Genomic DNA, 113,288 nt, shown 5'->3' with positions numbered 1-113,288 from the left:
CTGGTCCTCGAGCCCGGTGGGGCCCCAGCCGACCCGGGAAGCCGCGTATTCCGGCGCCAGTTCGGTGGAGGTCATCATCAGCGTGACGCCCACCAGGGTGTCCGGGCCCATGGCCAGCAGGAACGAGGCGAAGCGCAGCGGATGCGAGAGCCTGGTGGGGCCGCACAGCTCGTCGCCCACCAGCGGCAGCATGAACAGCCAGCCGGCGAACAGGTACACCGTGTACTCGGCGTTGCGCAGCCAGGGGGTCTCCAGGGCCAGGTCCTGGAAGCCCGTGAGGTGGGTGCCGATCAGCACCGCGGCGTACAGCGGCAGCCCGACGATGGGGCTGGCGAACACCCGCATCACGGGGTTGCCGAGCACCGCGCGCACGCGCCGGTCGCCCTTCTCTCCGGTGGCGGTGGCGAGCAGCCGGATGGGCTGCGCCAGGACCAGGAACAGCGGCACCACGGTGATCAGGTTGAGATGCACCACCATGTGCGCCCAGAACAGGTGCTTGGCCAGGTCACCCATCACGGTGTTGACCGAGAAGACGATCAGCGCCATGGCGATGAACCACGACAGCACGCGGGTCCACGGCCACGGTGAACCGGCGCGACGCGCGCGGATCACGCCGTAGCAGTACAGAATCGTCGCGACGATCATGAGAGCCGACACGACGGGGGTGAAGACCCAGGTATGGAGGATGGACGGCGCTTGCGTCGCCACTGCTGAGGGAGGCATCGCTGCCCGTTGTACCACCCCCGCCGAACTAATCCAACCGACGTGTAACAAAGCTTGAGGCAGGATCGATGGAGAGTTGAAGGTCCTGTGTCAGCTTGCCCGGGGATTCCCGGGTCAGACCGATGGAGAAGAGATGCCGAAGGTTCCCGAGCCCACGCCGCAAGAGGTGCGCGACTTCCTCAGCCCGATCTCGCATTGGTCGCATTTGAAGGCCAACGCCGAGGAGCAGTACCGCAAGACGATCCTGGCGGCCTATGCGGCCCGTATCCCGATCGTGCACATCGCGCGCTACACCGGCACGTCGCCGCAGGCCGTGAAGAAGGTCATCGACCGGCAGAACGACAAGTCGGCCGTCGACGGGACGCCCTCGTTCCCGAACACCCCGCGCGCGGGGTACTACCGGGACCAGGCGATGCCGCAGCGCCCGATGCGCGCCATTTGATCCGGAGCGAAGGACCGACGGGCCGCTGTCAGGCCTTGCCGGAGCCCTCGGTCTGACCGCCGAGCGTGTCGACCACCAGGTGCGCCACGGTGCGCATGTTGGTGCGACGGTCCATCGCGGTGCGCTGGATCCAGCGGAAGGCATCCGGTTCGGAGAGGCCGTGCGCCTGCATCAGGATGGTCTTGGCGCGATCGACGAGTTTGCGGGTCTCGAGCTGCTCCGCGAGTGAGGTGACCTCGCGTTCGAGCGCGGCGAGTTCGGCGAACCGGCTGATCGCGATCTCGATCGCCGGCACCAGGTCGAGCTTGGTGAAGGGCTTGACGAGGTAGGCCATGGCCCCGGCCTCGCGGGCGCGTTCGACGAACTCGCGCTGACCGAATGCGGTGAGCATCACCACGGGCGCGATGCGCTCGCGGGCGATCTCCTCGGCGGCGTCCAGTCCGCTGCGCACCGGCATCTTGACGTCCATGATCACCAGGTCGGGACGCAGTTCGCGGGCCTTGTCGACGGCGATCTGGCCGTTCTCGGCCTCGCCGACCACGTCGTAGCCCTCCTCGCGCAGCATCTCCGCGAGGTCCAGCCGGATGATCGCCTCGTCCTCGGCGACGAGCACGCGGTGCGCCGCCGGTTCGCGGTCCTGCGTCATGCGGTTCCCCTTCGGTTCGTGGGCGTGCACAAAGGCTACCGGGCGGGGCGAAAGGTGCTCGGACGTGCGCGGTACCGTCTACCCATGAACGTATTGAGTCTGGCTCAGTTGCGCGCTCGCGCGGAGAACCTCTGGGCGCTCACGCTGGGCGACGGCATCCGTCCCGTGGTGCACACTCCGCACGTCACGCTGGTCGAGGAGCCCCACCGCACGCTGCGCCGCTATGCCTCCGAGGAGGCCCGGGAGGCCGCTGCGGCCGCCGGCGCCGCGCCCGTGCTGCTGATCCCGCCGATCGCGGCACCCGCCTCCTGCTACGACCTCTCGCCCGAGGTCTCCGTCGTCTCCCACCTCGCGTCCACCGGCCGGATCGCCTACGTGCTCGACTTCGGTGAGATGGGCTACGGGGACCGGAATCTGGGTTTCGAGGACTTCGCGCTCGACATCATCCCGCAGGCCATCGCCCGGGTGCTGGAGGACTTCGGGGGCGGCACGGCGCCCGACGGTGCCGGCGTGGACCTGTACGGCTGGAGCCTCGGCGGCACGCTCTCCTTCCTCACCGCGGGGGCATCGAAGCAGCCGATCCGGTCGATCGTCTCGATCGCGACGCCCCTGAACTACGACGCGCAGCCGCCGTACCCGTTGGTGCGCGCGCTCGCCCGGCCGGTCGACGGTGCGGGGCCCGGCGCGCTGTTCGGCCTGCTGGGCGGGATCCCCGCGCCGGTGGTGCAGGTGGCGTACCGTGCGACCTCGTGGGACCGGGAGCTGAAGAAGCCGAAGTTCGTGCTGGAGAACCTCGGTGACACCGAGAAGTTGGCGCGGATGGAGGCCATCGACCGGTTCCAGCGCAAGTTCCCCGGGTATCCCGGGAAGCTGGCGGCGCAGCTGTGGGAGCGGCTGATCTACCGCGGTGAGCTGGCGGCCGGGAAGGTGACGCTGGGGGAGCAGCCGGTGGACCTGTCGACCATCGACGTGCCGATCCAGCTGTTCGGTTCGCACCGCGATGCGCTGTGCGCATGGGACTGCGCCCGGCACGGGGTCGACCTGTTCAGCGGCTCGCCCCGGGTGGAGTTCGCGACCGTGGAATCGAGCCACCTCGGCCTGCTCGCCGGCCCCGATGCGGTGCGCGAGACCTGGCCCGTGATCGACGACTTCCTCGCCTCCGTGGATACCGAGGCGGGCGTGGTTCGCTGACCGGGTAAGCTTGCTCGGCTGGCCGTGCACGACGGTCGGCCGGACGCCCCCGTAGCCCAATTGGCAGAGGCAACGGATTCAAAACCCGTCCAGTGTGAGTTCGAGTCTCACCGGGGGCACAAGAACTGCTAGGCCAGAACCTATTTTCCACCACATACCTGGCGGGGGTACGCCTCCATCTGCTCGCAACTGCTCGCAACGTCTTCGGATCTGCTCGCAGACTGCTCGCTGGTGGCCTTACTGGACGTAGAAACCGCGCTCGCGGAGTCGTCGCTTCTGGAGGGCGCGCGCGGAGAGCTCTCGGCGCTTCGTGGCGCCGTCGCGGGGGTCTCCGTCCCGTCGGCTTTGGGCCGTCTTCAGCGCGTGGTGTTCGTCGCAGAGGAGCTGGAGGTTGCTCGGTCGGTTGTCTCCACCGTCCGCGATCTCGACGATGTGGTCGACTTGGTTCGCGGGCGCGCCGCACTCACGACACACGTGCCAGTCGCGCTCGCGGATGTGGTCCTTCTCGGCCGTGGTGAGCGGCTTGATGCGGCGGCGTCGGGCGCGCTGGTTGGCGTCGAAGTTCTCCGTCACGGGGTGCTGCTCGCACCGGTAGTTGCGGCCTCGGTGCTCGACGGCGGGACGGGAGCACCCCTGAGCCATGTTCTCGGGGTTGCGCCACGAGCACGTTTTCGGTGCCCGGCCGGTCATAGGTGTTCTCCGATCATTTGTGGAATCCGAATGTGGTTCGGTCGGGTGAACTATTGCGTGCGGTCGGTGGCGGGCTCACGTGGCGCATGATCGGCGGCGGGTTGCGCCGTGTCCGCGTCGTCCGGCCGCGCAAGTGGTCGCCGCGCACGATGACCAGCGGGCGGGGCGCGTCCTCGTCGTCATCGAGCCAGTCGGCGCGCTCGACGGGGAGGGTGTCAGATCCCAGCTCGTAGGCGGGGGAGTCCGGGCCGAAGTCCTCGCCACCGTCTGGCGCCTCCCCGGCGAGCCCGATGGTGACGGCGAGGACTTTGTACCCGAACAGGTCGATGGTGATGTTCACGCGACCCCACCTCGTGCCGCGCTCATCGCCGCGCGGATGGCGGCGGTGCTGGCCGCTGCGGTCCGCGCGCACTGCTCCCGGCGAAGGCGCGCGTCCCGTAGCTCCAGCTCGTTCTGATCGGCCTCGCGGGTCGCGCGGAGCTCCGGCGTGGGGTCGGGGTCGCAGAACCCCCAACCGCTGGCGAACTCGATGCGGGTCCACCATCCCGCGTCGGTGGGCCACGGCTCTGCACGGCGCGGGGCGTGTCCGGTGCCGCACGGCTGCCGCATGAAGTCGCCATCGTCGAGGATCTCCGGCGGCACGGGATCGCTGGCGCTCATCCGGTAGTGCGCGCGGAAGCAGTCTGCCCGGAGGCACCGGATGCACTCGACGCCACCGGGCACCGTCTCGCCGTCGACCGTGCGGGTCGTGACGTGGACCGTGCGCGCCGTGAGCTCGTGCCCGCGTCGGCACGCCGCCGGAACCCGCACAAGCGGGTCAGTGATCGGGAACGACCCCGCCGCAACGTGCGCGCGGTCGCGAGCTTGCGCCATGATCGCCTCCTGTGGTCGTGCCCGCGTGGGGCGGATGAGTGACCGGCGGGCCCAGGGGACCGATGCTCTTGGGAGGTCAATCGAAGACACCCCGGGCTCGCCGATGGCTCCAGTACAGCACGGGGTGTCAAATGTTTCGACGACGAATCAGGCTGTGATGCAAGGGTTTACGTTAACGCGGACATTTCAATCGGTGGCGATTCTGACGGTTGCACGTCTGGTGGAGTAGTCAGATCACAACCCGCTGGAGGTCTGCTGCGGCATCGAGCGAAGAGATGAAGTCGCGACAAACCTGAGCTGCTTGGTCGATGGAGTTCTCAGATAGCACAATTCGGCCATCGCTGATTTCGATCGATCGGCGATTCAGCTTGACTTCCAGGTCGCGAGTGTTTCTGCGACGCTGCCTCCACGTCAGATTACCGTGACCATGCGCGACGGCATTCCGTGCATGGGTGAGGTCTAGAATATCTGTCCAAAGAGACTTCGGTACCTCGAATAGATCATTGAATGTAGACCGCATTCTTTCCCAGCTGGATGTGGATTGCTCATAATGGTCCTCCCACACCTTCCTTCCGGAGGGGTGATCGACTGAACTCATCATCTGCTCCATTTTGTGGAGCAGGGCCTCTGAGGCAAAAGACTCGGAAACCGACAAGAAGCGGACAAGTGTTGCCTGGCGAAGGATTTGGAGTTCGTCGTTGTCGAATCGAGACCCTATTCGCTTAGTGTTGTTACGAGATTGTGTAATCGAAAGGAAGTTTCCCCGGTGGAGCGAGAGGGTCTGATTTATCAGGCGGATTGAACCTTCTGCACTTTCGGACAGCATGTGCGTCACTCAGAACGTTCTGTAATCAGAAGTCTTTCCAAGTTCGAGTCGGCCACATCTTCGGCCAGTGTCGGTTCGATTTGACCAACTGCCCAGACGACCGACCCCTTTAGTGCTGGAGTGACGAAATCTATGCCCTCAGCGATTTTCTGCGCAGGTACTGTGCCCAGCTGCCCCAGTGCCTCGGCTGCGTATGCGGTGAGCACCGAATCTCCACTTTCTAGGACCTGGGAAAGGCGGGCAGTCAACTTCTGGTCTTCCAATCCGATCGTTCCCGAGGAATGTAACAGCCACACGGTCTGCCATCGGCTACACGTCTCTGAATCCAACGCTTCAACTATTTTACCCGCGACCACCGGGCGACTATCCGGATGTGATCTCGCAATTTGGCAAAGGTACTCCGAGACTTTCGGTGTGAGTTCTGGGGTCGATCGGACTAGGTCTTCAATCGAATCAAGCGGAGAAATCTCGCCGAGTACGCCCAATTCGGGAAGCGACTGGCCGAGTAGCTGGCGCACCATCGGATTCTTTTGTAGATCGTCCCGGGTGCTCTCAGACCAGAGTTTCCACACAGCCCTAATCTCTTCAGGATCCGGGTGGCCTGAATTAGCACTGACGCTTTCTGTCGTTTCAGAATCGCTCTCAGGCTCTACGCTGTTTGACACGTCATCGTCGTAACGGCCGTGAAAGAGGAATTTTGCTACTGACAATAGCCCGTTGTCTTCGACCACTTTGCGTGATTCAACTTTGAATTTTTCAAGGCTGCTCTCGTAGTGTTCTCGGGCATATGTGAATGTTTTTGCCTCGTTTAGGACGAGGCCAAGTTCGCGCGCGGAAGCCGCGCACATTTCCAAAGACTTACGTGCCCCTCCGAGGGTCGTGGCGCATATCCTGAAGTCGTCCGAGTAGGTTTCGGTGGGGTATCCGGATCTGATCAACTTGCGCCGAATGGGATCGATATAGACGTCGCCTAAGAGGTCGCTGGAATCATGCACTTGCGGAAGGCCAACGCTCCCCGACATCACTTGACCTAAGAGTCGAAGCGTCGATGTTACCGTGTCGTAGTCGCCGGTTTGAGCGATCAATTCGTCCCCGAGAATCGCATGGTCTACGTAGACGTAGTACGATGAAATATCCGTCGCAGTTATGTACCGTGCGTCTGGGGTATCAAGTGGGGCGCGCTCGAATGCGCTGTGTTCCACTCGATCTCCGGACCCGGCGGGAAGCTGAGACCGCAAGTAGTTCGCAAGAGCTCTGTAAAGCACTCGATCTTGGAGTCGCCACAGGTTTAGTGGCCTGGCTCCCCGCTGCTTGGCCGCGAACAGGACGGTGGCCCTGGCGCCATCTGGAGCTTGACTTATCGATGCCCGTAGCAAATCCGCGACTTGGTCGGTATGGGCCGAGAGTGCTTGCTCCGCTCTTAGCCCAGGCAGTAGGCGCGTGCGGGCGCCCAGCTCAGCATCCGTTGCGGCCTTAAGATCTAGCCTCCGCAGCAAGGGCCTTATTGTCACCGCTGAACTGTACCGACTGTTCTGCCACTTAGTTGGTCAAACCGCTGCGGTGGCGCTGAGCGGAGGGCTACGGGAGCACTGGTCACCGCCGGGGCACCCACCCCGGGCTCGCCGATGGCTCCAGTACAGCACGGAGTGTCAAATCTTCTGACAGCGAATTACGATGTGATGCAGTGGTTTACGTCAATCCGAACGTTTCGATCGACGTCAATTCTGACGAGGCCGGCGGCGTAGCGGCCTGCCGGGCGATCTGATCGCTGCTACTCCGGCAACCGCGACCGAACCGCGCAGCATTCGGGGCAAACCGCGAGGTCATCGGGCGCTTGGCGCGGAACGAACACCTTGCCGCAAAGGGCCTTCGTCGCGGTTCCCTGTACGTACTGTTCGGTGAGACGAGCCTCGTGAGCGAAGTGCGCAACTACGCCGGGAGTGGATACTCCAGGAACCTTGTTCGATTCATGCAGTGCGCGACCGAGCATGGCGTTGATCTCTGCCGCACTTCCGTCGCTGGAGTAGATCCGCCGACCACCGGCGTGTCCAGCCTGCCAACTCTGTTCGTCGGGCTCGATGGCGCACATGGCTACGATTTCGGCCCGACCGATGAGGGGCTCGTCCTGCCATCGAATCGTCTGAAATTCGAGGACGACCTCGCCGTAACCTTCAGGGGCGTCCGCGTCGTTTTCGATAACGGCAATCGTGACTTCGATTTCACACAGGACATCGCTTGCCTCGCTCCCGAGAGCGTAGAGCGTGACGGATTCCTGTCCGTCGGTTCCGATCCGCGCCACGGCGCCGAGGACGGCGTCGTGCACACCCTGCTCCCACTTTCCGAGCTCGCCCTCTGCGTTCTCCCGGCGCAGCCGTGACTTGTCCTCTGCGGTCGGTAAGACGCTCGACGCGCCGGACGCGTTCACGCGGTTCATGAAGTCCGCGTAGAAGTCGTCGCGGTCGCCCGCGCGCCTCAGGCCGGCCGCGACCAGCCAGGGCTGGTTGTTCTCATCGATGAAGATCGCGCCCCGCCACCGGCCGGTCTTGAGCTTGTAGAACGTGGGATCTGACAACCCGCTGATGGTCTCCCGCTGGTGGTCGCCGTCGAGGTCCCTGAACACTTCAATCGCGTGTCGAATCACGGGGTGATTCAGCGCTGTCATCGACGGCGGCCCCGATGGGAAGCCATCCGACATCGCGCGTTGGTGCGTGCGGTCGTCCCATTCGTCGGTGAGGTCTTCGTTTACACACCGAAGGGTCGGCCGGGGCGTGGCGGGCATCTATTCATTATTGCCCAGCTAGCCCGGATCAATGGCTATCGGTCGGCGATGTCCTGGGCGAGTGTCGCGCGGTCGCGGTCCTTGTGCGCAAACCGCTCGGCGAGCTCGACATTGTCAGCGTCCATCTGGCCCCGGTACTTGCGCAGATCGCCGATCGTGATGCGCCGGTCCCGCTCGCCTACCGTGATGCACGGGATGACCTTCTGGTCGAGCAGTTTGTACAGGTGGGTGCGGCTCATGCCAAGAAGCTTGGCCGCCTGCGCCGGGGTGACACGAGCGTTGTCCTCGATGACTGTGACACTCGTGCCCTGGCGAACTGCCTCGATGACGTACGTCAGTGCGTCGGCGAGCTCGGAGTGGGCGGGCAGGTTATGGGCACGGAAGCGGTCCAGCTCGTCGAGCTGTGCGTGGTCCACACTGCCAGCGGTCAGAGTCTTCATCCCTTAGTGGCCCTTCCTGCTAACGCGGGGTAGCTGGGTAGCTAGCCCGAATCATGACACATGCGGCGTGAGTCACAGCGTAAGTGTCATATGTGTCATAGGTGTCACGACTGTACATATTGTTCTGGGCTTTTGCGAATCAGACCCCTGCGATGCGTACTGATCGGCTGGTGGTGGCCCCGTTTGCATGTCGCCGGTGAGCGTCCAGCGATACCCGCCGCGCAGCGGTAATGTAGTGGTTGGCGTCAACCCCGATTGCGCCTGTGCCGCTCTGGCTTCCGTCCCCGCGTGGACCGCCGGGCGGCCTGTGTGCCCTGCTGCCGCGTCGGGCGGTACTCGGTGGGGTGCTGGCGCGTAGGGCCCGCGCGGGGTGGCTCTCGGAGGGCGTGGGCGCGATCCCCGCGAGGAGTCCCGCTGGTGCGCCACGAGAGTGGAGCTGGAATCGATTGCGCGGGAACGAATCTCGTTCGCTATCTCGCGTCTGGGCGGTCGTGTGTGGCGTGCACCGTCGACCGCTCCGGGCTCGCCCGCGTCCGGCGGTGGCGGTAAAACCGCAGGTCAGGAGCAATTTCGACCCACCCGCCTGCTGTATCGAACGATTTAGTTGGGTGAACGAAGCATTCCTGACAGCACGATGGGGGCTCCCTCGTGGCCGTGGGGGAGGGGCCCTGCCCCCGGGTGTCCGCTCGTCCGTCGTCCTGCGCTCCCTCGTGTGCCCTGCCACGCCCTCATTGTCCCGCTGAGCGATCGGCGCACCTTCGGCGCCTCCGTCCCGTCCGGCGGTCCTCGACGGCGCTCACGGGCGATTGTGGCTTCGTGATCGCCCGAGTAGCGGGTCAGGTAGCGGCAAGGTAGCGGGTGACCGTGCCGAGTCGTGCCCTTTGACCTGCGCGGTAGCGGGAGTAGCGGGTAAATCAGATAGGGCACGAAGGGGCCGACTCGCATTCGGGCCCTTCATGTTTGGGTTGCCTCTAAGTCTTACGTACAAATTGCTTTCCTACATAGGCCTGGCCGCTACCTCGAATATGTATGTGAGTATTCATGTGCGCGCACTATCTGCGCGCGCAGATAGTGCCCCTCTCTCTGTCCTATTCCAAATACCCGCTACTGCCGCTACCTTGGTGGTCACAGGCCTGGGTTACCCGCTACCTACCCGCTACTTCCGACCCCTTCACCCGCTACCTGTGCGTTTGGACCCGTACCTGGGTGCGCTCTGGGGGTGTCCGGGAACAGTCAGTGCAGGTAGGCTGGACGGACACCGCAGCACCAGGAAGGGGGCCGCATGAGCACGCAAGATCGGCGCGCGGCGGCACTGAAGCGGTTGTCTGCGCGGTATGGAGATCTCGACAGCGAGACCGACCTCGCGGGGGCCGCACTGGCCGCCGTGGCCGCCAAGGTCCGCGAGCGCGGCGAGTTCCCCGAGGACGAGGCCTTCACCCTCGCCGCCGCCGAGACCCAGGCGATTCGGGACGAACGCCGTCACGGCGCCTACGCGCGGTAGTCGGAGGTCCCTCGTCCCGTGGCGATCACTCTCGTCCTAGACACGAATGCGCTCATCAACGCGGTCATGAGCCCCAGCGGGAACAGTGCGCAGCTCATCGAGCTCGCCCGGCAAGGCCGCGTCCGTCTCGTGGTGTCACCGCATCTGCTCGACGAGCTGGAGTCGGTACTGACGCGGGACAAATTCCGCCGGTGGCTTTCCGTCGACGACGTTCGCGACTTCGTTGACGCCCTCACGCTGCTCGCCGAGATGGTCGATGACCGGCCTGAGAACGAGACCCCGCACGTGTGCACCGACCCTGATGACAATTTCCTCGTGGCGCTGTTCCAGGACGCGCAGGCGGCGATCCTGGTGAGCGGCGACAAGGCCGTCCTGGCGATCGAGTACCCCGGCCTCGACGTGCGCACGCCGATCGACGCTCTAGCAGCACTCGACTTCCATCATGAGTGGGGCGAAGACTTCCTAGAAGGGACGCAGGAGAAGTCATTCGCCCAGATCGAAACCGAGGGCAACCGTGGAATCTTCGCGGCCTACTCGTCCTTCGTCACCGTGATCGAGCAACCGAACGCCCTAGAGTTACTGCCCTTCGTCGTCGTCCCCGAGACGCTGGAGGCTTTCTGTCGAGACCTCGCGTGGTTGCGGGAGAATGTCCTCACTCGCGGCGTCGCCACCCGACCGCACTATGCGTCGCCCGAGGTCGCCTACATCAAGCTGCCGCCTGATTCGGGGGTGGTTCTCCGCTCGACTGGCGAGATCGCATTACCGGAGGACACGATCTTCGCGACGATGCAATTGTGCCCGGATCTACCAGCGCTCCCCGGATTCGACGCCAACCACTGGCGCGTGTTCGGCATCGGCAACACCGTCTCGCCGGAGCAGATCGAACCACGTCCCGGCTACGCGCCGTAGGTTTCGCTCTACTTGCTGTCCTTCACAGGTATCGGATGAACGCGGGCTCCAGCCCGTCCCTCGGCGTATTCGTGATCTATCGGCCGCGAACAACATAGATCACGTTCTATTTCGTGACCTGGGGAAATGTGTTTCTACGGATTCAAAACCCGTCCAGTGTGAGTTCGAGTCTCACCGGGGGCACCACGGAGCAGTTGCTTGCCAGTTGCACGCGGAATGCTCAGCGACAGGTTTCGGTGCGCGATCCGGTAATTTTGAGCATCGTGACTGACGATCTGCGGGAGGCGCCGCGGCCGGGACGGCGGGTGCCGCGTGGCGTTGCCGTCGAACTGACGTCTGGCGGGGTGCCGGTTCCCGAGCGCGACTTCTTCGTCGACGAGTTCCGCGGAGTCACCATCGTGGTCGCGCTTCCCGTGCTGAGCGCGGTCGCGCTGGAAGCGGTCGCGCGCACGATCAGAGGATTCGACGGAGGCGACACCCGGTTCGTCTTCGTGGTTCCGACCGAGTGGTGCGCGGACACCAACGCCACGGTCGGCGGACGGACCATGAACGGCCCGACGATCTGGAATGAAGAGGCCGTCGCCGAACTGTGGCTCACTGTCGCGGAATCGGCGTGCGTCGTCGTCGGCGTCGAATCACCGTCCGTCGCGCGCACTGCCGGGGCGATCTGTGCGAGTGTTCGGGCGTCGAAGATGGTGCTGACCGATCCGGGTGGCGGCTGGGGCACCCCGCCCCGCAGCTTTGCGGATATCGATCTGCATCACGACCGGCTGGCGGCGCACTTGGCCGAACGCGGGCTCGATGAATTCACCCCCGCCGCGCGAGAAGCCCTGGCGGGCGGCGCATACAGCGTCAACCTCTGCCGTGCTGAAGACCTCGACTTCGAGCTGCTCACCTTCGATGGCCGCGGTACCGTCCTCACGCAAGGTCGTTACCTCCACATCGCCCCGCTCCGGGTGGACGACTTCCCGGCGATCGAGGCTTTGGTCGCTCGTGGATCACTGGACGGCACTCTCAAGCCGCGCAGCCGGATCGAGATCGCCAAGGTGGCCGCTGGTGGGATCGGTGCGCGGGTCTTTCGGACCGGCCACCTCGCGGGCATCGTCGGACTCGAGAAGGACCGGTACGCCGGTACGGGATTCGGTGAGGTCTCGGGTTTGATCACGGTCGCGGAGTTCTCCGGACTCGGTGCTGGTGGTTTGCTGATGGACGGGCTATTGGAGATCTGCCGCGAGAAGGGGCTCTCGGATCTGTTCGCGGTGACGGTCAGTGCCCAGGCCGCCGACTTCTTCCTCCGATGCGGGTTCAGCGAGGTTGGGCACGACAACGTACCCGCCGCGAAATGGGACGGCTACGAGCCCGATCGCCGCGAGATTGCTCGCTGCTTCGTGCGGTCTGTGTAGCGGCGCGTTGACACGGAGCCGGCACCGGCTCCGGGAGCCGGCTGCATCGGAGGCAGCGGATTTCGCCACGCCGCGCGCGAGCGGCACTTGAATCGGCGGGCGGGTGATTCCTACGCGCGACCGGTGGTGATCCCGCGCAGGTACGCGGCGAGCACGGGTTCGACAGCTGTGGAACCGTCGATCGCCGTCCGACGAAACACCAGCGAATCCGCCAGCGCGAGTAGTTCATCCACGCGATCGTCGGAATGGGGCAGGTGTGCTCTCGTGAGTGCTGCGGTGATGATTCGCTGGGCAGTGAGGTGCACCTCGGATCCTGAGGTCAGTTTCGCTCGAAGGTCTGGCGCATCGTGCAGTTCGAGGATCAACGCGTAGCGCGCCCGCATGTCGTCGCCGCGCTCGGCGAGTGACTCGATCAGAGACGATACGAGGGCGGCGAGCCCGTCGATATCGAGGTCGGATTCGGAGGGGGTCGCGAGCGCGTCGGTCATGGCCTCGGAGTCGGCCAGCGTGCGCGTCGCCAAAGCATCGACGACCAGCTCGATCAATGCGCTCCGGGTTCGGGCGAGGTGCGAGGTTGAACCTTGGGCGAGCCCGGCTTCCTGGTCGACGGCGCGATGCGTCAGGGCGCGCACGCCGTCACGCGCGATGATCCGGATCGCGCTGTCGGCGATCACGTCCCGTCGGGCTCCTCCGCGTAGCCGATCTGGTGCCATGCACCAATGCTACAGGTGTAGAGTGATTGCTACAGATGTAGCAATAGGAGGGTGCTGATGTTCGTCGACTTCGTCCCCGACCCGGAGTTGTATCCGTTCGAATCGCGCTGGTTCGCGTCATCCGCCGGGCGCATGCACTACATCGACGAGGGCTCAGGCCCCGTGCTGCTGTTCTGTCATGGCACTCCGACGTGGAGCTTCGTCTATCGCGCGATCGTGACGGCGCTCCGCGACCGCTACCGTTGCATCGTCGTCGACCATCTCGGATTCGGGCTGTCCGAGCGCCCGGACGGATTCGGCTACACGATCACTGAACTGTCGTCCTTGCTCGGCGAACTGATCGATCACCTCGGCCTCGACGACGTCGTCGTCATGGGACAGGACTGGGGCGGGCCCATCGGACTGGGGGCAGCCGTCCGCCGGGCCGAACGCATCCGCGGTGTCGTCCTGGGAAACACGGCGTTCTGGCCGAACGACGGGCTCGACAAGCGACTGTTCAGCGCCATCATGAGCAGCCGTCCGATGCAGCGCAGGATCATCGACGACAACGTCATGATCGACCGGGTGCTCGCATCGGAACTCCACGCAATCCTGCCGCCGGCGGAATTCGAGAACTACCGCGCCGTGCAGCCCACACCCGCCGCGCGTGCGGCTCTCGCCGTGATGCCCAGGGAGATCCGCGCCGCCCGCGGCTTCCTCGCGGAGCTCGAACGTGACGTTGCACAGCGACTCGGTGACAAGCCCGCACTTGCGACGTGGGGTATGCGTGACAAGGTCTTCCGGCCGAGAGCCTGTCTGCCACGCATCCGCCGCACTTTCACGGACCTCGACATCGTCGAACTCCCTGCCGCGGGACACATCATCCAGGAGGCCGCGCCCGGGAAGATCGCCGCAGCGATCGCCCGCCGGTTCCCGGTCTGACTAGTACTTCCCGAAGGCGAGGGCGACATCGTGGCCGCCGAAGCCGAAGGAGTTGTTCAGTGCGTAGTTGATCTCGCCCTTGCGTGCCGATCCGTGCACGACGTCCAGGTTGATCTCGGGATCCTGGTTGTCGAGGTTCAGCGTGGGCGGGATGATGCCGTCGCGGAGCGAGAGCACGGTCAACGCGGCTTCGAGGGCGCCCACGGCACCGATCGAATGTCCGAGCGCGCCCTTCGGGGCGTACACCGCGGCATCCGTGCCCACCGCCGAAATCGCCTTCGCCTCCGCGATGTCACCGATCGGAGTCGCCGTGGCGTGGGCGTTGATCAGGTCGATATCAGCGGGAGTCAGCCCCGCGACCTCGATGGCCCGCTTCATCGCGCGGGCCGCCCCGCGTCCTTCGACATCCGTCTGCACCATGTGGAAGGCGTCGGACGTGATGCCGGCGCCGAGCAGCCGGGCGATGGGCTTGGCGCCGCGCGCCAGGGCGTGCTCCTCGGTCTCGATGACCAGCAGCGCCTGGGCCTCGCCGAAGACGAAGCCGTCGCGGTCCTTGTCGAAGGGACGCGACGCCGCGGCCGGGTCGTCGTTGCGGGTGGAGAGGGCGCGCATCATCGAGAACGGTGCGATGACCGGGCTGTCGATGCGTCCTTCGATGCCGCCGCAGACCGCGATGTCGGCGTCGCCGAGCACGATCTGTCGCCAGGCGTGGGCGATGGCCTCGTTGCCGGTCGAGCACGCCGAGACCGGTGCGATCGCTCCGGCGCGGGCGCCGATCTCCAGGGCCGCGACGGCCGCGGGGCCGTTGGGCATGGACATCTGCACCGCGAAGGGCGAGACCTTGCGGACGCCGTGATCGCGCAGGGCGTCCACGGCTTCGACCATCGATTCGCCGCCGCCGAGGCCGGTGCCCACGACCGCTGCGAGGCGGAGCGGGTCGACATCGGGGCGTCCGGCCTTGTCCCACAGGCGCTTGGTCATCACGTGCGAGGCCTGCTCGACGTAGGACATGCGGCGCTTGGAGACGTGCTGCTTGCTCACGTCACCGGCGTACTGACGGTCGGGACGCTCGGGCACCTCGGAGGTCGGATCCTCGAGCAGCTGGCCACCGATCCGCACGGGGAGATCGGCGATGTCGACGCCGATGAAATCACCCTTCAACTCGCGAATGCCGCTCTGACCTGCGAGCAGGGCAGACCACGTCGACTCGGTATCAGTACCGAGGGAGGTGGTCAGCTCGATCGCGGTCACGACGACGCTGGGGAACTGCCCGCCGAGCGTGGTGAAACTCCGAATGTCAGCCATGCCTCCATCAGAACCGACCGTGCCCGTGCAGGTCCCTGTCGTCAGGTGAGAAGTTCTCCACGGGCAGTTGTGGACTCGTCACGAACCGATCGGTCCTTGAACCGGACGGTCCACGCCGCCGCGATACTGGCGCCACCGATCGCGAAGCAGAGCAGCACATACGGCAGGCTGCCGATCGGATCGCCGTTCACGGTCCACCCGCCGGTCGCACCGAAGTACGCGGGCAGCGCGGTGAGCCACAGCACGGCGAACACTGCGAGGTACGCCGTCGCGTACCACTGCACCAGCGGGTTGCGCGGTCCGAGGGCGGACGTGTCGCCGGCCCGCGCAGCGGACCAACTCCGCCACATCGCCACCGCACCCACCACGGACATCAGCAGCAGTTCCAGCATGTAGACCGTGCCGCGCACGGTGTCGCCGGCGAGGCCGATCACGGTGGCGGGCAGGGGGAGGACGAAGGTGCCCACGGAGGCCGCGAGCCCGATCACCACGGTGCGCCCGGTGAGCTGCGGGCCGGTGAACCGCGCACCGTCGTCCACGTGCCGGCCCACCATGTACTGCACGCACAGGGCGAGCGACATCGGCCAGAGCGCGGCGAACACCACCACCGACCCGATCGGCACCGAGGCGAACATCGGCTGGTTGATCGGATTGTCGAGCGACCACTCCCACCAGCGCAGCTGGGGGCCGAGGTGATCGAAGATCTCGTAGAAGGCGTGGTTCACGAAGCCGACGGCGCACGCGCCCACCAGGATGCCGTACCGGCGGAACACCCCGAGCCGTCGGACCAGCTCGAAGGCCATCGTGGCCATCAGCGGGTAGATCGCCACGATGTACAGCGGCAGTCTGCCCCAGAGGAACTCGATCGTGAACAGGTTGTGCGCGAACATCGTGTCCACGTAACCGTCGATGCCGAAGGCGCCGGGGAAGTACAGCGGCGGCTCGATCACGAACAGGTACGCGGTGGCGCCGAACCACACCGCGAGATTGGTGGCGTCGCCCGCACGCCGCCACCGTCGCCACGCGTAGACCAGTGCGAGTGCCGAGCCGAGGATGATCGTGACCTCCAGCACGGGCAGCGTCCAGTTCTCCAGCGCGAACGGGCTGCGGAAGGACACCACGCCGCCGGTATCGGCGCAGGTGAAACCCATGCGCCGCGCCAGGCCGTCGAAGGTGGGCGTGCACATGTCCACGGCTCACACCTCCGCGGTGGCCGACGAGTACCAGCGCGTGCAGTCGTAGCCCGCGTCGTACCGCTTCAGCCACTCGCCGGCCAGCACCGGAAGATCCTCGTGCGCCGGATCGTGCCCCGGCGTCTGGCTCCGCATGATGCCCTTCATGGCGACCAGCTGCTCACCCCGCGGCAGCACGTCGAAGGCGCGTGGCATCGAGCCCTTCGTCAGGTGCGGCGCGAGCCCCACCAGCAGCTTCTGCTTGAGCCGGTATCGGGCGAACATCGAGAGTGCATCCACCTGTCGGTCCTTCAGCGGCACATGCTGATTGAAACCGGCGCAGGCGATGCGGATCACCTTGAGCACGTGCGCGAAGATCGACGGCGCCATCCGCATCCGGTACAGCTCGCTGCCCACCATCGCGTTGTAGATGATCAGCGCCGAGCTGCGGTGCTCCACCTCCTCCACGAAGTGCCACAGGAACATCGAGGCCACCCGGTCGTCGCCCGGGCGGAAGAGGTTCTCCTCGTTGTCCAGCATCAGCTTGAACACCGGCGTGAACGTGGCCTCCAGATCGGCCGTGTACGCCATCCGGTACTCGGTCGATGTGGCCTCGGTGAGCAGATCGAATTCGCCGATCACGGCATCGAGCGTGTTCTCCAAGCCCGGGTACTGCGCGATCAGTGCCTGCACATGCCGACGGTGCGCGGTGGAGTGGTGACCCTCCTGCTGCATGAAGGCGGTGGCCTCCGCGGTGACCTCGGGATCCTTGAACTCCTTGCGCAGCTGGAGGATCAGCTTCACGATCATCTTCTCGAAGCCCACGGCCAGGAACGAGACCGCGTTCATCATCGACGAGAAACCCGGGTTCTCCGGATTCCACAGAAAAGGTACGGGCGCCTCGTCGAAGTGGAAGTCCATCTTGCGGGGGTGCAGCTCGGTCATGCCGGAACCATACACATAGAACACGTTCTGTATGGTGATAACGCGCGAACCTGTAACCTGGTGCGATGGCACGCAGGGGATGGAACGGGACACCTCCGGTGGACGACGGCGAGGCCACGTCGCGCATCGTCGCCACCGCTGTCGAGTTGATCGGCACCCGCGGCACCACCTCGATCGCCGAGGTGGCCGAATCGCTCGGCGTGATCCGCCAGACCGTGTACCGCTATTTCCCGACCGTCGACGCACTGCTCCAGGCCGCCGCCGTGCAGTCCGTCGGCGGATTCCTGGACCGGCTCGCCGCACACCTGCGCGGTGTCACCGATCCGGCCGCGGCGGTGGTCGAGGGCATCGTCTTCACGCTCGACCAGGTGCCCCGCGCACCGCATCTGCGGCTCATGCTCTCGGGCGCGCACTCGCACACCGAGGAGATCGCGTCCGGCCAGGCCATGGCCTTCGGCATGACCATGATCCAGCGCTTCGACGTCGACTGGCCCGCGTACGGCTACGACGAGGCGGCGCTCCGCGAGCTGGTCGAGTTCCAACTGCGGATCATGCAGTCCTTCTTCATTTCTCCCGGCGAGCCGCCCCGCACCGCCGGAGGTCTCCGGGCGTACCTGAGCCGGTGGGTCGCGCCCGCGGTCACCGACCGGGCTCGCGCACTCGCGCCCGACTGAGCGCCGCCGGCGCTACGCTGGGCAGCACCAGCGAGGAGGCCTCATGATCGGCAAGCGGATCAAGGACAACATCGACGCCGCGGTGAACGTGGCCACGAATTCAGTCGCCAAGTCCGGCGAGATCGTCGACGGTGCCGCGCAAGCACTCAAGGGCGATGTCGCGGGCGGGGTCGGCAAGATCGCCGCCAGCGCCACGAACATCGCCACCACCGCCGCCTCGGAGGGCGTGAAGATGGCCCGCCAGAACCTCGACGGGGTGCGCGCGGCCGCCGACAGCGTGGCGGACGAGGTCAACAAGCCGCGCTGATCGGCTATCGCTGCGCGTCGCGCCGGTACCCGCCCGGGGTGAATCCCAGCACCTTGCGGAAGTCCCGGATCAGATGCGCCTGGTCGGCGTAGCCCAGATCCGCTGCGATGTCCGCCATCGGCACGTCGGGCTCGGTGCGCAGCAGTTCCGCCGCGTGCTGCAGGCGACGCCGGTGGATCATCGCGAGCGGGGTGAGGCCCACGTACCGGCGGGCGAGGCGCTGCACGGTGCGTGCCGATGTGCCCGTCGCCGCCGCGACCTCGTCCACGGTCAGCAGGCTCTCGTCCTCTTCGATCAGCGCCACGAGGCGGTTCGTGAGCCGGCCCTCATCGGACACCACGGGAGCGAGCGTGCGGAACCAGGATTCGTACGCCGCGCAGGCGGCGTCGATATCCGCGCGGCCCATGGCCGCGGCGATCTGCTCGTGCAGCGCGGGGAGGTCGACGGGGGAGTAGGCGTCCAGGATCGCCCGCGGATCGTCGGTGACCGCCGCGGTGGCCGCGGGACGCAGCAGCGCACCCACCGCGAAGCCCCGGCCGGTGAGATCGCGGTGGCCACGAGCGGTCGCCGCACCCGAGAGGCCCACCCCCGATGTCTCGACCACCAGGTTGAGAGCGGGAAAGGGGAGCAGCTCCTGCCGGGATACCCGGCCGGGCGCGATGTCCCACTGCGAGATCCAGAACCAGCGAACCAGTTCCGCGATATCGGGCGACGGTGCGCGGCGCTCGAACGTGGGCAGTGCCGCCGGGTACAGCACGCCTCGTCGGTTCACCGCCGGATCGCTCACACCCCGATCCTAGGCTGTCGCGAATCTTCAATCCCGCGGCGACGGCCCGCTCGTACCGTCGTTCCCATGACCGAGAACATCACCGCCGCGCACGGCGCCCACACCACCCACGGCATCCCGCACGGCCTCACCTCGCTGACGCCGTTCATCGCCGTACCGAACGCCAAGGCCGCGATCGACTTCTACCGCGAGGTCTTCGGCGCCCGCACCATCGCCGTCACCGAATTCGACGGAACGGTGGTGCACGCCGATCTCGATTTCGGTTCCGGCCGTCTACAACTGGGCGAGCCGAACCCGCAATACGGACTCGTGCCCGCACCCGAGGGCGATGCCGACTGCTACTCGCTGGGCCTGTACTGCGGCAACGCCGATGAGGTGGTTGCGCGCGCCGAGTCCGCCGGCGCCACCATTCGGGAACCCCTCGCGAACTTCGTCTCCGGCGACCGCTACGCCAGCATCCGGGATCCGTTCGGCGTGCGCTGGTCGATCATGACCCGCGTCGAGGACCTCAGCGACGAGGAGAGCGCGGCACGCGTCGAGGCCTGGGCCGCGACGCAGGGCTGATCACCCGTGGTCGGTCAGTCGGCGACCGGCGCCGGGATCGGGTCGAGCGGGCGAGGCGGGGACTGCGGCATCAGCTGGAACCGCACGTCCGCCCGGCCCGACGGTGCCGCGTTGGGATCGGACGGTGCGAGCCACTTGAACCGCACCGTGATCTGCCCGGGGCCCGAACTGCCGACCACCGAGGTATAGGCGTTCGCCTTCTTCGTGGGCGTACCGGCGAACTTCCGATGGTCGAACAGCAGGACCTGCCGCGGTGAGCTCGCGGTGCCGTGAATGCCGAGCGAGACCCAGTTGAGCGTGCAATCGACGGAGCCGCCCATCGCCTCGACCTGCCAGGTTTCCCCCGGAAGCGGCGGGTCGACGGTGCGCAGCGCACCGTCGATCACGTCCTGCGGAAGCTCGGGGCAGGAGACGGGTGCGGCCGCAGCGGAACCGGTACTCACACCGGCGACAGCGGCCACGGCGGCGACGGCGGCGCCGAGGGCGATCAATGACGTGCGCATGCGTTGGACTCCCTTCGTCGGGGCGAACATCGACGCGGTCTTCATCGACGACTGCTCCTGTGATTATCGCCCTGTTCCAGCCGGCCGTTACGGCACCCCGCACGCGAGCCGACGCGGGCCTACGCTGGAAGCCATGAGCGACGCAGCGCAGCAGCAGGACGATCAGGGCGCCTACATCACCGCGGATCAGCCCTACGAGCGTGACACCCGGTACATCGAAACCCGCATCACCCGCGACGGCCGCGACGGCTACCCCGTGGAGGCGGGCCGCTACCGCCTCGTCGCCTCGTACGCCTGCCCCTGGGCCACCCGCACGATCATCGTGCGTCGCCTGCTGGGCCTCGAGGACGCGATCTCGCTGGGAATCTGTGGCCCCACCCACGACAAGCGCTCGTGGACCTTCGACCTCGATCCCGGCGGCGTCGACCCCGTCCTGCAGATCCCGCGCCTGCAGGACGCCTACTTCCGGCGCGTGCCCGATTACCCCAAGGGCATCACGGTCCCGGCGATCGTCGATGTCCCGTCGGGTGCGGTGGTCACCAACGACTTCCCGCAGATCACGCTGGACTTCTCGTCCGAATGGGCCGACTTCCACCGGCCCGGCGCACCGAAGCTCTACCCGGAGGACCTGCGCGCGGACATCGACGAGGTGAACAAGCTGGTGTACCGCGACGTGAACAACGGCGTGTACCGCTGCGGTTTCGCCGGCTCACAGGAGTCCTACGACGCCGCCTACGACCAGTTGTTCAACCGCCTCGACTGGCTGAGCGAGCGACTGGCTAAGCAGCGGTACCTGGTGGGGGACACCATCACCGAGGCCGATGTCCGGCTGTTCACCACGCTGGCCCGGTTCGATCCGGTGTACCACGGCCACTTCAAGTGCAATCGCGAGAAGCTCAGCGAGATGCCCGTGTTGTGGGCGTACGCGCGGGATCTGTTCCAGACGCCCGGTTTCGGCGACTCCACCCACTTCGACCACATCAAGCGCCACTACTACGAGGTGCACCGGGACATCAACCCCACCGGCATCGTCCCCAAGGGGCCCGACCTGGCGAACTGGTTCACCCCGCACGGCCGGGAGAAGCTCGGCGGCAGCCCCTTCGGAGCCGGCACCGCGCCCGCGCCGCTGCCGATCCCGGCGGGCTGAGGCGGCCCCGCTCCATCACGGTGGAAGCCTCCGAAGCGGCTAGCTGGACCTCGCAGCGGGATCGGTCAGCGCCGTCCAGGCGAGATCGGCGACGGCGAAGTCGTGGTCGGCCCGGTCGAGCTCCTCGTCCTCCAGGAACCACGCCGCCGATAGGCCGGCGAAGGCGACGACCCACCGCAGCAGGCGATCGCGGTCCAGGCCGGAGGCCGCGACGATCACGCCGAGCTGCCGGTGGAATCGCTCCGGATCGGAAGCGGTGGCCAGATCCGGATTGGTGAGCAGATTCGCGTAGTCGTAGCCGCGCTCGCCGATCACGTTCTTCGGGTCGATCGCGAGCCAGCCGCGCTCGCCGAAATCGAGCACGTTGTCGTGATGCACATCGCCGTGCAGGACCACCTCGTCGCGCGAGGTGCGCAGGAGGTCATCGGCCACCGACCACGAGCGGGCGAACCGCGGACCGTCGTCCCGGACCGCGTGCAGCGATGCGAACCACTCGCGCAGCCCGACGAGCTCGGCGTCGGGCCGGCCCGCCCGCGGACGGTGCAGATGGTCGATCGTCGCGCACAGGATGCGGCTCGCCTCGTCGTCGCGCCCGCCCTCGGCCATGGCCATCAGGTCCGACGGTCCGGTGGCGCGCTCCATGAGCACGGTGTCGTCGTGCTGGGCGAAGACGCGCGCCGCACCGTCGCCGTCCCACCACCGCAGCACCGCGGCCCCGGCCCGCTCCTCGGGCGTGCGGGCCCGTTTGAGCATCGCGGGCGCGCCCCGATACCGGACGGGGAGCAGATCGCTGCCGGGCGTGGAGAAGGCGGCACCATCGGGGATCAGATCCCAGCGCGCGAGCGATCCGCGCCAGGCGTTCGGGGGCTGCACCGGACCAACGATATCCGGCGCACCGCCCCGCCGGATCAGCGTGCGGGTTGCTGCTGCGTGATGCAGTGGATGCCGCCGCCGCGAGCGAAGAGCGGACGGGCGTCCACGGTGATCACTTCCCGGCCCGGGTAGGCATCCGCCAGGATCTCCACCGCGGCTGCATCGTTCGGATCGTCGTACGAGCAGGCCACCACCGCGCCGTTGATGACGACGTGGTTGATGTAGCTGTAGTCGACGAAGCCCTCGTCATCGCGCAGCACGGCCGGCGCAGGAACCGATCGCACATCCCACGCGCGCCCGGCGGCGTCCGTCGTCGATGCGAAGACCTCACGCAACACCGCGCATCGCTCGTGATCGGGGTGGCTCGGGTCGCGCTGATCGTGCAGCAGCACCACTGCGGGCGACGGGATCGTGGCCACGATGTCCACATGGCCGCGCGTGCCGAACGTGGACGAATCGCGGGCCAGGCCGAAGGGGAGCCACACGAAGTGTGTCGCGCCGATCGTGCGAGCGAGCTCGGCTTCGACGTCGGCCTTGGACAGTCCGGGATTGCGGCCCGGATCGAGCTGCACGGTCTCCGTCAACAGGACGGTGCCCTCGCCGTCCACGTTGATTCCGCCGCCCTCGTTGACCAGCGCGGAATCGATGCGTTCGACGCCGGCGAGCTCGGCCACCGACTGTCCGATCAGGCTGTCGCGGTCCCACCGCGCCCACTCCTGTCCGCCCCATCCGTTGAACGTCCAATCGACGGCGCCCACCGTCCCGTGATCGTCCACCACGAACGTGGGCCCGATATCGCGCATCCAGGCGTCGTTGAGCGGACGTTCGACCACCTCGATCTCCGCCGACAGGTATCGGGCGGCCGCAGCCCGTTCACCCGGGTCGACGATCATCGTGACGGGCTGGAATCCCACGATCGCGTTCGCCACCGCCGACCATGTGGTGCGGGCCTCGTGCTGTTCTTGCTCGGTGTCCCCGAGCGAGTATCCGGCGGAGGGGAAGGCCATCCAGGTGCGCTCCTGCGGTGCGGTCTCCGAGGGCATTCGCCACGTCATCGCATGCCTCCCAACGGGTGACGGGCCTCGACCGGTTCGGTGAGCGCGCCGTAGGTGTCCGGACGCCGGGTGGCGAGGAACGGGAACAGGGTGAGCCAGTCGCGACGCTGATCCAGATCGAGATCGGCCACGAGCACCGCCGAGGAGTCCCGCGGCGCCTCCACCAATACGCGCCCGTAGGGATCGGAGATGAACGAGCTGCCGTAGAAGGTGATCGCCCCCTCGTCACCCCAGCGATTGGGGACCACCATGAAGGTGCCGTTCGCGATTCCGTTGCCCACGATCACCTGCCGCCACAGTGGCGCCGTGTCGAAATCCGAGTGATCGGGTTCGGATCCGATGGCGGTGGGATACGCGATCACCTCCGCGCCCGCCAGCGAGTATCCGCGGGCGACCTCCGGGAACCACTCGTCCCAACAGGTCGGCAGTCCGAAACGGGCGCCGCCCAACTGGTCCGGAGCGTGCACGGGGTACGGGTCGCCGGCGGGACCGGGACGGAAGTAGGTGTCCTCGTAGTACCCGGCGGTCACCGGGATGTGCAGCTTGCGGGTCAGGGCCAGCAGCTCACCATCGGGTGCCACCAGGATCGCGGTGTTGTAGCCGAGGGGCTCCGCGTCGGGATGCTTCTCGTACAGCGACGCGTGTACGACTACCCCGTGCTCGGCGGCGGCAGCCGCGGCGAACCGGAACGTGGGGCCGCGATGCAGGTCCTCCGCCAGGTCACTCGGGCGGGCCCCCGCCCGCTCGAAAGCGGGATACCGCATCAAGGTGATCTCGGACAGGAAGACCACGCGCGCGCCGGCCGCGGCCGCCGCACCGATGGCTTCGGTCAGCTCGCACTCCAGGCGGTCGGGGTCGTCGTGCCAACGGTGCTGGACGAGTGCCACGCGCAGCGGCGGCCGGGTGGGGGCGTGCACCCGGGCGGGGGAGTCGGGAATCGCTGGGGCGATGACGATGTCCACACCACGTCCTCGGTCTCGGAGCCCGCGTGCGAGCGGGCCTAAATCGATAGGCTTTCGATTAGGGTAGCCGTGGGGCTTCGAGGCTACAAGATTCAAATCGAATGTCTTTCGATAGTTGTCGACTTCGGGTAAGTTCGCGCACGTGAGCAGACGTGTCGGACGACCCAGCACACCGCAGATCGATCGCGCATCGATCGGCGCGGCCGCGCTCGAACTCATCGATCGCGACGGCGGCTTCACCATGCCGGCGCTGGCCCGCCGCCTCGGGGTGCAGGTGTCATCGATCTACCACCACGTGGACGGACGTGGTGCCGTCGTCGAACTCGTCCGCGAGGCGGTCACGAAAGACGTCGACGGGGCGTGGTTCGACACGCTGCCCTGGGATGAGGCCGTCGAGGCCTGGGCGCGCGGGTACCGCGCCGCGTTCGCCGCCCACCCCTCGGCGGTGCGGCTCCTGGCCACGGAGACCATCGCGGCCGGTGCCACCGTCCTCGACTATCAATCGGCGGCCGCCGGACTCCTGCGTGCGGGCTTTCCGGAGGGCCGGGTACTGGCCGTGATCGTGGCGATCGACGACTTCATGCTGGGCGCCGCGATCGACACCGCCGCCCCCGACGAGATCTTCCACCTCGACGCCGACGACCCCGCATCCGCATCGTTGCGCCGGGTGGTGGCCGCCGCCCCGAAGGGGCCGGCCCGCGCACAGCAGGCGTTCGACGTGGGACTCGAAGCCATGATCCGTGGCCTGCGGGAGATGCTCACCGCCGACGACCGAGCCGTGCTCGCGTCCGCCGGACCGGGGGAGCGGCGATGACGATCTTCGTCGCCTACCTCGCCACCGACGGCGGCCGGGACGCCGTGGCCCTCGGGGTGCAGGTGGCCCGCAGCATGCGAACCGACCTCGCGGTGGGAATGATCGTGCCGCCCGACGCCGCGGCACCCATCACGCCCGGGGACTTCGTGGATCAGGTGCTCACCGCGCAGGCCGACGAGTGGCTGCGTGCCGCGGTCGCGGCCGTGCCCGCCGATGTCGCGGTCAGCACGCACGTCCGAGTGAGTGACTCTCCCGCGGAGGGGATCATCGCCGAGGCGGAGCGGCTGGGCGCGGACGCCGTCGTGATCGGCGGCACCGGCGGCGGCCTGCTCGGCTCGCATTCGCTCGGATCGGTGGCCAACGACCTGATCCATTCATCGTCGGTGGGGCTCCTCGTGGCACCGCGTGGGTACGCGGATCTCGCCCTTCCCACGATTCGCCGCATCACCTGCGCCGTCGGCACCCGTGCGGGGGCCGACGAGCTCCTCGATGTGGCCATCGCCTCGGCCGCACGCGCCGAGGTCCCGCTCCGACTGATCTCCCTCGTGGCACTCGACCTGATGCCCGGGCATCGTCGGGCCGATCCGGTCGCGCAGGACCAGGCCCGTGACCACGCCGAGCGCGTGCTCGACGAGGCGCGAGCGCGCCTCTCCGGAAGCGTGCCGGTCTCGGTCTCCGTCGCGGTCGGACCCACCGTGGAAGACGCCGTCGAGCAGGTCGGCTGGGAGAGCGGAGACATCATCATGGTCGGATCGTCCCGCCTCGCGGCGCCCCGCCGCCTGTTCCTCGGCTCGACGGCGGCCAAGATGCTCCGTCGCCTCGACGTCCCGATGGTCGTGGTTCCGAAGGAGGGGATCTGATGTCCGCAGACGTCGTCGACAAGGGACTCGCACGCGGGCGCATCGGCACGTTCGCCGGTGCGGTGCTGGGCATTTCGACAGTCGCCCCCGGATACACGCTGACCGCCAGCATCGGACTCATCGTGGCCGCGGTGGGGCTGAAGATGCCCGCGATCTTCATCGCCGGGTTCATTCCGATGTTCCTGACCGCCTACGCCTACCGCGAGCTCAACTCGCGAGTGCCGGACTGCGGCGCCTCGTTCACCTGGTCCACCAAGGCTTTCGGCCCGTACATCGGTTGGATGTGCGGCTGGGGCATGGTCCTGGCCACCATCATCGTGCTCTCGAACCTGGCGGCGATCGCCGTGGATTACTTCTACCTCTTCCTCGCCCAGGTCACCGGGAACGACGCGCTCGCCGACCTCGCCGGGAACAGGGCGATCAACATCGCCACCACGCTGGCTTTCCTGCTGATCGCCACCGCGATCGCGGGTCGCGGAATCACCACCAGCACTGCGGTGCAGTACGTGCTGGTCGGCTTCCAGATGGTGGTTCTGGTGGTGTTCGCCGTCACCGCGATCGTCCGCTCGGCGGGCGTGCCCACGGGGCTGTCGTTCTCGATGGACTGGTTCAACCCGTTCACCGGCGTCACCATCGCGGCGTTCGTGATCGGCCTCACCGGCTCGATCTTCGCGTTCTGGGGCTGGGACACCTGTCTCACGCTCGGCGAGGAGTCGAAGGACCCGAACAAGGTGCCCGGCCGGGCCGGCCTGCTGTCGGTGGTGTCGATCCTGATCACGTACCTGCTGGTGGCCGTCGCGGTCATGATGTACGCCGGCGTCGGCACGGAGGGGCTGGGGCTCGGCAACCCGGAGAACTCGGAGAACGTCTTCCGTCCCCTCGCGAATCCGGTCCTCGGCGATGTCGGCGGAACCATGCTGTTCCTCGCGATCTTCGCCTCGTCGATCGCCAGCCTGCAGACCACCTTCCTCCCTGCCGCGCGCACGATGCTCGCGATGGGTGCCTACGGCGCCTTCCCCAAGAAGATGGCGTCGGTGCATCCGCGCTACCTCGTGCCGACCTACGCCACCGTGGTGTCCGGCGTGGTGACCGCCGTCTTCTACACGGTGGTCAAAATGCTCTCCGACCGCGCGCTCCTCGACACCATCGCCGCGCTGGGCATCATGATCTGCTGGTACTACGGGATCACCGCCTTCGCCTGCGTCTGGTTCTTCCGCCGCGAACTGCTGCGCAGCCCCCACGACTTCATCTACAAGTGCCTCTTCCCCGCGGTCGGCGGCACCATCCTGGCGATCGTTTTCGCGATCTCGGTCCAGGAGAGCCTCGATCCCGCGAACGGCAGCGGCGCATCGCTGTTCGGCATCGGCATCGTCTTCTACATCGGGTTCGGCCTGCTCCTGCTGGGCGCGGCGCTCATGCTCGTCCGGCGTGCGACGCACCCGGCGTTCTTCCGAGGCGAGACCTTGCGCCGCTCTGTGGCACCCCCGACCACGGAGCGCGACGTCCTCTCCTGAGTCTCGGCGTGATCTCGGCGGCCACTACGGATCTGGAGCACAATGGTGCCGTGAGCGATTTCAACAAGGACATCATCGAGGAATTCCGCGCGAACAACGGCACCGTCTCGGCGATGGGCTTCGGCCGCGCTCTGGTGCTCGTGCACAGCGTGGGTGCCAAATCGGGGGAGCCGAGGATCAATCCGCTCGCCGGTATCCGGGACGGCGACAGTTGGCTGATCCCCGCATCCGCGGGCGGCTCGCCGAAGAACCCGTCGTGGTACTACAACCTGGTCGCGCACCCGGACATCGAGATCGAGTACCCGGACGACGAGGGCGGCATCTCGTCCGCACGGGTCACCGCCCGCGAGCTCACCGGTGCTGAGCGCGACGCCGCATGGACTCGCTTCGAGGAGCGCTCCGAGGGCTTCACGAAGTACCAGGAGACCGCCGGAGGCCGCGTGATCCCCGTGTTCCGCCTCGACCCGCGCTAGCGGCGGAAGCGGGCCGCCGTCGCCACACCGAGGGCGATGTCGCCGTAGTCGCCGCCGAGTGCGCGGCGCAGGGTGCCCTCGTCGATGTGTTCACCCGCTGCGAGCAGGGCCTCGACCGCTTCGGCGTCGGCGGGGTAGTCGCCGTCCAGGTTGTCCTCGTAGGCCTGCGAGAGGACATCGGCGAGTACGCCCGCCGCGGTCTCGGGATCGGTCGCCGGACCGGGCGTGAAATGCGCCTTGGTGATCAGGTCCGGGTTGTGGCCCACCGCCGACCACGACGTGCCGTCGAAGCCGTAGGCGAAGTTCGGCGCTGTCGCCCCCTCGGGGAGTGCGGCGAACCACCACCGCGGGGCACCGGCGGCCACCAGATCGTCGCGGCCACGCAGGTCGGTATCGCCGGCTTCGCGGTCGAAGCCGACGATGCTGGCCCGACCGCCCGACAGCAGGGCGAGGTCGAACTCGGATCCGCCACCGTCGGCGAAGTGGGCCACCCCCGGTCCTTCGGGGCGAAGGTCCTCCTGCTCGAACACCGCAGCGACGACCGCGGACCACGCCGCGAGCATCGACCATGCGTCAGACGGGGCGGGGAGGAGCACTTCAGTCGCCGTCATGAACGCGATAGTAAACGTGTGAATTGACAGCGTCAAAGATCATGCGACGGTGATCACTTCCCGCGTTCCACGTAATACAACCCACGCGGCGGCAGCCGTCGCGATGAGCAGGACACCCGACGTCCCGACGGTGGTGGTCACCGCGTCGACCCACGCGTAGCGCGCGCTCTCGGCGAGAGCGGCACCGTCGGCACCGCCGATCGACGCGGCCTGCGCGAGCGTGTCCCCGAGCGTGCGCGACATGCCGTCGTGCCGCGTGAAGACCGCGGTGGCCACCGAACCGAGGATCGCGAGACCCATCGCCGTGCCCAGCTCGAAGCTCATCTCCGACATCGACGACGCCTGGCCCGCCCGCTCCGGCGGCGCCGCCGCGAGGGCCGTCTCCGAGACGAAGGTGAACAGGGTGCCGTAGCCCACGCCGGCCACGACGGTGGCCACCACGTACAGCCAGGTCGGGCCGTCCACGCCGAGCCCGACCAGGAGGAACTGGCCGGCGGCCGAGAACAGCAGCGACGCGGTGAAGGTCCACTGCCGGCCCAGGTACTGACGGATCCACGGTGCGCGCATCGAGAAGTAAGCCACGGTCGCGGCCGCGGGCAGCCCGAGGAAGGCCGCCGCCAGCACATCCAGTCCGACCACCGACTGCAGGTAGATGCCCGTGAGGTAGGACATCGAACTGAGCGTGGAGATGGCGATGATCGTGCCGCAGATCGCCATCGCGAAGACCTTGTTGCGGAACAGGTCGAACGGGATCAGCGGGTGCGCGGCGCGCCGCTGTTGCGTGATGAACGCGACCAGCATGACGAGGCCGAAGGCGCCTACGCCGAGCGTGGTGGCGGTGACGCCGTGGCTCGCCGAGGCCTTCACCGCGTACACCAGCGGGAAGATCGCGGCCATCGACAGTGCGACGCCGACGAGGTCGAACGGCGCCGAGGTATCGGTGCGCGATTCGTCGATCAGCAGCGGCCCCGCCACCAGGAAGGCGAGGAAGACCGGTGCGTTGATGAGGAACACCGATCCCCACCAGTAGTGGTGCAGGAGAAGGCCGCCCAGAACCGGTCCCACGGCCACGCCGAAGGAGAAGGCCGCCGTCCAGATGCCGACGGCGACGCCGCGATCACGCGGGTTGCGGAACATGTTGGCGATGAGTGCCAGGCTGGCGGGCAGCAGTGTGGCGCCGCCGACGCCCATCAGCGCGCGAGCGGCGATGAGCAGGCCCGGGGTGGGGGCGAACGCCGCGAACACCGAGGCCACGCCGAACAGTGCGGCGCCCCAGGTCATCAGGCGGCGGCGGCCCCACCGGTCGCCCAGGTTGCCCATGGTGATCAGGAGTCCGGCCAGCATGAAGGGGTAGATGTCCAGGATCCACAGCTGCTGTTCCGAACTCGGATGCAGAGCCGCGGTCACGTGCGGCATCGCCAGGTACAGGACCGAGGCGTCCATGGAGACCAGGAACACCGGCAGCAGGAGCGCGGCGAGGCCGCCCCAGGCGCGGCGCGGGGTGGTGGACACGAGAACTCCTTGACACGATCTCAACGACGACGCGTACGGCGTACGCAGAACGGATGGGTACACTGTACGCAGAACGTTCGGGCAGGGTCAACGCGATGAGGAGTGACAGTGTCGGAGACCGCGCTCACCAGAGAGGCGATCGTCGCCGAGGCGGTGCGCCTCGCCGACGAGGGCGGTCTGGAGAAGGTCTCGATGCGCCGGATCGCCGAGGCTCTCGGAACGGGAGCCATGTCGCTCTACCGGCACGTGCCCGATAAGGAGACGCTCATCCGGGAGATGGCGGCCGCGGTGGGCGCGGGGGCCTTGTATCCGGAAGAGCTCCTAGGAGACCCGGATTGGCGCCGTCGGGTGCACATCGCCGCCGAGACCGACCTGCGGCTGTACCTACGTCATCCGTGGGTGTTGCTCGCGCACGCCGTTCCCCGGGCTGCCGTCTCACCGTCGTCGGTGGCCTGCTTCGACTGGTTGGTCGAGGCGCTCGACCACCTCACCGGCAAGGTCGACGATTCCGCAGAACTCGCCCTGCACGTGTGGAATCACGTCCAGGGCGCCGGGCTCGGCGCGGTCGGCCGTGTGCTCGTGGCCCCCGGATCCTCGCTCGACGGAGTCGGTTTCGTCGCCGGCCTCGCCGACGATCCGCTGATCGAGGAGCTTCCGCGGATGCGCGATCTGGTCGCGATCGAGCGCCCCGAGCTGTGTGAAGCGCTGCCGCTGCTGCGGTCGGGCATCGAGGCGCTGTGCGACGGTTTCGCCGCGCGCTACGGCGATCGATCCACCCCGCTCGCTCCGCCGACGGTCGCGGGCCCCTCGACCTCGTGATCGGCCGCGGGTGGAAGGTCGTGAACTCGCCGGCGCGGGTTCACGCCCTTTCCACCCGCGATTCAGCCGGATGCGTCAGCGTGGTCGGGATGAAGCCCGCAACGAATCGGCGCGTCTTCCTCAAAGGTGCACTGGCCGCCGGGGGAGTGGGCGCAGGCCTGCTCCCCACGCCCCTGCAATCGGCCATGGCCGAGCCCGCGGCGGCGGGCGACCTCAGCGACCTGCGCCACGTGATCTTCCTGATGCAGGAGAACCGCTCCTTCGACCACTACTACGGCACGTTGCGCGGTGTGCGGGGCTTCGACGATCCCGCGGCGATGCGACTGCGCACCGGGCACAGCGTCTTCGACCAGCCGACGCGCACGGGCCTGCCGGTGCAGCCCTTCCCGGTCCGCGGCGCGGCCGAACGGCAGCAGATGGATGCGCAGAACATCGACGCCCTCGACCACACCTGGACGGGCGGCCAGGCTGCGCTCGCGGGCGGCTGGAACGACGGCTGGATCCCCGCGAAGACCGATTCCACGATGGCCTACTACGACCGCCAGGACATCCCCTTCCACTACGCGCTCGCCGACGCCTTCACGGTGTGCGATCACTACTTCTGCTCGGTGCCCACGTCGACGTCACCGAACCGGAACTACTTCTTCTCCGGATACACCGGATACGAACCGCTCACCGGTGCGCGCGCGGTGGAGAACACCGCCTACGACCGCGGCCACCCCGGCTACGACTGGCCCTGCATCGGCGAAATCCTTCAGGACGCGGGCGTCGAGTGGCAGGTGTACCAGGAGTGGGACAACTTCACCGACAACAACATCGAGTTCTTCCGCCGCTTCAAACAGGTCTCGCAGGCCGTGTTCCGCGACTTCGGCACCGAGATCGACGACTTCTATCAGGGGCTGCGCACGCTGCCCGCCGACGAGGCCGCCCGCCGCGCCGCCGAGGTGGATGCCCGCGCCCGCACGCTCCCGCAGCCCGATCGCGACCTGTTCTTCCGCGGCCTGCGCCGCGGCCCCACCGGCACACTCACCGATCGCATCGCCGCGGACATCGCCGCCGGAACACTCCCCGCAGTGAGCTACGTGGTGGCCTCGGAACGGGAGTCGGAACACCCCAGCGCCTCGTCGCCCCGCGCGTCCGCCAACCTCGTCTACCGCATCCTCGACGCCCTCGGCCGCAACCCGGAGGTCTGGCGGCACACCGCGCTCTTCCTGCTCTACGACGAGAACGACGGCTACTTCGACCACGTGCCGCCACCCCGGCCGCCCCGCAGCGCCACCGACGAGTGGGTGGGCGATCTGCCGCTCGGCCTCGGCAACCGCGTGCCCATGACGATCGTCTCCCCGTGGACCATCGGCGGTTTCGTCTCATCGGAGACCTTCGACCACACGTCCACCCTCCGGTTCCTGGAGCGGTGGCTGGGTATCTCGGTGCCGCACATCTCCCCCTGGCGGCGCACCGTTGCCGGCGATCTCACCAGCGCCTTCGACTTCCGGGTCCCGCGGTCGCTCCCACCCTCGAACCGGCCCGCCACCACCGGGAGCCTGCGCCCGCGGTGGAAACCGCACGCGCCGGCCGTGGGGCAGCGGCCCCGTCAGGAGCCCGGCACCCGGCCGACGCGCCCCGTGCCGTACCGCACCGAGGTCACCGTGCGGCGCCGGTCCGACGGGCTACGGGTGCGCCTGCGCAACACCGGCAAGCGCAGCGCTCACTTCACGGTGTTCCCCTATCACGCACCGGATTCCGCGCCGCTGCACGCCGATGTCCAGGGGACGACGGAGCTCACCGTACCCCTGCGCGACGGTGCCTACGACATCGTCGTGCACGGGCCCGCGGGTACGCACTGGACCTTCACGGGTCCGTGACCGCCTCGGCGGCACGACGATCGATGATGTAATCCGCCGTGCGCGCGATCCGAGGGTCGGGATCGTCGCGCAGCGAGGCCAGCGCGGCCGCTGCGGCGGGACCGCGGATCTCCGCCAGTGCCTGCACCAACCGCTGCCGCACCGGATAGTCGGCGGCGGCATAGGAATCGGTGAGGGCGCCGACGATCGCGCCGTCGTCGCCGGCGGCCGCGATGGCGTCCAGCGATTCGGCGGCGGGGACATCGCTGTCGCCGCGCAGGATCATCGAGACGAGCTCGCCCACGGCGGCCGGGTCCCCGCGGTGGCCGAGTTCGATGGCGGCCACCGCGCGCACCGTCGGATCGGCGTTCGAGAGCGCGCCGCGCAGCGCGTCGTCGGCGGGGAGCTCGATCAGCGTGTCCACGGCACGGCGCCGGACTCGCGGATCGTCGGATTCGAGGCCGCCGAGCAGAACCCGGACCGCATCGCCGTCGGCCCGGGGCAGCGCCCAGCGCAGGGCGCCGGCCACGTTGAGGTTCTCCTCCCGCAGCACCGCGTCCGCCAGGGCCTGCCCGGGCGCTGTCCCCGCGGCACCCAGCGCGGCCTGCTGCCGGATACCGGGCGACGGTGCCTTCAGCCGATTGAGCAGCGCCACCACCTCGAGCACATCGTCCCAGGCATCCGGTCCCGCGGCGTAGACGTGCCGCAGGCGCGCGAGCAGGGTGGTCTGCACGTCGATCTGCTCCTGCGTCTGCGCGATCAGCCGATCCACCAACTCGGCCGGCGCGAACGCCGGATCGTCGAGCGCCCGCCCGATGTCCTTGAGCGAGAGGCCCAGTGTGCGCAGGCTCTCCACGTGGAAGATGCGGCGGAGGTCGGCGTCGGCGTACTCGCGGTACCCCGACACCGACCTCCCCGACGGACGGACCAGGCCCAGCGCGTCGTAGTGCCGCAACATCCGCGCGCTGACGCCGGACCGCTGCGACACCTCGCCGATCCTCACCGCCGCCTCCTCACAGCTCTCGGCCCTCGTCGGCGGCACGCATCCGTTCCGCGCCGAGCGCCGCCGCACGCCGCGCGGAATGCAGGGCGGACGAGGCGCCCGAATCCGGGTCCGAGAGCAACCGCATCGTATCCGCGGCGTGCTCGGAGACGATCGGATCGGGCGACTCGATCGCCGCCCGCGCCACCGTCTCCCCGCTCTCGCCCAGGGCGAGCAGTGCCCGGCTCAGGCTGAGCCGGGTGTCGGCATCGCCGCGCCCGAACTGCGCGGCCAGGACCTCCGCAGTGCGGGCCCGCTCGGCGTCGGGCACCAGGACCGCGGCGGCGCGCCAGGCGCTCCGGGCCACCTCGTCGTCGGGATCGGTCAGCAGTCGCGCGACCGAGGGCCACACCGAGCGATCGCCGATCTTCGACAACGTGTGCAGCGCCTGGCTGCGCGCCTGGGCCACCTCGGACCCCAGCTCGCTCACCAGGAAGGGCACCGTGTCCGCGGCGGGGAGCCGCGTGAGCGCCCAGGTCAGCATGTCCCGGACGAAGAAGTCCGGCTCCACCGCGCACCGCTTCACGAGCTCCGTCAGTGAGCCCGGATCGGCGGCGCTGCCGACCAGGAGCGCCGCGCGCAGTCGCGCCGACGAGTCCGGGTGATCGAGTACGTGATTTTCAGCCATGACGGCCACCTCCTTCGGTGACTCCGAGCATCGACCTTCGCACGGTGTCAAGGTCAAGGCCTGTGGCGAGATCACGCGAAAGTGCAGGTGAAACACGTCGGGGAGGGCCGAAGCCCTCCCCGATGCGAGTGATCCGTGCGATCACTCCTTGTCGACGTCGACCACCTTCGCGCCCTCGGCGGCACGGACGACGGCGGCGGCACCGTCGTGGGCGCCCTTGCGCGAGGCGTACGCCTGGCCCGACGCCACGACCTCGCCGTTGCCGGCCTTCAGACGGAAGCGGAACTTGCCGGAGCTGTCCTCGTACACCTCGAACTTGCCTGCCATGGTTGGAGCACCTTTCGTGTGGTGGAGGCCCGGTCTGCGGGGCCGAGTGCAGCGTAAATCCTCGATGCACTGAATGCGCGGTGAAGTGGACGACACGCCGTGCACTGATCCGCATGATCGCAACCCTCGTCTCAGCGAGCCCTCAGCCGTTGCCAAGCGGGCTGACTATCGTGGAATTCGATACTCACAACCGAGGGGATGCACAGGCATGGGGATCTTCGACAAGGTCCGGGGCGAACTCGTCGACATCATCGAGTGGCTCGAGGACGACCGCTCGATCATGGCGTGGCGGTTCCCGCGCTACAACAACGAGATCAAGAACGGTGCGCAGCTCATCGTGCGCGAGGGCCAGGAGGCGCTGTTCGTGTACCGCGGCCAGCTTGCCGACCGCTACGGCCCGGGCAGCTACACGTTGGTCTCGGAGAACATGCCCGTGATGTCCACGCTGCAGGGCTGGCCGCACGGATTCAAGAGCCCGTTCCGCAGCGAGGTCTACTTCGTCAACCACCGGCCGATCACCGATCTGCGCTGGGGCACCCCGAACCCCGTCACCATCCGGGACCCCGACTTCGGCATGGTCCAGGTCCGCGCCAACGGCCTGTGCGTGGTCCGCGTCGTCGACTCGCCCACGTTCCTGCGCCAGGTGATCGGCACCGACTCCAACGTCGACTCCGAGGAGATCGCCGAACTGCTGCGCCGCACCATCGCCACCGCCTTCTCGGACATGCTGCTCGAGACCGGCGTGGGCGCGATCGAGTTGCAGGGCCGCCAGCGGGAACTCTCCGAGAAGCTGCGCGAGTACGTGCAGAGCCGGATCCAGGGACCCTACGGTCTCGCCTGCGAGGCGATCGAGATGAACATCTCGCTGCCCGACGAGATCACCCAGGCCATGACACGCGGTGTCGCGCGCGGTGTCGAGGAGAAGGGCTACTACGGCAACGTCGGCGATATGGGGCGTTTCCAGCAGGGCCGCGCCGCCGACTCCATGCTGGGCGCCGCCACCAATCCGGGTGGAGGCGCCGCCGGCGATTTCATGTCGGCCGGCATGGGAATGGCGATGGGACAGCAGTTCAGCCAGAACTTCCAGAACCAGCAGGCACCGCAGAACCCGCAGCAGCAGAACACGCAGCCGCAGGGCGCCCCCGCGGCACCGCCGCCGCTGCCCGGCGGCCAGCAGTTCCACGTCGAGCAGAACGGCCAGGCCACCGGCCCGTACCCCGTCGACCAACTGCGGGGCATGAACCTCACCCCGCAGACCCTGGTGTGGTCCGCGGACATGGCGGGGTGGACGCCCGCTGGTGAGGTACCGGCCCTGCGGCCGCTGTTCGGTGCCACCCCGCCGCCGCTGCCGCCCCAGCCGGGACGATGACGGTCCCGCCCCCGCTGCCCGAGCAGCGGCCGGCGCCACCGATCCGGCCGCTCACCCCGCAGGTGCCGCCCGCAGCGGATCCGGGGGCACCCCCGGACCGCGCGCTGTTCCAGGTCACCGAGCAGACCCGCACCTATCCGTGCGCGAACTGCGGGGATTCGCTGATCTTCGATCCCGCCACCGGCGGGCTCCGCTCACCCGGATGCGGCAGCACCTTCCCGGTGATGCTCGATCCGACCAAGCGGATCGTGGCGCACCCGCTGGGGCCCACGATGAACGCGGTGTACGCGCAGGCGCGATCGGCGGCGGCGCCGCAGGTGGTCGATCGCGAGGTGGTGTGCCAGAACTGCGGTGGGCACACGCTGTTCAGCGGAACCCTCACCGCGGTCCGGTGCCCGTACTGCAATACGCCGATCCAGCGCAACGACATCCAGGTTGCGCCGGCACGGCTCCCGATCGACGGGATCCTTCCGCTGCAAGTCAGTGATGCCCAGGCGCGCACCAACATCGAGGCCTGGGTGAACAGCCGCTGGTTCGCCCCGCGCGAGTTCAAGAAGTACCGAGTACTGGGATCGTTCACCAGCGTCTACCTGTCGTACTACAGCTACGACGCCGAGGTCAGCACCGAGTACTCGGGCTCGCGCGGCGAGCGTCGCACCCGGCGCGACCGGGACGGCAACGTCGAGACCTACACCGACTGGTACCCCGCCCGGGGCCGCGTGCACAACAGCATCCGGCACCTCACCGAGACCGCCAACACCGGGCTCGACGGCGGCCGGGTGCGCGCCCTCGAACCCTGGCCCGCCGATCGTGCCGTTCCCTACACACCGGAATTCGTGGCGGGGCACCTGGCCCGCACGTACGACGGTGACGCGGCGCAGGTCTTCGAGGCGCAGGCGCGGCCCCGGATCAACGACATCGTGGAGACCACGGTGCGCCGCGACATCGGCGGCGACGAGCAGCGGATCCACCGCATGAATCCGGTCTTCCAGTCCATCGACTTCGTGTACCTGCTGATGCCCGTGTGGCTGCTCACCGTGACCTTCGCCAACAAGCCCTTCCAGGTTTTCGTCAACGGCGTCACCGGCGAGGTGCAGGGCGAGCGGCCCTGGAGCACCGTCAAGATCGCCTTCGCGGTGCTCGTGGGCTTGCTCGTGGTCGCCGCCGGGGTGTACCTCTACATGCAGAGTCAGGGAGGTTCATGATGTCGACGGTGATCATCGTCCTGTTGGTGCTGGTCGTACTGGCGGTGCTCGGAACGACGGCGTTCGCCGTCGCGCTGGTGCGCAACAGCCGCCGGCAGCAGCAGGCGGAGGGCGCGATGCCCTTCCCGAGCCGCGCCCCGCTGTCCTGGTCGGGCTCGCACGTTCCCGAGGCAAGACTGCACCGCCGCATCCGCGACGCCGTGCGCGCCTTCGACCAGCCCGCCGGAATCCTCACCGCCGCCCAGCTCGACGAGCAGGTGCGGCTCACCGTCGCCGCTCAGGAACTCGACGACCGGCTGGTCACGATCGCCGCACTGCCCGAGACCGCGAAGGCCGGCGAGCTCGATCGCGCCACCGCCGAGGTGGCCGATCTGGAGCGGCGGATCGGTGAGACGGTTGCGCCCGGAAAATCTATCGGTGGGTCTCACTAGACTGCGGGTGTGACTGCAGCGAACCCGGCCCAGACGACCGCCCCCGCGACTCCGTCGGAGGTGGGGGAGCGGCCGGTGATGCTGCTCATCGACGGGCACTCGATGGCCTTCCGGGCCTTCTTCGCCCTCCCGCTGGACGGCGGCCGGTTCCGCACCAAATCGGGCCAGCCCACCAACGCGGTGTACGGCTTCACGTCCATGCTGATCAAGCTCCTCAAGGAGGAGGCGCCCGGTTACGTGGCCGCCGCCTTCGACGTCTCCCGCCAAACCTTCCGCGCCGAGATGTACCCCGAGTACAAGGCGCAGCGCTCGTCGGCACCGGACGATTTCCGCGGCCAGGTCGACGTGGTCAAAGACGTGCTCGGCGCCATGGGGATCCCCACCATGGCGCAGGAGGGCTACGAGGCCGACGACATCATCGCCACCATGACCACGCGGGCCCAGGAGCAGGGCTTCGACGTGCTGATCGTGACCGGCGACCGTGACGCCCTGCAGTTGGTCAACGAGCACGTCACGGTTCTCTACCCGCGCAAGGGCGTCTCCGACCTCACCCGCTTCACCCCCGAGGAGGTGGACGCGAAGTACGGCCTCACGCCGGCGCAGTACCCGGACTACGCGGCGCTGCGCGGCGACCCGTCGGACAACCTGCCCGGCATCCCCGGCGTCGGTGAGAAGACGGCCGCGAAGTGGATCCGCGAGTACGGCAGCCTCGATGGCCTCGTCGAGAACGTCGACAAGGTGAAGGGCAAGGTGGGCGATTCCCTGCGGGAGAACCTGGCCACGGTGCAGCTGAACCGGCAGATCACCGAGATGGTCAAAGACATGGCGCTGCCCTACGAGCCGCAGGACCTGGCCCTGCAACCGTGGAACCGCGAGGCCATCCACCAGCTGTTCGACGACCTCGAATTCCGGGTACTGCGCGATCGGATCTTCACTGAGCTCGCCTCCGCCGAGCCCGAGGTGGACGAGGGCTTCGAGATCTCGGGCGGCATCGTCGCGCCCGGCACGGTGGCGGAGTGGCTCGCCGAGCACGCGGCCTCGGGCGAGCGGTCCGGGCTGGGCGTGGTGGGCCCCGAGGTGGTCTTCGACGGGGACGCCGAGGCCGTGGTGATCGCCGCTCCGGACGACGAGGGCGGGTACATCGCGCTCGAAACGCTCACCCCGCACGACGAGGCGGCCCTCGGCGCCTGGCTCGCCGACGAGTCCCAGCCCAAGGCCGTGCACGAGGCGAAGTGGGCCATGCACGCCCTGGAGAGCCGCGGCTGGAAGCTCGGCGGCCTCACCTCGGACACCGCGATCGCGGCGTATCTGGTGCGCCCCGGGCAGCGCAGTTTCAACCTCGACGATCTCTCGGTGCGGTACCTGCACCGTGAGCTGCGCGTCGAGTCGGCCGCAGGCGACGACGCGCAGCTCTCCCTGCTCGACGATCCCGACGATTCGGTGGCCGAGAAGGCGCAGCAGCAGATCCTGCGCGCCCGTGCCGTGGTCGATCTCGCGGCCGCGCTCGACGAGGAGCTCGACAAGATCGAGTCCAAGCCGCTGCTCGAGGAGATGGAGCTGCCGCTGCTGCGGGTGCTCGACGTCATGGAGGCCACGGGCATCGCCGTCGACACCGAGCACCTCGAGTCGCTGCACAGCGACTTCAGCGACCGGATCCGCGCCGCGGAGGCCGCCGCCTTCGAGGAGATCGGAGAGCAGATCAACCTGGGCTCGCCGAAGCAACTGCAGGTGATCCTGTTCGACAAGCTCGGCCTGCCCAAGACCAAGAAGACCAAGACCGGGTACACCACCGACGCCGCGGCGCTGGAGGCCCTGTACGAGAAGGAACCCCACCCGTTCCTGCAGTCCCTGCTCGAACACCGTGATGCGATGCGGCTCAAGGTCACCGTGGAGGGACTGCTCAAGTCGGTGGCGTCCGACGGCCGCATCCACTCCACGTTCAACCAGACCGTGGCGGCCACCGGCCGGCTGTCCTCGACCGATCCGAACCTGCAGAACATCCCCGTGCGCACCGAGGCCGGTCGCCGGATCCGGCAGGCCTTCGTCGCGGGCGAGGGCTTCGAGACGCTGATGACGGCCGATTACAGCCAGATCGAAATGCGGATCATGGCGCACCTCTCCGGCGACGAGGGACTGATCGAGGCCTTTAACACCGGGGAGGACCTGCACAACTTCGTCGGCTCGAAGGCCTTCGGTGTCCCGATCGACGAGGTGACCGCGGACATGCGGCGCCGGGTGAAGGCGATGTCCTACGGTCTGGCCTACGGCCTCTCGGCGTTCGGCCTGGCAGCGCAGCTGAAGATTTCCCGCGACGAGGCGAAAGACCAGATGGAGGCCTACTTCTCGCGGTTCGGCGGCGTCCGGGACTACCTGCAGGACGTGGTCACCGAGGCCACCCGCAACGAGTACACCGAGACCATCTACGGGCGTCGCCGGTACCTGCCCGATCTCACCTCCACCAACCGCATGCGCCGCGAGGGGGCCGAGCGGATGGCCCTCAACGCGCCGATCCAGGGCAGCGCCGCCGACATCATCAAGGTGGCGATGATCAACCTGGAGAAGGCGATCCGCGGTGCGGGCCTGAAGTCGCGGATGCTGCTGCAGGTGCACGACGAACTCGTGCTCGAAGTGGCCGCGGGTGAGCGGGAACAGCTCGAAGAGTTGGTGCGCGGCACCATGGGCACCGCCGCCGAGCTGTCCGTCCCGCTCGAGGTGTCCGTCGGATACGGCCGGAGCTGGGACGACGCCGCGCACTGATTCCTGTGGCACTCTGAAGGCATGCGACGTCGCTCGGGGGAGGCGGGATCCGCGCGATCCATCCCAGCGGTAACCGCTGGGTGCACCACACGGCTACACCTCGCGTCCCACGCCGGCCCGGGCGCTTCGCGCCCCTCGCGGCGCTGTGGGCGATTGTTTCTGGTCACCCGAGCGGCGTTCGCATCCTCGCCCCGGCCGGTGGTGCGCTGACGTGCCGTCGGTCGACCTGTCCCGGCCTCTGACGCGTGCCCAGCAGGCGCAATCGGCGCTGCTCGTCGGTCGGATCGACCCGGCCGAGTGGAACCGGATCGAACTCGCCGCGGACCTCGGCGCTGCGCTCCCCGCGGAGCTCGCCGAGGAGGTCGCACTGTTCGTCACCGAGGCCGCACCGACGAAGCCGCACCCCGCTGTGATCAGGCGCCTCCTGCAGACCTACCGGGTCGATTCCGCTCTCGAACCTGAGGCCGGCGGCGCCGTCCCCGGCCGGGTGCTCGCCGACCTGGACGGTCTCGCAGCCATGCTCGATCTGACGGTGCCCGAACTCGACTGGTTCGCCGATACTGGGCGCTGGCTGCGGCATTCGGCGGCGCCGCTGCGGCACTACCGCGTTCGCCGGATGCCCAAGACCGCCGGGGGAGTGCGAGTGATCGAGGCGCCCAAACCCCGGCTCCGCGAAGCGCAGCGGCGCATTCTGCGACACGTCCTCGATCCCGCCGCACCGCACCCGGCGGCACGCGGATTCGTGCGCGGCGGTTCGGTCCTCCACTACGCCGAAGCCCACGTGGGCTCGGCGGCGGTGGTGCGGCTGGATCTGAAGGACTGCTTCACCACGGTCGGCGAGAACAGGGTCCGCGCTGTCTTCCGGCAGCTGGGATACCCCGCGCCGGTGGCGCGCATCCTCGCCGCGCTGTGCACCACGGCGACCGCGGGCGACGAGCTCCGCGGGCTCGGCGCCTGGCAGGCGGCGACGCTGCGCGCCCGACATCTCCCGCAAGGTGCACCCACCTCGCCCGCCCTGATGAACCTGGCGCTGCGCCGGCTCGATAGCCGGGTCGCGGGCCTGGCCCGCGCGCAGGGCGCTCACTACACCCGCTACGGCGACGACCTCGCCCTCTCCGGTGCGCGTGATCCGTCGGTGATCGCCGCCGTGGTGCCGAAGATCGTGCGCTCGGAGGGTTTCTCGGTGAACCCGCGCAAGACCCGGATCATGCGCTCGGGCACCCGGCAGGAACTGGCGGGGGTCGTGGTCAACGCCCGTGCCCAACCACCGCGGCGTGCCTACGACGACCTCCGCGCGCTGCTGCACAACGCGGCCCGGTTCGGCCCGGACAGCCAGAACCACGACGGCCACGACGACTTCCGCGCCCATGTCTACGGGCGGATCGCCTGGGTGGCGCAGGGCAATCCCACCCGCCGGGAGCGTCTGCTCGCGATGGCCGCCAGGGTGCCCTGGTGACACGCATGCGCGGCCGGCGAGAAACTGGGATGCGCGGGCGCCGGCACCGGTGCTAGCGTCGGTTCCATCGTGATCCGACCGCAGGAGGTGAGTCCCATGAACGCAGTACCCGTAGTGGGCGCGCCGCTGCAGTGCACGATCGCGCGACTGTCCTAGTCGCCCGGGGCGCCCGATCAGAATCTCTGAAAGGCCGTTCCCATGAACACGATTCCCACTTCTTCTCGTTCGGCTCGCGGCCGGGCGCTGGTGCTCGGCGGTGGTGGCTCCGCCGGCAATGCCTGGCTCATCGGCGTGATCGCCGGTCTCCATGAGGCCGGCGTCGACGTGACCGACGCCGACCTCACGATCGGCACCTCCGCCGGTGCCACGGCGGCCGCACAGATCGCCGCGGCGCCGCCGCCCCGGCTCCTGGCGGACATCCTCACGGCACCGATACCCGCGCGCTCCGCGGGCGGGACGCGAGCCACCGCCTCCGCCGTCGCCGATCAGATGCGCCGAACGGGCCGGCTCATCGCGGAGGCGACCGACCTCGCCGACATGCGACGCAGGATGGGCGCTTCCGCCCTTGCCCTGGAGGCCTCCTCGGACGATTCCGTCCGGGCTCGGTGGCGAGACACCGTCGCCGCGCGGCTCCCGTCCCCGCACTGGCCGGACCGGCCGATCGCCCTGACGGCCGTCGACGCGGTCACCGGCGAGCCCGTGGTCTTCGACCGGCACGGCGAGGTCGCGCTCGTGGACGCCGTCGCGGCGAGCTGCTCCAGTGGATTCGCCTACCGCATCGGTGCGCGTCATTACATCGACGGCGGCTACCGCGCCAATGCCGAGAACGCAGACCTCGCCGCGGGATTCGACCGGGTCCTGGTGCTCGCGCCGTTCGGGGGAGCCGCGCGGACGCCCCCGCACTGGCGGGCGAACCTGCACGCCCAAGTGGAGGAGCTGCGTGCCGCCGGCAGTACCGTCGAGATCGTCGGCCCCGATGACGCCTCCCGCGCCGCGTTCGGCGGCAACGTGATGGACCCGTCGACCCGCCCACCGGCGGCTTGTGCGGGCGCCGCGCAGGGCCGCGAACTCGCTCCCGCCCTCGAGTTCTTCCGGGGCTGAGGGACCCCGCCGGGCCCCCGGGCCCGGCGGGTAGCGTCGGAGGCCGTGTTCACCATCGGATTCGATCTCGACCTCACGCTCATCGACTCGCGGGCACGCATCCTCAGCGCCGCCCGCCGGTCGTTCTCCGATCTGGGGTACTCGATCGGCGACGAGCTGCTCCTGCCGTACATGGGGGAGCCGATGGGCGATGTCGCGGTGAAGGTGGTGCCCGATATCGACGCGGTGGCGTTCATGCGCCGGTACCGGCACCACTACGACACCGATACCGAGACGCCGGTGCCGGTTCTTCCCGGCGCGCACGAGCTGCTCGCCGCGATCCGCGCCGCCGGCGGCCGATCTGTGGTGGTGTCAGCGAAGCAGCAGGCGGCCGCGGAGCGTGCCGTGGCGGATGCCGGCCTGGACGTGACGGAGGTGGTGGGCGACCACTTCGGTGCGGCCAAGGGGCAGGCGCTCCTGCGGTACGACGATGTGCGTGCCTACCTGGGCGATCACGTGGAGGATGCGGCGGCCGCGCGGGCGGCGGGATGCGACTTCGTGGGCGTCACAACGGGGGAGTTCGGCGCCGCTGATCTGCTGGTCGCGGGCGCGCGGGAGACAGTGGACGACCTGGCGGAGGCGGTGCACCTGTTGCACCTGCACTCGTGTTGATATAAGCATTCGTACATGCCGTTCGAATTGCGATCGCACAAGTTCATAACGTGTAGGGCAGACATTGCCGCGTCCGTCGGACACGGTGTGTGACGTGAGCGGACCCGATATCGAGTGGGAGTCCTACGGCGACTCCCTTGCCTACCGTCTTCTGACCCTCCGTAAGGCGCGAGGGATATCGCAGGAGAAGCTCGCCGAGCGCGCGGGACTGCATCGCAATCAGATCTCCAACATCGAGCGGAACGTCAGTTCCGGAGATCGCTTCTCCGATCCGCACATGTCCACGCTGTACCGCCTCGCGGCCGCCCTGGACGTGCCGCCGGTGCTACTCCTGCCCGAGGCGGACCGTCGGGTGGGTTCGCGCTCCGCCGAACAGGACAACCGGGATGCCGCCGCGGCGATCGAGAGCGCACTCCTGGTCGCGATCGGCGAATAGCGGCTCCGCCTAGTAGGTGCTCAGGATCAGCTCGGTCTTGAGCACATCGCCGGGCAGCAGCCAGCCCTTCGCGCTGAGCGTGTCGATCGCCTTCTGGCGCAGCGACTGCGCGCCCGCCCGGGTATCGGACTTGAAGCTGAACTCGACCACTGTCTGGCCCGGCATGGGGAGCACCTCGATCGCGGGCTTGACGCCCTGCCACGCGCCCTTCCACTCCTGCGAGGTGACGGGGCCGTGCACGCGAGAGGCCTGAAGGGCGTCCTTGCCCCAGTTCTTCGACGTCCAGTTCTCGAGCTTGCCGGGGATCTGCGCCACGACCAGATCGCGCGCCGTCGAGGCGTCCGGCAGCGCGGTGCCCGAGAGCCCGCTCGCCGATGCGGTCTTCTTGGTGGCGAAGCTCAGCGTCTGCTTACCGTAGGTCCAGTCGACCTGGGCGTCGTAGTTCGTGTCCGAGGAGTCGAATCCCGCCTGATTCGCCGTGGTCAGCGCCGCATCCACGTCGCCATTGGTCACGGGGAAGCGCTTCTTGTAGTTCAGGTCCAGGCTCTGGCCCGCCTCGTGGCGCAGCCGCACCGACCAGCCCTCCCCGGAGAGCTTCTTGGTCTCGGTGTCGAAGTACTCGTACGACAGCCCCTTCGGCGCGGACGTGATGCCGAAGGTCGACTTCACGGCCGCCGAGGGTGCGCCACCGTCCAGCGCCGAGGCGTTCAGGTTGAGCTTGACCTCGTAGTTGGGAACGGCGTTCGCATCGGCCTGGGCGACGGCGGGTGCGAGCGCGGCGATCGCGGTGGCGGCGACGGCGGCCAGAATGCTTCGGCGGCTAACGAGTTTCATGGGCATCAGGGTCCACTCCGGTGGTGGCGTCCAGGGGAACGCCGGGTGGACGGTCGTCGACGATTCGGGGTGCCCTCGGAAGCTGCGTGAACGACGACGGCGCCGCCCCCACATCGGGGTGCGGCGCCGTCGTTGAGCGTCGGTCGTTACTTCGCCTTCGCGGGGGCCGCAGCGGGCTTCACGGACGCGCAGGTGCGGTACGCATCGCCGAGCGCGCGCTGAATGTTCTGCTGCTCGGAGAAGATGCCGAATCCCGCGGAAGAGCCGGTGAACGCCAGGGTGGCGAGCCGGATCTGCCGGGTGTTCGGATCGGAGGTCGCGATGTCGGCGAACTGCTTGGAGCCACCGGCCACCTGGTCCAGCTTGGCCGAGAGACCCGGCGAGGAGCGATCGATCGCGGTGCGCAGCTGCCCCACGGTGCACGAGGTGCCGGGCACGGCACGCGCCAGGTTCGGGTCGGCCGGCTTGGGAGCGGGGCCGGGCGCTGCGGCAGCGAACGGGGCACCGGCCAGCGACACGGCGCCGAGGACGGCGGCGGTGGCGGCGAAACGACGGAAGGTCATGCGGGTGGGGCCTTTCGGGTCCGTGGAGGGGCTCAGTAGTTCTGGCAGGTCGCGATGACCTTGGAGATCTTCGCGTCGATATCGGCGCGGTTCGCCTTGTAGTAGGCGGCGCCCGCGGGGTTCTCCTCGGCGAGCTGCTCGATCAGCTTCTGCCGCTCCTCGGGCTTGGCCACGAGGATCTTGTTCGCCTTCTCGCGGCCGCCGGGGGTGCCGTTCATCACGGCGATCGCCTCGGGGGCGATCATCTGCGTCGCGCGCTCGACCTGCGCGACGGTGCACTTGGTACCCGGCACCTTGTCGTTCGGTGCGGCGGAGGCGACGGCGGGGGCGAGGGCCAGGCCGGCCGCGAGCACCGCGGTACCGGCGACGATGCGCGTCCGAATCATGTCTGTCTCCTTCTCTGCGGCCGCCTCGTCTGCGGTGAGGTGGCGGCGACCGCTCGGGCGACGATACCGGCTCGAAGTGAACGAGAAAAGGACGGTGCCGGGATGGACAACCCGGCACCGTCCAACCTGTACCCGCGTATCAGCTGGTGGCGCAGGTGGCCTTGACCTGCGCGATCTTCTGCTCGACCTGTTCCTTGGAGGGCTTGGTACGGGGCGTTCCGTCGTGCTTTCCGCCGGGCTTTCCGGCCCCGTGCTGTGGCGGCGTCTTCCCCGGATTGGCCTTCTTCCACTCGTCGATCTTGGCCTGCCGGTCCTTCTTTGCGGCCTCGCGCGCCGCCGTGCGCTGCTCGGGCGTCTGCACGAGTGTCTGCTCGAAACGCTCCTTCGCCTTGGGGTTGCCGCTGATGTGCTGCCAGAACTCGGGCGCCACCTTCGCGGTGGCGCGTTCGACCTGACCGACGTTGCACTGGGTGCCGGGCACCGGCGCCGTCGGTGAGACAGGGGCGGCGCTCGCGGTGGCGGGGACGAGCAGGGCGGCGCCGGCGGCCACGACGGCGGTCGCGGTGGCTGCGCGGCGGATGCGATGGGTGGTGCGATTCATGCGTTGGTTCTCCTCAGCGAGATCACCGTCGGATCCCTCTGGAACGAGTAGACCCGGCGGTGGTGAACGCAGGCGCACGATCCGCTGTGAGTTCCCTGGAATCCGGACATTCCCGCGTGTGCTTGCACTGGGTGCAGGTGTTTACCCAGGACACGGTGTGGGCTAACGCTGTTAAGTCGGGATTCAGGCGGGGAGGTCGCAGACGAAGACGGCGGTGCCGGGGAAGATCGCGCCGCGCAGGGGGCTCCACTGGCCCCACTGCTGGGTGAAGCCCTCGGGCCATTCGGGCTCGATCACGTCGATCAGGCGCAGGCCCGCCCCGACGATCTCGCGGATCCGGTCGCCCATCGTCCGGTGGTGCTCGACATAGGTCGGGGTGCCGGCCTCGTCGGTCTCCACGTAGGGCGACCGGTCGAAATAGGAGAGGGTGGCCACCAGGCCGTCGGGCCCGGGGTCGTCGAGGAACATCCATCGCATCGGATGATTGACGGAGAAGACGAACCGGCCTCCCGGCCGCAGCACCCGCGCCGCCTCGGCCATGACTCCCGCGGAATCGGCCACGAACGGGATGCCGCCGAAGGCGGAGCAGACGAGGTCGACGGTCCCGTCGGCCACCGGGAGGTGCTCGGCGCCCGCCTGCACCAGCAGGGGATTGCCGCCGCGGACGTGGGGGAGCCCGCGGCGCAGCATGCCCGCCGAGATGTCGAGACCGATCACCGAGGCGCCCTGCGCGGCGAGCCAGCGGGAGCACGGGGCGCTGCCGCATCCGATCTCCAGGGCGACGGTGCCCGCCACCTCGCCCAACAGTCGGACATCGGATTCGCGCAGGCCCTCGGGGCACCACACGAAATCGCCCTCGGCGGTGTCCACGCCCAGGAAGGCGGCGTGTTCGGCGTGGTACGCGTCGGCGTCGGAATCCCACCACGACCGGTTCGCGGCCTCGGAGCCGGCGCTGTCGTGCCGCATGTCCGGTTTGGGGCGGTAGTGCACCGGTGTGAGCCTCTCTCGCGAGGGCGGTTTGCCCAGCTAGCACCGGGTGGCGTAGGGTATAGCACGCGCGTGCCCATGTACGCGCGATTTCGAACCAACTACGAGCACCCTGTCCGGAGCAACTTACCCAATGCCCACCTCCACTGTTACGTCCCCGCAGGTCGCCGTCAACGACATCGGCACCGCGGAGGACTTCCTCGCCGCAATCGACGCGACGATCAAGTACTTCAACGATGGCGACATCGTCGAGGGCACCATCGTCAAGGTCGATCGTGACGAGGTCCTCCTCGACATCGGTTACAAGACCGAAGGCGTCATCCCCTCCCGCGAGCTCAGCATCAAGCACGATGTCGACCCCTCCGAGGTCGTCAACGTCGGCGACGCGGTCGAGGCCCTCGTCCTCACCAAGGAGGACAAGGAAGGCCGCCTGATCCTGTCCAAGAAGCGTGCGCAGTACGAGCGCGCCTGGGGCACGATCGAGGAGCTCAAGGAGAAGGACGAGGCCGTCAAGGGCACCGTCATCGAGGTGGTCAAGGGTGGTCTGATCCTGGACATCGGCCTCCGCGGCTTCCTCCCGGCCTCCCTGGTCGAGATGCGCCGCGTGCGCGACCTCCAGCCGTACATCGGCAAGGAGATCGAGGCCAAGATCATCGAGCTCGACAAGAACCGCAACAACGTGGTCCTGTCGCGCCGTGCGTGGCTCGAGCAGACCCAGTCCGAGGTCCGCAGCGAGTTCCTGCACCAGCTGCAGAAGGGCCAGGTCCGCAAGGGCGTCGTGTCCTCCATCGTCAACTTCGGTGCCTTCGTGGACCTGGGCGGCGTCGACGGCCTGGTGCACGTCTCCGAGCTGTCCTGGAAGCACATCGATCACCCCTCCGAGGTGGTCACCGTGGGCGACGAGGTCACCGTCGAGGTCCTCGACGTCGACCTGGACCGCGAGCGCGTCTCGCTGTCGCTCAAGGCGACCCAGGAGGATCCGTGGCGTCAGTTCGCCCGGACCCACGCCATCGGCCAGATCGTGCCCGGCAAGGTCACCAAGCTCGTCCCGTTCGGCGCGTTCGTGCGCGTCGAGGAGGGCATCGAGGGCCTCGTCCACATCTCGGAGCTGGCCGAGCGCCACGTCGAGGTCCCGGACCAGGTCGTCTCGGTCGGCGACGATGCGATGGTCAAGGTCATCGACATCGACCTCGAGCGTCGTCGTATCTCGCTGAGCCTCAAGCAGGCCAACGAGGACTACACCGAGGAGTTCGACCCGTCGAAGTACGGCATGGCCGACAGCTACGACGAGAACGGCGAGTACATCTTCCCCGAGGGCTTCGATCCCGAGACCAACGAGTGGCTCGAGGGCTTCGACAAGCAGCGCGAGGAGTGGGAGGGTCGCTACGCCGAGGCGGAGCGTCGCCACAAGATGCACACCGCGCAGATGGAGAAGTTCGCCGCCGACGAGGCCGCCGAGGCCGCCGCGGGTGGCCCCGCCGCCGGTGGTGCGAACTACTCGAGCGAGTCGTCCTCGGACGATCGCGCCGAGGCTGCGCCCAGCGCCGGTGGTTCGCTGGCGAGCGATGCTCAGCTCGCCGCTCTCCGCGAGAAGCTGTCGGGCAACGCCTGATACGCAGCAGACGAGGAACGCCCCGCATCCACTGGATGCGGGGCGTTCCCCGTTTCGGGCCTAGTTGAGGCGCTCGCCGGTGTCCGGGTGGAACAGGTGCACGGCATCGTCGTGCTGCACCAGGCGCACGCCGTCGCCGATCCGCGCGACGGTCCGCCGCGGACACCGCGCCACCAGGGTGACGGGTGAGCCGTCGACGGAGGTGACATCGGGGTCCTCGACCCGGGCGTAGAGGTAGGTATCGCTGCCCAGGTCCTCGAGGATCGCCACGCGCCCGGCGACGCCGGTATCGGGACCGCTGAGCGCCAGGCTCTCGGGCCGGATCCCCACCGTGACCCGGTCGAGTCCCGCGGCGCGCAGTGCAGACTGCGCCTGCGCATCGAGGTCGACGGTGCCGCCGGCCACCGTGATCGCGCCCTCGCGCACGGGCGCGGTGAACAGGTTCATCGCAGGGGATCCGATGAAACCGGCGACGAAGGCGTTGGTGGGCCGATCGTAGAGCTCGGCGGGGGAGGCGAACTGCTGCAGCTTGCCGAATTTGAGGACCGCCACCCGATCGCCCATCGTCATCGCCTCGACCTGGTCGTGGGTGACGTACACGGTGGTGGTGCCCAGGCGGCGCTGCAGCTCGGCGATCTGGGTGCGGGTCTGCACGCGCAGCTTGGCATCGAGGTTGCTCAGCGGCTCATCCATGCAGAAGACCTGCGGCTCCCGGACGATCGCGCGGCCCATCGCCACGCGCTGGCGCTGGCCACCCGACAACCGCGCGGGCTTGCGATCGAGGTACTCCGTGAGGTCGAGGAGCTTGGCCGCCTCGGCCACCTTCCGCTTGCGCTCGTCGACGGGCACGCCCCGCATCTTCAGCGCGAAACCCATGTTCTCGCCGACCGTTTTGTTCGGGTACAGCGCGTAGTTCTGGAAGACCATCGCGATGTCCCGATCCTTCGGCGCCACCCCCACCATGTTCGCGCCGCCGATCGAGATGCTGCCGGAGTCGATCTCCTCCAGGCCGGCCAGCATGCGCAGCGCGGTGGACTTGCCGGATCCCGACGGGCCGACGAGCACCACGAACTCGCCGTCGGCGATGTCGAGGTCGAGCGAGTCCACGGCGAGGGTCTCGGCGCCGGGGTATACGCAGCAGGCCTTGTCGTAGCTGATGGAAGCCATCGATAACTCCTAGTTCTTCTACTTGATCGCACCGAAGGACAGGCCGCGCACCAGCTTGTTCTGGGCGATCCATCCGCAGATCACGACGGGGAGGGCGGCGAGCACGGAGGCCGCCGAGAGCTTGGCCCAGAACAGGCCCTGCCCGGACATGAAACCGGTGAGCGCCACCGGCATCGTCTGGGCGTTGACCGCGGTGAGGTTCACCGCGAAGAAGAATTCGTTCCACGAGAAGATCACGCAGATCAGGGCCGTGGCGGCGATGCCCGGGGAGACGATCGGCAGGATCACCTCCCGCACCGAGGTCCACAGGCTGGCACCGTCCATGCTCGCGGCCTCGAGCAGTTCGCTCGGGACCTCGAGGAAGAAGGAGCGCATCATCCACACGGCGATCGGCAGGTTCATCGCCGTGTACAGGATGACCAGCGTCCAGATGTTGTCCAGCATGCCGATCCGGCCCACGATCACGTACAGCGGGATGATCGCGGCCACGATCGGCAGCATCTTGGTGCTGATGAAGAAGAACAGCGCGTCCTGGGTCTTGCGCACCGGGCGCAGCGACAGGGCGAACGCCGCGGGAATGCCGAGCAGCAGGACGAGCAGCGTCGAGATCACCGTGGCGAACACCGAATTGAGCAGTGGGATGCCGATTCCCGAGTCGAAGACGGCCTTGAACTGGTCCAGGGTGGGTACGAAGAAGACGGTGGGCGGCCGGGTGGCGGCATCGCTCTCCTGTTTGAACGCGGTGAGCACCATCCACAGCACCGGGAAGAAGAAGCCCACCGCGATGATCCAGGTGAGCGCTGTGAGCGCACCGCCCTTGGGATCGCGGCGCCGGCGGGGCAGAACGGTGGTGTCGGCGGTGGTGGACATCAGGCGGCTTCCTCTCCGGCGCTGAAGCTCTTGAAGATCAAGCGGATCGCGAGGGTGGAGACCACGATCGTGCCGATCACGGTGACCACGCCCATCGCTGCGGCCTGCCCGATGTCGAATCCCAGGAAGGCCCGCTGATAGATGTAGTAGGGCAGGTTGGAGCTGGCCACGCCCGGTCCTCCGGAGGTCATCATGTAGACCGCGTCGAAGGTGTTCACCAGGTAGATCGCGCCCAGGACGGCGCCCAGCTCGATGAACCGCCGCAGGTGCGGCAGGGTCAGCTCGCGGAACAGCCGGATGTTGGTGGCGCCGTCCACCCGCGCCGCCTCCTGCACGTCCCGCGGCATCGACTGCAGGCCGGCCAGGATCAGCAGCATCATGAACGGCGTCCACTGCCAGACCAGTTCGGCGATCACCGACATCAGCGGGAACTCGCTGAGCCAGTCCACTTGGATGCCCAGCGGCCCGAGGGCCCAGGCGAGCAGTCCGTTGGTGGGGGAGAGCAGGCTGGTTTTCCACAGCAGGGCCGCCGCCACCGGGGTCACCAGGAACGGTGTGATGAGCAGCGTGCGAACCACACCGCGGCCCAAGAACTTCCGGTCCAGCAGGAGTGCGAGCACCAGTCCCAGGACCACGGACAGGACGACGGTGCCCACGATCAGCAGGATCGTGTTCAGGGTGACGGTCCAGAACTGTCCGTCCCGGAACACCTCGACGTAGTTGTTGAGTCCGTTGAACTTCCGGGAACCGGGGCGCACCAGGTTCCAGGACTGGGTCGAGTAGTAGAGCGTCACCACGAACGGGATCTGCGTGACCACCACCATGAAGATCAGGGCGGGGAGCAGGGGGCCGCGTCGACGCCAGGCCTCGGCGCGGCTGATCCGGTCCCGCTTGGAGCGCAGGGGCTCGGCGGGCCGCGTGTCCGTCGCGGTCGTGGTCATCGTCCGTCTCCCGTCCGGTAGCTCTTGCCGACCACCTCGGCGTACTTCTGTGCCTGCGTGAGGGCGTCGTCCACGGAGATCTGGCCCGCGATGGCGGCGCTGATCTGCTGGCTGACGCGGGTGCCCAGATCCTGGAACTCGGGGATCGCGAGGAACTGGATGCCGGTGTACGGCACCGGCTTCACCGTGGGCCGGGACTGATCCGCTGCGAGCATCGAATCGAGGGTCTGCTTCGCGAAGGTCGCGGACAGCTCCTTGTACGCCGGGAGCTCGTAGGTCGACAGTCGGCTGCCCGGTGGCACGCGGCTGGGCCCGAGCTTGTCGGCGACGCCGGCGATGTACTGCTTGGAGGTCATCCAGGAGACGAACTTCCACGCATCGTCGGCTCGCTTGCTGCTCGCCGGGATGCCGAGCGACCAGGTGTACAACCAGCCGTTGCCGGACTTGGCCATCTTCGGCGCCGGCAGGTAGCCCACGTTGCCGGCGATCTTCGAGGTGTCGGGGCTCTCCAGCGACGAGACCGCGGCGGTGGAGTCGTACCACATCGCCGCCTGTCCCTGCGCCAGAAGGTTTCCGCACTCCTGGAAGCCCGTCGATGCGGCGCCGGCCTCGCCGTAGTTCCGCACCGTGTCCACGTAGAACTTCACGGCCTCGCGGACTTCGGGGGAGTCGAACTGGGGGTTCCACTGCTCGTCGAACCAGCGGCCGCCGAACGCGTTGATCACCGTATTGAGCGGGGCGAGCACCTCGCCCCAGCCGGGCTTACCGCGCAGGCAGATGCCGGCGACGTTCTTCGAGTGCAGCGCGCGTGCTGCCGCGGCGACCTCGGGCCAGGTGGGCTCCGGTGGCAGGGTGATGCCCGCCGCGGCGAACATCTGCTTGTTGTACATGAGAAAGGAGGACTCGCCGTAGAACGGCACCGAGTACATGTTCCCCTGGTACGACAGGGCCTCGCGCAGTGTGGGGATGAAATCGCCGGGTTCGTACGACGGGTCGCGGTCCATCTTCGCCGACAGGTTCGTGAGCCAGCCGTTCTGCGCCCACATCCGAGTCTCGTAGTTGCTGATCATCACCACGTCGAACTCGCCGCCGCCGGTGGAGACGGAGGCGGTGATCTTGGCGCGGGCCTCGTTCTCCGAGAGGGTGATGAACTTGAGCTTGACGCCGGGGTTGGCGCGTTCGAACTCGGGGGCCAGCCCGACGGCGTCGGTCATCTGCGAGTTCGACACCATGGCGACGGTGACGGCGGAACTTCCGCCGTCGGTGAAGACGCCGGCGCCGGAGCAACCCGCGAGGAGTGCCGCGGTGGCGATCAACCCGGTTGCGGCGGTGGCGCGCCGTCCGGTGGGGGTGCGGGGCACGATCATCCCTTCTGTCGGTCGAGCAGCCACTGCGCGGTGGGACGGTCGGTGACGACCGAGGTCGCGAAACCCCCGCGCAGGGCTCCCAGGATGGATTCGCGGCGATGGTCGCCGCCGGAGATGAGGATCGAGGTCGAGCAGGCCCGGATGTCCTCCAGGGGAACGGATACCGTGCGGTCCACCAGGCTCGATGCGACCGGCGCGCCGGCGGCGTCGTAGAAGCGGCCACCGATCTCGCCCACGGTGCCGAGATCGCGCAGCTCGCCGAGGACCTCGGTGTCGATGTAGGCGCCCTCGAACAGGGTGGTGGAGGTGGAGACGGAGCCGACGCCGAAGAGCATCACCTCGGCGGTCCGCGCCGCTTCGAGCGCCTGCGAGACGATCGAATCCCGGTGCAGGGCGCGGACGGTGCCCGGGTCGGCGAACAGGGGCGCCACGAGTCGCAGTGGTCGCGCGCCGAGCCGTTCGGAGAATCGGCCGAGCGCGTGGTCGACACCGGTGTGGTACTCGACCGAGGTCATCGACCCGTCCATCTGCACGACGCGGGCGCAGGAGGAGCCGCCGCCGAGGGCATCCGCCACGGCCACCTGCTCGGGGCCCCAGGTGAATCCGAAGGTGTCGGCCGGTTGCAGGCGGCGGCTCAGCAGGGAGGCGCCCGCACGGCCGAGGGCGGCGTCGCCCGACGGTGTGCCGTCGGCGTCCTCGGCGATGAGCAATGCCTCGGTGAGACCGAACGCAGCCTCGAGCTCGCGCTCCAGATCGGGATGGATCGACGCCGCGAGGTGTGCGGGGGCGGCCACGGTCACGGTGACGAGACCCTGGGCCCGGGCGCGCGCCACGAGCCGGCCCGCGGTGGGGCGGGAGACACCGAGGCGCTCCGCGATCTGCGCCTGGGTCAGGCCCTCCAGGTGGTACATCGTGGCGGCGCGGACGAGGAGGCGCAGGTCGTGGCCCGGCTCGCCGGGAGTGCGCGGTGTGGTCACGGACCCTCCATCTCGCGTGAGCAAATGCTCACTAGCGGTGAATATGCTCACTACGCTAACATCGGCGCTGTGACCCAGGCAACACTTTCGAGCGAAATGCGCGCCAGCGTGCTCCATCCCGGCGGGCGGATGACCGTCGAGACCAGGGCCGTTCCCATCCCGGATCCCGGCGACGTGCTGATCGCCGTCGCGGCGGTGGGCGTGTGCGGTTCCGACACGCACTACCTGCGCCACGGTCGCATCGGGGAGTTCGAGGTGACCGCGCCGATCGTGCTGGGGCACGAGGCGTCCGGCCGGATCGTGGCCGTGGGCGAGGGCGTGTCCGCCGCGCGCATCGGCGAGCGCGTGTCTATCGAGCCGCAGCGGCCCGAGGCCTTCAGCCCGGAGACGCTGCGCGGCGAATACAACCTCTGCCCCGGCATGCGGTTCTACGCCACGCCGCCGATCGACGGTGCGCTGGCCGAGTACGTCACCATCGGATCGGCTTTCGCGCACGCGGTCCCGGACACGATCTCCGACGAGGCAGCGGCGCTGTTCGAACCGCTGTCGGTCGCAATCGCCTCGCTGCGCAAGGCCGGAGTCGGGCTCGGCGGCAGCGTGCTCATCGCCGGCGCCGGCCCCATCGGCCTGCTGTGCGCCCAGGTCGCCCGGGCGTCGGGCGCGGCCCGGATCGTGGTGAGCGACCCCGATCCGGCGCGGCGCGGCGCGGCGACCTCGTTCGGCGCGACCACCGCCCTCACCCCCGGCGACGATGCGGGGACGGGCTTCGACGCCTTCATCGATGCCTCCGGCGCGCCCGCCGCCATCGACGCAGGAATCCCCGCCGTCCGGCCGGGCGGCCGGATCGTGCTGGTGGGCATGGGCGCCGACCGGTTGGAACTGCCCGTGTCCCTGATCCAGGCTCGCGAGCTGATCCTCACCGGCGTCTTCCGCTACGCGAACACCTGGCCCACGGCCATTGCACTGGCCGCGGGCGGAGCCGTCGACCTCGATGCGATGGTCACCGCGCGCTTTCCGCTCGACGAGGCCGAGGCAGCGCTCAACGCCGACCGCACCCCCGGCACCATCAAGGCCGTCGTGTACCCCGGCCGCACCGCCACCGACCTGCCCAGGGAGGCCACCGCATGAGCGGGATCGCACTGAACGACACGACGCTGCCCGAGATCGCGGGGGCGGCAGTACCCGCGTATCACCGCGGCGACATCCGCACCGGAATCGTGCACTTCGGCGTCGGCGGATTCCATCGCGCACACCAGGCGATGTACCTGGACCGGCTGCTCGCACTCGACCCCGATGCCGCCGCCTGGGGCATCTGCGGCGTGGGCCTGCGTCCCGCCGACGCGGCGATGCGCGACGCCCTCGCCCCACAGGACGGGCTCTACACACTGACGCTCAAGCACCCTGACGGCACCGTCGAGACCTCCGTGATCGGCTCGATCGTCCACTACCTCTATGCGCCGGACGATCCCGAGGCCGTGATCGAGACCCTCGCATCGCCGCACGTGCGCATCGTCTCGCTCACGGTGACCGAGGGCGGCTACAACTTCTCCGCGTCCACCGGCGAGTTCGACGCCGAGAACCCCGACGTGGCCGCTGATCTAGCGCCGGGAGCCGTGCCGCGCACCGTCTTCGGCTACGTGGCCGAGGCGCTGCGCCGCCGCCGCGACCGCCAGCTCCCGGCGTTCACCGTGATGTCGTGCGACAACATCGAGGGCAACGGGCACGTGGCCCGCCGCACCTTCCTCGCCTTCGCCAGGCTCGCCGATCCCGAACTGGCACAGTGGATGGACGCCGAGGTGGCCTTTCCGAACTCCATGGTCGACCGGATCACCCCCGCCACCCCGCCGGACTTGCGCGCCGAGGTGGCGCAGCGGTCCGGGGTGGACGACCGGTGGCCGGTGGTGGCCGAACCCTTCACCCAGTGGGTGCTGGAGGACTCCTTCGCCAGTGGCCGGCCCGCACTCGAGCGCGTCGGCGTGCAGGTGGTGGACGATGTCGCGCCCTACGAGCTGATGAAGCTGCGCCTGCTCAACGCCGGGCATCAGGCGCTCGGGCACTTCGCGCGCCTGCTCGGCTACGAGTACGTGCACGACGCCGCCGTCGACCCCGACATCCGTGAACTGCTCCGGCGCTACATGCAGGAGGAGGGGCGGCCCACTCTGCGCGAGGTCCCCGGGATCGACCTCGACGAGTACATCGACACGCTGCTGGACCGTTTCTCCAATCCGGCCATCGCGGATACGGTCGCCCGGCTCTGCCAGGACGCCTCCGACCGGATCCCCAAGTGGCTGGTGCCGGTGATCGCCGCCCGGCTCGACGCCGGTGCGCAGGCGCCGCTCGCCGCAGCCGTCGTCGCCGCGTGGACGCGGTGCAGCGAGGGTCGCTCCGACGACGGTGCGCCGCTCGACATCTCCGATCGGTTGGCGGGCGGACTCGCCGAGCGGGCCGTCCGTTCCCGCACCGAACCGCTCGCCTTCGTCGAGAACACCGAGCTGTTCGGTGATCTCGCGGACCGCCCCGGATTCACCGAGCCCTATGTCGCCGCGCTCGACGCCATCCGCGAACACGGCACCCGGGCCGCGCTCCGGGACCTGGTGGCGCGCTAGGCCTCAGGGCCGGTCCAGCACCATCCCCACGGCCTGCCGGTACCGCTCGTAGACCTCCGGTGTGGGCGCAGCCGCGCTCGTCCGCGCGGCGGGCCGAGCCCACGCCGGTGGTCGATCACCGGGGGTGAGGGTCCATGCCGCCTGGCGAGCGGCGCCGCGGGCCACGTACTCACCATCGGCGAGGAAATCCACATCGCGGCCGAAGACCGCGGGCGCGATCGCGCGGACCGCGGGCGATTTGCCGCCGCCGCCCACCACCACGATGCGCTCGATCCGCGTGCCCTGGGCGGAGATCGCATCCAGGCAGTAGACCAGCGAGCAGAGCAGTCCCTCGACCGCCGCGCGGGCCATGTTCTGCGGCGTGAGGTTCCGCGCGGTGACACCGTGGAAGGCGCCGGTGGCGTTCGGCAGGTTGGGGGAGCGCTCACCCGCGAAGAACGGGATCGTGACCAGACCCTCCGCACCGGGCGGCGCCGCGAGCGCGAGCCGGGCGAAATCGTCGAAATCCACGTCGAGCATGCGCGCCGTGGCGGCGAGCACCGGCGCGCCGTTGAGCGTGCACACCAGCGGCAGCTGATGCCCCGTGGCGTCGGCGAACCCCGCCACGATCCCGGAAGGATCGCGCGGCGCGGAGCTCGTCACCGCACTCACCACCCCGGATGTCCCCAGCGAGACGATGCAGTCGCCCGGGCGGGCATCCAGTCCGAGGGCGGCGCCCGCGTTATCACCCGCGCCCGCGCCGAGCAGTGTGCCCGCGCGGAGCGGACCCCCGGTGCCCGCCGTGATCGACTCCGCCGGTTCCAGCACCCGAGGGAGCCGGGGGCGGCGGCCCCGGAACGCGAGTTCGAGGAGGTCCGTGCGGTATTCGCCCGTGGCGGCGCTGAAGTAGCCCGTTCCCGAGGCGTCGGAGCGGTCGGTCACCAGGGCCTTCGCGTCGCCGGAGAGCCGATGCGTCATCCAGTCGTGCGGTAGGCACACCGCATCCGTGGCGTCCGCATGTGCGGGCTCCGCATCGGCGAGCCAGCGCAGCTTCGCCGCGGTGATCGCGGCCACCGGCACCACGCCCACCGCGTCGGCCCACCGATCCGCGCCGCCGAGATCGGCGATCAGCTCAGCCGCGGCCCCGGCCGAGCGGGTGTCGTTCCACAGCAGGGCATCCCGCACCACCGCGCCGTCGCCGGCGAGGCACACCATGCCGTGTTGTTGCGCCCCCACCGAGACCGCGGCGACATCGTCGAGCCCGCCCGCCGCGCGCGCCGCGACGAGGAAGGCGTCCCACCACGCCCCGGGCGCCACCTCGGTTCCATCCGGGTGCGGTGCACTGCCCCGGCGGAGCTCCTCCCCGGACTCGGCGTCGCAGACCACGACCTTGCACGATTGGGTGGAGGAGTCGATCCCGGCGACGAGCGGCATGCAGCGATTGTTCCAGAGCGGTCTTCGTTCCATGCGTACATCGCCGCACCGCTATTTGACAATCATTTTCATCAGTCGTGACCATTGCCGCCATGAACCGCACACTCCTGGCCCCGATCGTGCTCACCACCGCGCTGCTCGCGGCCTGCTCCTCGGGCGAAACCCCCTCGGCCGCACCGTCGGCCTCCTCCGATGCCGATGCCCCGTCCGGAGCCACGGAGGAGCGTCGCCCCGCCGCGCGCCTCGCGTACACCTACGACGGGGGTGTCCAAGTGCTCGACGCCGCCAGCTTCGAGACCCTCGGCGACATCCGCGGTGACGGCTACCTGCGGGTGAACCCCGCGGGCGACGGCCGGCACGTCTTCCTCTCGGAGAAGCAGGGTTTCACCCTCCTCGACCTCGGTTCCTGGTCCGTCCCGCACGGCGACCACCAGCACTTCTACTCCGCCGCGCCCCGTCGGACCGATATCCGCATCGACGCCCCGGAGCCCGGCCACGTGGTGCGCCACGACGGCCGCACGGTGCTCTTCTCCGACGGTGCGGGAACCGCCACCTCGATCCCCTCGGCGCAGGTGGGCGACCCCGCCGCGCCCCGCGCCACCTACACCGCGCCGAAGCCGCACCACGGCGTCGCAGTGGAACGGGCCGACGGATCGCTACTGGTGACCGTCGGCGACGAGAAGACCCGCACCGGCGTCGCCGTACTCGACAAGGCGCGCACCGTGATCGCGCAGAACGACCAGTGCCCGGGGGTGCACGGCGAAGGTGCCGCCGCGGATGGCGTGGTCGTCTTCGGGTGCCAGGACGGCATCCTCGCGGTCCGCGACACCGCGATCACCAAGATCGCTTCACCCACTCCGGGATACGCGCGGATCGGCAACGTCGCCGCCACGGAGGCGCACCGGGTGGTGCTCGGCGACTACAAGGTGGACAAGGACGCGAAGCCGGAGCGCCCCACCCGGGTGAGCCTGCTGGACACCGCCACCGGCTCGCTGCGCCTGGTGGACCTACCGGCCTCCTACAGCTTCCGGTCGCTGGCCCGCGGTCAATTCGGTGAGGCACTCGTACTCGGCACCGACGGCGTGCTCCGCATCCTCGATCCCGAGACCGGCGCCGTGAGCCGCGAGGTGAAGGTGACCGCCCCCTGGACCGAGGACGCCGACTGGCAGCAGCCCCGCCCCGCCGTCTTCGTGCTCGGTTCCACCGCCTACGTCACCGAGCCCGCCACCAGGTCCATCGTGGCGATCGACATCCCCACCGGGGAGGAGGTGCGCCGCGGCACGACGGCGCACGTGGTCGACGAGATCTCGGGAGTGCCCGGCGCTGCGCAGGGGTGATTTAGGCTGAGTCCATGTTGCGGATCGGGCTCACGGGCGGAATCGGTGCGGGCAAGTCGACGGTGGCCAAGGAATTGGCGTCCCTCGGTGCGGTGATCGTGGACGGCGACCGGATCGCCCGCGAGGTGGTCGAGCCCGGCACGCCCGGGCTCGCCGCCCTGGTCGAGGCGTTCGGTGAGCAGATCCTCGCCGAGGACGGCAGCCTGAACCGCCCGGCACTCGCCGCGATCGCGTTCTCCGACGACGAATCCCGGGCCCGGCTCAACGCCATCACCCACCCGCTGGTGGGTGCCCGCTCGCAGGAGCTGATCGCCGAGGCCGGGCCGGATGCCGTGATCGTGCAGGACATCCCGCTGCTCGTGGAGAACCACGCCGCACCCATGTTCCACCTGGTGATCATCGTCTGGGTGGACGCCGAGGAGCGGGTGCGGCGGCTCGTCGGATCGCGCGGCATGGCCGAGGAGGACGCCCGCGCCCGGATCGCCGCGCAGGCCACCGACGAGCAACGCCGCGCCGTCGCCGACGTCTGGCTGGAGAACACCGGCACCGAGGACGAGACCCGCGCGGCCGTCCGCGAACTGTGGGTCAAGCGGATCGTGCCCTTCGCGGCGAACGTCAACATGCATCGTCCGGCGGACGACGCTCCGGAGCTCGACGATCCCGATTACGGCGAGCGCCTCGCCGGGCGGCTGTGGGTGACATTGGCCGGCGACGCCAGGTCCGTGACCGCGGAGGGCTCGCACGCGCAGGTGGTGCTCGCCGACGGCGTCACCGAGGAGGCTGTGATCGCCCGCCTCGGCGACGCGGGGTTCGCGCAGGTGGAACCGGGAACGTACCGCGGGGCCGATCCGGGCCGCGCCGTGACGGTGACCGTCACCGAGGCCGTTACCGAGGGCGCGGGCTAGGTTCTCGCCGCGAAGTAGTCCCGGGCATCCACTGCCGCGAGCGGGGTCCAGCGCGCGACCGGCCGATCGGCTCCGGCGGAGCCCGAAGCCGACCGGGGCGTGGTGAATCTCAGAATCGCCAGCACGATGGTCGGCTCATGGTCGACACGTTCGGCCAGTGCGTACAGCGCCGCGAGCACGTGGACGCACATCGTGGTGCGCGCCCGGCAGCTGCAATCCGCGGCGGCGAGGACCGGGGCCGGCCGCAGTCCCCGGGCGACGACGGCGGCGTGCGCCGCATCGTCAGGCTCGGCGCGCGGTCCCATCGCCTCGCGCAATGCGGCGACGACGGCGGGCGCCGCGGCCGTGAACTCCAGGTGCGCTACCGACGCCGACGCGCCGCGATGGATGTGCGCGGTCACCCGGCCGTCCTCGACCTGGAGGGCGACGCACCCCGCGCGCGCGATCCGCCGAGCCCCCGGGGCGAGCGTGTTGGGGGAACTCGCGCGGACGGGCTCGGCGATCCGCACCAGGTCCGATCCCCATGCGGTGAAGCCGAATGCCGGTGTTGTCATGCATTCTCCCGGTGGCGTCGCAGCACATCGAGCAGGCCGGAGTCGTCGAGAGCCGCGAGCCCGGAGATGATCGATTCCCCGTTGGCGTGCACGCCGAGCAGCGCTTTGCGCCGGTGCATCTCGTCGATGTGTTCCTCCAGCGTCATCGCGGTGGTGAGGGTGGTGACGGTGACCGGCCGGTCCTGGCCGATTCGGTGAACGCGGTCCGTCGCCTGGGCCTCGACCGCCGGGTTCCACCACCTGTCGAAGTGCACCACATCGCATGCCCTGGTCAACGTGAGACCGGTGCCGCCGGCCTTGAGGCTCATCACCAGAATGACCGGTCCCGAGCCGGACTGGAATCGATCGGCGATCGCCGACCGCTCGCCGATCGAGAGGCCGCCGTGGAAGAACGGGACCGGCTCATCGACCAGTGACGACGCCGCGCGCGCCAGGAGCTCGCCGGTCTGCCGGTACTGGGTGAACATCAGCGTGGGACGGTGTCCCGCGATATTCGCCTCCAGGATGTCCAGCGCCACGTCGAGCTTTCCGGAGCGGCCGCGTTCGGGCGGCGCCGGGTGTCGTTCTGGTGCCGGAGTGGCCGCTCCGGACACCAGATCGGGATGGTTGCAGATCTGCTTGAGCGTGGTGAGGAGGGCGAGCAGCCGTCCGTGGCGCTCGAGACCCGTGCCGAATCCCTCGTCGACGGCCCGCCTGAGGGCCGCGTCGTACAGTCGGGCCTGCTCCTCGCTGAGGTCGCAGAACACGGGGTTGTCGATCTTGGGAGGGAGCGCGCCAGCGGCGCGTTCCTTGGTGCGCGCCAGCAGAACCGGCGCCACCGCCGCGCGGAGGCGGCGCAGCGCACCGTCGTCACCGGCCTCGGCGGCCCTCGTGAACCGACGCCGGAAGACCGCCTTGACCGGGAACATCGTGGGCGTCACGACGCGCAGGATCGCCCACAGGTCGTCGACGGAGTTCTCGATCGGCGTGCCGGTCAGCGCGATCCGGGCGCGCGCATCGATTCCGCGTGCCGCGCGCGACACCTGGGTGCGCGGGTTCTTGAGGGTGTGCGCCTCATCGAACACCACTGCGTTCCACGACGTCTCAGCGAGTTCAGCGGAGGACAGCCGCAGGCGGGCGTAGGAGACGATCGTGACCTGATCGAGCAGATCCGGGGCGAATCGCGCGATCTCCCGGCGCCAATTGGTCACCAGGCCGGTGGGGCACACCACGAGGTGCGGCCCCGCGCCGAGCCTGGTGAGTGCCGCGATCGCCTGCAGCGTCTTCCCGAGCCCCATCTCGTCGCCGAGCAGGGCTCCGCCGTGATCGCGCACCGCGCGCACGAGCCAGGCGACGCCGGCCGACTGGTAGGGCCGGACGGTTGCCTCGATCGTGGCGGACAGCGATTCGGTGGTCGCCGTCGCGTCGGTGAAGGCGAGCTGGGCGTAGTCCGCGGAGGTGAGCGCAGTGCCCGTCGGGTCGGGTTCGGCGTGCGCGGCGAGGGGGAGCGGAGCCCCGGCGCCGGGGTCGACGGTGCGCGCCGCCCATGCGGCGTGCGAGGCGGAAGGGCGCTCCGCCGCGGGGAGCGCCGTGACGTCGACGAGATCGCAGCGGACCTCGCGGATGCCGAGGCCGCCGTCGACGGGTACGGCCAGGGTGATGGGGCTGCGGCGCGTGGGGTCGTCGAGGTGGTGCGAGGACCAGATCGCGAACTGATGGAGGTCGGGCAGATAGGTGACTTCGAGGCTCAGGGGAGGTCCTTCTATCCTAATGATGTACGTTGTACGGAGTAACACGAATGAGTGTACGCAGTACGGAGAAAGGGTGCACGTGACTCCGGAGGACGAGGCTCGCACGCTGGTCAGATTGCTGTGGCGGGGCGAGACGACCGGACCCGGGACGCCTCGGCGCGGTCCCAAGCAGCGGTTCACCGTCGACGAGGTGGTTCGCGCTGCGATCGAGCTGGCTGACGAGGAGGGCCTGTCCGCCGTCACGATGCGCGCTCTCGGCGGGCGTCTCGGCGTCGGGCCGATGAGCCTGTACACCTATGTGCCCACCCGTGACGTGCTCGTCGCTCTGATGGTCGACGCGATCGCCGCGACTCAGGATCCGCCGGTACGCCGCCCCACGATCCGTGACTCCCTGGCTGACGCCGTCCGGGCGCGACGCGGTGAGTACCTCGCGCACCCGTGGCTGCTCGACGCCCCGTCGTGGCGCGATGTGCTCGGGCCGGGCCGGCTCACGCAGTACGAGGCGCAGCTCTCGCTCGTGGAGGACCTGCCGATCGACGACATCGAACGCGACTGGCTGATCGTGCTGCTGGAGAGCTTCGCGGCGGGCGCCGCCCGGAGCTCCGGCGCGCGCGGAGCCGCGGCACGACCGATGACCGACGCGCAGTGGTGGGACGTGGTCGGACCCGAGCTGGCGGCGGTCCTGCCTGCCGACCGGTTCCCGCTCGCGGGACGGGTGGGGACCACCGTGGGCGAGTATTACAGCGCGCCCGGCGATCCCGACGCCGGCTTCGAGCTGAGCCTGGAGGTGCTGCTCGACGGGATCGAGTCCCGGATACCCGGGATCGGCGCCGGGTGAGCGCGATTACCGCCAGCTGATCGGGGCGCCCTCCGCGGCGAGCCACGCGTCCGCGCTGTACCCGTGTGCCGCGATCCCGGCCACGGCGCGGGTCGCGGCGAGCAGCGCCCGCTCGGCGACCTGCGGGCTGATCAGCTCGGCGGTGGCTGCGGCCACCAGCTCGTCCACATCGATCAGCTCGGCGGGGGCACCGGGGTGCTCCAGGATGTCGAGGTACCAGTCCTCGGTGTGCCAGAGCCCGCCGTCGCGCCGCACTCCGGCCACGTCCAGGTACACGCGTTGGTCGCGTTCGTGTCCGGGAGTGAAATGGAAGATCGACGCCCGCAGGTCGAGATCAGGGAGTAGCCACGACTCGATCGCGTGGAACTTCGGGTGATCGGACTGCCGGTGGAGGTACAGGCCGAAGGGCTCCTCGCGGTATTCGTCGACGGCGCGGACGATGCCCTTCGGGTCGGTGTTCGTCATCGCCGCCGGGTCGAAGGTCTCCCGCTTGGGCGGGTGGACGCCGCCGTCGTCCGTGGTCGCATCGCCGCCCAGCCGCAGCACCAGCGTGGTCTCCGTGGCACCGCGGGGCCGCCCCGGGATCGCACCCGAGGGCCGGAAGCCGTTGCGCCGGAGCATCGCCGCGAGCGCATCGTCGGACGTGCGGACCAGCGCACCGTCGAGACCCGTGGCCCGTTCTCGGACCTCGCCGATCAGCGCGGGAAGGGCGTCCTCGGCGGCATCGACGATGTCGAGGTCGATCCAGCCGTGCGCCACCACGGCGTTGGCGGCGGCGCCGTCGACGGACAGCTCGAAGGATTCGTGGGCGTCCATGCTGCTCACGATACGATGCCCGCCGTGCCTCGTTACCTGCTTCTGCCCGCGCCCGCAGCGAACCGTGTCTATGCGGAGTCGACGGCCGCGATGGTGCGGGCCGAGCTCACCGTGCTCAGCCGTGCCGCGATGGCGGGCTCGGTGGGCGCCGTCGAGACCGAGACCGTTGCCGGGGTCGAGTACCTCGCCTTCGACGCCGAACCGCTCACGGCACAGGACCTGGCCTTCGTGGGGCTCGCTTCCGCCTTTTACGCCCTGTTCGAACGTGACGGTGACCTATTGCGCCCCATCGCGGTGCCCTCGCCCGAGAAGTACCCCACCGACCTGCTGACCATCCTCAAGTACCAGGGCAAGACCAACGAGCAGTTCACGCGGCTGGTGCTCAACGTGTCCGCCGCCTCGACGGCGCGACCGGCGGGCCTGTTGGACGGGACCCTGCGCGTCCTGGACCCGGTGTGCGGTCGGGGCACCACGCTGAGCCAGGCCGTGATGTACGGGCTCGACGCCGTGGGCGTGGACGTGGACACCAAGGACTTCGAGCTGTACACCTCGTTCTTCACCACCTGGCTCAAGGACCACCGGTACAAGCACACCGCTGCGACCACCCCGGTGCGGCGCGAGAAGACCGTGATCGCGAAGAAGTACGAAGCGAGCTTCGCCGCCGAGAAGGCCGACTACCTGGCGGGGGAGAAGCAGGCGCTCACCTTCTACGCCGCCGATACGCTGCGCACCCCCGAACTGGTGCGCCCCGGAACGATCGACGTGCTGGTGGGCGACCTGCCGTACGGCGTGCAGCACGGCAGCCGCGGGCCCCGTGGCCTGGTGCGCAATCCGCTCGAACTCCTCGATGCGGCCCTGCCCGGCTGGGTCGCCACCCTGCGGCGCGGTGGCGCCCTCGGCCTGGCCTGGAACGTGCGCGTGGCACCCCGCGAGCAGGTGGCGGCGGCCCTCACCGGAGCCGGACTGACGGTGCAGGGCGGACCCGGCTACGACGACCTGCAGCACCGCGTGGACCGGGTGATCACCCGGGACGTGATCGTGGCCCGACGCGACTAGGAAACTTGTCGGTGGGTCGGCTTACGCTGGACCCATGGCATTCGCGGCAGAACAACCGGTGGTGGCGCACTCCGAGCACCGCCCGATCGGCGAGGTCGAACGCGCTTCGGCGGAGTTCCAGGTGGTCAGCGAGTACGAGCCCGCGGGCGATCAGCCGACGGCCATCGCCAACTTGGAACAGCGGCTGGGCCGCGGCGAACGGGACGTGGTGCTGCTCGGTGCCACCGGTACCGGTAAATCGGCCACCACGGCCTGGTTGATCGAGAAGGTCCAGCGGCCCACGCTGATCATGGCGCCGAACAAGACCCTGGCCGCGCAGCTCGCCAACGAGCTGCGGGCCATGTTGCCGCACAACGCCGTCGAGTACTTCGTCTCGTACTACGACTACTACCAGCCCGAGGCGTACATCGCGCAGACCGATACGTACATCGAGAAGGACAGCTCGATCAACGACGATGTGGAGCGGCTGCGGCACTCGGCCACTTCGTCGCTGCTGTCCCGTCGCGATGTGGTGGTGGTGGCCTCCGTCTCGTGCATCTACGGCCTCGGCACCCCGCAGAGCTACCTCGATCGGTCGGTGCAGCTCGACGTGGGGATGGAGGTCGATCGGGACGCGCTGCTACGGCTGCTGGTGGACGTGCAGTACACCCGCAACGACATGGCCTTCACCCGGGGCAGCTTCCGCGTGCGGGGCGATACCGTCGAGATCATCCCCTCGTACGAGGAACTCGCCATCCGCATCGAGTTCTTCGGCGATGAGGTGGAGGCGCTCTACTACCTGCACCCGCTCACCGGCGATGTGGTGCGGCAGGTCGAGAACCTGCGGATCTTCCCGGCCACCCACTACGTGGCCGGACCCGAGCGGATGGGCCGGGCGATCGAGGGCATCGAGGCCGAACTCGAGGAACGGTTGGCGGAGTTCGAGCGGCAGGGGAAGCTGCTCGAGGCCCAACGGCTGCGGATGCGCACCCAGTACGACGTGGAGATGATGCGGCAGGTGGGCTTCTGCTCCGGCATCGAGAACTACAGCCGGCACATCGACGGCCGCGAAGCCGGTTCCGCGCCCGCCACCCTGCTCGACTACTTCCCGGAGGACTTCCTCCTGGTGATCGACGAGTCGCACGTGACCGTGCCCCAGATCGGTGCCATGTTCGAGGGCGACCAGTCGCGCAAGCGGAACCTGGTGGACTTCGGATTCCGCCTCCCGTCGGCGGTGGACAACCGCCCCCTCACCTGGGAGGAGTTCACCGAGCGCGTGGGGCAGACGGTGTACCTGTCCGCCACACCCGGCTCCTACGAATTGGGCCAGGCCGGCGGCGAATTCGTCGAGCAGGTGATCCGGCCCACCGGCCTGGTCGATCCGCAGGTGGTGATCAAGCCCACCAAGGGCCAGATCGACGACCTCATGCACGAGATCCGCGAACGCACTGAGAAGGACGAACGCGTCCTGGTGACCACCCTCACCAAGAAGATGGCGGAGGATCTCACCGACTACCTGCTCGAGGCCGGCATCCGCGTGCGCTACCTGCACAGCGACATCGACACCCTGCGCCGCGTGGAACTGCTGCGGCAGCTGCGGCTCGGCGAATACGACGTGCTGGTGGGCATCAACCTGCTCCGCGAGGGCCTCGACCTGCCCGAGGTGTCGCTGGTCGCCATCCTCGACGCCGATAAGGAGGGCTTCCTGCGATCCACCACCTCGCTCATCCAGACCATCGGTCGTGCCGCCCGTAACGTCTCGGGCGAGGTGCACATGTACGCCGACAAGATCACCGATTCGATGCGCAACGCCATCGAGGAGACTGACCGCCGCCGCGAGAAGCAGATCGCCTACAACACGAAGATGGGCGTCGATCCGCAGCCGCTGCGCAAGAAGATCGCCGACATCCTCGATCAGGTGTACACGGAGGCCGACGACACCGAGGCCGCCATCGGCGGGTCCGGCCGCAACGCCAGCCGCGGGCGTCGCGCCCAGGGCGAGCTTCGATCGGCGTCCGCCGTGAGCGCCGGCATGTACGAGGGCGAAGACGTGAAGTCGATGCCGCGGGCCGAATTGGCCGACCTCATCTCGGAACTCACCGATCAGATGATGAACGCGGCACGCGAACTGCAATTCGAACTCGCGGGGCGGATCCGTGACGAGATCGCCGATCTCAAGAAGGAACTTCGAGGAATGGACGCCGCCGGGCTGAAGTGATCCGCTTTGCGATCACACCCGGTGTGTGTTCCGTGCCGCAACCCGCCTGTTCCCGGTCGATATACGGCTATTGTGTCGAGGAAGTTATGCCGAGAAACGGCAGGAAGCACGCCCTAGAGAAATGAGGGACTCGATGAGTGGCTACAGCACCGTGGTGGTCGGCACCGACGGTTCGGAGTCGTCGCTGCGCGCGGTCGACCGCGCCGCGTCGATCGCCGGCGACAACGTCAAGCTGGTGATCGCGTGCGCGTACCTCCCGAGCGAGGCCGCGGACCCGGCCGCCGCCGACGTCCTGCGGGACGAGGCGTACCAGCTGCAGGGTGCCAACCCGGTCAACGACATGCTGCGCACCGCCGAGGGGCGCGCGCTGCAGGCCGGAGCCAAGAACGTCGAGAAGCGCGCCATCAAGGGCCAGCCCGTGGAGGCGCTCCTCGATCTGGTGAAGTCGCAGCCGGAGCCCTCGCTCCTGGTGGTCGGCAACAAGGGCATGAACTCGCTCACCGGCCGCCTGCTGGGATCGGTGCCCTCCGACGCCGCCCGCAAGACCTCGGTGGACATCCTCATCGTCCACACCACGTAGGCGATCTCCGCCGCTAGGCGGACTCCAACGCGCGGAGCGAGCGCGGCAGCGACCCGGACGTGACCACGGTCAACGTCTGGGTCGCTCGCGTCAGTGCCACATACAGGTCCCGCAGGCCGCGATCGAACTCCACCTCCGCGGGCTCACCCACGATCAGTCCGGGCTCCACCACGATCACGTGGTCGAACTCCAGGCCCTTCGAATCGCGGACCCCCATCACCCGCACCGACTTCGAGGTCAGCCGGCGCAGCGGTGCCACCAGCTCCTGCGGCGCGAGCACCGCGGTCAGCCGATCCGGATCGTCGGGCAGCGCGGACCGGACCGCCTCGACGAGGGCCGCACGGTCACCGTCGAACCGCACCAGCCGCGGCGGCTCCGCACCCGACCGCACCGAGGTCGGCGGCGCGAGACTCGGGTCGATCGCCGCCAGCACGTCCGCGGCGAGATCCATGATCTCCTTCGGCGTGCGGTAGTTCACCGTGAGCTCCGAGAGCTGGAACCGGCCCGGCACATACGGATCGAGCGCGGCGTTCCAGCTGATCGACCCCGCGGCGTCGCCGGTCTGCGCGGTATCACCCACCAGCGTCATCCACCGATTCGGGCTGCGCCGCATCAGCATCCGCCAGGCCATCGCCGAGAGCTCCTGCGCCTCATCGACGATCACGTGGCCGAAGGTCCAGGTCCGGTCGTCCCGGGCACGATCGGCGGTGGTGTTGAACTCGCGCACCGTCTGCCGCTCCGCCAGCTGCTCGGCATCGATCAGGTCGTAAGCCATCAGGATCTCGGCGTCGAACTCATCGTCCAGATCCTGTGGGGCCGAGCCGGTCAGGATGTCCAGCGCCTCCTGCGCCTCCTCCAGGCGTTGCCGCCACCGCCGCTCCGCCTCGTCGGCATCGGTGTCGTCGTCGCCCAGGAACTCCGCGATCTCGTCGAGCAGCGGCGCATCCGCCGGGGAGAACGCGGGGGCGCCGTTCGCGCCCGTCACGGCCTCCCGGAACAGCACCTCCCGCTCCGCGTCCGTGAGATCCGGCGCCGCCTCCGCGAGCCGATCCGCGTCGCGCCACAACTCCACCAGCACCCGCTGCGGGGTGAGCGCCGGCCACAGCGAGTCCAGCGCGCCCAGCACCTCCGGGTCCTGCGCGAGCTCGTCGCGGATGTCCGAGATGTCGGTGCGCGAGAGCAGCATCGTGTTGTCGACCACCGACGAGCCGATCGTCGCGGCGTGCTGCGCCGCGAGCGCGTCCAACGCGGACTGCCGGAAGATCGCCCGCGCCGTGTTGTGCGGTCGCCGCGACGAGCGCGCCCGGCCCCGTGCCTTGGTGGCGATCTTCCTGTCCAGGGTCAGCGGGTAACCGTCGAACTTCAGCACGATCGGCTCGTCGGGCACGGTCTGCCAGCCACGCACGGCCTGCTTCATCACCTCGACCATGTCGGTCGAGCCCTTGAGGCGTGCCGCGGCGGCCGAATCGTCGAGGGTGGCGATCACGCCGGGGTACAGGTCGCCGATCGTGCTCAGCAGCACGCCCGTCTCGCCGAGGCTGGGGAGCACCTGGCTGATGTAGTTGAGGAAGGTCTCGTTGGGCCCGACGATGAGCACGCCCGTCCGGGACAGGTTCTGCCGGTACGTGTACAGCAGGTACGCGGCGCGGTGCAGTGCCACCGCCGTCTTGCCCGTGCCCGGGCCACCCTGCACCACCAGCACACCGCGGTGCTCCGACCGGATGATGGTGTCCTGTTCGCGCTGGATCGTCTCCACGATGTCGGTCATCTGTCCGGTGCGGGCCCGGTTCAGCGCCTCCACCAGAGCGGACTCGCCCGCGACGTTCGAGCCCAGGCTCTCGCCGGCACCGTCGTCCCCGGTGAGGGTGAGGCGCTCGTCCACCACGCCCCGCAGCTCGCGGCCCCGGGTGCGCACGTGCCGGCGCACCCGCACGCCCTCCGGCTGCGCCGGGGTGGCGAGGTAGAAGGGCCGGGCCAGGGGAGCGCGCCAATCGAGCAGCAGGGTGGACAGGTCCTCGTCGTCGTCGAGGACTCCGATGCGGCCGATGCGCCGCACCCCGTCGGCGGGGTTGTCGGTCTCGACCATGTCGAGCCGGCCGAAGTACAAGTTGTTCTCCGCCGAGTCGTACTTGGCGATGTCATCGCTGTAGAGCTGGTGGTACGAATCCCGCTCCGAGATCTCCTGCGGGTTCTCGCCCACCTCCTGCAGGTTGTCGGTGCGGCGGCGCTGCGCCGTGTCCCGCATCGCGTCGATCCGCGCGTACACGCGGTCCAGGTGCGCCTGCTCCTCGGCCAACAGGTCGACGCTGGAGACGGGGTTCGTCGTCACGGTGCTCCTCGGATGCGGACCTCGCAGGGAGGCGGCGGCAAAGAATCAGACCATCTATTCTCCACGAGAATTCCGCCGCGCGCTCGTGGCGGCCGTCACCAGCGGTATCGCGGCGCCGTCCGGTGCTCAGCGTCCGGGTCCGGCGTCCGGTAGGTCCGCGTAATCGGGCAGGTCGATGCCGTTGATCGCGCGCTCGATGAGTGCGAAATCCCACTCCGGCGGATCCTCGGCCTCGGGATCGCGACCGCGGGCGTTCAGTTGCGCGACTTCCTGGTTCGCTTCCACGAACGGGCGCATCAGCGTCTCGTAGGCGGTGTAGCCCACGGCGGGATTCCACCCGGCGGCGGCCAGTTCGCCCGCGAGGACGTACGCGCCCACGAGCGCGAGGCCGGTGCCCTGACCCGACATCGGCGACGAGCACGACGCGGCGTCGCCGAGCAGAGCGACGCGGCCCGAGGACCACCGGTCCATCACCACCTGCGCGACCTGGTCCAGATAGAAGTCGGGGGAGTCGTCGAGGTGTCCGAGGATCTGCGGCGTCAGCCAGCCCATCCCCGCCATCCGCTCGCGGAGCAGGGTCTTCTGCGCCGCGAGATCGCGCGAATCGACCGTGAACTCCGGTGCGGTGAAGGAGAACAGGGCCATCCCACGGGTGGCGTCCCGGATCGGTCGCAGGCCCGCCGAGCGGCCCGGTACGACGCAGTCCAGGAGCCACCGGTCCAGTCCGAACTCGTTGGGGACGGTGTAGAAGGCCATGGCGTGCCCGAGGTGCCGGACGTACCGCTCGTGCGGCCCGAAGACCATGGCACGCAGCGACGAATGCAGGCCGTCCGCGCCGATCACGAGGTCGTACCGGTCGCGGGCGCCGCCGGCGAAACTCACGTCGACGCCGCTCGCGTCCTGCTCGAGCGCGGCGATCCGGTCGCCGAAGCGGTAGTCCACGCGGCCACGGGTGTCCTCGTAGAGCACGCGCGACAGGTCGCCGCGCAGGATCTCGATCTCCGCGATGAAACCGTCGCCGCCGTCGTCGTCGGCGCGGAAGGTCTCCAGCACCGCGCCCGACTCGTCGACGATGTACGCGCCCGCGGTGTCCGTACAGGCGGCGCGCACCTGCGCGTCCAGTCCCATCCGGTCGATGACGGTCTTGGCCACGCCGCGAGCGTCCACCGCCTGCCCGCCCGGCCGCAGCGACGGTGCCCGCTCGACGACGGTGACGGTCGCGCCGCGGCGTGTCAGCCAGTGCGCCAGAGCGGGTCCGGCGATACTCGCGCCGGCGATCAAGACTCTCGGACCGCTCACCTGACCTCCTTCGGTCTCGCTGTCACCGTGGGCGAAGCCTGCTACCAGCCGCGCTCACGCCACTCGGCCAGGTGCGGACGCTCGGCGCCGAGGGTGGTGCCCGTGCCGTGGCCGGGGTGGATCACGGTGTCGTCGTCATAGCGATCGAACAGCTTCGTGGTCACGTCGGTGAAGAGCCGGTCGAAGTCCTCGGGCGAGCCGGTCTTGCCGACACCGCCGGGGAACAGGCTGTCGCCGGTGAAGATGTGCGTGGGCGCACCGTCGACCTCGGGCCGCAGAGCCAGGGCGACCGACCCGGGCGTGTGCCCCACCAGCTCGATCACGTCGAACGTGAGATCACCCACCGTGAGCACCTCGCCGTCGGACAGCGTGCGATCAGTCGGGGCATCGATGCCCTCGGCGTCGTTGACACCGGCCGCAGCCGGGACGCCCAGGCCCTCGCGCACATCGGCCAAGGCGTACCAATGATCCAGGTGGCGGTGGGTGGTGACGATGACTTCGACCCCACCGATCTCCCGCGCGAAGGCGAGGATCCGGTCGGCCTCGTTCGCGGCGTCGATGAGAAGGGTGTGCCCGGCGGAATCACTGACCAGGTACACGTTGTTGTCCATACCGCCGACGGAGAGCTGATTGATCGTGGTGGTCACACCGGTCACGCTACCGCGCGGACGAAAACTTGTCGGTGGGCTTCTCTAGCATTGCGGGCGGACCCGTCTGGGTCGGCTCGGAGTTGGAACGGTGAAGGGAACACGGTGGCGGATCGCCTGATCGTGCGCGGCGCGCGCGAGCACAACCTGCGGGGAATCGATGTGGACCTCCCGCGCGACAGCCTCATCGTGTTCACGGGGCTCTCGGGATCCGGCAAGTCGAGCCTCGCCTTCGACACCATCTTCGCGGAGGGGCAGCGCCGCTACGTGGAATCGCTGTCCGCGTACGCGCGCCAGTTCCTCGGCCAGATGGACAAGCCCGATGTCGACTTCATCGAGGGCCTCTCGCCCGCGGTGTCCATCGACCAGAAGTCGACCAACCGGAACCCGCGCTCCACGGTGGGCACCATCACCGAGGTCTACGACTACCTGCGCCTGCTCTACGCCCGCGCCGGCACGCCGCACTGCCCCGAGTGCGGGTCGGTGATCGCGCGGCAGACGCCGCAGCAGATCGTCGACCAGGTGCTCGACATGGAGCAGGGCACCCGCTTCCAAGTGCTCGCGCCGGTCGTCCGCACCCGCAAGGGCGAGTTCGTCGACCTGTTCAACCAGTTGCAGACGCAGGGCTACGCCCGCGCCCGGATCGACGGCGTGGTCTACCAGCTCAGCGAGCCGCCCAAGCTCAAGAAGCAGGAGAAGCACGACATCGAGGTGGTCGTGGACCGGCTCTCGGTGAAGGCCTCGTCCAAGCAGCGGCTCACCGACTCCATCGAGACCGCGCTCCGCCTGGCCGACGGCATCGTCGTGCTCGATTTCGTGGACCGCGAGGAGAACGATGCGGAGCGCGAGCGCCGGTTCTCCGAGAAGATGGCCTGCCCCAACGGCCACCCCATCGCGGTCGACGATCTGGAGCCGCGCTCCTTCTCCTTCAACTCGCCCTACGGCGCCTGCCCCGAATGCGACGGCCTCGGCGTGCGCAAGGAGGTCGACCCGGAACTCGTGGTCCCGGACCCCGAGCTCTCCCTGGCCGAGGGCGCCATCGCGCCCTGGGCGTCCGGCCAGACCGCCGACTACTTCCTGCGCCTGCTGTCCGGGCTCGCCGATGCCATGGGTTTCGATCTCGACACCCCGTGGAAGAGCCTGCCGGCGAAGGCCCGCAAGGCCGTGATCGAGGGCTCCGAGCACCAGGTGCACGTGAAGTACCGCAACCGGTACGGCCGCACCCGCTCGTACTACGCCGAGTTCGAGGGCGTCATGCCCTTCCTGCACCGCCGCCTCGAATCCACCGAGTCGGAGCAGATGAAGGAGCGGTACGAGGGCTACATGCGCGATGTGCCGTGCCCCGTCTGCCAGGGCGCGCGGCTGCGGCCCGAGATCCTGGCCGTCACCCTCGACCATCCTCGGTTCGGCGAGAAGTCCATCGCCGATGTGGCCTCGATGTCGGTGGGGGACTGCGCCGATTACCTCTCCGACCTCAAGCTCGGCGCGCGCGAAGCGGCCATCGCCGGCCGCGTGCTCAAGGAGGTGCAGGCCCGGATCGACTTCCTGCTGGACGTGGGCCTGGAGTACCTGTCCCTGTCCCGGGCGGCCGGTTCGCTCTCCGGCGGCGAGGCGCAGCGGATCCGGCTCGCCACGCAGATCGGTTCCGGCCTCGCCGGTGTGCTGTACGTGCTCGACGAGCCGTCGATCGGCCTGCACCAGCGCGACAACCGCCGCCTCATCGACACCCTGGTGCGGCTGCGCGACCTGGGCAACACCCTGATCGTGGTCGAACACGATGAGGACACCATCCGTACTGCGGACTGGGTGGTCGACATCGGCCCGTACGCGGGCGAGCACGGCGGCAAGGTGGTGCACAGCGGTACCTACAAGGCGCTGTTGAAGAACAAGGAGTCGCTGACCGGCGCGTATCTGTCCGGGCGCAAGGCGCTCCCGGTGCCCGCGGTGCGCCGGCCCATCGACAAGAAGCGTCAGCTCAAGGTGGTGGGCGCGCGTGAGCACAACCTGCAGGGGATCGACGTCTCCTTCCCCCTGGGCGTGCTCACAGCGGTCACGGGCGTCTCGGGTTCGGGCAAGTCGACTCTGGTCAACGACATCCTCGCGACGGTGCTGGCGAACAAGCTCAACGGCGCCCGCCAGGTGCCGGGACGGCACAGCCGGGTCACGGGGCTCGACGATCTGGACAAGCTGGTCCAGGTCGATCAGTCGCCGATCGGCCGCACCCCGCGGTCGAACCCGGCCACGTACACCGGTGTCTTCGACAAGATCCGCACACTGTTCGCAGCCACCACCGAGGCGAAGGTCCGCGGCTACCAGCCCGGCCGGTTCTCGTTCAACGTCAAGGGCGGCCGGTGCGAATCCTGCTCCGGCGACGGCACCATCAAGATCGAGATGAACTTCCTCCCGGACGTCTACGTCCCGTGCGAGGTGTGCCACGGCGCGCGGTACAACCGCGAGACCTTGGAGGTGCACTACAAGGGCAAGAACATCGCCGAGGTGCTCGACATGCCGATCGAGGAGGCCGCGGAGTTCTTCGAGGCGGTCACCTCGATCCATCGCTACCTCAAGACGCTGGTGGAGGTGGGCCTCGGCTACGTCCGCCTCGGGCAACCGGCCACCACCCTGTCGGGCGGCGAGGCGCAGCGCGTGAAGCTGGCCGCCGAACTGCAGAAGCGCTCGAACGGGCGCACCGTCTACATCCTCGACGAGCCCACCACGGGCCTCCACTTCGAGGACATCGCCAAGCTGCTGCAGGTGATCGACGGACTGGTCGATAAGGGCAACTCGGTGATCGTGATCGAGCACAACCTGGACGTGATCAAGACCGCCGACTGGATCATCGACATGGGGCCGGAGGGCGGCAGCGGGGGCGGCACCGTGGTCGCGCAGGGCACGCCCGAAGACGTCGCGGCGGTCTCCGAGTCGTACACAGGCTCGTTCCTCGCGGAGGTTCTGGCCACGTAGGAGCGCTGTGCGCCTGGGGATCGAGCTGTGGAACCACGGTGGATCAGTTGGGGACGCCTGTGGATGAAAACCCATCATCTTGGGATAATTGCAAGCGTGTGACACAAGATGTAGTGTTAACGGTATGAGCAGCGTGACCGTCTACACCAAGCCCGCGTGCGTGCAGTGCACCGCGACCTACCGCGCCCTGGACAAGGCCGGCATCGAGTACACGTCGGTCGACATCAGCGTCGATGCGGACGCCCGGGACTACGTCCTGGCGCTCGGCTACCTGCAGGCGCCGGTCGTTGTGATCGACGGCGGCGACCACTGGTCGGGCTTCCGTCCGGACCGGATCAAGACGCTGCAGGCGGCCTGATCGCTCGCACCTGCATCGACGACGTGAGGCGGCCCCGGGGAAGGGGCCGCCTCACGCGTCTTCAGGGGGCTTGTCGCTCACCACGGGGCGTCACCAGCGGTGGCAGTGTCCCGGGATCCACCGACCCGGCACCCATCGCGGCTGCTCCCACCAGCCGTTGTTCCAGCGCGGGGGCACCCAGTACCCGGGGTGCCAGCCGTTCCAATCGACCCAACCGGGCCGCCAGTAACCGGCCTGCCACCAGCCGGGGTGCCAGCGCCCGCCCTGCCAGTAGCCGGGAGCCCACCGTCCGGGCTCACAGGCCCCGGGGCCACCGGGGTGCTGCACGGCCGGAGTGGGGGCCGCGACGGCGGTGGCGACGCCGCCCAACGGAACCATCACAGATGCGGCGACGATGACGCCCGCCGCGAGCGTTCGCAGTTTCTTCATATTTCGGACGGTACGCCCGGTGTGACCTGGAACACTAGACGTGTTTACCCAGGTCAGGGTGAGTTTGGGGGTTAACCCTGAGGCTTATCCGTACACCGGTCCGGTGTATTTCTCGCCCGGACCCTGGCCCGGTTCATCCGGGTAACTGCTGTATTCACGGAAGGCCAGTTGGAGGCTCTTCAGTCCGTCCCGATACGGGCCGGCGTGCGGGCCCAAGTACTCCACCGACGCGGTGGTCAGTCCCGCCAGCGCGGTGATCAGTCGGCGCGCCTCGTCGAGGTCGAAATGCGGGCTCTTGCGCGGGTCGAACTCGGCACCGTCGCCCTGCTCGTGCGACGACAGGCCGAGCTTCTCCGCGGCGGCACTCATCAACATCATCCAGGCCGACGAGATGACCTCGATCGACGGCGACTCCGCGAGGAGCCGATCGAGCGAGGTGGGCTCGGGCGACGAATTCGGATTCTCGGTCACGACTGCTACACTTTCACGTGCGACCGCTCCGGCATGCGCCGGGGCAGCAAGTGGAGTCCACTCCCACCACGCCGACTCATGGTCGGCTGGTCCGGTCACCGTGCAGGTTCCCACCTGGGAATACCTGCCACGGTCTCCTCGTTGGAGGAGGGGTTGATCGTCGGCATACGCCGCGCGGCCCGAATCGGTCGGTGTGGGCCCCGCCAGGTGATGATCGCCTGGTCGGGGCCTTTTCGCTGTGTGGGACTTGGTGGGCCTCGAGGGCTGTGCGGCGGTCTACGAGAGAAGACCGCTCGCAAGGTCATCAAGCGAGTACCTAACTGAGGAGGCCCCATCAGCACTGAGACACGCACCAACGGTCAGATCCGCGTCCCCGAGGTCCGGCTTGTCGGTCCCGGCGGCGAGCAGGTCGGGATCGTGCGCGTTGAGGATGCGCTCAAGCTGGCGTACGAGGCGGACCTCGACCTCGTCGAGGTGGCACCCAATGCCCGCCCGCCCGTGTGCAAGATCATGGACTACGGCAAGTTCAAGTACGAGGCCGCGCAGAAGCTGCGCGAGTCCCGCAAGAACCAGCAGATGACCGTGATCAAGGAGCAGAAGCTCCGTCCCAAGATCGACGACCACGACTACGAGACCAAGAAGGGTCACGTCGTCCGGTTCCTGGAGCAGGGCTCCAAGGTGAAGGTCACGATCATGTTCCGCGGTCGCGAGCAGTCGCGTCCGGAGCTGGGATTCCGCCTCCTGCAGCGCCTGGGCGCCGATGTCGCCGAGTACGGCTTCATCGAGACGTCCGCGAAGCAGGACGGCCGCAACATGACCATGGTCCTCGCCCCGCACAAGGGTGCGAAGACCCGCGCCAAGGCGCAGCAGGACAAGGACGCCCCGGTGGCGCGGCCCGCCGCGCCCGAGGCTCCGGCCCAGTAGCGATCCCCGTCGCCACCGGCCACGAACTACGAAAAGAGACGAACATGCCGAAGAACAAGTCCCACAGCGGTACCGCGAAGCGCTTCAAGATCTCGGGCACCGGCAAGGTGCTGCGCCAGAAGGCCGGCCGTCGCCACCTGCTGGAGCACAAGAGCTCGCGCGTCACCCGTCGCCTCGACGGCGTGGCCGAGGTGGCCCCCGCCGACGTGCGTCGCGTCAAGAAGCTGCTCGGCAAGTAAGCCTCAGCAGCAACCTTCTCGATACCCGCTAGAACTTTTCACACGTAAGGACCCAGAACTATGGCACGCGTCAAGCGCGCAGTAAACGCTCAGAAGAAGCGTCGCTCCATCCTCGAGGCCTCGAAGGGCTACCGCGGCCAGCGCTCGCGGCTCTACCGCAAGGCCAAGGAGCAGCAGCTCCACTCGCTGACGTACGCCTACCGCGACCGTCGTGCGCGCAAGGGCGACTTCCGCAAGCTGTGGATCACCCGCATCAACGCCGCTGCGCGGGCCAACGACCTCACCTACAACCGCCTCATCCAGGGCCTGAACCTGGCCGGCGTCGAGGTCGACCGTAAGAACCTCGCCGAGATCGCCGTCTCGGACCCGGCTGCCTTCACCGCGCTGGTGGACATCGCCAAGAAGGCGCTGCCCGCCGACGTGAACGCGCCCGTCGCGTAACTTGGCAGACCACCCGGAACGACCCGCGGACCCGCTCTTCACCGAGCGGACCCCGCGGGTCGTTTCCGCATCCAAGCTCCTGCGTTCCGCCGGACGGCGGAAGGCCGGGCTCTTCCTCGCGGAGGGCTCCAACGCCGTGACCTCCGCGCTCGCGGCCGACCTCGTCGAGGAACTCTTCGTCACCGAGGACGGCGCCGCCCGCTATCCCGAGCTGCTCGTCGGCCGGGTCGCGTACGTCACCGACCGCGCCATGCGCGGCCTCTCGGACACCGTCACCCCGCCCGGGATCGTGGCCGTCTGCCGGGCCCTGCCGCAGGCGCGTGTGCCCGACGGTGCGCGGCTGGTCGCCGTGCCCGTCGACGTCTCCGAACCGGGCAACGCCGGCACCGTCATCCGCGTGGCCGACGCCGTGGGCGCCGATGCCGTGCTGCTCGCCGGTGACGCCGTCGACCCGATGAACGGCAAGGTGGTCCGCGCGTCCGCCGGATCGGTCTTCCACCTGCCGGTCGCGCAGGAACGCGACCCGTCCGCCGCAGTGGCGAAACTGCGCGCCGCCGGCTTGACGGTGCTGGCCACCGCCGCCGACGGTGAAGTCAGTCTCGACGACGCCGACGAGCTGTTGGCCGGGCCCACGGCGTGGCTGTTCGGCAACGAGGCGCACGGCCTGCCGCGCGACCTGCAGGCGGCGGCCGATCACCGCATCGCGATCCCGATCCGTGGACGCGCCGAATCGCTCAACCTCGCCACGGCCGCCTCCATCTGCCTGTACGCGAGCTCGCGGGTGCAGAACCGCCCCTGACCCCGCCGATCGACGGGGAGCCAACCGCCGTCAGGTGCCGGACACCGGCCTGTCATCGCCTACCGGAGCGGACGGCCACCGACGACGCTCGAGGTATGGCGGCGGACGGCTATCTCCTACAGCTCCTCTTCGGAGTGCTCGACCGATGGTTGGACTCCGCCGGGGAGTGGAGCCGCCTCGGCGCCGCGGCGGTCTGGCTGACCGTGCTCGGCTCCACCGTCCTGGCGTGGTCGAGGGTCCGTCGCCAGGAACGGAGCGACCGCCGTCCGTGATGTGCGGTGCGCCGTTCGCGGGGATCGGTGCCGTGCGTGTGGCGGTAGAATCGTTGGTCGGTGGTGTGATGCGGAGGAGTCGCGATGGTGCGGATCGTCGTGGTCGACGATGAGGCGCTCGTTCGGCGTGGATTCGAACTGATGCTCGGCCATGCGCCCGACATCGAGGTAGTGGCCGCCGTGCCCGGCGGCGAGGCCTACGACGCAGTGACCCGGCACCAGCCCGATGTCGTCCTCCTGGACATCCGCATGCCGGACGTGGACGGTCTCACGCTGCTCGACAAGTTCACCCGGATGCCGTCGCCGCCCGTGGTCGCGATGCTCACCACCTTCGATTCCGACGAGTACATCGCACACGCGCTCCGCCGCGGCGCGGCCGGTTTCCTGGTCAAGGACACCGATCCGGAGCAGCTCGTGCAGCTGGTGCGCACGCTGGCCGAGGGCGGTGTGGTGCTCTCACCCAAGGTCGCGACCCAGGTGGTCAGCGGTTTCCTCGGGGGCGTCACGGTGGACGATCTGGGCACCGACAAGCTGTCGCCACGCGAGCGTGAGGTGCTGGTACTGGTTGCGGACGGGCTGTCGAACCTCGAGATCGGCCGCGTCATGCACCTGAGCGTGGGCACCGTGAAGGACCACGTCAGCGCGCTGCTCGGCAAGCTGGGGGTGGCCAACCGCGTGCAGGCCGCGCTCGTCGCTCAGCGTGCCGGACTCCTGGAGGAGCAGGCGCAGTGACCGCGATCACGCGACAGCGGTTGCGGTCGTTCGGCGGCGAGGCGGCGCTGATGGGGCTGGGAGGGCTCGAAGCGTGGTCCGTCCACGAGTTCAATCCACGCTGGACCGATGCCCTCATGGCTGTCGCGGTGCTTCTGCTGCCGCTCCGCAACAGGTTCCCGTTGGTGTACTTCGTTCTCGCGGCGGTGACGGCGTACAACATCTCCTCCGTGGTGATCCAGTTCGCGGGGATGTACGCCGTGGCCGTGAACTTCCGGCGAATGATCGTGCCCGCTCTCGCGGCGGCCGCCCTCGTGATCACGATGCTCGTCTCGTGGTACGCGATGAGGGACGGTGCCCTGGAGTACGCGGAGAGTGGCGGGATGTGGGTCAGCAGCATCGGCTTCATCGTGGCGATGGCGGCCGCCCCGCTGGCCTTCGGCAGGCTCGTCCGGGCCCGGCGCGAGTTGGCCGCGCAACTCACCGAGCTGATCGACGCGCAGGAGGATCAGCGGCGCCTGCACGAGCACAGCGTGCTGTACCGGGAACGTGCGCAGCTCGCGCGCGAGATGCACGACGTGGTCTCCCACCAGGTGAGCCTGATCGCGGTGGAGGCGGGTGCGCTGCAGGTGGTGACCGCCGACGACAACTCGCGCGAATCGGCCCGGTCGATCCGCCGGCTCGCCGTCAGCACTCTCGACGAACTGCGCCACATGGTCGGGGTGCTCCGGGCATCGGGTACTGAGGCGAACGGCCTCTCGCCGCAGCCGACGGCACAGGATCTCCCGCAGCTCGTCGCGTCCAGCGGTCTCGCCGTGACACTGTCCGGAGAGCTTCCGGAGGATCTGAGTCCCGCGGTCGCGCGTGCGGTGTACCGCACCACGCAGGAGGCGCTGACCAATGCGCGCAAGCACGCGCCGGGCGCCAGCGTGGGGGTCACCGTCGACACCGAGGGGCGGGGGCTGCGCCTGCAGATCATCAACGGGCGACCGACCCGCGTGGCCCTCGACCTGCCGGGTTCGAAGGTCGGGCTCCTGGGGCTGCGGGAACGCGCGGAGACGCTGAGCGGTTCGCTCGATGCGGCACCCACCGCAGCCGGCGGCTATTCCGTCACCCTCGCCGTGCCCGACCGCAGCGCCTGAGGGCGAAATCCTCATGCCGATCGGGTAGGACTACTCATTCGTCGCGACCTGCGCGCGGGAAGCATGATGGACATGATGCTTCTGCCGTCCCGTACCGCCGTCCTCGACGGCACGCCCGCCACGCGCGACCGTGCCGTGGACGTGGCGCGCCTCGTGAGCCTGCTCGTGGTGATGTTCGGTCACTCGACGCTGTTGCTCGCCACCATCACGCCGTCCGGCGTGTGGGTGGGCAACACGCTGGGCGCGCTGCCGTCCCTTCAGCCCATCACCTGGCTGCTGCAGGTGATGCCGCTGTTCTTCCTGGCGGGTGCGGCGTCGGCCGCGTACGGCTGGAAGCCCGGTACCGCGTGGGGAGGCTGGTTGCTGAGCCGTGCACAACGCCTCTGCCGCCCGGTGTTCTGGTACCTCGGCTTCTGGTCGGTGGTGCTGCTCGGGGTGCGCGTCGTGGCGGGGGAGCCGAGCGCGACGCGGCTGGGGCAGGAGAGCGTCGCGCTGCTGTGGTTCATCGGCGTGTACCTGCTGATCCTCGCGCTCGTGCCGGCCCTGATGACTCTTCGGTCCTCCGCGGCCGCGGCCGCCGTGATCGTGGGTCTGCTCGGCGCGGCCGCGATCGCCGACCAGGTGCGGCTGCGGACCGGCGCGATCGAGGCGGGGTTCCCCAACTTCCTGTTCGTCTGGTTGATCCCGGCGGTCGTGGGCGTGGCCTACGCCCGGCGGTTGATCCGTCCGTTGCCCGCGGTGCTCGCGGCGGCGGCGGCCTTCGCCGGCGCGGTCGCGCTGGTGGTGTTTGGCCCGTACGACGTGCCGCTGGTGGTGACCGGTGCCGAGACTTTCTCCAACACCACGCCGCCCACGCTGCTGCTCGGCCTGCACAGCGTGTGGGTGAGCCTGCTGTTCGTCGTCGCCGCGCCCGTGATCGGGCGGTGGGCCCACCGGCCCCGGGTCTGGTACCCGGTGGCGGTGGGCAACGGCGGCGCGATGACGCTGTACCTGTGGCACATCCCCGCCATCGCGATCGCCGCGTTCGCTTTGCACGCGGTGGGCATCGACGCCGTCGACCCTCGGCAGAGCGGCTTCTGGGGCCTGATGGCGCTGCGCGCAGCGGTCTTCGCGGTGGTGATGTTCGCGTTGTTCCTGCTGCTGTCGCCGTTGGAGCACCGCCGGATTCCGTGGTGGGACGATCGGGTGACGGCCCGTGGCGCCCGCGGTGCGGTGGTGGGCGGCCTCGTGTGCGCGGCGGGGATCGCGGTGCTGCTCATGGCGAAGGAGGGGCTCGGCTCACCGACCGGGTGGACCGCGCTCGCGGTGTTCGTCCTCGCGATGGTCGCGGCCCGGGCCCTAGCCCGCCCGGAAGCGCCCGCCGTCGAGCACGGGGACCACCGTCGTGACCCCGACCTCGCCCGCCACCTCGACGTCGTCGCCGAAGCCGAGGGCGATCAGCTCACGCCCGGAGGCGCAGCCGCGGAGGGCGTCCGCGGGGGCCGCTGACACCGATCGCCACGCCGCCCGGGCAGTCTCGGCCTCGGGGGAAAGGCGGCCGGGCAGGCCGTCGATCACGGCGCCCGCGCCCCAGAGGTCCTCGACCGCGGGCCGTAGGGCACCGTCGGGCCATCGCTCGCCCGATGGGATCACGGCGACCGTCGCTCCCGGACGCTGGGCGATCCACTCTCCGACGGCGCGCGCGTTGCGCAACGACGCGGCGAGCACGGTGGCGCCGCCCTGCGACAGGGCGTGCACGATCGTCGAGCCGTTCGGGGAGGGGAGCACCAGGCGCCGCACGCCGGTGGCCGCGCGGATCGACGACGGTGAGAGGCTCACCTCGCCGGGACCGGCGTCGCTGCGGCCGACCGCCAGCACCGCGTCGTGCTCGCGCGCGAGGGACGCCGCGGAATCGTCGCGCCAACGGTGCGGGTACACCTCGATGTCCCGCTCGACGGCCACCGCGACGCAGGTGGTGAACGACAGCACGTCGACCACCACGACGATGTCGGCGTTCTCGCCCACGGCGCGGGCACCGTCGAGGCCCCATTCGCAGCGGACGGCGTACGCGGATTGGCGGTGTTGCGGGTTCACCGCCCCATTCTCGTCGCTGCCCGACCGCCGCGGTGTGGTAGATAGTGAAGAGATAGTTCTCTCGGGAGGAGATCGTGATGAAGCGAATCGCACTGGCGGGTCTGCTCGGCGCCGCGGCAGCGCTCGCGCCGGCGGGGGCGCAGGCGGCACCGGCACCGGCACCGGCCATGGTCACCGTGACCTGCGATGTGTACGCGCAGCAGTTCGGCAACATGCTCGCCTCGTTCGCGGGAACCGTGCACGGTACGGGGCCGAACCCCGCCGCCGCGCGGGCCAATGCGGAGTCGAAGATCTGGGGACCCTACGGCTCGATGCCGTACATCGCGAACTGCCGCTGAGCTCGGGCGGTCAGTGACCGCCGGCGCTGACGTTGATGATCACGACGCCCGTGATGGTGATGACCATGCCGGCGATGGTGGTCAGCGAGATCCGGTCGTTGAACAGGAAGGCGGCGAACACGGTGACCAGCACCGTGCCCGCGGCCGACCAGATGGCGTAAGCCACGCCCACGGAGATCTCGCGCAGCGAGAGCCCCAGGAAGGCGAAGGCGCCGATGTAGCCCGGGATCACGATGAGCATGGGCCACAGGTTCTTGAAACCGTCCGTGGCGCGCAGTGACAGGGTGGCCGCCACCTCGCAGACGATGGCGAGGAACAGCAGGATCGCGGCGGTGCGTGACATGGCGGAGCCCCATCGGTGGTGTCGATACGACGTGGTCGTCGTCCACGGCATATTCGCGGCGCCGAGGACACGTGTCAACAGCTGTGTGTCCGGTGCCCGTGTACCAGCGGTAATGCGCTGTCGGCGGCGATCGGCCGTCGACTACTCTGGACGGGTACTTCCCAGCGAATCGAGGAGCCGCGCACCGTGTCTGATGCCCCCGCGTCGGAGAATTCAGCCCCGCAGGTCAGCGACCTGAGTGAGGCCGCGCTCGGCGCGGCGGCGGAGGCTGCGGCGCAGGCCTTCGCGGCCGCGTCCAACCTCGACGAACTGGCGGCCGCCCGGCAGGCGCACCTCGGCGAGAAGTCGCCGCTCGCGCTGAGCAAGCGCGCGCTCGGCTCCATCCCCAAGGAGGAGCGCAAGGACGCCGGCAAGCGCGTGAACGTGGCGCAGGCGCAGGCCCGGGACTCCTACGAGCAGCGCAAGACGGTGCTCGACGCCGAGCGCGACGCCGCCGTCCTCGTGGCCGAGGCGATCGATGTGACGCTGCCCTCGGGCCGCAATCCGCAGGGTGCCCGCCACCCCATCAGCATCATCTCCGACCAGGTCGCCGACTTCTTCGTGGGCATCGGCTGGGAGATCGCCGAGGGGCCCGAGGTGGAGACCGAGCACTTCAACTTCGACGCGCTGAACTTCCTTCCGGATCATCCGGCGCGCTCCATGCAGGACACCTTCTACGTGGCGCCGGAAGGCTCGCGGCAGGTGCTGCGCACCCACACCTCGCCGGTGCAGGTGCGCTCGATGCTCACCCGCGACGTGCCGATCTACGTGGCCTGCCCCGGCCGCACCTTCCGCACCGACGAGCTGGACGCCACGCATACGCCGGTGTTCAGCCAGGTCGAAGGGCTCGCCGTCGACAAGGGCCTGACAATGGCGAACCTGCGCGGCACCCTGGAGGCCTTCGCGAAGGCGATGTTCGGCCCCGAGACCACCACCCGGATGCGGCCGAACTACTTCCCGTTCACGGAACCCTCCGCCGAGGTCGACATCTGGTTCCCGCAGAAGAAGGGCGGCGCCGGCTGGGTCGAGTGGGGCGGCTGCGGCATGGTCAACCCGAACGTGCTGCGCGCCTGCGGCATCGACCCCGAGGAGTACTCGGGATTCGCTTTCGGCATGGGCCTGGAGCGCACGCTGCAGTTCCGCAACGGCATCCCCGACATGCGCGACATCGTCGAGGGCGATGTCCGCTTCACCCTGCCCTTCGGCGTCCAGGGCTGACCGCCCCCGCCCGCCTGCACACACCGATAGAAGGACTTTTCCAGTGCGCGTTGCACAGTCATGGCTCACCGAGATCCTCCGGCGCGACACCCCCGAGTGGGGTATCACTCCGCAGGAGCTGGACGCCGGGTTCGTCCGCGTCGGTTTCGAGGTCGAGGAGCTGGACTCGCTCGACACGGTGACCGGTCCGCTGGTCGTGGGCCGCGTCGCGCAGATCGAGGAGCTGACCAACTTCCGCAAGCCGATCCGGTTCTGTCAGGTGGAGGTGGGCGAGGCGGCCCCGCGCGACATCGTGTGCGGCGCGCGCAACTTCGCCGAGGGCGACCTCGTGGTCGTCGCGCTCCCCGGCGCGGTGCTCCCGGGTGGCTTCGAGATCGCCACGCGCCAGACCTACGACCACACCTCGGACGGCATGATCTGCTCGGTCTCCGAGCTCGGACTCGGCACCGACCACTCGGGCATCCTCGTGCTGCCCGCGGGCACCGCGCAGCCGGGCGACGATGCCAAGGCCGTGCTGGGCATGGACGATGCGGTGATCGAGCTGAACGTGACGCCGGACCGCGGCTACGCCTTCTCGATCCGCGGCCTCGCCCGCGAGCTGGCGTGCGGCTTCGATCTGCCGTTCACCGACATCACCACCCCGTCGGACCAGCAGGGATCCGGCGCCGGCGGCGTGGACGTGACCGTGGAGCCGGAGAGCGGCTGCACCCGGTTCACCGCGCTGCGCGTCGAGGGCATCGACCCGAAGGCCGTGAGCCCGTGGTGGCTGCAGCGCCGCCTGCTCACGTCCGGGGTGCGCCCGATCAGCGCCGCGGTGGACGTCACCAACTACCTGATGCTGCTCAGCGGCCAGCCGCTGCACGCCTTCGACGCCGACAAGGTGCGGGGTGGCCTCGTGGTGCGTGCGGCGCGGCCCGGCGAGAAGCTGGAAACCCTCGACCACGTCGAGCGCACGCTCGATCCCGAGGACGCCGTGATCGTCGACGATTCCGGGCCGGTCTCACTGGCCGGTGTCATGGGCGGCGCGTCCACCGAGGTCGGCGACGACACGGTGAACGTGATCCTCGAGGGCGCGATCTGGAACCCGGTCAAGGTCTTCCGCACCGGCAAGCGGCACAAGCTCAGCTCCGACGCCGCGAAGCGGTACGAGCGCACCGTGGACCCGGCCATCTCGGTGTGGACGGTGCGCGAGGCCGCGCGGCTGCTCACCGAGATCGCGGGCGGCACGATCGTCGGCGAGATCACCGACCTCGGCTCGTACGGCGAGCGCCCGCAGGTGGTGATCGCCGCGGACCGTCCGGACCGGGTCGCCGGGATCACCTACCCCGCCGGGACGACGGTGCGCCGGCTCACCCAGGTGGGTTGCGCCATCGAGGGTTCCGAGAACCTCACGGTGACCCCGCCGACGTGGCGGCCCGATCTGACCATGCCCGCCGATCTGGTGGAGGAGGTGCTGCGCCTGGAGGGGCTGGAGCAGATCCCGCCGGTGCTGCCCGCCGCGCCCGGCGGACGCGGCCTGTCGCCGCGCCAGCAGCGCCGCCGGATCGTCAGCCGTGCGCTGGCGCACACCGGCCACGTCGAGGTGCTCACGGGACCGTTCCTTCCCGCCGGGGTGTTCGACACCTGGGCGCTGGACGCCGACGATCCGCGGCGCACCACCACGAAGGTGCTCAACCCGCTCGAGGCCGATCGTCCGTCGCTCGCCACCACACTGCTGCCGGGGCTGCTGGAGATCTTGGCGCGCAACGTCTCCCGCGGTCAGCGCGATCTGGCGCTGTACTCGATCGCACAGGTGGTGCTGCCGTCGGAGAAGACCGTGGCCGTCGACCCCATCCCGGTGGACCGGCGTCCGACCGCCGAGCAGATCGATGAGCTCAACGCCTCGCTGCCCGTGCAGCCCGAGCACGTCGCGGTCGTCTTCACCGGACTGCGCGAGCCCGCCGGACCGTGGGGTGCCGGCCGTCCCGCCGATGCCACGGACGCCTTCGAGGCGGTCCGTGAGATCGGCCGCGCGAGCAATGTCGAGCTCACCCTGCGGTCGGCCCAGTACGCCCCCTTCCATCCCGGACGGTGCGCCGAGGTGCTCGCAGGTGATGTGGTCGTGGGGCACGCAGGCGAGTTGCACCCGGCGGTGCTCGAACGTGCGGGTCTGCCGCCGCGCACCGTCGCCGTCGAGGTGGACCTGGATGCGATCCCGCTGACGCAGGTGCTTCCGGCGCCGCGGGTCTCGCCCTTCCCCGCGGTACTGCAGGACGTCGCGGTCGTCGTCGACGCCGCGGTGCCTGCGGCGTCCGTGCAGGAGGCGCTGACCGCCGGTGCGGGCGAGCTGTTGGAGGCGATCTCGCTGTTCGACGTCTTCACCGGGGCGCAGGTGGGCGAGGGACGCAAGTCGCTGGCCTTCGCGCTGCGCTTCCGTGCCGCTGATCGCACCCTCACCGAGGACGAGGCCTCCGCCGCCCGCGATGCCGCGGTGGCGAAGGCCTCGGAGCAGGTCGGCGCCGTCCTGCGGTAGCTAGCTGGTGTGGTGCACCTGCGCCAGTTGGTACACCGGGGTGTCGATGCCCTCGTAGCGCGCTTTGAGTTGCAGGGCCAGGTACAGCGAGTAGTGCCGGGACTGGTGCAGGTTGCCGCCCATCATCCACAGTCCGGGCACCTGGGTGGGCTTCCACATGTTGCGCTGCTCGCCCTCCCAGGGGCCGGGGTCCTTGGTGGTGTCGGAGCCGAGGCCCCAGCACTTGCCCAGTCGGTCGGCGGTTTCCTGGCCCATGAGGTCGGCGGCCCAGCCGTTCATCGATCCGTAGCCGGTGGCGTAGACCACGAGGTCGGCGGGCAGCACCGTGCCGTCCTTGAGCACCACGGCGTCCTCGGTCAGGTGATCGACGCCGCCCTTGGCCAGCTTGATCGAGCCGTCGATGATGAGGCCGGCGGCGCCGACGTCGATGTAGTACCCGGAGCCGCGACGCAGGTACTTCATGAACAGGCCCGAGTCGTCGTCGCCGAAATCGAGTTCGTATCCGGCCTTTTCGAGGCCCGCGTAGAAGTCGGCGTCGATCTCGCGGACCTTGTCGTAGATCGGCTTCTGGAACTCGTTCATGATCCGGTAGGGGAGCGAGGCGAAGATCATGTCGGCCTTGTCGGTGGTCACGCCGTTGGCGACCGCCCGCTCGCTGTACAGGTCGCCCAGTCCGTGCTCCATGAGCGATTCGGACTTGATGATGTGGGTCGAGCTGCGCTGCACCATCGTCACATCGGCGCCGGCCTCGATGAGCGCCTTGCTGATGTCGAGTGCGGAGTTGTTGGCGCCGATCACCACGACCCTCTTGCCCGCGTAGGCGTCCGGGCCGGGGTGCTTGCTCGAGTGGTGCTGTTCGCCGCGGAAGACGTCCATTCCGGGGAAGTCGGGCACGTTCGGCTTGCCGGACATGCCGGTCGCCAGTACCAGTTGTTTCGGGTGCAGGGTCAGGCGCTCACCGTCCTTGTTCACCTCGACGGTCCACTCGCCCATGGCCTCGTCGTACGAGGCGGACAATGCCTCGGTGCGCGACCAGTACGGCACCTCCATGACGCGGGTGTACATCTCCAGCCAGTCGCCGATCTTGTCCTTCGGGGCGAAGACGGGCCAGTTGGCGGGGAAGGGCAGGTACGGCAGGTGGTCGTACCAGACGGGGTCGTGCAGGCACAGCGACTTGTAGCGGCCGCGCCACTGGTCGCCGGGACGGTCGTACTTGTCGACCACGAGCGCGGGGACGCCCAGTTGGCGCAGGCGCGCCCCGAGGGCGATGCCGCCCTGGCCGCCGCCGATCACCAGCGTGTCGGGCTGCACCGAGCGACCCAGTTCGGCCTCCTCCTGCTCGCGGCGCTCGGCCCAGGTCGGCGCGTCGACGTGGGCGCCGTGCACCGCGCCCATGGGGCGGCGCTCGCCGAAGGATTCCTCGTGGCCCTTGAGCTCGCGCAGTGTGGTGAGCAGTGTCCAGGCGCGGTCGACGCCGTCCTCGCCCTCCCGGATCCGCAGGTGGCCCTTGCCGCGCCCCACACCGGTCTCGAATCCGATGAAGGCCTCGGCCACGTCCTCGCCCGAGGCGGGATCGGTGGTCACGAAACCGCTGGGATCGGCGTCGTCGAGGCGCTCGGTGAGCATCGCGGCGATCTGGTCGCGGCCTTCGCTGGTGTGCAGGTTCCAGGTGAACGCGACCAGGTCCCGCCAGAACGCGCCGGGTTCGAAGAGCTCGGCCACGGCGGCCGTGTCGCGCGCGGTGAGCGCCGCCTCGAACCGCGCCAGCCACGCATCCACCCGCTGCTGCGGGTCCGTGCGGGTGGCCTGTTCCCTATCCGCGATCGCGGTCATGAGGTGCTCCTTCGTCTCGAACGGTGAATCCGTCTGTGTCCTGCATCACACGCCGGTGTGACGGGTGCGACAAGGGTTGCGTCCGGTTGCAGCGGGGACGGTCGTGGCGGGCCGGGCGGCGAATCCGGCTCGGGGACCCGGTGCGCGGTGCAGAATCGAGGCGTGGCACAGATGGTCGAGCCCGCGGTGGCGCATGGTGAGGACCCGCGCTCCTATGCGCGGCTGCTCGCCGAGGTGTACGACGCGACGATGGCCGGTGAACGGCCCCCGGCGCGGCCGCGCGAGGTGATCGGCGACTCCTGGGAGCGGGTGCGTGCCGCGGGGTTGCGGCCCGACGATGATGCCGGCCCGGCCGTGCATTCCGCTGAGGTGGCGCGGTTGCGCCGCGAATCGGGGCTGTCGGGCGTGATCGACGATCTCGCCGGCGGCCTGGCGCCGATCATCGACGGCGGCGCGAGCATCATGGTGGTCTCGGACGCGGAGGGCCGGCTGTTGTGGCGCACCGGTGCCCCGCGGGTGCTGCGCCAGGCCGATGCCCTGGGCTTCGTGGAGGGCGCCGCGTGGGGCGAGAACGATGTGGGGACCAACGCGATCGGTACCGCCCTGGCATCGCGCTCCGCGGTGCAGACCTTCTCCGCGGAGCACTTCGCCCGCAATCAGCACCCGTGGACCTGTTCGGCGGCCCCGATCCGGGATCGCAGGTCCGGCCGCCTCCTGGGCGTGGTGGACGTGAGCGGCCCGGCCCACACCGTGCACCCCACCACGCTGGCGCTGGTCGCGGCTGTGGCGGGACTGGCCGAGGCGCGGCTGCGGGAGGGTCATCAGGCGGGACTCGACCAGCTGCGCACCGTGGCGGCACCGCTGCTCGCCGGAATCCCGGGCCCGGGCCTGGTGGTGGACGCGCACGGATGGGTCGCGGCCGTCGGGCGGCTTTCGCATCGGGCCCGGGTCACCCTGCCCGCGGTGATGGAGGGCTCGCATCTGTGGCTGCCCGAGCTGGGGGAGTGCACCGTCGAACCGCTGCCCGGCGGATGGCTGCTGCGCCCCGTCGAGCCGGCGTCGCCGGCTGAACGCACGCGCGTCACCGTCGATCTGCGCTCGGGGCGCACGCCCGAGGTCAGCGTGGTGGGTGCGGCCGGGCAGTGGCGGCATCAGCTGTCGCCGCGGCACGCGCAGATCCTCGAACTCCTGGCCGACGGGACCGGGCACACCGCGGCGCAGCTCGCGGCGTCGCTGTTCGGCGACGGTTCGCGGGTGGTCACGGTGCGGGCCGAGATCTCCCGGCTCCGGCGTGTGCTCTCCGGACTGATCGCCGCGCAGCCCTACCGATTCGCCGACGGCGTCTCGGTCGAGACGCTGCGCTGAGACCGCGCGACCCTCTAGCGTGGGTGACGTGAGCGACCTGCAGATCTTCCCCGAGGACTGGAACACCGCGCTGGTGCTGGTGGCGCACCCCGACGATCCGGAGTACGGCATGGCCGCCGCCGTGGCCCGTTGGACCGGCCAGGGAAAGACGGTGGCCTACGGGCTCGCCACCTCCGGGGAGGCGGGGATCGAGGGCATGTCGCCCACCACGGCGGGCCCGGTGCGCGAGGAGGAGCAGCGACGGTCCGCGGCCGTCGTCGGCGTGGACGACGTGCGGTTCTGGGGATTCCCGGACTCGAACGTGCGCAACACCCCCGAATTGCGGGCCGCGGTCACGCGGGCGATCGCCGATCACCGCCCGGACGTGGTGATCACCATCTGGGGCGGAGCCGAATGGGCGCCCGGGGCGCCGAACCAGAGCGATCACAGGGAGTTCACCGCCGCCGTCGGAGAGGCGGCGGCCGCCTCCGGGGTCACGGCGTACCAGACCTCACCCGAGCCGACGCTGATCGTGGACGTGACCGGCTACACCGAGCGGGCGGTCGAATCGCTCGCGGAGCACCGGCAGTACCTCTCGGTGCTCGATCCGTCGACGCCCGTCATCGAACAGGCCCGCCAGCAGGTGACATCGGCGTGCCTTCCGCGCGCGGAGTTCGCGCACGCCGTGGGCTTCGTGCCGCTGTCCGGTTAGCTGATGTGGAAGGCCTGGGTGATGTGGTTGCCGCGGGTGTGATCGCCCACCAGGCTCGGGCGTCCGCGACCCATCTTGACCAGCATGGCCCGGTTCTCGACCCGCGGCGCGAAGCCGTCCAGGATGCGGTTCACGGTGCCCCGCACGCCGCGCTCGCGGCGCGCAGTGGCCAGCGACAGCGGCTGCGTCATTGCGTTGGCGTTGTTGTTGCGCATACTCGTTCCTTCGGTGCGTGAGCTGGTTTCGTTACTGGTTTCAACCATGCCGACGGTGGCTGACGGCGAGCTGAGCGCCGGCTGTGGGTTATCGGGGTCCGGGGTGCTCCCGGACCGGACGCTCGGTGAACACCCCGATGGGGGGACGGTGCGGCGGCAGTACGAGGGTCGCGTGTGAATACGCTTGCATAGTCGTGCATAATCATTTCATGACTGTTTCCGTGGCGATCGCGGGCGCCAGTGGGTACGCCGGGGGAGAGATCCTCCGGCTGCTGCTGAACCACCCGCAGTACCTGTCCGGCGAGCTCACCATCGGCGCACTGACCGCCGGAGGCAATGCCGGCAGCACGCTGTTCGAGCATCATCCGCACCTGCTGCCGCTCGCCGACCGCGTGCTCGCGGAGACCACGCCGGACACCCTGCGCGGCCACGATGTGGTCTTCCTCGGCCTGCCCCACGGTAAGTCGGCCGAGATCGCCGAGGCGCTGCCCCCGTCGACCCTCATCATCGACTGCGGCGCCGACTACCGGCTCAAGGACGCGGCCGAGTGGGAGCGCTACTACGGCAGTGCGCACGCCGGCACCTGGCCCTACGGCCTGCCGGAACTCCCCGGCAACCGCGACGTACTGGCCGGTGCCAGCCGGATCGCGGTGCCGGGCTGCTATCCCACGGTCTCCACTCTCGCCCTGCTGCCCGCCGTCGTCTCGGGCATCGTGACGCACGACGTGACCGTGGTCGCCGTCAGCGGTACCTCGGGTGCCGGCCGGGCCGCCAAGGTCGACCTGCTGGCCTCCGAGGTCTTCGGCTCCGCCCGGGCATACGGCGTGACCACCCACCGGCACACCCCGGAGATCAGCCAGAACCTCTCCGCCGCCGCGCACACTCCGGTCACGGTCTCGTTCACGCCCGTGCTGGTGCCCATGGCCCGCGGCATCCTCGCCACCTGCTCCGCGCAGACCCGCGCCACACAGGCGCAGGCCCGCGAGGTGTACGCCGCCGCCTACGCCGACGAGCCCTTCGTGCACCTGCTCCCGGAAGGCGTGCAACCGCAGACGAAGTCGGTGCTCGGCAGCAATGCCGTGCAGGTCCAGGTGGCGGTGGACGAGCGGGCCGGCCGGCTCGTGGCCACCGCCGCCATCGACAACCTCACCAAGGGCACCGGCGGAGGCGCCGTGCAATCCATGAACCTCGCGCTCGGCTGGCCCGAGACCGCCGGCCTGTCCACCGTAGGAGTCGCGCCATGAGCACCTTCAAGCTCGTCCGGAACCAGGGCGTCACCGCGCCCCTCGGCTTCAAGGCCGCGGGCATCGCGGCCGGCATCAAGGCCTCGGGTAAACCCGATCTGGCCCTGGTCTTCAATGAGGGGCCGCACTACGCCGCCGCGGGTGTGTTCACGGCCAACAAGGTTCAGGCGGCGCCCGTGCTGTGGAGCCGTCAGGTTCTCACGGACGGTCACCTGCGCGCGGTGATCCTCAACTCCGGTGGCGCCAACGCGTGCACCGGCCCCGGCGGCTTCCAGGACACCCACGCGACCGCCGAGAAGGTCGCGGAGACGCTGAGCCACTGGGGGACCGAGACCGGTGCCGGCGAGGTCGCGGTCTGCTCGACCGGGCTCATCGGCGATCGTCTGCCGATGGACAAGCTGCTCGCCGGTGTCACCGAGATCGTGCACGAGATGGGTGGCGGCCTCACCGGCGGCACCGATGCGGCGTACGCGATCATGACCACGGACACGGTGCCCAAGGAGGCGGCGCTGCACCATTCGGGCGGATGGAACGTGGGCGGCATGGCGAAGGGCGCCGGAATGCTGGCGCCCTCCCTCGCCACGATGCTCGTCGTGCTCACCACGGATGTGCACGCCACCCCGGAGCAACTCGACGAGGCGCTGCGGCACGCGACGGCGTACACCTTCGACCGGCTCGACGTGGACGGCGCCACCTCGACCAACGACACCGTTCTCCTGTTGAGCAGTGGCGCGAGCGAGAAGACCTGCACGCAGGAGGAACTCAACTCCGCCGTGCGGGAGGTGTGCGACGATCTGGCCGCCCAGCTGCAGGGCGACGCCGAGGGCGTCACCAAGCGGGTCTTGATCACGGTGACCGGCGCGGCCTCCGAGGAGGACGCACTCATCGGTGCCCGCACCATCTGCCGCGACAGCCTGGTCAAGACCGCGCTGTTCGGCAGCGACCCGAACTGGGGCCGGGTGATGGCGGCGATCGGCATCGCGCCGATCGAGCTCGATCCGGACAAACTCACCGTGAGCTTCAACGGCAGCCCGGTGGCGGAGAAGGGGTGCGGCGTACCGGGTGCCCGCGATGTCGATCTCTCCGGGCCGGAGATCGACGTGACCGTCGACCTGGGGCTGGGCCGCGGCACGGCGACGATCCGCACCACCGATCTCTCGCACGCGTACGTCGAAGAGAACTCGGCGTACTCCTCATGAGCGCACCCGATCTCACGCCCCTCGACAAGGCGAACGTGCTCGCCGAGGCCCTGCCCTGGCTGCAGGAGTTCCACGGCAAGACGGTGGTGATCAAGTACGGCGGCAACGCCATGGTCGACGACGATCTCAAGCGCTCCTTCGCTCAGGACATGGTGTTCCTGCGCACCGCCGGGATCCATCCCGTCGTGGTGCACGGCGGCGGCCCCCAGATCAACGCCATGCTGAAGCGGCTCGGCATGGAGGGTGAATTCCGCGGCGGTTTCCGCGTGACCACGCCCGAGGTGATGGATGTGGTCCGGATGGTTCTGTTCGGGCAGGTCGGCCGCGAGCTCGTGGGCCTGATCAACTCGTACGGCCCACTCGCCGTCGGCATGTCGGGCGAGGACGCGCACCTGTTCACGGCCACCCGCCGGCAGGTTGTGGTCGACGGTGAGCCCACCGACATCGGGCTCGTCGGCGACGTCACCGAGGTGAGCCCGGAGGCGGTCAACGATCTCATCGCCGCCGGACGCATCCCGGTGATCTCCACGATCGCCCCCGACGCCGACGGTGTGGTGCACAACATCAACGCCGACACCGCCGCCGCCGCCCTCGCCGAAGCGCTCGGTGCGCAGAAGCTGGTGGTGCTCACCGATGTCGAGGGCCTCTACACGAACTGGCCCGACCGCTCGTCACTCACCTCCGTGATCGACACCGACGCCCTCACCGCGCTGCTGCCGAGCCTCGATGCGGGCATGGTCCCGAAGATGGAGGCCTGCCTGCGGGCCGTGACCGGCGGCGTGCCCACCGCGCACGTGATCGACGGTCGGGTACCGCATTCGGTGCTCCTGGAGCTGTTCACGCGCGAGGGTATCGGCACCATGGTGACCCCTCCGGCCGCCTCCGAATCAACCTGGATCTGAGAGAGACGATGACGAATCAGTCGATGCAGCAGCGGTGGAACGCCGCCGTGATGGACACCTACGGCACACCGCCGATCGCCCTGGTGTCCGGCCGCGGCGCGCAGGTCACCGATGCCGACGGCAAGGAGTACGTCGATCTCCTCGGTGGTATCGCGGTCAACGCCCTGGGGCATGCGCACCCGAAGATCATCGAGGCCGTGACGAAGCAACTGGGCACGCTCGGGCACGTCTCGAACCTGTACATCTCCGAGCCGGTGGTGCGGCTCGCCGAACGGCTCACCGAGGCCGTCGGCGTGCCGGGAACCCGTGTCTTCTTCGGCAATTCGGGTGCCGAGGCCAATGAGGCCGCGATCAAGATCGGCCGGCGCACCGGCCGCACCGCGATGGTCGCCGCCGAGGGAGCCTTCCACGGCCGCACCATGGGCACGCTCACCCTCACCGGTCAGCCGCCCAAGCGCGAGCCCTTCCTGCCGCTCCTGGAATCGGTGACCCACGTGCCCTACGGCGATGTGCCGGCCCTCGAGGCCGCCGCCGAGGGCGCCGCCGCGATCTTCCTGGAGCCGATCATGGGTGAGGGCGGTGTCGTGGTGCCCCCCGAGGGCTATCTCGCCGCCGCCCGCGCCGCGGCCACGAAGGCCGGCGCGCTGTTGGTCTTCGACGAGGTGCAGACCGGGATCGCCCGCACCGGAACGCTCTTCGCGTACCAGAAGGCGGGCGTGACGCCCGATGTCTTCACCCTGGCCAAGGGGCTCGGGGGCGGCCTGCCCATCGGGGCGACGGTGGCCGTCGGTGCCGCCGGTGAACTGCTCACCCCGGGCCAGCACGGAACCACCTTCGGTGGCAACCCGATCGCCGCCGCGGCGGCGAACGCCGTGCTCGACGTGATCGAGGCCGAGGGCCTGGCGGAGCGCGCCGACACCCTCGGCAAGCACATCGCGACGTCGGTCGAATCGCTCGGCCACCCGCTCGTCACCGGCGTCCGCGGTTCGGGCCTCCTGCTCGGCATCACCCTGGCGCAGCCCGTCGCCAAGGCGATCGAGACGGGCGCCCGCGATGCCGGCTTCCTCGTCAACGCCGCCCAGGCCGATGTGGTCCGGCTCGCACCGCCCCTCGTCCTCACCGACGAGCAGGCCGACCGCTTCGTCGCAGCCCTGCCCGCCCTCCTCGATGCAGCCCAGGAGACCTCATGACCCGTCACTTCTTGCGCGACGACGATCTCAGCCCCGCCGAACTCCGCGAGGTCTTGGCGCTCGCCGCGGAACTGAAGGCGGCGCCCTTCTCGCGTCGTCCACTGGAGGGCCCCAAGGGCGTCGGCGTGCTGTTCGACAAGAACTCCACCCGCACTCGGTTCAGCTTCGACGTGGGGATCGCCCAGCTCGGCGGGCACCCCGTGGTGGTCGACAGCAAGTCCACGCAGATGGGCCGCGACGAATCGCTGGCCGACACCGCGCGGGTGCTGTCGCGGTTCGTCGACGCGATCGTGTGGCGGACGTACTCGCAGGCCGGTCTCGAAGAACTGGCGCGGCATTCGACCGTGCCGGTGATCAACGCGCTGTCCGATGACTTCCACCCGTGCCAGATCCTCGCGGATCTGCAGACCATCGCCGAGCGCAAGGGCGCAGAAGGAACCGGGTCGGTCGCAGGTCTCAAGCTCACCTATCTCGGCGATGCGGCCAACAACATGGCCAACAGCTACATGCTGGGCTGTGCGAACGCGGGCATCGACGTCACCGTCAGCGGCCCCGAGGGCTTCCGGCCCGATCCGCGGTTCGTGCAGGCGGCCCGCGAGCGGGCCACGCAGACCGGTGCCGAGGTCAGCGTGATCGACGATCCGGTGCTCGCGGTCGCCGGTGTCGACGTGGTGGTCACCGATACCTGGGTGTCGATGGGGCAGGAGGACGACGGGCTGGACCGCACGGCGCCGTTCCGGCCGTACCAGGTGAACGCCGAACTGCTCGCGCACGCCGATCCCGATGCGATCGTGCTGCACTGCCTGCCCGCCCACCGCGGGGACGAGATCACCGACGACGTGATCGACGGCCCGCAGTCCGCCGTCTTCGACGAGGCCGAGAACCGGTTGCACGCGCAGAAGGCGCTGCTCACCTGGCTGCTGGAGCAGTCATGACCGATCAGCCGCTCGCCACGCGCGCCGGACGGCAGGCGGCGATCGTCGAGATCCTGGCCAATCATCAGGTGCACAGCCAGGCCGAGCTGCAGGCGCTGCTGGTGCGCAACGGGTACGAGGCGACCCAGGCCACGATCTCCCGCGATCTGGACGAGTTGGGTGCCGTGAAGCTGCGCGGTGCCGACGGCGGCACCGGCGTCTACGTGGTTCCCGAGGACGGCTCGCCGGTGCGCGGCGTCTCCGGTGGCACCGAGCGGCTCTCGCGGCTGCTGGGCGAGTTGCTGGTGTCCACCGATCACAGCGGCAACATCTGCGTCCTGCGTACCCCACCCGGGGCGGCCAACTTCCTCGCGAGCGCCCTCGACCGCTCCTCGCTCCCCGAGGTGGTGGGCACCGTCGCCGGCGACGACACCGTGCTCGTGATCGCCCGCGAGCCGTTGACCGGGAAAGACCTCGCCGAGCGCCTGGTGTCGCTGGCATGAGTCGAACCGTGCCGTGTCCGCTGTGCGGGAACGCGACGCCCCGCTACTCGGAGCGGTACGACGCGGTGTGCCCGAGCTGCCATGAGCGGGCGATGTGTTCGCACGGGCAGCGCGTGAACGGCTACAACACCTCGTTCAGCGGAGGGTTCGAGGCGCGGCATGCCGACGACACTGTGTGCGCGCAGGTGACCGGGACCGGGCTGGTAACGGTCGACGGGCGCGCCTGCCGCATGGGCGAGGCCAAGTTCGGCGGTGTCTACGTCGAGCCCGTTCCGCGCGGTGATCCGTCGCCGACCCGCATCGAATCTCCCACCATCGACGACAGATAGGCTCTACCCCATGTCTAAGGTTCTCTCCACCCTGCCCGTCGGCGAGCGCGTCGGCATCGCCTTCTCCGGCGGCCTCGACACCTCCGTGGCCGTCGCCTGGATGCGTGACAAGGGTGCTGTGCCCTGCACTTACACCGCCAACATCGGCCAGCCCGATGAGCCGGACATCGATGCCGTGCCCGGCCGCGCCAAGGAGTACGGCGCCGAGATCGCGCGCCTGGTGGACGTGCAGCCGCTGCTGGTGCAGGAGGGCATCGCCGCCCTGCAGACCGGCGCCTTCCACATCCGCTCGGGCGGCAAGACCTACTTCAACACCACCCCGATCGGCCGCGTCGTGACCGGCACCATGCTGGTGCGGGCCATGAAGGAGGACGGCGTCGACATCTGGGGCGACGGCTCCACCTACAAGGGCAACGACATCGAGCGGTTCTACCGCTACGGCCTCATGGCCAACCCCGCCCTGCGGATCTACAAGCCCTGGCTCGATTCCCAGTTCGTCTCCGAGTTGGGCGGCCGTAAGGAGATGAGCGAGTGGCTCGTCGCGCACGGTTTCCCGTACCGCGACTCCACTGAGAAGGCCTACTCGACCGACGCCAACATCTGGGGCGCCACGCACGAGGCCAAGGACCTGGAATTCCTCAACACGGGCGTGCTCATCGTGGATCCGATCATGGGTGTGGCCCCGTGGGACGAGTCGGTGGAGATCGCGTCCGAGGACGTCACCGTCACGTTCGAGGCCGGTGTTCCGGTGGCCATCAACGGCGTCGAGTACACCGATCAGGTGGAGCTGGTCCGCGAGGCGAACCGCATCGGCGGACGGCACGGACTGGGCATCTCGGATCAGATCGAGAACCGCATCATCGAGGCCAAGTCGCGCGGTATCTACGAGGCGCCCGGCATGGCGCTGCTGCACGCCACGTACGAGCGCCTGGTGAACGCGATCCACAACGAGGACACCATCGCCACCTACCACAACGAGGGCCGCCGTCTGGGCCGCCTGATGTACGAGGGTCGCTGGCTGGACCCGCAGTCGCTCATGCAGCGCGAGGCCATCATCCGCTGGGTCGCCTCCGCAGTCACCGGCTCCGTGACCCTGCGCCTGCGCCGCGGCGACGACTACTCGATCATCGACACCACCGGCCCCAACCTCTCGTACCACCCCGAGAAGCTCTCGATGGAGCGCGTGGGCGATGCCGCCTTCGGCCCCGACGAGCGGATCGGCCAGCTCACCATGCGCAACCTCGACATCGCCGACTCCCGTTCGCGGCTCGAGCAGTACGCGGCACAGGGCATCGTCGCCGGCGAGACCGCCGCGCTGGTGGGCGAGCTGGAGCAGGGCGGCGCCGATGCCATCGTGTCCGGCGGCGAGCGCATCCCTTCCGCGATCGACGAGGCCAGCAACCACGCCGCCTTCGATCTCGGTACCGACTAGGAGATCTCCGTGACCGACAACGCCGGCAAACACGGCACCAACGAGGGCAGCCTGTGGGGCGGACGGTTCGCGTCCGGTCCGGCCGAGGCGATGGCCGCGCTGAGCAAGTCGACGCACTTCGACTGGGCGTTGGCCCCGTACGACGTGCGCGCCTCGCAGGCGCACGCCCGGGTGCTCAACCGCGCCGGGCTGCTGTCCGACGACGACCTCGCCGCCATGCTGGCCGCGCTGGCGCAGCTGGGCGACGATGTCGCCTCGGGCGCCTTCCAACCTGCCGAATCCGATGAGGACGTGCACGGCGCTCTGGAGCGCGGCCTGATCGAGCGGGCCGGCGCCGACGTGGGCGGACGCCTCCGGGCCGGCCGGTCGCGCAACGATCAGGTGGCCACGCTGTTCCGGATGTGGCTGCGGGACGCCGTGCGGCTCATCGCCGTCGGCGTACTCGATGTGGTCGATGCCTTCGTCGAGCAGGCGCGGGCGAACCCCGCAGTGATCCTCCCCGGGAAGACGCACCTGCAGGCCGCGCAGCCGATCCTGCTGTCGCACCACCTGCTCGCGTACACCCATCCGCTGCTGCGCGATGTGCAGCGGCTGCAGGACCTGGACAAGCGGATCGCGATCTCGCCCTACGGCTCCGGCGCGCTCGCCGGATCGTCGCTGGGGCTCGACCCCGACGCCATCGCGGCCGATCTCGGCTTCGATTCGGCTGCGGACAACAGCCTCGATGCGACCGCGTCCCGGGACTTCGCGGCCGAGGCGGCGTACGTCTTCGCGCAGATCGCGGTCGACCTGTCCCGGTGGTCCGAAGATGTGATCCTGTGGAGCACCGCGGAATTCGGCTACGTGACCTTGGCGGACGCCTGGTCCACGGGAAGCTCGATCATGCCGCAGAAGAAGAACCCGGATGTCGCGGAGCTCTCGCGGGGTAAGGCCGGCCGGCTGATCGGCAACCTGTCCGGGCTGCTGGCCACGCTCAAGGCGCAGCCGCTCGCGTACAACCGCGATCTGCAGGAGGACAAGGAGCCCGTCTTCGACTCCGTCGAGCAGCTGCGGCTGCTGCTGCCCGCCGTCGCAGGACTCACCGCCACGCTCACCTTCCACCCGGACCGGATGGCCGAGCTGGCGCCCGCCGGCTTCACGCTGGCCACCGACGTGGCCGAGTGGATGGTGCGGCAGGGCATCCCGTTCCGCGTGGCGCACGAGGCCGCGGGGGAGTGCGTGCAGGCGGCCGAGTCCCGCGGCGTGGGTCTCGACGGGCTCACCGACGAGGAGTTCGCCGCGATCCACCCGGCCCTCACCCCGCAGGTCCGCGAGGTGCTCACGGTGAGCGGCTCCGTGGGCTCTCGCAGCGCCCGGGGCGGCACCGCACCGTCGGCGGTCGGGCGGCAACTCGAGGCGGTCACCTCGACTCTCCCCGCCCTCCGCGCCTGGGCCGGCGCCTGACCACGTCCTCGATCGAACACCGTTACCGCGGCACCCACCTGGGCGAATCGTCGCGGTAACGGTGTTCACGTGCGTTGGGGGCGGGCGAGCGGGCCCGTGATCGCCTGCTGGAGTGGGGGAGCGGCGAGGTTCACGACCTCGTCGACGGTGAGCGAGGCGACCGGCTCGAAGCGCACCACGTAGCGCGCCACCAGGAGTCCGAAGACCTGCGCCACCATGAGGTTCGCGCGCAGAGCGCCGTCGCCGGGGCCCGCGTCGAGCCGGGCGACGAACTCGCCGAGCACGATCTCCAGCAGGAAGCCGCGGACGAGCCCGGGATCGCCGTCGTTGCCCAGGTTGGTGCGGATCACGGCCACACCCACCTCGCGCAGGGGTCCGTCCCACAGCGTGAGGAGTGCGCGCAACAGGGTGCGTGCAGCATCGTCGAGGGGTACCTCGCGGAGCGGGATGCGAACGGCATCGGGGTCGACGGGGATCGCCAGGGCGTCGAGATACAGCTGCTGCTTCGTGCCGAAGTAGTGATGCACCAGAGCGGAATCCACACCCGCGTCCGCGGCGATCCGGCGCACCGTAGTTCCTGCCATACCTCCGCGGGCGAACGCGGCCCGTGCGGCATCGAGGATCTCGGCGCGGGTATCGGGGCTTCCCGACCGCCGGCCGGAGCGTCGCGTCACGCCGTCGTGCGCGGCAAGGTCGCCGCCGCCAACGCCAGCCCGACCACCGCGAACCCGGCGACCACCGCGAGCGACGCCCACATCGTGCCGGTCGCCTGCGCATGCGTCCCGACCTCCTGCAGGGCCTTCACGGCATAGGTCATGGGCAGCACATCGGCGATCGCGCGCAGCCAGCCCGGCATGTGATCGAGCGGAACCAGAAGGCCGCACAGGAAGATCTGCGGTACCACCACCACCGGCATCAACTGCACCGCCTGGAACTCGGTGCGCGCGAACGCGCTGCACAGCAGCCCGAGTGCCACACCGAGCCACGCATCGACCACGGCGATCAGCACCACGAGCCACACGCTGCCGGCGGTGGTCAGACCCAGGAGGTACACCGCGACGGCGGTCGCGACCACGGCCTGCGCCGTGGCGGCCGCGCTGAATCCCGCCGCGTAGCCGAACAACAGGTCCGCCTTGGCCATCGGCGTGGTGAGAAGGCGCTCCAGCGTGCCCGATGCCCGCTCGCGCTGCATCGCGATCGAGGTCACGATGAACATCAGCGCGAAGGGCAGTACCCCGAGCAGTACCAGCGCCACCCGGTTGAACAGGGCCGGCCCGCCCGGCGCATCGCGGTACAGGAAGTACAGGAGCGTGAGCAGCGCGGTCGGCACCACCACGATGAGCGCGATGGTCCGCGGATCGGCGCGCAATTGGCGGAGTACGCGGACGGTGGTGGCGCGCGTGATGCTGGGGTTCAGGACGGTGCTCACGCCGCTGCCTCCTGCTCGCGGACGAGGGTGAGGAAGGCCTCGTCCAGGTTGGGTGCGCCCGTGCGGCGCAACAGCTCCGCCGGTGTGGAGGAGGCCACTAACCGGCCCTCGCGCAGCAGGATGAGCTCGGCGCAGTGCGCGGCCTCGTCCATCACGTGGCTCGACACGAGGAGCGTGGTGCCGCCGGCCGCCATCGCGGTGAACCGGTCCCACAGCTCGGCGCGCAGGAGCGGATCGAGCCCGACGGTGGGCTCGTCGAGGATGAGCAGCTCCGGGTGCGCCACGAGCGCGCAGGCGATGCTGACGCGCGATCGCTGCCCACCCGACAGGGCGTCGGCGCGGCGATCGGCCAGGGCATCGAGGCCGACGGCGGCGATGGCCTCGGACACATCGGTTCTCGCGCTCGCCCGCCGGTCCGGATAGAGCGCACCGAAGTACGAGACGTTCTGGCGCACGGTGAGATCGCCGTACACCGCGGGGGACTGCGTGGTGTATCCGACGCGGGTCCGCAGACCGGCGCTTCCGGCCGGGCTGCCGAGCACCGTCGCCGTGCCGCTCGTGATGCGCTGGGCGCCGACGATCACCCGCATCAGCGTGGTCTTCCCGGAGCCGGACGGGCCGAGCAGCCCGGTGATCGCACCGGGCGCGATATCGGTGTCGATGTGGTCGAGCACGGTGACGCCGGAGCGCACCACGGTGAGCTGGGAGAGTGCGATCGCGCTGGTCATATCGTCTCCAACAATTCATTGATCGATGAATTCATCGATGGGTGAATCGTGCGCCCGGGGTGGGCTGCGCGTCAAGACCCGCCGATCGCAAACCTGCGAACGTGTTCTCGTTTCGGTGGCGCGGCGGAGAATCATCGATAACATCGAGGGATGACCGCTGAGCGCACCGTGCGCGATCTCATCGACGATCCGCGCCAATCCGAACCCGAGGAGCTCGCAACGCTGTTCGCGCAGCTCGAGCCCGTGAGCATCGACTTCATGCTGGGCGACTGGCACGGCGGTGAGTTGCCCTCCGGCCACCCGATGGACGGCGCGCTCGCCAAGGCGCGCTGGTACGGCAAGAGCTTCCGCTCGGCGAACGACGTGCAGCCGCTGGTGTGCCTGGACGACGAGGGGGCGAAGTACTCCAACGTCGCACTGGGCAAGGGGGAGGCGAGCCTGCGGCTGATCGACTTCGACGGCACGGTGACCGCCTCGATGGTCTACGACGGCCAGCCCGTGATCGATCACTTCGCCAAGGTCGACGAGGACACGGTGATGGGCATCATGACCGGGAAGAAGCTCGCGGCGCCGTACTTCTACTTCTATCTCGAGCGGGACAGCCGGCCGGCACCCTCCGGCGGCTGTCTGGCGGACCGATGACGAGCACCGTCGCGCGGGTCGTCGCAGCGCCGGGCGAGGCACCGTCGAGCCTCGAGGTGCAGATCCCGGACCCCACCGGGAATCAGGTTCTCGTCCGGATCGCCGCGGTCGGTGTGTGCCACACCGATCTCACTCTCGCCGCGCAGTGGCCCGAGCAGGGCATGCCCGTGATCCTCGGTCACGAGGGCGCCGGCGTGGTGGAGGCCCTCGGGCCCGATGCGCGCGGTCTCGCGGTGGGCGACCGCGTGAGCCTCACCTTCGACAGCTGCGGTGGATGCGAGTTCTGCGCGGGCGGCACGCCCGGTTACTGCGAGCAGGCGATCGTGCGGAACTACCTGGGGCTCCCGGGGATACGGTCCGGCGAGACCGCCGTCACGGGCGGCTTCTTCGGCCAGTCCAGCTTCGCCGGATACGCCCTGGCCACCGACCGCAACGTGATTCCGATCGGCGATCTGCCCTTCGAGCTCGCCGCCCCGCTGGGATGCAGCGTGCAGACGGGCGTGGGTACCGTGACGCGGGCCCTGAAAGTACAAGCGGGACAGTCGGTCGTGGTGTTCGGCACCGGTGCCGTGGGGCTCGCGGCGGTGATGGGGGCGAAGCTCGCGGGTGCCACCACCATCGTCGCGGTGGATCCGCGCGAGGACCGGCGCGAGCTCGCGCTGTCGCTCGGCGCGACGCATGCGGTGGAGGCGGGACCGCAAGCGGCGCACCAGGTGATCGAGGCGACCGGTGGGGGCGCCCACGCGGCGGTCGACACCACCGCGCGGCCTGAGGTGCTCACGCAGGCGGTCCTCGCGCTGCGCCCCCGGGGCGCGCTCGCGGTGGTGGGCCTCGGCGCACCGTCGGCCGAATTGCCGGTCATGCTCATCATGACCCGCGGGCTGCGGGTGATCGGCGTGATCGAGGGCGATTCCGAGCCCTCGGAGTTCCTGCCCGAGCTCGCTCAGGCGGTCCGCGAGGGACGGCTGCCGGTGGACCGGATCGTGACGCCGTTCGCCGACTTCGACGAGGCGTGGTCGGCGGCGAAGGAGGGGACGGCGGTCAAGCCCGTGTGGGTGCCGCCCGCTGGGTAGCATGGCGGCATGGCCATCGACGCGACGCTGCTCAAGATCCTCGCCTGCCCGCAGGACAAGGGGCCGCTGCTGTACGTGCCCGATGAGTTGTTCTACAACCCGCGGCTCCGTCGTGCGTACCCGATCGAGGATGGTCTGCCCGTTCTTCTGATCACCGAGGCTCGCGACGTCGACAACGCCGAACACGAGTCGATCCTGGCGCGCGCTGCCGGGTAACTCGTCACGTGACGAATGTCCGCGACATGCGGGAACGGCTCGCTGACCACCCACTTCGCGCTGCACGCCTGATTCTGGGATCCGTCCTGGAGGTCGGACCGGTGCGGGCGCGGATCGTGGAGGTCGAGGCCTACGGCTCTCCCGAGTACGGGCGCTGGCCCGATCCGGCGGCGCACACGTATCCCGGCCCGACACCTCGTAACGAGGTGATGTTCGGGCCGGCGGGTCACCTGTACGTGTACCTGTCGTACGGCATCCACCAATGCGTGAACATCACCGCCGGACCCGACGGGGAGGGCGGCGGCGTCCTGCTGCGCGCCGCGTCGATCGAATCCGGCCTCGACCTGGTGCGGGAGCGCCGCGGAGTCCGCGATCCCGATGCCCGGCTCGCTGCCGGACCCGGCCGGCTCGGCCAGGCACTGGGGATCACCGTGGCCGACAAGGGAATCGACGTGCTCACCCCGGATTCCGAGGTCCGGCTTCAGATCGCCGCCCGACGGGGCCCGGTGGCCTCCGGCCCGCGGATCGGCATCACCAAGGCGGTCGATCTGCCCTGGCGGCTGTGGTTGCAGGGCCACCCATCGGTGAGCCGCTGACCACGCACTATCGCCGGTCGTCCACAATGGACGGGTGAGTGCAGACATCCTCGAGGAACTGTCCTGGCGCGGCCTGATCGCGCAGTCCACCGACATCGAGGCGCTCCGCGAGCGCCTGGCAGCGGGGCCGATCACGCTCTATGCCGGGTTCGATCCGACCGCATCGTCGCTGCACGCCGGCCACCTCGTCCAGCTGCTCACGCTGCGCCGTTTCCAGGAGGCCGGACACCGTCCGATCGTTCTCGGCGGCGGAGCGACCGGCCAGGTCGGCGACCCGCGGGACGTGGGGGAGCGCGTGATGAACTCCGTGGACACGGTTGCCGAGTGGGCGGCGAAGATCGACACCCAGCTGCAGCGGTTCGTCTCCTTCGACGGCGAGAACGCCGCGATCCTGGTGAACAACCTGGACTGGCACGGGCAGATGAACGTGCCCACCTTCCTGCGCGATGTGGGCAAGCACTTCTCGATCAACGTGATGCTCGCGCGCGACACGGTCAAGCGCCGGCTCGAATCCGACGGGATCAGCTACACCGAGTTCAGCTACATGCTGCTCCAGGCGTACGACTACGTGGAGCTGGCCCGCCGCTACGACACCGCGCTGCAGATCGGCGGCTCCGACCAGTGGGGCAACATCGTGGCCGGGGTCGACCTGAACCGGAAGATCGACGGCCGGCACGTGCACGCGCTGACCACGCAGCTGGTGACCTCGTCGGACGGCAAGAAGTTCGGCAAGTCCACTGGCGGGGGTTCGCTCTGGCTCGATCCGGAGATGACCAGCCCGTACGCCTGGTACCAGTACTTCGTGAACACGGCGGATGCCGACGTCATCCGCTACCTGCGCTGGTTCACCTTCCTCACGCAGGAGGAGATCGCCGAGCTGGAGCGCGAGACCGCCGAGGCGCCGCAGAAGCGCACCGCGCAGAAGCGCCTGGCGGCGGAGATGACGAACCTCGTGCACGGGGAGGAGCACACCCGCGCCGTGGAACTCGCCTCGCAGGCCCTGTTCGGTCGTGGTGATCTGGGCGATCTCCCGGAGAACACACTGGCCGCGGCGCTCGAGGAGGCCTCCGTCGCGGAGGTCGCCCCGGGGGAGTCGCGCACGATCGTCGACCTGCTGGTGGCCACGGGACTCTGCGAATCCAAGGGCGCCGCACGTCGCGCCGTCCGGGAGGGCGGGGCCTACGCGAACAACGTGAAGATCGACGCCGAGGAGTGGGAACCCACCTCCGAGAGCCTTCTCCACGGCTCCTGGCTGGTGCTGCGCCGCGGAAAAAAGTCGTTCGCGGGTGCCCGGATCCTTTGAGTCTGTTAACTGCGCAGGTCAGAAGCTCGACGATCGGTCGGTGAGGCCGGATTCGACGCCGGAACAACGCGATGTGCGACGGATCACATCGGTGGGATTTCCGGGGCCTCCGGCGAGCGCAAGCCTCTGACCTGCGCAGATTAACGGCAAGTTACAGGCTGACCAGCGGATTTGATTGTTCGTTCCACGGTGCGTAACTTATTCCAAGTCAGCGAGACGCCGACCAGGACGGGGCCGAAAAGCCCAGGTCAGACGGCAGATCGAAGACCCGGCAAGATTCACGAGCCAGCCCCGGATTTGACTCCGAGACAGACTCTGATCTAAGCTGGAACGGTTGCTCCAGAGAGGCCCGCCTTGACAGGCGAGTTACAACGGAGTAACTTCGAACAAGTGCCTGCGAAGGTGCGGGCCAGACCCAGAGGGTGTGGCCGGCCGCGTTGGGCGTGTTCTTTGAGAACTCAACAGTGTGTCGATGAATTGTCAGTGCCAAATTTTTTGGCACGCATGGAACAACGTTTCTGTTGTTTTGTGTTGTGGCTTTTCTCGTTTATTTCTTTGCGAGATATATTTTTGAAGACATTGATTTTGTCAGTGTTTTCGTTTTGTTCAGGATTTCCTGATTATGCTGAAACATTTTGTGTTTCTAGTGTTTTTTATGGAGAGTTTGATCCTGGCTCAGGACGAACGCTGGCGGCGTGCTTAACACATGCAAGTCGAACGGTAAGGCCCTTTCGGGGGTACACGAGTGGCGAACGGGTGAGTAACACGTGGGTGACCTGCCCTGTACTTCGGGATAAGCCTGGGAAACTGGGTCTAATACCGGATATGACCTTCTCCTGCATGGGGGTTGGTGGAAAGCTTTTGCGGTACAGGATGGGCCCGCGGCCTATCAGCTTGTTGGTGGGGTAATGGCCTACCAAGGCGACGACGGGTAGCCGGCCTGAGAGGGCGACCGGCCACACTGGGACTGAGACACGGCCCAGACTCCTACGGGAGGCAGCAGTGGGGAATATTGCACAATGGGCGCAAGCCTGATGCAGCGACGCCGCGTGAGGGATGACGGCCTTCGGGTTGTAAACCTCTTTCAGTAGGGACGAAGCGCAAGTGACGGTACCTACAGAAGAAGCACCGGCCAACTACGTGCCAGCAGCCGCGGTAATACGTAGGGTGCAAGCGTTGTCCGGAATTACTGGGCGTAAAGAGCTCGTAGGCGGTTTGTCACGTCGTCTGTGAAAACCCGAGGCTTAACCTCGGGCCTGCAGGCGATACGGGCAGACTTGAGTACTGTAGGGGAGACTGGAATTCCTGGTGTAGCGGTGGAATGCGCAGATATCAGGAGGAACACCGGTGGCGAAGGCGGGTCTCTGGGCAGTAACTGACGCTGAGGAGCGAAAGCGTGGGTAGCGAACAGGATTAGATACCCTGGTAGTCCACGCCGTAAACGGTGGGTACTAGGTGTGGGTTTCCTTCCACGGGATCCGTGCCGTAGCTAACGCATTAAGTACCCCGCCTGGGGGAGTACGGCCGCAAGGCTAAAACTCAAAGGAATTGACGGGGGCCCGCACAAGCGGCGGAGCATGTGGATTAATTCGATGCAACGCGAAGAACCTTACCTGGGTTTGACATATAGAGGATCGCCGGAGAGATTCGGTTTGCCTTGTGCCTTCTATACAGGTGGTGCATGGCTGTCGTCAGCTCGTGTCGTGAGATGTTGGGTTAAGTCCCGCAACGAGCGCAACCCTTGTCTCATGTTGCCAGCACGTAATGGTGGGGACTCGTGAGAGACTGCCGGGGTCAACTCGGAGGAAGGTGGGGATGACGTCAAGTCATCATGCCCCTTATGTCCAGGGCTTCACACATGCTACAATGGCGCGTACAGAGGGCTGCGATACCGTGAGGTGGAGCGAATCCCTTAAAGCGCGTCTCAGTTCGGATTGGGGTCTGCAACTCGACCCCATGAAGTCGGAGTCGCTAGTAATCGCAGATCAGCAACGCTGCGGTGAATACGTTCCCGGGCCTTGTACACACCGCCCGTCACGTCATGAAAGTCGGTAACACCCGAAGCCGGTGGCCTAACCCCTTGTGGGAGGGAGCTGTCGAAGGTGGGATTGGCGATTGGGACGAAGTCGTAACAAGGTAGCCGTACCGGAAGGTGCGGCTGGATCACCTCCTTTCTAAGGAGCATTTAGTGCCGTTTCGAGCCCGAGTGTGGTTCGGCGGTCGCTCAATTGGGTGGAACACTGACTTTCCTTTCCTGCCTTTGGGTGGGTGGGGTTCATCGATACACTGTTGGGTGTCTGAGAGGGCACGTTCTTCTCTTGCTGTTGCATGTCTGTGCTGACGTACTGGGCCTCGTTTGTGGGGTGTGGGTTGGTGGCGGTGTGATGGTGTGTGTTGTTTGAGAATTGTATAGTGGACGCGAGCATCAACTTCTGTTCCAGTTTTCTGGTTCAGTGGTTTTTGTTTCTGTAATTTTACATGTTTCTGTGTAAGCATTTTGTTTGTGTTTTTTTTGGCGCTTTGATGTCATGAGGGCGCAGCGAGCATGCGTTGTTGTGTGTTTGGTGTGTGTTTTGTGTGTTGTAAGTGTCTAAGGGCGCACGGTGGATGCCTTGGCGCAAGGAGCCGATGAAGGACGTGGGAGGCTGCGATATGCCTCGGGGAGCTGTCAACCGAGCTGTGATCCGAGGATTTCCGAATGGGGAAACCCAGCACCAGTCATGTGGTGTTACCTGCCGCTGAATATATAGGCGGTGTGGAGGGAACGAGGGGAAGTGAAACATCTCAGTACCCTCAGGAAGAGAAAACAATAGTGATTCCGTGAGTAGTGGCGAGCGAAAGCGGATGAGGCTAAACCATGCACATGTGATACCGGGTAGGGGTTGTGTGTGTGGTGTTGTGGGGTTCATCTTTCCAGTTCTACCTGGCTGGACGACAGTAAGAAATCATCATGTTAGGTGAAGTGGCCTGGAATGGTCTGCCGGAGAGGGTGAGAGTCCTGTAACCGAAAACGTGGTGACTGTTGTGATGGATTCCCGAGTAGCAGCGGGCCCGTGAAATCCGCTGTGAATCTGCCGAGACCACTCGGTAAGCCTAAATACTACCTTGCGACCGATAGCGGACTAGTACCGTGAGGGAAAGGTGAAAAGTACCCCGGGAGGGGAGTGAAATAGTACCTGAAACCGTGTGCTTACAATCCGTCAGAGCCCTCGTTGTGGGGTGATGGCGTGCCTTTTGAAGAATGAGCCTGCGAGTCAGTGCTCGGTGGCGAGGTTAACCCGTTGTGGGGTAGCCGTAGCGAAAGCGAGTCCGAATAGGGCGTTTGAGTCGCCGGGTCTGGACCCGAAGCGGAGTGATCTACCCATGGCCAGGGTGAAGCAGCAGTAAGATGTTGTGGAGGCCCGAACCCACTTAGGTTGAAAACTGAGGGGATGAGCTGTGGGTAGGGGTGAAAGGCCAATCAAACTCCGTGATAGCTGGTTCTCCCCGAAATGCATTTAGGTGCAGCGTCACGTGTTTCTTGCCGGAGGTAGAGCTACTGGATGGCCGATGGGCCCTCACAGGTTACTGACGTCAGCCAAACTCCGAATGCCGGTAAGTGAGAACGTGGCAGTGAGACTGCGGGGGATAAGCTTCGTAGTCGAGAGGGAAACAGCCCAGATCGCCGGCTAAGGCCCCTAAGCGTGTACTAAGTGGAAAAGGATGTCCGGTCGCGAAGACAACCAGGAGGTTGGCTTAGAAGCAGCCACCCTTGAAAGAGTGCGTAATAGCTCACTGGTCTAGTGGCTGGGCGCCGACAATGTAGCGGGGCTCAAGTACACCGCCGAAGCCGCGGCACTCACAGTTTTGACTGTGGGTGGGTAGGGGAGCGTCGTGCAGCCGTAGAAGCAGCAGGGTGACCTAGTTGTGGAGGCTGCGCGAGTGAGAATGCAGGCATGAGTAGCGAATGGCAAGTGAGAAACTTGTCCTCCGGATGACCAAGGGTTCCTGGGCTAGGTTAATCCTCCCAGGGTGAGTCGGGACCCTAAGGCGAGGCCGACAGGCGTAGTCGATGGACAACGGGTTGATATTCCCGTACCCGTGTCAGATCGCCCCTGATGAATCAGTTGTACTAACCGTCCTGAAGCTCATCGATCACCTTCGGGTGACATTTGAGTGGATGCACGGGACCTCGGCTGGTAGTAGTCAAGCGATGGGGTGACGCAGGAAGGTAGTGGGGCCAGTCAGTGGTTGTACTGGTGTAAGCCTGTAGGGCGAGATCTAGGCAAATCCGGATCTCATTGAGCCTGAGAGGTGATGCGTAGCCGTTGCGGCGAATTCCATGATCCTATGCTGCCGAGAAAAGCCTCTAGCGAGATCTGATGTGGCCCGTACCCCAAACCAACACAGGTGGTCAGGTAGAGAATACCAAGGAGATCGAGAGAACTGTGGTTAAGGAACTCGGCAAAATGCCCCCCGTAACTTCGGGAGAAGGGGGGACCTCGCATGGTGACCGGATTTACTCCGTGAGCTGTGTGGGGTCGCAGAGACCAGAGAGAAGCGACTGTTTACTAAAAACACAGGTCCATGCGAAGTCGTAAGACGATGTATATGGACTGACGCCTGCCCGGTGCTGGAAGGTTAAGAGGACCGGTTAGCCGTAAGGCGAAGCTGAGAATTTAAGCCCCAGTAAACGGCGGTGGTAACTATAACCATCCTAAGGTAGCGAAATTCCTTGTCGGGTAAGTTCCGACCTGCACGAATGGCGTAACGACTTCTCTGCTGTCTCAACCACAGACTCGGCGAAATTGCAGTACGAGTAAAGATGCTCGTTACGCGCGGCAGGACGAAAAGACCCCGGGACCTTCACTATAGCTTGGTATTGGTGTTCGGTTCGGTTTGTGTAGGATAGGTGGGAGACTGTGAAGCGGGCACGCCAGTGTTCGTGGAGTCGTTGTTGAAATACCACTCTGATCGTATTGGATACCTTAACCTCGGACCATGATCTGGTTCAGGGACAGTGCCTGGTGGGTAGTTTAACTGGGGCGGTTGCCTCCCAAAATGTAACGGAGGCGCCCAAAGGTTCCCTCAGCCTGGTTGGCAATCAGGTGTTGAGTGCAAGTGCACAAGGGAGCTTGACTGTGAGACTGACAGGTCGAGCAGGGACGAAAGTCGGGACTAGTGATCCGGCACCGGCAAGTGGAAGCGGTGTCGCTCAACGGATAAAAGGTACCCCGGGGATAACAGGCTGATCTTCCCCAAGAGTCCATATCGACGGGATGGTTTGGCACCTCGATGTCGGCTCGTCGCATCCTGGGGCTGGAGTAGGTCCCAAGGGTTGGGCTGTTCGCCCATTAAAGCGGCACGCGAGCTGGGTTTAGAACGTCGTGAGACAGTTCGGTCTCTATCCGCCGCGCGCGTTAGAAACTTGAGGAAGGCTGTCCCTAGTACGAGAGGACCGGGACGGACGAACCTCTGGTGTGCCAGTTGTTCCACCAGGAGCACGGCTGGTTGGCTACGTTCGGAAGGGATAACCGCTGAAAGCATCTAAGCGGGAAGCCTGTTCCAAGATTAGGTTTCTCACCACCTTGAGTGGGTAAGACCCCCTACAGACTATGGGGTTGATAGGCCAGAACTGGAAGCGCAGTAATGCGTGTAGGTGACTGGTACTAATCGGTCGAGGACTTACCACACACATAACATTCGCCAAAACGAACACGTGTGTGCTAACAAGAGCATGTAACAATGAAGAATCCAGCCGCTTCGACGGTTGGGTCGCGTCCACTATGCAATGTCTGAGACAGCACACGACTGTGTGTTTGTTTCGCAGTGTTACGGCGGCCATAGCGGAGGGGAAACGCCCGGCTCCATTCCGAACCCGGAAGCTAAGCCCTCCAGCGCCGATGGTACTGCACTCGTGAGGGTGTGGGAGAGTAGGACACCGCCGGACTAAAATTAGATACAGGATGAAAGCCC

110 protein-coding genes, 1 tRNA gene, 3 rRNA genes and 1 pseudogene (1 of these 115 running past the window's edge) are annotated in these 113,288 nt (G+C 68.4%); 66 read left to right on the top strand and 49 right to left on the bottom strand.

Annotated elements, in window-relative coordinates; all coding sequences use genetic code 11:
- Window positions 1-723, bottom strand: partial view of a cytochrome c oxidase assembly protein gene (locus TTY48_RS00570; protein WP_220655658.1) — the 5' portion only. The gene continues 249 nt to the left of window position 1, outside the view; the window shows 723 of its 972 coding nt (coding positions 1-723); it begins with the start codon at window positions 721-723; its stop codon lies beyond the left edge, outside the window.
- Window positions 724-856: 133 nt separating this feature from the next.
- Here TTY48_RS00570 and TTY48_RS00565 point away from each other — a divergent pair, with 133 nt between their 5' ends.
- A complete protein-coding gene (locus TTY48_RS00565) occupies window positions 857-1,165 on the top strand; it encodes a hypothetical protein (RefSeq protein WP_220655657.1) in 309 nt (102 codons plus the stop codon).
- Window positions 1,166-1,193: 28 nt separating this feature from the next.
- Here the strand turns inward: TTY48_RS00565 and TTY48_RS00560 are convergent, their stop codons facing one another.
- Entirely contained in the window at window positions 1,194-1,811 is a 618-nt protein-coding gene (locus TTY48_RS00560) for an ANTAR domain-containing response regulator (RefSeq protein WP_220655656.1), read from the bottom strand.
- Between the two features lie 99 nt (window positions 1,812-1,910).
- On the opposite strand from TTY48_RS00560, the gene TTY48_RS00555 reads away from it, so the two are divergent.
- A complete protein-coding gene (locus tag TTY48_RS00555) occupies window positions 1,911-3,002 on the top strand; it encodes an alpha/beta hydrolase (RefSeq protein ID WP_374758694.1) in 1,092 nt (363 codons plus the stop codon).
- Window positions 3,003-3,047: 45 nt separating this feature from the next.
- Window positions 3,048-3,121 (top strand) — tRNA-Leu (locus TTY48_RS00550).
- Window positions 3,122-3,239: 118 nt separating this feature from the next.
- On the opposite strand, the gene TTY48_RS00545 is transcribed toward TTY48_RS00550, so the two are convergent.
- The 7 genes from TTY48_RS00545 to TTY48_RS00515 form a co-directional block, all read right to left on the bottom strand.
- The gene (locus TTY48_RS00545) at window positions 3,240-3,575 is read right to left on the bottom strand and encodes an HNH endonuclease (protein ID WP_220655654.1); all 336 of its coding nucleotides are present in this window, start codon (window positions 3,573-3,575) and stop codon (window positions 3,240-3,242) included.
- A gap of 130 nt (window positions 3,576-3,705) precedes the next feature.
- Window positions 3,706-4,032 (bottom strand): hypothetical protein, encoded by a 327-nt coding sequence (locus tag TTY48_RS00540; protein ID WP_220655653.1) that lies wholly within the window; start codon window positions 4,030-4,032, stop codon window positions 3,706-3,708.
- Window positions 4,029-4,565, bottom strand: coding sequence for a hypothetical protein (locus tag TTY48_RS00535; RefSeq protein WP_220655652.1), 537 nt, complete (start codon window positions 4,563-4,565; stop codon window positions 4,029-4,031). The genes TTY48_RS00540 and TTY48_RS00535 overlap by 4 nt, the downstream gene beginning before the upstream one ends.
- Before the next feature lie 229 nt (window positions 4,566-4,794).
- Window positions 4,795-5,400 (bottom strand): DUF6545 domain-containing protein, encoded by a 606-nt coding sequence (locus tag TTY48_RS00530; RefSeq protein WP_220655651.1) that lies wholly within the window; start codon window positions 5,398-5,400, stop codon window positions 4,795-4,797.
- A complete protein-coding gene (locus TTY48_RS00525) occupies window positions 5,397-6,593 on the bottom strand; it encodes an RNA-directed DNA polymerase (protein ID WP_220655650.1) in 1,197 nt (398 codons plus the stop codon). Before TTY48_RS00525 ends, TTY48_RS00530 begins: the two co-directional genes overlap by 4 nt.
- A 569-nt stretch (window positions 6,594-7,162) precedes the next feature.
- On the bottom strand, window positions 7,163-8,170 hold the full coding sequence (locus TTY48_RS00520) for a DUF3039 domain-containing protein (protein WP_220655649.1): 1,008 nt from the start codon (window positions 8,168-8,170) through the stop codon (window positions 7,163-7,165).
- A 35-nt stretch (window positions 8,171-8,205) separates the two neighbouring features.
- Entirely contained in the window at window positions 8,206-8,610 is a 405-nt protein-coding gene (locus tag TTY48_RS00515; RefSeq protein WP_220655648.1) for a helix-turn-helix domain-containing protein, read from the bottom strand.
- A gap of 1,282 nt (window positions 8,611-9,892) precedes the next feature.
- Here TTY48_RS00515 and TTY48_RS00510 point away from each other — a divergent pair.
- From TTY48_RS00510 to TTY48_RS00500, 3 genes are all read left to right on the top strand, one after another.
- Window positions 9,893-10,111 (top strand): hypothetical protein, encoded by a 219-nt coding sequence (locus tag TTY48_RS00510; protein WP_220655647.1) that lies wholly within the window; start codon window positions 9,893-9,895, stop codon window positions 10,109-10,111.
- 18 nt (window positions 10,112-10,129) lie between these two features.
- Window positions 10,130-11,020: a putative toxin-antitoxin system toxin component, PIN family gene (locus tag TTY48_RS00505; protein WP_220655646.1), complete on the top strand. Its 891-nt coding sequence runs from the start codon at window positions 10,130-10,132 to the stop codon at window positions 11,018-11,020.
- A 263-nt stretch (window positions 11,021-11,283) separates the two neighbouring features.
- The gene (locus tag TTY48_RS00500; RefSeq protein WP_255585444.1) at window positions 11,284-12,423 is read left to right on the top strand and encodes a GNAT family N-acetyltransferase; all 1,140 of its coding nucleotides are present in this window, start codon (window positions 11,284-11,286) and stop codon (window positions 12,421-12,423) included.
- Window positions 12,424-12,533: 110 nt separating this feature from the next.
- Here the strand turns inward: TTY48_RS00500 and TTY48_RS00495 are convergent, their stop codons facing one another.
- Window positions 12,534-13,097, bottom strand: coding sequence for a TetR/AcrR family transcriptional regulator (locus tag TTY48_RS00495; RefSeq protein ID WP_255585443.1), 564 nt, complete (start codon window positions 13,095-13,097; stop codon window positions 12,534-12,536).
- Between the two features lie 96 nt (window positions 13,098-13,193).
- On the opposite strand from TTY48_RS00495, the gene TTY48_RS00490 reads away from it, so the two are divergent.
- Window positions 13,194-14,057 carry a haloalkane dehalogenase gene (locus TTY48_RS00490; RefSeq protein ID WP_220655644.1) on the top strand — a complete coding sequence of 288 codons (864 nt, stop codon included), beginning with the start codon at window positions 13,194-13,196 and terminating at the stop codon, window positions 14,055-14,057.
- Here the strand turns inward: TTY48_RS00490 and TTY48_RS00485 are convergent, their stop codons facing one another.
- From TTY48_RS00485 to TTY48_RS00475, 3 genes are read right to left on the bottom strand one after another with little or no spacing between them, the layout of a single operon-like run.
- Window positions 14,058-15,362, bottom strand: a complete 1,305-nt coding sequence (locus TTY48_RS00485; protein ID WP_220655643.1) for a KasA/KasB family beta-ketoacyl-ACP synthase — start codon at window positions 15,360-15,362, stop codon at window positions 14,058-14,060.
- A 41-nt stretch (window positions 15,363-15,403) separates the two neighbouring features.
- Window positions 15,404-16,549, bottom strand: coding sequence for a hypothetical protein (locus TTY48_RS00480; protein ID WP_220658390.1), 1,146 nt, complete (start codon window positions 16,547-16,549; stop codon window positions 15,404-15,406).
- Window positions 16,550-16,558: 9 nt separating this feature from the next.
- On the bottom strand, window positions 16,559-17,479 hold the full coding sequence (locus TTY48_RS00475) for a metal-dependent hydrolase (protein ID WP_220655642.1): 921 nt from the start codon (window positions 17,477-17,479) through the stop codon (window positions 16,559-16,561).
- 65 nt (window positions 17,480-17,544) lie between these two features.
- Here TTY48_RS00475 and TTY48_RS00470 point away from each other — a divergent pair, with 65 nt between their 5' ends.
- Entirely contained in the window at window positions 17,545-18,153 is a 609-nt protein-coding gene (locus tag TTY48_RS00470; RefSeq protein ID WP_220655641.1) for a TetR/AcrR family transcriptional regulator, read from the top strand.
- A gap of 43 nt (window positions 18,154-18,196) precedes the next feature.
- On the top strand, window positions 18,197-18,460 hold the full coding sequence (locus TTY48_RS00465; RefSeq protein WP_220655640.1) for a hypothetical protein: 264 nt from the start codon (window positions 18,197-18,199) through the stop codon (window positions 18,458-18,460).
- A 4-nt stretch (window positions 18,461-18,464) separates the two neighbouring features.
- Here TTY48_RS00465 and TTY48_RS00460 read toward each other — a convergent pair whose 3' ends face one another.
- Window positions 18,465-19,247 carry a helix-turn-helix domain-containing protein gene (locus TTY48_RS00460; RefSeq protein WP_255585442.1) on the bottom strand — a complete coding sequence of 261 codons (783 nt, stop codon included), beginning with the start codon at window positions 19,245-19,247 and terminating at the stop codon, window positions 18,465-18,467.
- 66 nt (window positions 19,248-19,313) lie between these two features.
- Between TTY48_RS00460 and TTY48_RS00455 the strand changes: the two genes are divergently transcribed.
- Complete coding sequence (locus TTY48_RS00455) at window positions 19,314-19,811, top strand: glyoxalase/bleomycin resistance/extradiol dioxygenase family protein (protein WP_220655639.1); 498 nt, start codon at window positions 19,314-19,316, stop codon at window positions 19,809-19,811.
- 14 nt (window positions 19,812-19,825) lie between these two features.
- Here the strand turns inward: TTY48_RS00455 and TTY48_RS00450 are convergent, their stop codons facing one another.
- On the bottom strand, window positions 19,826-20,359 hold the full coding sequence (locus tag TTY48_RS00450) for an LppP/LprE family lipoprotein (RefSeq protein ID WP_220655638.1): 534 nt from the start codon (window positions 20,357-20,359) through the stop codon (window positions 19,826-19,828).
- Between the two features lie 88 nt (window positions 20,360-20,447).
- Here TTY48_RS00450 and TTY48_RS00445 point away from each other — a divergent pair, with 88 nt between their 5' ends.
- Complete coding sequence (locus TTY48_RS00445) at window positions 20,448-21,461, top strand: glutathione S-transferase family protein (protein ID WP_220655637.1); 1,014 nt, start codon at window positions 20,448-20,450, stop codon at window positions 21,459-21,461.
- 39 nt (window positions 21,462-21,500) lie between these two features.
- Here TTY48_RS00445 and TTY48_RS00440 read toward each other — a convergent pair whose 3' ends face one another.
- The 3 genes from TTY48_RS00440 to TTY48_RS00430 are packed head-to-tail and all read right to left on the bottom strand — an operon-like array spanning window position 21,501 to window position 24,351.
- Complete coding sequence (locus TTY48_RS00440; protein WP_220655636.1) at window positions 21,501-22,334, bottom strand: aminoglycoside phosphotransferase family protein; 834 nt, start codon at window positions 22,332-22,334, stop codon at window positions 21,501-21,503.
- Between the two features lie 35 nt (window positions 22,335-22,369).
- The gene (locus TTY48_RS00435) at window positions 22,370-23,389 is read right to left on the bottom strand and encodes an agmatine/peptidylarginine deiminase (protein WP_220655635.1); all 1,020 of its coding nucleotides are present in this window, start codon (window positions 23,387-23,389) and stop codon (window positions 22,370-22,372) included.
- Window positions 23,386-24,351 carry a nitrilase-related carbon-nitrogen hydrolase gene (locus tag TTY48_RS00430; protein WP_255585441.1) on the bottom strand — a complete coding sequence of 322 codons (966 nt, stop codon included), beginning with the start codon at window positions 24,349-24,351 and terminating at the stop codon, window positions 23,386-23,388. The genes TTY48_RS00435 and TTY48_RS00430 overlap by 4 nt, the downstream gene beginning before the upstream one ends.
- Window positions 24,352-24,493: 142 nt before the next feature.
- Here TTY48_RS00430 and TTY48_RS00425 point away from each other — a divergent pair, with 142 nt between their 5' ends.
- Genes TTY48_RS00425 through TTY48_RS00410 form a run of 4 tightly spaced genes read left to right on the top strand, consistent with a single transcriptional unit; the run spans window position 24,494 to window position 28,012 of the window.
- Entirely contained in the window at window positions 24,494-25,165 is a 672-nt protein-coding gene (locus TTY48_RS00425; protein WP_255585440.1) for a TetR/AcrR family transcriptional regulator C-terminal domain-containing protein, read from the top strand.
- Entirely contained in the window at window positions 25,162-26,025 is an 864-nt protein-coding gene (locus TTY48_RS00420; RefSeq protein WP_220655633.1) for a universal stress protein, read from the top strand. The genes TTY48_RS00425 and TTY48_RS00420 overlap by 4 nt, the downstream gene beginning before the upstream one ends.
- Window positions 26,025-27,539, top strand: a complete 1,515-nt coding sequence (locus tag TTY48_RS00415; protein ID WP_220655632.1) for an APC family permease — start codon at window positions 26,025-26,027, stop codon at window positions 27,537-27,539. Before TTY48_RS00420 ends, TTY48_RS00415 begins: the two co-directional genes overlap by 1 nt.
- A 50-nt stretch (window positions 27,540-27,589) precedes the next feature.
- Entirely contained in the window at window positions 27,590-28,012 is a 423-nt protein-coding gene (locus TTY48_RS00410) for a nitroreductase/quinone reductase family protein (RefSeq protein WP_220655631.1), read from the top strand.
- On the opposite strand, the gene TTY48_RS00405 is transcribed toward TTY48_RS00410, so the two are convergent.
- Both TTY48_RS00405 and TTY48_RS00400 read right to left on the bottom strand, forming a co-directional pair.
- Window positions 28,009-28,623: a hypothetical protein gene (locus TTY48_RS00405; RefSeq protein WP_220655630.1), complete on the bottom strand. Its 615-nt coding sequence runs from the start codon at window positions 28,621-28,623 to the stop codon at window positions 28,009-28,011. The two genes, TTY48_RS00410 and TTY48_RS00405, sit on opposite strands and share 4 nt — an antisense overlap.
- A 39-nt stretch (window positions 28,624-28,662) precedes the next feature.
- The gene (locus TTY48_RS00400) at window positions 28,663-30,135 is read right to left on the bottom strand and encodes an MFS transporter (protein ID WP_220655629.1); all 1,473 of its coding nucleotides are present in this window, start codon (window positions 30,133-30,135) and stop codon (window positions 28,663-28,665) included.
- A 108-nt stretch (window positions 30,136-30,243) separates the two neighbouring features.
- Between TTY48_RS00400 and TTY48_RS00395 the strand changes: the two genes are divergently transcribed.
- Together TTY48_RS00395 and TTY48_RS00390 are read left to right on the top strand one after the other, a co-directional pair.
- A complete protein-coding gene (locus tag TTY48_RS00395; protein ID WP_220655628.1) occupies window positions 30,244-30,954 on the top strand; it encodes a TetR/AcrR family transcriptional regulator in 711 nt (236 codons plus the stop codon).
- Window positions 30,955-31,043: 89 nt separating this feature from the next.
- Window positions 31,044-32,819, top strand: coding sequence for a phosphocholine-specific phospholipase C (locus TTY48_RS00390; protein WP_220655627.1), 1,776 nt, complete (start codon window positions 31,044-31,046; stop codon window positions 32,817-32,819).
- Here the strand turns inward: TTY48_RS00390 and TTY48_RS00385 are convergent.
- The 3 genes from TTY48_RS00385 to TTY48_RS00375 all read right to left on the bottom strand — a co-directional run bounded on the left by TTY48_RS00385 (window position 32,806) and on the right by TTY48_RS00375 (window position 34,795).
- Window positions 32,806-33,801, bottom strand: coding sequence for a HEAT repeat domain-containing protein (locus tag TTY48_RS00385; RefSeq protein ID WP_220655626.1), 996 nt, complete (start codon window positions 33,799-33,801; stop codon window positions 32,806-32,808). The two genes, TTY48_RS00390 and TTY48_RS00385, sit on opposite strands and share 14 nt — an antisense overlap.
- A 10-nt stretch (window positions 33,802-33,811) precedes the next feature.
- Entirely contained in the window at window positions 33,812-34,468 is a 657-nt protein-coding gene (locus TTY48_RS00380; RefSeq protein WP_220655625.1) for a HEAT repeat domain-containing protein, read from the bottom strand.
- Window positions 34,469-34,609: 141 nt separating this feature from the next.
- Window positions 34,610-34,795 carry a DUF1508 domain-containing protein gene (locus tag TTY48_RS00375; protein ID WP_220655624.1) on the bottom strand — a complete coding sequence of 62 codons (186 nt, stop codon included), beginning with the start codon at window positions 34,793-34,795 and terminating at the stop codon, window positions 34,610-34,612.
- A gap of 208 nt (window positions 34,796-35,003) precedes the next feature.
- On the opposite strand from TTY48_RS00375, the gene TTY48_RS00370 reads away from it, so the two are divergent.
- From TTY48_RS00370 to TTY48_RS00335, 8 genes are all read left to right on the top strand, one after another.
- Window positions 35,004-36,164 (top strand): SPFH domain-containing protein, encoded by a 1,161-nt coding sequence (locus tag TTY48_RS00370; RefSeq protein WP_220655623.1) that lies wholly within the window; start codon window positions 35,004-35,006, stop codon window positions 36,162-36,164.
- Window positions 36,161-37,369: a hypothetical protein gene (locus TTY48_RS00365; RefSeq protein WP_220655622.1), complete on the top strand. Its 1,209-nt coding sequence runs from the start codon at window positions 36,161-36,163 to the stop codon at window positions 37,367-37,369. The genes TTY48_RS00370 and TTY48_RS00365 overlap by 4 nt, the downstream gene beginning before the upstream one ends.
- Window positions 37,366-37,800 (top strand): hypothetical protein, encoded by a 435-nt coding sequence (locus tag TTY48_RS00360; protein WP_220655621.1) that lies wholly within the window; start codon window positions 37,366-37,368, stop codon window positions 37,798-37,800. The genes TTY48_RS00365 and TTY48_RS00360 overlap by 4 nt, the downstream gene beginning before the upstream one ends.
- Window positions 37,801-37,809: 9 nt before the next feature.
- On the top strand, window positions 37,810-40,557 hold the full coding sequence (polA, locus tag TTY48_RS00355) for a DNA polymerase I (protein WP_220655620.1): 2,748 nt from the start codon (window positions 37,810-37,812) through the stop codon (window positions 40,555-40,557).
- Window positions 40,558-40,768: 211 nt separating this feature from the next.
- A complete protein-coding gene (locus TTY48_RS00350; RefSeq protein ID WP_220655619.1) occupies window positions 40,769-42,013 on the top strand; it encodes a reverse transcriptase family protein in 1,245 nt (414 codons plus the stop codon).
- A gap of 198 nt (window positions 42,014-42,211) precedes the next feature.
- Window positions 42,212-43,114 carry a patatin-like phospholipase family protein gene (locus TTY48_RS00345; protein WP_220655618.1) on the top strand — a complete coding sequence of 301 codons (903 nt, stop codon included), beginning with the start codon at window positions 42,212-42,214 and terminating at the stop codon, window positions 43,112-43,114.
- Between the two features lie 45 nt (window positions 43,115-43,159).
- Window positions 43,160-43,765: an HAD family hydrolase gene (locus TTY48_RS00340; protein WP_220655617.1), complete on the top strand. Its 606-nt coding sequence runs from the start codon at window positions 43,160-43,162 to the stop codon at window positions 43,763-43,765.
- A gap of 94 nt (window positions 43,766-43,859) precedes the next feature.
- Entirely contained in the window at window positions 43,860-44,201 is a 342-nt protein-coding gene (locus TTY48_RS00335; RefSeq protein WP_220655616.1) for a helix-turn-helix domain-containing protein, read from the top strand.
- A 9-nt stretch (window positions 44,202-44,210) separates the two neighbouring features.
- Here TTY48_RS00335 and TTY48_RS00330 read toward each other — a convergent pair whose 3' ends face one another.
- The 5 genes from TTY48_RS00330 to TTY48_RS00310 all read right to left on the bottom strand — a co-directional run bounded on the left by TTY48_RS00330 (window position 44,211) and on the right by TTY48_RS00310 (window position 47,551).
- Window positions 44,211-45,035 carry a hypothetical protein gene (locus tag TTY48_RS00330; RefSeq protein ID WP_220655615.1) on the bottom strand — a complete coding sequence of 275 codons (825 nt, stop codon included), beginning with the start codon at window positions 45,033-45,035 and terminating at the stop codon, window positions 44,211-44,213.
- 146 nt (window positions 45,036-45,181) lie between these two features.
- Window positions 45,182-45,598: a hemophore-related protein gene (locus TTY48_RS00325; RefSeq protein WP_220655614.1), complete on the bottom strand. Its 417-nt coding sequence runs from the start codon at window positions 45,596-45,598 to the stop codon at window positions 45,182-45,184.
- Between the two features lie 32 nt (window positions 45,599-45,630).
- Entirely contained in the window at window positions 45,631-45,984 is a 354-nt protein-coding gene (locus TTY48_RS00320) for a hemophore-related protein (protein WP_220655613.1), read from the bottom strand.
- Between the two features lie 139 nt (window positions 45,985-46,123).
- Window positions 46,124-46,585 (bottom strand): hypothetical protein, encoded by a 462-nt coding sequence (locus tag TTY48_RS00315; protein ID WP_220655612.1) that lies wholly within the window; start codon window positions 46,583-46,585, stop codon window positions 46,124-46,126.
- A 183-nt stretch (window positions 46,586-46,768) separates the two neighbouring features.
- Window positions 46,769-47,551 (bottom strand): class I SAM-dependent methyltransferase, encoded by a 783-nt coding sequence (locus TTY48_RS00310; RefSeq protein WP_220658387.1) that lies wholly within the window; start codon window positions 47,549-47,551, stop codon window positions 46,769-46,771.
- Between the two features lie 154 nt (window positions 47,552-47,705).
- Between TTY48_RS00310 and rpsA the strand changes: the two genes are divergently transcribed.
- Window positions 47,706-49,184 carry a 30S ribosomal protein S1 gene (gene rpsA, locus TTY48_RS00305; protein ID WP_220655611.1) on the top strand — a complete coding sequence of 493 codons (1,479 nt, stop codon included), beginning with the start codon at window positions 47,706-47,708 and terminating at the stop codon, window positions 49,182-49,184.
- Window positions 49,185-49,244: 60 nt separating this feature from the next.
- Here rpsA and TTY48_RS00300 read toward each other — a convergent pair whose 3' ends face one another.
- The 5 genes from TTY48_RS00300 to TTY48_RS00280 are packed head-to-tail and all read right to left on the bottom strand — an operon-like array spanning window position 49,245 to window position 54,506.
- The gene (locus tag TTY48_RS00300; protein WP_220655610.1) at window positions 49,245-50,351 is read right to left on the bottom strand and encodes an ABC transporter ATP-binding protein; all 1,107 of its coding nucleotides are present in this window, start codon (window positions 50,349-50,351) and stop codon (window positions 49,245-49,247) included.
- Between the two features lie 18 nt (window positions 50,352-50,369).
- Window positions 50,370-51,221, bottom strand: a complete 852-nt coding sequence (locus TTY48_RS00295; RefSeq protein ID WP_220655609.1) for a carbohydrate ABC transporter permease — start codon at window positions 51,219-51,221, stop codon at window positions 50,370-50,372.
- Entirely contained in the window at window positions 51,221-52,162 is a 942-nt protein-coding gene (locus tag TTY48_RS00290; RefSeq protein ID WP_220655608.1) for a carbohydrate ABC transporter permease, read from the bottom strand. The genes TTY48_RS00295 and TTY48_RS00290 overlap by 1 nt, the downstream gene beginning before the upstream one ends.
- Window positions 52,159-53,529, bottom strand: a complete 1,371-nt coding sequence (locus TTY48_RS00285) for a sugar ABC transporter substrate-binding protein (protein WP_220655607.1) — start codon at window positions 53,527-53,529, stop codon at window positions 52,159-52,161. Before TTY48_RS00285 ends, TTY48_RS00290 begins: the two co-directional genes overlap by 4 nt.
- Complete coding sequence (locus tag TTY48_RS00280) at window positions 53,526-54,506, bottom strand: sugar-binding transcriptional regulator (RefSeq protein WP_255585438.1); 981 nt, start codon at window positions 54,504-54,506, stop codon at window positions 53,526-53,528. The genes TTY48_RS00285 and TTY48_RS00280 overlap by 4 nt, the downstream gene beginning before the upstream one ends.
- A 96-nt stretch (window positions 54,507-54,602) precedes the next feature.
- On the opposite strand from TTY48_RS00280, the gene TTY48_RS00275 reads away from it, so the two are divergent.
- The gene (locus TTY48_RS00275; RefSeq protein ID WP_220655605.1) at window positions 54,603-55,634 is read left to right on the top strand and encodes an NAD(P)-dependent alcohol dehydrogenase; all 1,032 of its coding nucleotides are present in this window, start codon (window positions 54,603-54,605) and stop codon (window positions 55,632-55,634) included.
- Entirely contained in the window at window positions 55,631-57,112 is a 1,482-nt protein-coding gene (locus TTY48_RS00270) for a mannitol dehydrogenase family protein (RefSeq protein ID WP_220655604.1), read from the top strand. The genes TTY48_RS00275 and TTY48_RS00270 overlap by 4 nt, the downstream gene beginning before the upstream one ends.
- A gap of 3 nt (window positions 57,113-57,115) precedes the next feature.
- Here the strand turns inward: TTY48_RS00270 and TTY48_RS00265 are convergent, their stop codons facing one another.
- Complete coding sequence (locus TTY48_RS00265) at window positions 57,116-58,525, bottom strand: xylulokinase (RefSeq protein WP_220655603.1); 1,410 nt, start codon at window positions 58,523-58,525, stop codon at window positions 57,116-57,118.
- Window positions 58,526-58,617: 92 nt separating this feature from the next.
- On the opposite strand from TTY48_RS00265, the gene aztD reads away from it, so the two are divergent.
- Window positions 58,618-59,862, top strand: coding sequence for a zinc metallochaperone AztD (gene aztD / locus TTY48_RS00260; protein WP_220655602.1), 1,245 nt, complete (start codon window positions 58,618-58,620; stop codon window positions 59,860-59,862).
- A 14-nt stretch (window positions 59,863-59,876) separates the two neighbouring features.
- A complete protein-coding gene (gene coaE / locus TTY48_RS00255; protein ID WP_220655601.1) occupies window positions 59,877-60,767 on the top strand; it encodes a dephospho-CoA kinase in 891 nt (296 codons plus the stop codon).
- On the opposite strand, the gene TTY48_RS00250 is transcribed toward coaE, so the two are convergent.
- Together TTY48_RS00250 and TTY48_RS00245 are read right to left on the bottom strand one after the other, a co-directional pair.
- Complete coding sequence (locus TTY48_RS00250) at window positions 60,764-61,321, bottom strand: SWIM zinc finger family protein (protein WP_220655600.1); 558 nt, start codon at window positions 61,319-61,321, stop codon at window positions 60,764-60,766. The genes coaE and TTY48_RS00250 overlap by 4 nt on opposite strands.
- Window positions 61,318-63,096, bottom strand: coding sequence for a DEAD/DEAH box helicase (locus tag TTY48_RS00245; protein WP_255585437.1), 1,779 nt, complete (start codon window positions 63,094-63,096; stop codon window positions 61,318-61,320). Before TTY48_RS00245 ends, TTY48_RS00250 begins: the two co-directional genes overlap by 4 nt.
- A gap of 34 nt (window positions 63,097-63,130) precedes the next feature.
- On the opposite strand from TTY48_RS00245, the gene TTY48_RS00240 reads away from it, so the two are divergent.
- Window positions 63,131-63,889, top strand: a complete 759-nt coding sequence (locus tag TTY48_RS00240; RefSeq protein WP_220655599.1) for a TetR/AcrR family transcriptional regulator — start codon at window positions 63,131-63,133, stop codon at window positions 63,887-63,889.
- A 6-nt stretch (window positions 63,890-63,895) separates the two neighbouring features.
- On the opposite strand, the gene TTY48_RS21475 is transcribed toward TTY48_RS00240, so the two are convergent.
- Window positions 63,896-64,705, bottom strand: coding sequence for a DUF402 domain-containing protein (locus TTY48_RS21475; protein WP_308443050.1), 810 nt, complete (start codon window positions 64,703-64,705; stop codon window positions 63,896-63,898).
- A 24-nt stretch (window positions 64,706-64,729) separates the two neighbouring features.
- Here TTY48_RS21475 and TTY48_RS00230 point away from each other — a divergent pair, with 24 nt between their 5' ends.
- From TTY48_RS00230 to TTY48_RS00220, 3 genes are all read left to right on the top strand, one after another.
- A complete protein-coding gene (locus tag TTY48_RS00230) occupies window positions 64,730-65,761 on the top strand; it encodes a TRM11 family methyltransferase (RefSeq protein WP_220655598.1) in 1,032 nt (343 codons plus the stop codon).
- Between the two features lie 34 nt (window positions 65,762-65,795).
- Window positions 65,796-67,958 carry an excinuclease ABC subunit UvrB gene (gene uvrB, locus TTY48_RS00225; protein WP_220655597.1) on the top strand — a complete coding sequence of 721 codons (2,163 nt, stop codon included), beginning with the start codon at window positions 65,796-65,798 and terminating at the stop codon, window positions 67,956-67,958.
- Between the two features lie 133 nt (window positions 67,959-68,091).
- The gene (locus tag TTY48_RS00220) at window positions 68,092-68,538 is read left to right on the top strand and encodes a universal stress protein (RefSeq protein ID WP_220655596.1); all 447 of its coding nucleotides are present in this window, start codon (window positions 68,092-68,094) and stop codon (window positions 68,536-68,538) included.
- 13 nt (window positions 68,539-68,551) lie between these two features.
- Here the strand turns inward: TTY48_RS00220 and TTY48_RS00215 are convergent, their stop codons facing one another.
- The 3 genes from TTY48_RS00215 to TTY48_RS00205 form a co-directional block, all read right to left on the bottom strand.
- On the bottom strand, window positions 68,552-70,783 hold the full coding sequence (locus TTY48_RS00215) for a 3'-5' exonuclease (RefSeq protein WP_255585701.1): 2,232 nt from the start codon (window positions 70,781-70,783) through the stop codon (window positions 68,552-68,554).
- Between the two features lie 210 nt (window positions 70,784-70,993).
- Window positions 70,994-72,166, bottom strand: a complete 1,173-nt coding sequence (locus tag TTY48_RS00210) for an FAD-dependent monooxygenase (protein ID WP_220655594.1) — start codon at window positions 72,164-72,166, stop codon at window positions 70,994-70,996.
- A gap of 41 nt (window positions 72,167-72,207) precedes the next feature.
- Complete coding sequence (locus tag TTY48_RS00205) at window positions 72,208-72,822, bottom strand: MBL fold metallo-hydrolase (protein WP_220655593.1); 615 nt, start codon at window positions 72,820-72,822, stop codon at window positions 72,208-72,210.
- Between the two features lie 96 nt (window positions 72,823-72,918).
- Here TTY48_RS00205 and uvrA point away from each other — a divergent pair, with 96 nt between their 5' ends.
- Complete coding sequence (uvrA, locus tag TTY48_RS00200) at window positions 72,919-75,777, top strand: excinuclease ABC subunit UvrA (protein WP_220655592.1); 2,859 nt, start codon at window positions 72,919-72,921, stop codon at window positions 75,775-75,777.
- A 124-nt stretch (window positions 75,778-75,901) separates the two neighbouring features.
- Window positions 75,902-76,135 (top strand): glutaredoxin-like protein NrdH, encoded by a 234-nt coding sequence (gene nrdH, locus TTY48_RS00195; RefSeq protein WP_220655591.1) that lies wholly within the window; start codon window positions 75,902-75,904, stop codon window positions 76,133-76,135.
- Window positions 76,136-76,225: 90 nt separating this feature from the next.
- On the opposite strand, the gene TTY48_RS00190 is transcribed toward nrdH, so the two are convergent.
- Both TTY48_RS00190 and TTY48_RS00185 read right to left on the bottom strand, forming a co-directional pair.
- A complete protein-coding gene (locus TTY48_RS00190; RefSeq protein WP_220655590.1) occupies window positions 76,226-76,564 on the bottom strand; it encodes a hypothetical protein in 339 nt (112 codons plus the stop codon).
- 84 nt (window positions 76,565-76,648) lie between these two features.
- Window positions 76,649-77,035: a DUF1844 domain-containing protein gene (locus TTY48_RS00185; RefSeq protein ID WP_220655589.1), complete on the bottom strand. Its 387-nt coding sequence runs from the start codon at window positions 77,033-77,035 to the stop codon at window positions 76,649-76,651.
- A 333-nt stretch (window positions 77,036-77,368) separates the two neighbouring features.
- On the opposite strand from TTY48_RS00185, the gene infC reads away from it, so the two are divergent.
- From infC to TTY48_RS00145, 8 genes are all read left to right on the top strand, one after another.
- Complete coding sequence (infC, locus tag TTY48_RS00180) at window positions 77,369-77,959, top strand: translation initiation factor IF-3 (protein WP_220658384.1); 591 nt, start codon at window positions 77,369-77,371, stop codon at window positions 77,957-77,959.
- Window positions 77,960-78,003: 44 nt separating this feature from the next.
- Window positions 78,004-78,198 carry a 50S ribosomal protein L35 gene (rpmI, locus tag TTY48_RS00175; protein ID WP_220655588.1) on the top strand — a complete coding sequence of 65 codons (195 nt, stop codon included), beginning with the start codon at window positions 78,004-78,006 and terminating at the stop codon, window positions 78,196-78,198.
- 60 nt (window positions 78,199-78,258) lie between these two features.
- On the top strand, window positions 78,259-78,639 hold the full coding sequence (rplT, locus tag TTY48_RS00170) for a 50S ribosomal protein L20 (protein ID WP_220655587.1): 381 nt from the start codon (window positions 78,259-78,261) through the stop codon (window positions 78,637-78,639).
- Between the two features lies 1 nt (window position 78,640).
- The gene (locus tag TTY48_RS00165) at window positions 78,641-79,438 is read left to right on the top strand and encodes an RNA methyltransferase (RefSeq protein ID WP_220655586.1); all 798 of its coding nucleotides are present in this window, start codon (window positions 78,641-78,643) and stop codon (window positions 79,436-79,438) included.
- A gap of 95 nt (window positions 79,439-79,533) precedes the next feature.
- The gene (locus TTY48_RS00160) at window positions 79,534-79,710 is read left to right on the top strand and encodes a hypothetical protein (RefSeq protein ID WP_220655585.1); all 177 of its coding nucleotides are present in this window, start codon (window positions 79,534-79,536) and stop codon (window positions 79,708-79,710) included.
- 84 nt (window positions 79,711-79,794) lie between these two features.
- Complete coding sequence (locus TTY48_RS00155) at window positions 79,795-80,442, top strand: response regulator transcription factor (RefSeq protein ID WP_220655584.1); 648 nt, start codon at window positions 79,795-79,797, stop codon at window positions 80,440-80,442.
- Complete coding sequence (locus TTY48_RS00150; protein ID WP_220655583.1) at window positions 80,439-81,563, top strand: sensor histidine kinase; 1,125 nt, start codon at window positions 80,439-80,441, stop codon at window positions 81,561-81,563. Before TTY48_RS00155 ends, TTY48_RS00150 begins: the two co-directional genes overlap by 4 nt.
- 63 nt (window positions 81,564-81,626) lie before the next feature.
- On the top strand, window positions 81,627-83,051 hold the full coding sequence (locus TTY48_RS00145; RefSeq protein ID WP_220655582.1) for an acyltransferase: 1,425 nt from the start codon (window positions 81,627-81,629) through the stop codon (window positions 83,049-83,051).
- Here TTY48_RS00145 and TTY48_RS21205 read toward each other — a convergent pair.
- Window positions 82,986-83,504, bottom strand: a pseudogene (locus tag TTY48_RS21205) (2-phosphosulfolactate phosphatase); the annotation flags it as partial. The gene TTY48_RS00145 and the pseudogene TTY48_RS21205 overlap by 66 nt on opposite strands.
- Before the next feature lie 209 nt (window positions 83,505-83,713).
- Here TTY48_RS21205 and TTY48_RS00140 point away from each other — a divergent pair.
- Window positions 83,714-83,974, top strand: a complete 261-nt coding sequence (locus TTY48_RS00140) for a hypothetical protein (protein ID WP_220655581.1) — start codon at window positions 83,714-83,716, stop codon at window positions 83,972-83,974.
- A 10-nt stretch (window positions 83,975-83,984) separates the two neighbouring features.
- On the opposite strand, the gene TTY48_RS00135 is transcribed toward TTY48_RS00140, so the two are convergent.
- Complete coding sequence (locus tag TTY48_RS00135) at window positions 83,985-84,317, bottom strand: multidrug efflux SMR transporter (RefSeq protein WP_220655580.1); 333 nt, start codon at window positions 84,315-84,317, stop codon at window positions 83,985-83,987.
- Between the two features lie 186 nt (window positions 84,318-84,503).
- On the opposite strand from TTY48_RS00135, the gene pheS reads away from it, so the two are divergent.
- Window positions 84,504-85,574 (top strand): phenylalanine--tRNA ligase subunit alpha, encoded by a 1,071-nt coding sequence (pheS, locus tag TTY48_RS00130; RefSeq protein ID WP_220655579.1) that lies wholly within the window; start codon window positions 84,504-84,506, stop codon window positions 85,572-85,574.
- A gap of 43 nt (window positions 85,575-85,617) precedes the next feature.
- Entirely contained in the window at window positions 85,618-88,086 is a 2,469-nt protein-coding gene (gene pheT, locus TTY48_RS00125) for a phenylalanine--tRNA ligase subunit beta (RefSeq protein ID WP_220655578.1), read from the top strand.
- On the opposite strand, the gene TTY48_RS00120 is transcribed toward pheT, so the two are convergent.
- Window positions 88,087-89,919 (bottom strand): NAD(P)/FAD-dependent oxidoreductase, encoded by a 1,833-nt coding sequence (locus TTY48_RS00120; RefSeq protein WP_220655577.1) that lies wholly within the window; start codon window positions 89,917-89,919, stop codon window positions 88,087-88,089.
- 171 nt (window positions 89,920-90,090) lie between these two features.
- On the opposite strand from TTY48_RS00120, the gene TTY48_RS00115 reads away from it, so the two are divergent.
- A complete protein-coding gene (locus tag TTY48_RS00115; protein ID WP_220658383.1) occupies window positions 90,091-91,284 on the top strand; it encodes a helix-turn-helix domain-containing protein in 1,194 nt (397 codons plus the stop codon).
- A 28-nt stretch (window positions 91,285-91,312) separates the two neighbouring features.
- A complete protein-coding gene (locus tag TTY48_RS00110; RefSeq protein ID WP_220655576.1) occupies window positions 91,313-91,975 on the top strand; it encodes a PIG-L deacetylase family protein in 663 nt (220 codons plus the stop codon).
- Here the strand turns inward: TTY48_RS00110 and TTY48_RS00105 are convergent.
- Entirely contained in the window at window positions 91,972-92,190 is a 219-nt protein-coding gene (locus TTY48_RS00105; RefSeq protein ID WP_220655575.1) for a hypothetical protein, read from the bottom strand. The two genes, TTY48_RS00110 and TTY48_RS00105, sit on opposite strands and share 4 nt — an antisense overlap.
- Window positions 92,191-92,399: 209 nt before the next feature.
- On the opposite strand from TTY48_RS00105, the gene argC reads away from it, so the two are divergent.
- The 9 genes from argC (at window position 92,400) to argH (ending at window position 101,346) form a co-directional block, all read left to right on the top strand.
- Window positions 92,400-93,434, top strand: coding sequence for an N-acetyl-gamma-glutamyl-phosphate reductase (argC, locus tag TTY48_RS00100; protein WP_220655574.1), 1,035 nt, complete (start codon window positions 92,400-92,402; stop codon window positions 93,432-93,434).
- The gene (argJ, locus tag TTY48_RS00095; protein WP_220655573.1) at window positions 93,431-94,633 is read left to right on the top strand and encodes a bifunctional glutamate N-acetyltransferase/amino-acid acetyltransferase ArgJ; all 1,203 of its coding nucleotides are present in this window, start codon (window positions 93,431-93,433) and stop codon (window positions 94,631-94,633) included. Before argC ends, argJ begins: the two co-directional genes overlap by 4 nt.
- Window positions 94,630-95,535, top strand: coding sequence for an acetylglutamate kinase (argB, locus tag TTY48_RS00090; protein ID WP_220655572.1), 906 nt, complete (start codon window positions 94,630-94,632; stop codon window positions 95,533-95,535). The genes argJ and argB overlap by 4 nt, the downstream gene beginning before the upstream one ends.
- Before the next feature lie 8 nt (window positions 95,536-95,543).
- Entirely contained in the window at window positions 95,544-96,725 is a 1,182-nt protein-coding gene (locus TTY48_RS00085; protein ID WP_220655571.1) for an acetylornithine transaminase, read from the top strand.
- Window positions 96,722-97,660, top strand: a complete 939-nt coding sequence (argF, locus tag TTY48_RS00080; protein WP_220655570.1) for an ornithine carbamoyltransferase — start codon at window positions 96,722-96,724, stop codon at window positions 97,658-97,660. Before TTY48_RS00085 ends, argF begins: the two co-directional genes overlap by 4 nt.
- Window positions 97,657-98,142: an arginine repressor gene (locus TTY48_RS00075; RefSeq protein WP_255585434.1), complete on the top strand. Its 486-nt coding sequence runs from the start codon at window positions 97,657-97,659 to the stop codon at window positions 98,140-98,142. The genes argF and TTY48_RS00075 overlap by 4 nt, the downstream gene beginning before the upstream one ends.
- Before the next feature lie 113 nt (window positions 98,143-98,255).
- Window positions 98,256-98,471: a hypothetical protein gene (locus tag TTY48_RS00070; RefSeq protein WP_220655569.1), complete on the top strand. Its 216-nt coding sequence runs from the start codon at window positions 98,256-98,258 to the stop codon at window positions 98,469-98,471.
- 10 nt (window positions 98,472-98,481) lie between these two features.
- Window positions 98,482-99,903, top strand: coding sequence for an argininosuccinate synthase (gene argG / locus TTY48_RS00065; protein ID WP_220655568.1), 1,422 nt, complete (start codon window positions 98,482-98,484; stop codon window positions 99,901-99,903).
- A gap of 9 nt (window positions 99,904-99,912) precedes the next feature.
- Window positions 99,913-101,346, top strand: a complete 1,434-nt coding sequence (gene argH, locus TTY48_RS00060; RefSeq protein WP_220655567.1) for an argininosuccinate lyase — start codon at window positions 99,913-99,915, stop codon at window positions 101,344-101,346.
- Window positions 101,347-101,411: 65 nt separating this feature from the next.
- On the opposite strand, the gene TTY48_RS00055 is transcribed toward argH, so the two are convergent.
- Genes TTY48_RS00055 through TTY48_RS00045 form a run of 3 tightly spaced genes read right to left on the bottom strand, consistent with a single transcriptional unit; the run spans window position 101,412 to window position 103,503 of the window.
- Window positions 101,412-102,020 carry a TetR family transcriptional regulator gene (locus TTY48_RS00055; RefSeq protein ID WP_220655566.1) on the bottom strand — a complete coding sequence of 203 codons (609 nt, stop codon included), beginning with the start codon at window positions 102,018-102,020 and terminating at the stop codon, window positions 101,412-101,414.
- On the bottom strand, window positions 102,017-102,775 hold the full coding sequence (locus TTY48_RS00050; protein ID WP_255585433.1) for an ABC transporter permease: 759 nt from the start codon (window positions 102,773-102,775) through the stop codon (window positions 102,017-102,019). Before TTY48_RS00050 ends, TTY48_RS00055 begins: the two co-directional genes overlap by 4 nt.
- Window positions 102,772-103,503, bottom strand: coding sequence for an ABC transporter ATP-binding protein (locus TTY48_RS00045; RefSeq protein WP_220655565.1), 732 nt, complete (start codon window positions 103,501-103,503; stop codon window positions 102,772-102,774). Before TTY48_RS00045 ends, TTY48_RS00050 begins: the two co-directional genes overlap by 4 nt.
- Window positions 103,504-103,653: 150 nt before the next feature.
- Between TTY48_RS00045 and TTY48_RS00040 the strand changes: the two genes are divergently transcribed.
- From TTY48_RS00040 to rrf, 8 genes are all read left to right on the top strand, one after another.
- Window positions 103,654-104,145, top strand: a complete 492-nt coding sequence (locus tag TTY48_RS00040) for a DUF4334 domain-containing protein (RefSeq protein WP_220655564.1) — start codon at window positions 103,654-103,656, stop codon at window positions 104,143-104,145.
- On the top strand, window positions 104,142-105,218 hold the full coding sequence (locus tag TTY48_RS00035) for an NAD(P)-dependent alcohol dehydrogenase (RefSeq protein WP_220655563.1): 1,077 nt from the start codon (window positions 104,142-104,144) through the stop codon (window positions 105,216-105,218). The genes TTY48_RS00040 and TTY48_RS00035 overlap by 4 nt, the downstream gene beginning before the upstream one ends.
- A 9-nt stretch (window positions 105,219-105,227) precedes the next feature.
- Entirely contained in the window at window positions 105,228-105,434 is a 207-nt protein-coding gene (locus TTY48_RS00030; RefSeq protein WP_220655562.1) for a Trm112 family protein, read from the top strand.
- 26 nt (window positions 105,435-105,460) lie between these two features.
- Window positions 105,461-106,030 carry a DNA-3-methyladenine glycosylase gene (locus tag TTY48_RS00025; RefSeq protein WP_220658380.1) on the top strand — a complete coding sequence of 190 codons (570 nt, stop codon included), beginning with the start codon at window positions 105,461-105,463 and terminating at the stop codon, window positions 106,028-106,030.
- A 34-nt stretch (window positions 106,031-106,064) separates the two neighbouring features.
- Window positions 106,065-107,333 (top strand): tyrosine--tRNA ligase, encoded by a 1,269-nt coding sequence (tyrS, locus tag TTY48_RS00020; protein WP_220655561.1) that lies wholly within the window; start codon window positions 106,065-106,067, stop codon window positions 107,331-107,333.
- 652 nt (window positions 107,334-107,985) lie between these two features.
- Window positions 107,986-109,507, top strand: a 16S ribosomal RNA gene (locus TTY48_RS00015).
- A 406-nt stretch (window positions 109,508-109,913) separates the two neighbouring features.
- A 23S ribosomal RNA gene (locus TTY48_RS00010) occupies window positions 109,914-113,005 on the top strand.
- A gap of 140 nt (window positions 113,006-113,145) precedes the next feature.
- Window positions 113,146-113,262, top strand: a 5S ribosomal RNA gene (rrf, locus tag TTY48_RS00005).
- Together the 16S, 23S and 5S rRNA genes form the textbook arrangement of a ribosomal RNA operon.
- The last annotated feature ends 26 nt before the right edge of the window (window positions 113,263-113,288 follow it).

This window comes from Tsukamurella sp. TY48 (assembly GCF_019656655.1).
In the GTDB taxonomy this organism is placed as follows: Bacteria; Actinomycetota; Actinomycetes; order Mycobacteriales; family Mycobacteriaceae; genus Tsukamurella; species Tsukamurella strandjordii.
This window is presented reverse-complemented; position numbering and strand designations above follow the sequence as displayed.

What these genes read in the sequence shown, in the direction of transcription:
- TTY48_RS00370 (WP_220655623.1), top strand. Translation starts at nt 35,004, where the DNA reads ATGGGGATCTTCGACAAGGTCCGGGGCGAACTCGTCGACATCATCGAG.
- TTY48_RS00515 (WP_220655648.1), bottom strand. Translation starts at nt 8,610, where the DNA reads ATGAAGACTCTGACCGCTGGCAGTGTGGACCACGCACAGCTCGACGAG.
- argC (WP_220655574.1), top strand. Translation starts at nt 92,400, where the DNA reads ATGACTGTTTCCGTGGCGATCGCGGGCGCCAGTGGGTACGCCGGGGGA.
- TTY48_RS00045 (WP_220655565.1), bottom strand. Translation starts at nt 103,503, where the DNA reads ATGACCAGCGCGATCGCACTCTCCCAGCTCACCGTGGTGCGCTCCGGC.
- TTY48_RS00140 (WP_220655581.1), top strand. Translation starts at nt 83,714, where the DNA reads ATGAAGCGAATCGCACTGGCGGGTCTGCTCGGCGCCGCGGCAGCGCTC.
- argG (WP_220655568.1), top strand. Translation starts at nt 98,482, where the DNA reads ATGTCTAAGGTTCTCTCCACCCTGCCCGTCGGCGAGCGCGTCGGCATC.
- TTY48_RS00290 (WP_220655608.1), bottom strand. Translation starts at nt 52,162, where the DNA reads ATGACCACGACCGCGACGGACACGCGGCCCGCCGAGCCCCTGCGCTCC.
- TTY48_RS00085 (WP_220655571.1), top strand. Translation starts at nt 95,544, where the DNA reads ATGACGAATCAGTCGATGCAGCAGCGGTGGAACGCCGCCGTGATGGAC.
- TTY48_RS00510 (WP_220655647.1), top strand. Translation starts at nt 9,893, where the DNA reads ATGAGCACGCAAGATCGGCGCGCGGCGGCACTGAAGCGGTTGTCTGCG.
- TTY48_RS00270 (WP_220655604.1), top strand. Translation starts at nt 55,631, where the DNA reads ATGAGCGGGATCGCACTGAACGACACGACGCTGCCCGAGATCGCGGGG.
- argF (WP_220655570.1), top strand. Translation starts at nt 96,722, where the DNA reads ATGACCCGTCACTTCTTGCGCGACGACGATCTCAGCCCCGCCGAACTC.
- rpmI (WP_220655588.1), top strand. Translation starts at nt 78,004, where the DNA reads ATGCCGAAGAACAAGTCCCACAGCGGTACCGCGAAGCGCTTCAAGATC.
- TTY48_RS00405 (WP_220655630.1), bottom strand. Translation starts at nt 28,623, where the DNA reads ATGACGGCGACTGAAGTGCTCCTCCCCGCCCCGTCTGACGCATGGTCG.
- TTY48_RS00415 (WP_220655632.1), top strand. Translation starts at nt 26,025, where the DNA reads ATGTCCGCAGACGTCGTCGACAAGGGACTCGCACGCGGGCGCATCGGC.
- TTY48_RS00465 (WP_220655640.1), top strand. Translation starts at nt 18,197, where the DNA reads ATGATCGGCAAGCGGATCAAGGACAACATCGACGCCGCGGTGAACGTG.
- TTY48_RS00390 (WP_220655627.1), top strand. Translation starts at nt 31,044, where the DNA reads ATGAAGCCCGCAACGAATCGGCGCGTCTTCCTCAAAGGTGCACTGGCC.
- TTY48_RS00535 (WP_220655652.1), bottom strand. Translation starts at nt 4,565, where the DNA reads ATGGCGCAAGCTCGCGACCGCGCGCACGTTGCGGCGGGGTCGTTCCCG.
- TTY48_RS00030 (WP_220655562.1), top strand. Translation starts at nt 105,228, where the DNA reads ATGGCCATCGACGCGACGCTGCTCAAGATCCTCGCCTGCCCGCAGGAC.
- TTY48_RS00450 (WP_220655638.1), bottom strand. Translation starts at nt 20,359, where the DNA reads ATGAAGACCGCGTCGATGTTCGCCCCGACGAAGGGAGTCCAACGCATG.
- TTY48_RS00475 (WP_220655642.1), bottom strand. Translation starts at nt 17,479, where the DNA reads ATGACCGAGCTGCACCCCCGCAAGATGGACTTCCACTTCGACGAGGCG.
- TTY48_RS00135 (WP_220655580.1), bottom strand. Translation starts at nt 84,317, where the DNA reads ATGTCACGCACCGCCGCGATCCTGCTGTTCCTCGCCATCGTCTGCGAG.
- TTY48_RS00470 (WP_220655641.1), top strand. Translation starts at nt 17,545, where the DNA reads ATGGCACGCAGGGGATGGAACGGGACACCTCCGGTGGACGACGGCGAG.
- TTY48_RS00145 (WP_220655582.1), top strand. Translation starts at nt 81,627, where the DNA reads ATGATGGACATGATGCTTCTGCCGTCCCGTACCGCCGTCCTCGACGGC.
- TTY48_RS00250 (WP_220655600.1), bottom strand. Translation starts at nt 61,321, where the DNA reads ATGACAACACCGGCATTCGGCTTCACCGCATGGGGATCGGACCTGGTG.
- coaE (WP_220655601.1), top strand. Translation starts at nt 59,877, where the DNA reads ATGTTGCGGATCGGGCTCACGGGCGGAATCGGTGCGGGCAAGTCGACG.
- TTY48_RS00345 (WP_220655618.1), top strand. Translation starts at nt 42,212, where the DNA reads ATGAACACGATTCCCACTTCTTCTCGTTCGGCTCGCGGCCGGGCGCTG.
- TTY48_RS00380 (WP_220655625.1), bottom strand. Translation starts at nt 34,468, where the DNA reads ATGGCTGAAAATCACGTACTCGATCACCCGGACTCGTCGGCGCGACTG.
- TTY48_RS00220 (WP_220655596.1), top strand. Translation starts at nt 68,092, where the DNA reads ATGAGTGGCTACAGCACCGTGGTGGTCGGCACCGACGGTTCGGAGTCG.
- TTY48_RS00560 (WP_220655656.1), bottom strand. Translation starts at nt 1,811, where the DNA reads ATGACGCAGGACCGCGAACCGGCGGCGCACCGCGTGCTCGTCGCCGAG.
- aztD (WP_220655602.1), top strand. Translation starts at nt 58,618, where the DNA reads ATGAACCGCACACTCCTGGCCCCGATCGTGCTCACCACCGCGCTGCTC.
- TTY48_RS00300 (WP_220655610.1), bottom strand. Translation starts at nt 50,351, where the DNA reads ATGGCTTCCATCAGCTACGACAAGGCCTGCTGCGTATACCCCGGCGCC.
- TTY48_RS00365 (WP_220655622.1), top strand. Translation starts at nt 36,161, where the DNA reads ATGACGGTCCCGCCCCCGCTGCCCGAGCAGCGGCCGGCGCCACCGATC.
- TTY48_RS00160 (WP_220655585.1), top strand. Translation starts at nt 79,534, where the DNA reads ATGGCGGCGGACGGCTATCTCCTACAGCTCCTCTTCGGAGTGCTCGAC.
- TTY48_RS00025 (WP_220658380.1), top strand. Translation starts at nt 105,461, where the DNA reads ATGCGGGAACGGCTCGCTGACCACCCACTTCGCGCTGCACGCCTGATT.
- TTY48_RS00520 (WP_220655649.1), bottom strand. Translation starts at nt 8,170, where the DNA reads ATGCCCGCCACGCCCCGGCCGACCCTTCGGTGTGTAAACGAAGACCTC.
- TTY48_RS00455 (WP_220655639.1), top strand. Translation starts at nt 19,314, where the DNA reads ATGACCGAGAACATCACCGCCGCGCACGGCGCCCACACCACCCACGGC.
- TTY48_RS00040 (WP_220655564.1), top strand. Translation starts at nt 103,654, where the DNA reads ATGACCGCTGAGCGCACCGTGCGCGATCTCATCGACGATCCGCGCCAA.
- TTY48_RS00325 (WP_220655614.1), bottom strand. Translation starts at nt 45,598, where the DNA reads ATGACCTTCCGTCGTTTCGCCGCCACCGCCGCCGTCCTCGGCGCCGTG.
- TTY48_RS00445 (WP_220655637.1), top strand. Translation starts at nt 20,448, where the DNA reads ATGAGCGACGCAGCGCAGCAGCAGGACGATCAGGGCGCCTACATCACC.
- TTY48_RS00310 (WP_220658387.1), bottom strand. Translation starts at nt 47,551, where the DNA reads ATGCGGCACGACAGCGCCGGCTCCGAGGCCGCGAACCGGTCGTGGTGG.
- TTY48_RS00420 (WP_220655633.1), top strand. Translation starts at nt 25,162, where the DNA reads ATGACGATCTTCGTCGCCTACCTCGCCACCGACGGCGGCCGGGACGCC.
- TTY48_RS00295 (WP_220655609.1), bottom strand. Translation starts at nt 51,221, where the DNA reads ATGTCCACCACCGCCGACACCACCGTTCTGCCCCGCCGGCGCCGCGAT.
- TTY48_RS00115 (WP_220658383.1), top strand. Translation starts at nt 90,091, where the DNA reads ATGGTCGAGCCCGCGGTGGCGCATGGTGAGGACCCGCGCTCCTATGCG.
- TTY48_RS00120 (WP_220655577.1), bottom strand. Translation starts at nt 89,919, where the DNA reads ATGACCGCGATCGCGGATAGGGAACAGGCCACCCGCACGGACCCGCAG.
- rpsA (WP_220655611.1), top strand. Translation starts at nt 47,706, where the DNA reads ATGCCCACCTCCACTGTTACGTCCCCGCAGGTCGCCGTCAACGACATC.
- TTY48_RS00360 (WP_220655621.1), top strand. Translation starts at nt 37,366, where the DNA reads ATGATGTCGACGGTGATCATCGTCCTGTTGGTGCTGGTCGTACTGGCG.
- TTY48_RS00375 (WP_220655624.1), bottom strand. Translation starts at nt 34,795, where the DNA reads ATGGCAGGCAAGTTCGAGGTGTACGAGGACAGCTCCGGCAAGTTCCGC.
- rplT (WP_220655587.1), top strand. Translation starts at nt 78,259, where the DNA reads ATGGCACGCGTCAAGCGCGCAGTAAACGCTCAGAAGAAGCGTCGCTCC.
- TTY48_RS00275 (WP_220655605.1), top strand. Translation starts at nt 54,603, where the DNA reads ATGCGCGCCAGCGTGCTCCATCCCGGCGGGCGGATGACCGTCGAGACC.
- TTY48_RS00315 (WP_220655612.1), bottom strand. Translation starts at nt 46,585, where the DNA reads ATGAATCGCACCACCCATCGCATCCGCCGCGCAGCCACCGCGACCGCC.
- TTY48_RS00435 (WP_220655635.1), bottom strand. Translation starts at nt 23,389, where the DNA reads ATGACGTGGCGAATGCCCTCGGAGACCGCACCGCAGGAGCGCACCTGG.
- TTY48_RS00155 (WP_220655584.1), top strand. Translation starts at nt 79,795, where the DNA reads ATGGTGCGGATCGTCGTGGTCGACGATGAGGCGCTCGTTCGGCGTGGA.
- TTY48_RS00265 (WP_220655603.1), bottom strand. Translation starts at nt 58,525, where the DNA reads ATGCCGCTCGTCGCCGGGATCGACTCCTCCACCCAATCGTGCAAGGTC.
- uvrB (WP_220655597.1), top strand. Translation starts at nt 65,796, where the DNA reads ATGGCATTCGCGGCAGAACAACCGGTGGTGGCGCACTCCGAGCACCGC.
- TTY48_RS00075 (WP_255585434.1), top strand. Translation starts at nt 97,657, where the DNA reads ATGACCGATCAGCCGCTCGCCACGCGCGCCGGACGGCAGGCGGCGATC.
- TTY48_RS00490 (WP_220655644.1), top strand. Translation starts at nt 13,194, where the DNA reads ATGTTCGTCGACTTCGTCCCCGACCCGGAGTTGTATCCGTTCGAATCG.
- TTY48_RS00285 (WP_220655607.1), bottom strand. Translation starts at nt 53,529, where the DNA reads ATGATCGTGCCCCGCACCCCCACCGGACGGCGCGCCACCGCCGCAACC.
- argB (WP_220655572.1), top strand. Translation starts at nt 94,630, where the DNA reads ATGAGCGCACCCGATCTCACGCCCCTCGACAAGGCGAACGTGCTCGCC.
- nrdH (WP_220655591.1), top strand. Translation starts at nt 75,902, where the DNA reads ATGAGCAGCGTGACCGTCTACACCAAGCCCGCGTGCGTGCAGTGCACC.
- TTY48_RS21475 (WP_308443050.1), bottom strand. Translation starts at nt 64,705, where the DNA reads ATGGACGCCCACGAATCCTTCGAGCTGTCCGTCGACGGCGCCGCCGCC.
- TTY48_RS00105 (WP_220655575.1), bottom strand. Translation starts at nt 92,190, where the DNA reads ATGCGCAACAACAACGCCAACGCAATGACGCAGCCGCTGTCGCTGGCC.
- TTY48_RS00035 (WP_220655563.1), top strand. Translation starts at nt 104,142, where the DNA reads ATGACGAGCACCGTCGCGCGGGTCGTCGCAGCGCCGGGCGAGGCACCG.
- TTY48_RS00320 (WP_220655613.1), bottom strand. Translation starts at nt 45,984, where the DNA reads ATGATTCGGACGCGCATCGTCGCCGGTACCGCGGTGCTCGCGGCCGGC.
- TTY48_RS00330 (WP_220655615.1), bottom strand. Translation starts at nt 45,035, where the DNA reads ATGAAACTCGTTAGCCGCCGAAGCATTCTGGCCGCCGTCGCCGCCACC.
- argJ (WP_220655573.1), top strand. Translation starts at nt 93,431, where the DNA reads ATGAGCACCTTCAAGCTCGTCCGGAACCAGGGCGTCACCGCGCCCCTC.
- TTY48_RS00215 (WP_255585701.1), bottom strand. Translation starts at nt 70,783, where the DNA reads ATGCGGGACACGGCGCAGCGCCGCCGCACCGACAACCTGCAGGAGGTG.
- TTY48_RS00480 (WP_220658390.1), bottom strand. Translation starts at nt 16,549, where the DNA reads ATGTGCACGCCCACCTTCGACGGCCTGGCGCGGCGCATGGGTTTCACC.
- TTY48_RS00190 (WP_220655590.1), bottom strand. Translation starts at nt 76,564, where the DNA reads ATGAAGAAACTGCGAACGCTCGCGGCGGGCGTCATCGTCGCCGCATCT.
- TTY48_RS00485 (WP_220655643.1), bottom strand. Translation starts at nt 15,362, where the DNA reads ATGGCTGACATTCGGAGTTTCACCACGCTCGGCGGGCAGTTCCCCAGC.
- TTY48_RS00565 (WP_220655657.1), top strand. Translation starts at nt 857, where the DNA reads ATGCCGAAGGTTCCCGAGCCCACGCCGCAAGAGGTGCGCGACTTCCTC.